General features: G+C 36.9%; 110 protein-coding genes and 7 pseudogenes (2 of these 117 cut by a window edge). 28 read left to right on the forward strand and 89 right to left on the reverse strand.

Annotation, left to right across the window (positions count from 1 at the left end; genetic code table 11):
* From KFZ56_RS15965 to KFZ56_RS15985, 5 genes are all read left to right on the forward strand, one after another.
* Window positions 1-481, forward strand: the end of a protein-coding gene (locus KFZ56_RS15965) for a TRAP transporter substrate-binding protein (RefSeq protein ID WP_222643010.1). It extends 542 nt beyond the left edge of the window; 481 of the gene's 1,023 nt are visible here — the last part of the coding sequence; the start codon falls outside the window, past its left edge; it ends in the stop codon at window positions 479-481.
* Window positions 482-538: 57 nt separating this feature from the next.
* Complete coding sequence (locus KFZ56_RS15970; RefSeq protein WP_222643012.1) at window positions 539-1,024, forward strand: TRAP transporter small permease; 486 nt, start codon at window positions 539-541, stop codon at window positions 1,022-1,024.
* Window positions 1,025-1,051: 27 nt separating this feature from the next.
* Window positions 1,052-2,329 (forward strand): TRAP transporter large permease, encoded by a 1,278-nt coding sequence (locus tag KFZ56_RS15975; RefSeq protein WP_222643014.1) that lies wholly within the window; start codon window positions 1,052-1,054, stop codon window positions 2,327-2,329.
* 16 nt (window positions 2,330-2,345) lie between these two features.
* Window positions 2,346-3,509 (forward strand): aminotransferase class I/II-fold pyridoxal phosphate-dependent enzyme, encoded by a 1,164-nt coding sequence (locus KFZ56_RS15980; RefSeq protein ID WP_222643015.1) that lies wholly within the window; start codon window positions 2,346-2,348, stop codon window positions 3,507-3,509.
* Between the two features lie 78 nt (window positions 3,510-3,587).
* Window positions 3,588-4,553 carry a C-terminal binding protein gene (locus KFZ56_RS15985; protein WP_222643016.1) on the forward strand — a complete coding sequence of 322 codons (966 nt, stop codon included), beginning with the start codon at window positions 3,588-3,590 and terminating at the stop codon, window positions 4,551-4,553.
* A gap of 348 nt (window positions 4,554-4,901) precedes the next feature.
* Here the strand turns inward: KFZ56_RS15985 and KFZ56_RS15990 are convergent, their stop codons facing one another.
* From KFZ56_RS15990 to KFZ56_RS16005, 4 genes are all read right to left on the reverse strand, one after another.
* Window positions 4,902-6,080 (reverse strand): phosphoenolpyruvate hydrolase family protein, encoded by a 1,179-nt coding sequence (locus tag KFZ56_RS15990; RefSeq protein WP_222643017.1) that lies wholly within the window; start codon window positions 6,078-6,080, stop codon window positions 4,902-4,904.
* Window positions 6,081-6,084: 4 nt separating this feature from the next.
* Window positions 6,085-6,792 (reverse strand): metallophosphoesterase family protein, encoded by a 708-nt coding sequence (locus KFZ56_RS15995; protein ID WP_309228316.1) that lies wholly within the window; start codon window positions 6,790-6,792, stop codon window positions 6,085-6,087.
* Between the two features lie 158 nt (window positions 6,793-6,950).
* Window positions 6,951-7,775: a phosphoenolpyruvate hydrolase family protein gene (locus KFZ56_RS16000; protein WP_375540683.1), complete on the reverse strand. Its 825-nt coding sequence runs from the start codon at window positions 7,773-7,775 to the stop codon at window positions 6,951-6,953.
* Window positions 7,776-7,777: 2 nt separating this feature from the next.
* Window positions 7,778-9,001, reverse strand: a complete 1,224-nt coding sequence (locus KFZ56_RS16005) for a Tm-1-like ATP-binding domain-containing protein (protein WP_222643020.1) — start codon at window positions 8,999-9,001, stop codon at window positions 7,778-7,780.
* Between the two features lie 313 nt (window positions 9,002-9,314).
* Between KFZ56_RS16005 and KFZ56_RS16010 the strand changes: the two genes are divergently transcribed.
* Window positions 9,315-9,488, forward strand: a complete 174-nt coding sequence (locus KFZ56_RS16010) for a hypothetical protein (protein WP_222643021.1) — start codon at window positions 9,315-9,317, stop codon at window positions 9,486-9,488.
* 4 nt (window positions 9,489-9,492) lie between these two features.
* Here KFZ56_RS16010 and KFZ56_RS16015 read toward each other — a convergent pair whose 3' ends face one another.
* From KFZ56_RS16015 to KFZ56_RS16075, 13 genes and pseudogenes are all read right to left on the reverse strand, one after another.
* Window positions 9,493-9,660, reverse strand: coding sequence for a hypothetical protein (locus KFZ56_RS16015; protein WP_222643022.1), 168 nt, complete (start codon window positions 9,658-9,660; stop codon window positions 9,493-9,495).
* Window positions 9,661-9,701: 41 nt separating this feature from the next.
* Window positions 9,702-10,391, reverse strand: coding sequence for a hypothetical protein (locus KFZ56_RS16020; protein ID WP_222643023.1), 690 nt, complete (start codon window positions 10,389-10,391; stop codon window positions 9,702-9,704).
* Window positions 10,392-11,265: 874 nt separating this feature from the next.
* Window positions 11,266-12,459: a thiolase family protein gene (locus tag KFZ56_RS16025; RefSeq protein WP_222643024.1), complete on the reverse strand. Its 1,194-nt coding sequence runs from the start codon at window positions 12,457-12,459 to the stop codon at window positions 11,266-11,268.
* A 33-nt stretch (window positions 12,460-12,492) separates the two neighbouring features.
* Window positions 12,493-13,143: a 3-oxoacid CoA-transferase subunit B gene (locus KFZ56_RS16030; protein ID WP_255585181.1), complete on the reverse strand. Its 651-nt coding sequence runs from the start codon at window positions 13,141-13,143 to the stop codon at window positions 12,493-12,495.
* Window positions 13,140-13,825, reverse strand: a pseudogene (locus KFZ56_RS16035) (CoA transferase subunit A). Before KFZ56_RS16035 ends, KFZ56_RS16030 begins: the two are co-directional and overlap by 4 nt.
* A gap of 36 nt (window positions 13,826-13,861) precedes the next feature.
* Window positions 13,862-14,572, reverse strand: coding sequence for a carboxymuconolactone decarboxylase family protein (locus tag KFZ56_RS16040; protein WP_222643025.1), 711 nt, complete (start codon window positions 14,570-14,572; stop codon window positions 13,862-13,864).
* Entirely contained in the window at window positions 14,572-15,411 is an 840-nt protein-coding gene (locus KFZ56_RS16045; RefSeq protein ID WP_222643026.1) for an alpha/beta fold hydrolase, read from the reverse strand. Before KFZ56_RS16045 ends, KFZ56_RS16040 begins: the two co-directional genes overlap by 1 nt.
* Window positions 15,412-15,621: 210 nt before the next feature.
* A complete protein-coding gene (locus tag KFZ56_RS16050; protein ID WP_222643028.1) occupies window positions 15,622-16,035 on the reverse strand; it encodes a carboxymuconolactone decarboxylase family protein in 414 nt (137 codons plus the stop codon).
* Window positions 16,028-16,264, reverse strand: a complete 237-nt coding sequence (locus KFZ56_RS16055; protein ID WP_222643029.1) for a carboxymuconolactone decarboxylase family protein — start codon at window positions 16,262-16,264, stop codon at window positions 16,028-16,030. The genes KFZ56_RS16050 and KFZ56_RS16055 overlap by 8 nt, the downstream gene beginning before the upstream one ends.
* Before the next feature lie 26 nt (window positions 16,265-16,290).
* Complete coding sequence (locus KFZ56_RS16060; RefSeq protein ID WP_222643030.1) at window positions 16,291-16,977, reverse strand: cyclase family protein; 687 nt, start codon at window positions 16,975-16,977, stop codon at window positions 16,291-16,293.
* 17 nt (window positions 16,978-16,994) lie between these two features.
* Entirely contained in the window at window positions 16,995-18,047 is a 1,053-nt protein-coding gene (locus KFZ56_RS16065; RefSeq protein WP_222643031.1) for a zinc-dependent alcohol dehydrogenase, read from the reverse strand.
* Window positions 18,048-18,085: 38 nt separating this feature from the next.
* On the reverse strand, window positions 18,086-19,417 hold the full coding sequence (locus KFZ56_RS16070) for a short-chain fatty acid transporter (RefSeq protein WP_255585378.1): 1,332 nt from the start codon (window positions 19,415-19,417) through the stop codon (window positions 18,086-18,088).
* A gap of 10 nt (window positions 19,418-19,427) precedes the next feature.
* Window positions 19,428-20,372: a 3-hydroxyacyl-CoA dehydrogenase NAD-binding domain-containing protein gene (locus KFZ56_RS16075; RefSeq protein WP_222643033.1), complete on the reverse strand. Its 945-nt coding sequence runs from the start codon at window positions 20,370-20,372 to the stop codon at window positions 19,428-19,430.
* 136 nt (window positions 20,373-20,508) lie between these two features.
* Between KFZ56_RS16075 and KFZ56_RS16080 the strand changes: the two genes are divergently transcribed.
* The 4 genes and pseudogenes from KFZ56_RS16080 to KFZ56_RS16095 all read left to right on the forward strand — a co-directional run bounded on the left by KFZ56_RS16080 (window position 20,509) and on the right by KFZ56_RS16095 (window position 22,630).
* On the forward strand, window positions 20,509-21,318 hold the full coding sequence (locus KFZ56_RS16080) for an IclR family transcriptional regulator domain-containing protein (RefSeq protein ID WP_255585182.1): 810 nt from the start codon (window positions 20,509-20,511) through the stop codon (window positions 21,316-21,318).
* A 215-nt stretch (window positions 21,319-21,533) separates the two neighbouring features.
* A pseudogene (tnpA, locus tag KFZ56_RS16085) lies at window positions 21,534-21,671 on the forward strand (IS66 family insertion sequence element accessory protein TnpA); the annotation flags it as partial.
* A 17-nt stretch (window positions 21,672-21,688) separates the two neighbouring features.
* A pseudogene (locus KFZ56_RS16090) lies at window positions 21,689-22,014 on the forward strand (IS66 family transposase); the annotation flags it as partial.
* A 391-nt stretch (window positions 22,015-22,405) separates the two neighbouring features.
* On the forward strand, window positions 22,406-22,630 hold the full coding sequence (locus KFZ56_RS16095) for a helix-turn-helix domain-containing protein (protein WP_222643034.1): 225 nt from the start codon (window positions 22,406-22,408) through the stop codon (window positions 22,628-22,630).
* 400 nt (window positions 22,631-23,030) lie between these two features.
* Here KFZ56_RS16095 and KFZ56_RS16100 read toward each other — a convergent pair.
* The 9 genes and pseudogenes from KFZ56_RS16100 to KFZ56_RS16140 form a co-directional block, all read right to left on the reverse strand.
* Window positions 23,031-23,458, reverse strand: a pseudogene (locus KFZ56_RS16100) (IS1634 family transposase); the annotation flags it as partial.
* A 275-nt stretch (window positions 23,459-23,733) separates the two neighbouring features.
* Window positions 23,734-24,654 (reverse strand): PfkB family carbohydrate kinase, encoded by a 921-nt coding sequence (locus KFZ56_RS16105; RefSeq protein ID WP_222643037.1) that lies wholly within the window; start codon window positions 24,652-24,654, stop codon window positions 23,734-23,736.
* A complete protein-coding gene (locus KFZ56_RS16110) occupies window positions 24,633-25,991 on the reverse strand; it encodes a purine-cytosine permease family protein (RefSeq protein ID WP_222643038.1) in 1,359 nt (452 codons plus the stop codon). Before KFZ56_RS16110 ends, KFZ56_RS16105 begins: the two co-directional genes overlap by 22 nt.
* Window positions 25,981-26,997, reverse strand: a complete 1,017-nt coding sequence (locus KFZ56_RS16115) for an ADP-ribosylglycohydrolase family protein (protein WP_222643039.1) — start codon at window positions 26,995-26,997, stop codon at window positions 25,981-25,983. The genes KFZ56_RS16110 and KFZ56_RS16115 overlap by 11 nt, the downstream gene beginning before the upstream one ends.
* Window positions 26,998-27,277: 280 nt before the next feature.
* A complete protein-coding gene (locus KFZ56_RS16120) occupies window positions 27,278-27,988 on the reverse strand; it encodes a GntR family transcriptional regulator (RefSeq protein ID WP_222643040.1) in 711 nt (236 codons plus the stop codon).
* A gap of 538 nt (window positions 27,989-28,526) precedes the next feature.
* The gene (locus KFZ56_RS20105; RefSeq protein WP_222643041.1) at window positions 28,527-28,700 is read right to left on the reverse strand and encodes a DUF4411 family protein; all 174 of its coding nucleotides are present in this window, start codon (window positions 28,698-28,700) and stop codon (window positions 28,527-28,529) included.
* Window positions 28,654-29,061, reverse strand: a complete 408-nt coding sequence (locus KFZ56_RS16130; protein ID WP_222643042.1) for a DUF4411 family protein — start codon at window positions 29,059-29,061, stop codon at window positions 28,654-28,656. The genes KFZ56_RS20105 and KFZ56_RS16130 overlap by 47 nt, the downstream gene beginning before the upstream one ends.
* Before the next feature lie 4 nt (window positions 29,062-29,065).
* Complete coding sequence (locus tag KFZ56_RS16135) at window positions 29,066-30,244, reverse strand: ImmA/IrrE family metallo-endopeptidase (protein WP_222643043.1); 1,179 nt, start codon at window positions 30,242-30,244, stop codon at window positions 29,066-29,068.
* A 1,023-nt stretch (window positions 30,245-31,267) separates the two neighbouring features.
* Window positions 31,268-32,155, reverse strand: a complete 888-nt coding sequence (locus KFZ56_RS16140) for a mechanosensitive ion channel family protein (protein WP_222643045.1) — start codon at window positions 32,153-32,155, stop codon at window positions 31,268-31,270.
* Between the two features lie 369 nt (window positions 32,156-32,524).
* On the opposite strand from KFZ56_RS16140, the gene mscL reads away from it, so the two are divergent.
* Entirely contained in the window at window positions 32,525-33,013 is a 489-nt protein-coding gene (gene mscL, locus KFZ56_RS16145) for a large conductance mechanosensitive channel protein MscL (protein ID WP_222643047.1), read from the forward strand.
* Window positions 33,014-33,342: 329 nt separating this feature from the next.
* Here the strand turns inward: mscL and KFZ56_RS16150 are convergent, their stop codons facing one another.
* The 11 genes and pseudogenes from KFZ56_RS16150 to KFZ56_RS20110 all read right to left on the reverse strand — a co-directional run.
* Complete coding sequence (locus KFZ56_RS16150; RefSeq protein WP_222643049.1) at window positions 33,343-34,971, reverse strand: FIMAH domain-containing protein; 1,629 nt, start codon at window positions 34,969-34,971, stop codon at window positions 33,343-33,345.
* 360 nt (window positions 34,972-35,331) lie between these two features.
* Window positions 35,332-36,312 (reverse strand): tagatose 1,6-diphosphate aldolase, encoded by a 981-nt coding sequence (locus KFZ56_RS16155; RefSeq protein WP_222643050.1) that lies wholly within the window; start codon window positions 36,310-36,312, stop codon window positions 35,332-35,334.
* A 22-nt stretch (window positions 36,313-36,334) separates the two neighbouring features.
* Window positions 36,335-37,267: a hexose kinase gene (locus tag KFZ56_RS16160; RefSeq protein WP_222643051.1), complete on the reverse strand. Its 933-nt coding sequence runs from the start codon at window positions 37,265-37,267 to the stop codon at window positions 36,335-36,337.
* A 201-nt stretch (window positions 37,268-37,468) separates the two neighbouring features.
* Complete coding sequence (nagA, locus tag KFZ56_RS16165) at window positions 37,469-38,638, reverse strand: N-acetylglucosamine-6-phosphate deacetylase (RefSeq protein ID WP_222643052.1); 1,170 nt, start codon at window positions 38,636-38,638, stop codon at window positions 37,469-37,471.
* A gap of 64 nt (window positions 38,639-38,702) precedes the next feature.
* Window positions 38,703-40,061, reverse strand: a complete 1,359-nt coding sequence (gene ulaA, locus KFZ56_RS16170; protein WP_222643053.1) for a PTS ascorbate transporter subunit IIC — start codon at window positions 40,059-40,061, stop codon at window positions 38,703-38,705.
* A 100-nt stretch (window positions 40,062-40,161) separates the two neighbouring features.
* Complete coding sequence (locus KFZ56_RS16175) at window positions 40,162-40,440, reverse strand: PTS sugar transporter subunit IIB (RefSeq protein WP_222643054.1); 279 nt, start codon at window positions 40,438-40,440, stop codon at window positions 40,162-40,164.
* Between the two features lie 19 nt (window positions 40,441-40,459).
* Window positions 40,460-41,194: a sugar isomerase domain-containing protein gene (locus KFZ56_RS16180; RefSeq protein ID WP_222643055.1), complete on the reverse strand. Its 735-nt coding sequence runs from the start codon at window positions 41,192-41,194 to the stop codon at window positions 40,460-40,462.
* Window positions 41,195-41,201: 7 nt separating this feature from the next.
* Window positions 41,202-41,660 carry a PTS sugar transporter subunit IIA gene (locus tag KFZ56_RS16185; protein WP_222643057.1) on the reverse strand — a complete coding sequence of 153 codons (459 nt, stop codon included), beginning with the start codon at window positions 41,658-41,660 and terminating at the stop codon, window positions 41,202-41,204.
* A 1-nt stretch (window position 41,661) separates the two neighbouring features.
* Window positions 41,662-42,831: an SIS domain-containing protein gene (locus KFZ56_RS16190; RefSeq protein ID WP_222643058.1), complete on the reverse strand. Its 1,170-nt coding sequence runs from the start codon at window positions 42,829-42,831 to the stop codon at window positions 41,662-41,664.
* 88 nt (window positions 42,832-42,919) lie between these two features.
* A complete protein-coding gene (locus KFZ56_RS16195) occupies window positions 42,920-43,636 on the reverse strand; it encodes a GntR family transcriptional regulator (protein ID WP_255585183.1) in 717 nt (238 codons plus the stop codon).
* A 272-nt stretch (window positions 43,637-43,908) separates the two neighbouring features.
* Window positions 43,909-44,057: pseudogene (locus tag KFZ56_RS20110) on the reverse strand (N-acetylmannosamine-6-phosphate 2-epimerase); the annotation flags it as partial.
* Between the two features lie 574 nt (window positions 44,058-44,631).
* Here KFZ56_RS20110 and KFZ56_RS19670 point away from each other — a divergent pair.
* Window positions 44,632-44,914: pseudogene (locus KFZ56_RS19670) on the forward strand (transposase); the annotation flags it as partial.
* A 248-nt stretch (window positions 44,915-45,162) separates the two neighbouring features.
* Here the strand turns inward: KFZ56_RS19670 and KFZ56_RS16200 are convergent.
* The 14 genes and pseudogenes from KFZ56_RS16200 to KFZ56_RS16260 all read right to left on the reverse strand — a co-directional run bounded on the left by KFZ56_RS16200 (window position 45,163) and on the right by KFZ56_RS16260 (window position 59,503).
* The gene (locus KFZ56_RS16200) at window positions 45,163-46,047 is read right to left on the reverse strand and encodes a 3-hydroxyacyl-CoA dehydrogenase family protein (RefSeq protein ID WP_222643060.1); all 885 of its coding nucleotides are present in this window, start codon (window positions 46,045-46,047) and stop codon (window positions 45,163-45,165) included.
* Between the two features lie 110 nt (window positions 46,048-46,157).
* Window positions 46,158-47,345, reverse strand: a complete 1,188-nt coding sequence (locus KFZ56_RS16205) for a thiolase family protein (protein ID WP_222643062.1) — start codon at window positions 47,343-47,345, stop codon at window positions 46,158-46,160.
* A gap of 45 nt (window positions 47,346-47,390) precedes the next feature.
* On the reverse strand, window positions 47,391-48,131 hold the full coding sequence (fabG, locus tag KFZ56_RS16210) for a 3-oxoacyl-ACP reductase FabG (RefSeq protein WP_222643063.1): 741 nt from the start codon (window positions 48,129-48,131) through the stop codon (window positions 47,391-47,393).
* An 85-nt stretch (window positions 48,132-48,216) separates the two neighbouring features.
* Window positions 48,217-49,791, reverse strand: a complete 1,575-nt coding sequence (locus tag KFZ56_RS16215) for an acyl CoA:acetate/3-ketoacid CoA transferase (RefSeq protein ID WP_222643065.1) — start codon at window positions 49,789-49,791, stop codon at window positions 48,217-48,219.
* A 5-nt stretch (window positions 49,792-49,796) separates the two neighbouring features.
* On the reverse strand, window positions 49,797-51,413 hold the full coding sequence (locus KFZ56_RS16220; RefSeq protein WP_222643066.1) for a class I adenylate-forming enzyme family protein: 1,617 nt from the start codon (window positions 51,411-51,413) through the stop codon (window positions 49,797-49,799).
* Between the two features lie 63 nt (window positions 51,414-51,476).
* Window positions 51,477-52,046: a hypothetical protein gene (locus KFZ56_RS16225; protein WP_222643067.1), complete on the reverse strand. Its 570-nt coding sequence runs from the start codon at window positions 52,044-52,046 to the stop codon at window positions 51,477-51,479.
* Between the two features lie 3 nt (window positions 52,047-52,049).
* The gene (locus tag KFZ56_RS16230) at window positions 52,050-53,612 is read right to left on the reverse strand and encodes a sodium:solute symporter family protein (RefSeq protein ID WP_222643068.1); all 1,563 of its coding nucleotides are present in this window, start codon (window positions 53,610-53,612) and stop codon (window positions 52,050-52,052) included.
* A gap of 17 nt (window positions 53,613-53,629) precedes the next feature.
* Window positions 53,630-53,848 (reverse strand): hypothetical protein, encoded by a 219-nt coding sequence (locus KFZ56_RS16235; RefSeq protein WP_222643069.1) that lies wholly within the window; start codon window positions 53,846-53,848, stop codon window positions 53,630-53,632.
* Window positions 53,845-55,005 carry a glycerate kinase gene (locus KFZ56_RS16240; RefSeq protein ID WP_222643070.1) on the reverse strand — a complete coding sequence of 387 codons (1,161 nt, stop codon included), beginning with the start codon at window positions 55,003-55,005 and terminating at the stop codon, window positions 53,845-53,847. Before KFZ56_RS16240 ends, KFZ56_RS16235 begins: the two co-directional genes overlap by 4 nt.
* A gap of 264 nt (window positions 55,006-55,269) precedes the next feature.
* Entirely contained in the window at window positions 55,270-56,388 is a 1,119-nt protein-coding gene (locus KFZ56_RS16245) for a CdaR family transcriptional regulator (RefSeq protein ID WP_222643072.1), read from the reverse strand.
* A gap of 735 nt (window positions 56,389-57,123) precedes the next feature.
* Window positions 57,124-57,633: a M55 family metallopeptidase gene (locus KFZ56_RS19675; protein WP_309228356.1), complete on the reverse strand. Its 510-nt coding sequence runs from the start codon at window positions 57,631-57,633 to the stop codon at window positions 57,124-57,126.
* Entirely contained in the window at window positions 57,594-57,971 is a 378-nt protein-coding gene (locus KFZ56_RS19680) for a M55 family metallopeptidase (protein ID WP_255585184.1), read from the reverse strand. Before KFZ56_RS19680 ends, KFZ56_RS19675 begins: the two co-directional genes overlap by 40 nt.
* A gap of 1,015 nt (window positions 57,972-58,986) precedes the next feature.
* Window positions 58,987-59,121, reverse strand: a pseudogene (locus KFZ56_RS16255) (transposase); the annotation flags it as partial.
* Between the two features lie 88 nt (window positions 59,122-59,209).
* Entirely contained in the window at window positions 59,210-59,503 is a 294-nt protein-coding gene (locus KFZ56_RS16260; protein ID WP_222643074.1) for a hypothetical protein, read from the reverse strand.
* A gap of 120 nt (window positions 59,504-59,623) precedes the next feature.
* Between KFZ56_RS16260 and dcm the strand changes: the two genes are divergently transcribed.
* Together dcm and KFZ56_RS16270 are read left to right on the forward strand one after the other, a co-directional pair.
* Window positions 59,624-60,604, forward strand: a complete 981-nt coding sequence (gene dcm, locus KFZ56_RS16265) for a DNA (cytosine-5-)-methyltransferase (RefSeq protein WP_222643075.1) — start codon at window positions 59,624-59,626, stop codon at window positions 60,602-60,604.
* Window positions 60,594-61,757: a type II restriction endonuclease gene (locus tag KFZ56_RS16270; RefSeq protein WP_222643076.1), complete on the forward strand. Its 1,164-nt coding sequence runs from the start codon at window positions 60,594-60,596 to the stop codon at window positions 61,755-61,757. The genes dcm and KFZ56_RS16270 overlap by 11 nt, the downstream gene beginning before the upstream one ends.
* A gap of 24 nt (window positions 61,758-61,781) precedes the next feature.
* Here KFZ56_RS16270 and KFZ56_RS16275 read toward each other — a convergent pair whose 3' ends face one another.
* On the reverse strand, window positions 61,782-62,192 hold the full coding sequence (locus tag KFZ56_RS16275; RefSeq protein ID WP_222643077.1) for a very short patch repair endonuclease: 411 nt from the start codon (window positions 62,190-62,192) through the stop codon (window positions 61,782-61,784).
* 1,307 nt (window positions 62,193-63,499) lie between these two features.
* Window positions 63,500-63,757: a hypothetical protein gene (locus KFZ56_RS16280; protein ID WP_222643078.1), complete on the reverse strand. Its 258-nt coding sequence runs from the start codon at window positions 63,755-63,757 to the stop codon at window positions 63,500-63,502.
* Window positions 63,758-64,043: 286 nt separating this feature from the next.
* Here KFZ56_RS16280 and KFZ56_RS16285 point away from each other — a divergent pair, with 286 nt between their 5' ends.
* Complete coding sequence (locus KFZ56_RS16285) at window positions 64,044-64,436, forward strand: helix-turn-helix domain-containing protein (protein WP_222643079.1); 393 nt, start codon at window positions 64,044-64,046, stop codon at window positions 64,434-64,436.
* A 490-nt stretch (window positions 64,437-64,926) separates the two neighbouring features.
* Here KFZ56_RS16285 and KFZ56_RS16290 read toward each other — a convergent pair whose 3' ends face one another.
* From KFZ56_RS16290 to KFZ56_RS16315, 6 genes are all read right to left on the reverse strand, one after another.
* Entirely contained in the window at window positions 64,927-66,051 is a 1,125-nt protein-coding gene (locus KFZ56_RS16290; RefSeq protein WP_222643081.1) for an FAD-dependent oxidoreductase, read from the reverse strand.
* 145 nt (window positions 66,052-66,196) lie between these two features.
* Window positions 66,197-67,252, reverse strand: coding sequence for an ABC transporter ATP-binding protein (locus KFZ56_RS16295; RefSeq protein WP_222643083.1), 1,056 nt, complete (start codon window positions 67,250-67,252; stop codon window positions 66,197-66,199).
* On the reverse strand, window positions 67,245-68,237 hold the full coding sequence (locus tag KFZ56_RS16300) for an ABC transporter ATP-binding protein (RefSeq protein WP_222643085.1): 993 nt from the start codon (window positions 68,235-68,237) through the stop codon (window positions 67,245-67,247). The genes KFZ56_RS16295 and KFZ56_RS16300 overlap by 8 nt, the downstream gene beginning before the upstream one ends.
* 23 nt (window positions 68,238-68,260) lie before the next feature.
* Window positions 68,261-69,181, reverse strand: coding sequence for an ABC transporter permease (locus tag KFZ56_RS16305; RefSeq protein WP_222643087.1), 921 nt, complete (start codon window positions 69,179-69,181; stop codon window positions 68,261-68,263).
* 2 nt (window positions 69,182-69,183) lie between these two features.
* Window positions 69,184-70,107 (reverse strand): ABC transporter permease, encoded by a 924-nt coding sequence (locus KFZ56_RS16310; protein WP_222643089.1) that lies wholly within the window; start codon window positions 70,105-70,107, stop codon window positions 69,184-69,186.
* 141 nt (window positions 70,108-70,248) lie between these two features.
* On the reverse strand, window positions 70,249-71,802 hold the full coding sequence (locus KFZ56_RS16315; RefSeq protein WP_222643090.1) for an ABC transporter substrate-binding protein: 1,554 nt from the start codon (window positions 71,800-71,802) through the stop codon (window positions 70,249-70,251).
* Window positions 71,803-72,228: 426 nt separating this feature from the next.
* On the opposite strand from KFZ56_RS16315, the gene KFZ56_RS16320 reads away from it, so the two are divergent.
* Window positions 72,229-72,456: a helix-turn-helix domain-containing protein gene (locus KFZ56_RS16320; protein WP_222643091.1), complete on the forward strand. Its 228-nt coding sequence runs from the start codon at window positions 72,229-72,231 to the stop codon at window positions 72,454-72,456.
* A 334-nt stretch (window positions 72,457-72,790) separates the two neighbouring features.
* On the opposite strand, the gene KFZ56_RS16325 is transcribed toward KFZ56_RS16320, so the two are convergent.
* Complete coding sequence (locus KFZ56_RS16325) at window positions 72,791-73,177, reverse strand: helix-turn-helix domain-containing protein (RefSeq protein ID WP_222643092.1); 387 nt, start codon at window positions 73,175-73,177, stop codon at window positions 72,791-72,793.
* 468 nt (window positions 73,178-73,645) lie between these two features.
* Between KFZ56_RS16325 and istA the strand changes: the two genes are divergently transcribed.
* The 3 genes from istA to KFZ56_RS16340 all read left to right on the forward strand — a co-directional run bounded on the left by istA (window position 73,646) and on the right by KFZ56_RS16340 (window position 77,227).
* On the forward strand, window positions 73,646-75,232 hold the full coding sequence (istA, locus tag KFZ56_RS16330) for an IS21 family transposase (protein ID WP_222643093.1): 1,587 nt from the start codon (window positions 73,646-73,648) through the stop codon (window positions 75,230-75,232).
* Window positions 75,229-75,993 (forward strand): IS21-like element helper ATPase IstB, encoded by a 765-nt coding sequence (gene istB / locus KFZ56_RS16335; RefSeq protein WP_222640700.1) that lies wholly within the window; start codon window positions 75,229-75,231, stop codon window positions 75,991-75,993. Before istA ends, istB begins: the two co-directional genes overlap by 4 nt.
* A gap of 133 nt (window positions 75,994-76,126) precedes the next feature.
* Window positions 76,127-77,227 carry a hypothetical protein gene (locus KFZ56_RS16340; protein WP_222643094.1) on the forward strand — a complete coding sequence of 367 codons (1,101 nt, stop codon included), beginning with the start codon at window positions 76,127-76,129 and terminating at the stop codon, window positions 77,225-77,227.
* 533 nt (window positions 77,228-77,760) lie between these two features.
* Here KFZ56_RS16340 and KFZ56_RS16345 read toward each other — a convergent pair.
* Window positions 77,761-77,997 carry a hypothetical protein gene (locus KFZ56_RS16345; RefSeq protein WP_222643095.1) on the reverse strand — a complete coding sequence of 79 codons (237 nt, stop codon included), beginning with the start codon at window positions 77,995-77,997 and terminating at the stop codon, window positions 77,761-77,763.
* 128 nt (window positions 77,998-78,125) lie between these two features.
* Here KFZ56_RS16345 and KFZ56_RS16350 point away from each other — a divergent pair, with 128 nt between their 5' ends.
* A complete protein-coding gene (locus KFZ56_RS16350) occupies window positions 78,126-78,356 on the forward strand; it encodes a helix-turn-helix domain-containing protein (protein WP_222643096.1) in 231 nt (76 codons plus the stop codon).
* A 328-nt stretch (window positions 78,357-78,684) separates the two neighbouring features.
* Here KFZ56_RS16350 and KFZ56_RS16355 read toward each other — a convergent pair whose 3' ends face one another.
* A complete protein-coding gene (locus tag KFZ56_RS16355; protein WP_222643097.1) occupies window positions 78,685-79,752 on the reverse strand; it encodes a helix-turn-helix domain-containing protein in 1,068 nt (355 codons plus the stop codon).
* Window positions 79,753-79,768: 16 nt separating this feature from the next.
* On the reverse strand, window positions 79,769-80,083 hold the full coding sequence (locus tag KFZ56_RS16360; protein WP_222643098.1) for a type II toxin-antitoxin system RelE/ParE family toxin: 315 nt from the start codon (window positions 80,081-80,083) through the stop codon (window positions 79,769-79,771).
* 125 nt (window positions 80,084-80,208) lie between these two features.
* On the opposite strand from KFZ56_RS16360, the gene KFZ56_RS16365 reads away from it, so the two are divergent.
* Entirely contained in the window at window positions 80,209-81,027 is an 819-nt protein-coding gene (locus KFZ56_RS16365) for a sce7726 family protein (protein ID WP_222643099.1), read from the forward strand.
* A gap of 6 nt (window positions 81,028-81,033) precedes the next feature.
* On the opposite strand, the gene KFZ56_RS16370 is transcribed toward KFZ56_RS16365, so the two are convergent.
* From KFZ56_RS16370 to KFZ56_RS16470, 22 genes are all read right to left on the reverse strand, one after another.
* Complete coding sequence (locus tag KFZ56_RS16370; RefSeq protein WP_222643101.1) at window positions 81,034-82,134, reverse strand: beta family protein; 1,101 nt, start codon at window positions 82,132-82,134, stop codon at window positions 81,034-81,036.
* Between the two features lie 385 nt (window positions 82,135-82,519).
* Window positions 82,520-83,551 carry a GDP-mannose 4,6-dehydratase gene (locus tag KFZ56_RS16375; protein WP_222643103.1) on the reverse strand — a complete coding sequence of 344 codons (1,032 nt, stop codon included), beginning with the start codon at window positions 83,549-83,551 and terminating at the stop codon, window positions 82,520-82,522.
* Complete coding sequence (locus tag KFZ56_RS16380; protein WP_222643105.1) at window positions 83,532-84,902, reverse strand: UDP-glucose dehydrogenase family protein; 1,371 nt, start codon at window positions 84,900-84,902, stop codon at window positions 83,532-83,534. Before KFZ56_RS16380 ends, KFZ56_RS16375 begins: the two co-directional genes overlap by 20 nt.
* Window positions 84,903-84,987: 85 nt before the next feature.
* Window positions 84,988-85,710, reverse strand: a complete 723-nt coding sequence (locus KFZ56_RS16385) for a 7-cyano-7-deazaguanine synthase (protein ID WP_222643106.1) — start codon at window positions 85,708-85,710, stop codon at window positions 84,988-84,990.
* 122 nt (window positions 85,711-85,832) lie between these two features.
* Window positions 85,833-86,948: a polysaccharide pyruvyl transferase family protein gene (locus KFZ56_RS16390; protein ID WP_222643107.1), complete on the reverse strand. Its 1,116-nt coding sequence runs from the start codon at window positions 86,946-86,948 to the stop codon at window positions 85,833-85,835.
* Between the two features lie 65 nt (window positions 86,949-87,013).
* Window positions 87,014-88,309 (reverse strand): lipopolysaccharide biosynthesis protein, encoded by a 1,296-nt coding sequence (locus KFZ56_RS16395; RefSeq protein ID WP_222643108.1) that lies wholly within the window; start codon window positions 88,307-88,309, stop codon window positions 87,014-87,016.
* A gap of 36 nt (window positions 88,310-88,345) precedes the next feature.
* The gene (locus KFZ56_RS16400; RefSeq protein WP_222643109.1) at window positions 88,346-89,275 is read right to left on the reverse strand and encodes a glycosyltransferase family 2 protein; all 930 of its coding nucleotides are present in this window, start codon (window positions 89,273-89,275) and stop codon (window positions 88,346-88,348) included.
* Window positions 89,276-89,385: 110 nt separating this feature from the next.
* Window positions 89,386-90,303 carry an ATP-grasp fold amidoligase family protein gene (locus tag KFZ56_RS16405; RefSeq protein ID WP_222643110.1) on the reverse strand — a complete coding sequence of 306 codons (918 nt, stop codon included), beginning with the start codon at window positions 90,301-90,303 and terminating at the stop codon, window positions 89,386-89,388.
* A gap of 27 nt (window positions 90,304-90,330) precedes the next feature.
* On the reverse strand, window positions 90,331-91,422 hold the full coding sequence (locus KFZ56_RS16410; RefSeq protein ID WP_222643111.1) for an EpsG family protein: 1,092 nt from the start codon (window positions 91,420-91,422) through the stop codon (window positions 90,331-90,333).
* Window positions 91,423-91,466: 44 nt separating this feature from the next.
* Window positions 91,467-92,666 (reverse strand): glycosyltransferase, encoded by a 1,200-nt coding sequence (locus KFZ56_RS16415; RefSeq protein WP_222643112.1) that lies wholly within the window; start codon window positions 92,664-92,666, stop codon window positions 91,467-91,469.
* A 49-nt stretch (window positions 92,667-92,715) separates the two neighbouring features.
* Window positions 92,716-93,879, reverse strand: coding sequence for a CDP-glycerol glycerophosphotransferase family protein (locus KFZ56_RS16420; RefSeq protein WP_222643113.1), 1,164 nt, complete (start codon window positions 93,877-93,879; stop codon window positions 92,716-92,718).
* A gap of 63 nt (window positions 93,880-93,942) precedes the next feature.
* Window positions 93,943-95,043 carry a glycosyltransferase family 4 protein gene (locus KFZ56_RS16425; RefSeq protein WP_255585185.1) on the reverse strand — a complete coding sequence of 367 codons (1,101 nt, stop codon included), beginning with the start codon at window positions 95,041-95,043 and terminating at the stop codon, window positions 93,943-93,945.
* A 2-nt stretch (window positions 95,044-95,045) separates the two neighbouring features.
* Window positions 95,046-95,909, reverse strand: coding sequence for an NAD-dependent epimerase/dehydratase family protein (locus KFZ56_RS16430; protein WP_222643115.1), 864 nt, complete (start codon window positions 95,907-95,909; stop codon window positions 95,046-95,048).
* Window positions 95,906-96,541 carry a sugar transferase gene (locus KFZ56_RS16435; RefSeq protein WP_222643116.1) on the reverse strand — a complete coding sequence of 212 codons (636 nt, stop codon included), beginning with the start codon at window positions 96,539-96,541 and terminating at the stop codon, window positions 95,906-95,908. The genes KFZ56_RS16430 and KFZ56_RS16435 overlap by 4 nt, the downstream gene beginning before the upstream one ends.
* Window positions 96,542-96,568: 27 nt before the next feature.
* Window positions 96,569-97,450, reverse strand: coding sequence for a UTP--glucose-1-phosphate uridylyltransferase GalU (galU, locus tag KFZ56_RS16440; protein ID WP_222643118.1), 882 nt, complete (start codon window positions 97,448-97,450; stop codon window positions 96,569-96,571).
* A 45-nt stretch (window positions 97,451-97,495) separates the two neighbouring features.
* Window positions 97,496-99,322, reverse strand: coding sequence for a polysaccharide biosynthesis protein (locus KFZ56_RS16445; protein WP_222643119.1), 1,827 nt, complete (start codon window positions 99,320-99,322; stop codon window positions 97,496-97,498).
* A gap of 239 nt (window positions 99,323-99,561) precedes the next feature.
* Window positions 99,562-100,227 carry a response regulator transcription factor gene (locus tag KFZ56_RS16450; protein WP_222643120.1) on the reverse strand — a complete coding sequence of 222 codons (666 nt, stop codon included), beginning with the start codon at window positions 100,225-100,227 and terminating at the stop codon, window positions 99,562-99,564.
* A 213-nt stretch (window positions 100,228-100,440) separates the two neighbouring features.
* Entirely contained in the window at window positions 100,441-101,205 is a 765-nt protein-coding gene (locus KFZ56_RS16455) for a tyrosine-protein phosphatase (RefSeq protein ID WP_222643121.1), read from the reverse strand.
* An 89-nt stretch (window positions 101,206-101,294) separates the two neighbouring features.
* The gene (locus KFZ56_RS16460; RefSeq protein ID WP_309228317.1) at window positions 101,295-101,885 is read right to left on the reverse strand and encodes a tyrosine-protein phosphatase; all 591 of its coding nucleotides are present in this window, start codon (window positions 101,883-101,885) and stop codon (window positions 101,295-101,297) included.
* A complete protein-coding gene (locus KFZ56_RS19685) occupies window positions 101,861-102,058 on the reverse strand; it encodes a CpsB/CapC family capsule biosynthesis tyrosine phosphatase (RefSeq protein WP_255585187.1) in 198 nt (65 codons plus the stop codon). Before KFZ56_RS19685 ends, KFZ56_RS16460 begins: the two co-directional genes overlap by 25 nt.
* Before the next feature lie 111 nt (window positions 102,059-102,169).
* On the reverse strand, window positions 102,170-102,868 hold the full coding sequence (locus tag KFZ56_RS16465) for a CpsD/CapB family tyrosine-protein kinase (protein WP_222643122.1): 699 nt from the start codon (window positions 102,866-102,868) through the stop codon (window positions 102,170-102,172).
* Complete coding sequence (locus KFZ56_RS16470; RefSeq protein WP_222643123.1) at window positions 102,843-103,607, reverse strand: YveK family protein; 765 nt, start codon at window positions 103,605-103,607, stop codon at window positions 102,843-102,845. Before KFZ56_RS16470 ends, KFZ56_RS16465 begins: the two co-directional genes overlap by 26 nt.
* A 533-nt stretch (window positions 103,608-104,140) precedes the next feature.
* On the opposite strand from KFZ56_RS16470, the gene KFZ56_RS16475 reads away from it, so the two are divergent.
* Window positions 104,141-105,226, forward strand: a complete 1,086-nt coding sequence (locus KFZ56_RS16475) for a C40 family peptidase (RefSeq protein WP_222643124.1) — start codon at window positions 104,141-104,143, stop codon at window positions 105,224-105,226.
* A 38-nt stretch (window positions 105,227-105,264) separates the two neighbouring features.
* On the opposite strand, the gene KFZ56_RS16480 is transcribed toward KFZ56_RS16475, so the two are convergent.
* Window positions 105,265-105,474: a hypothetical protein gene (locus KFZ56_RS16480; RefSeq protein WP_222643126.1), complete on the reverse strand. Its 210-nt coding sequence runs from the start codon at window positions 105,472-105,474 to the stop codon at window positions 105,265-105,267.
* A gap of 80 nt (window positions 105,475-105,554) precedes the next feature.
* Window positions 105,555-106,499, reverse strand: a complete 945-nt coding sequence (locus tag KFZ56_RS16485; protein WP_222643127.1) for a nuclease-related domain-containing protein — start codon at window positions 106,497-106,499, stop codon at window positions 105,555-105,557.
* A gap of 320 nt (window positions 106,500-106,819) precedes the next feature.
* Here KFZ56_RS16485 and KFZ56_RS16490 point away from each other — a divergent pair, with 320 nt between their 5' ends.
* Window positions 106,820-107,206, forward strand: coding sequence for a hypothetical protein (locus KFZ56_RS16490; RefSeq protein WP_222643129.1), 387 nt, complete (start codon window positions 106,820-106,822; stop codon window positions 107,204-107,206).
* 347 nt (window positions 107,207-107,553) lie between these two features.
* On the opposite strand, the gene KFZ56_RS16495 is transcribed toward KFZ56_RS16490, so the two are convergent.
* Entirely contained in the window at window positions 107,554-108,489 is a 936-nt protein-coding gene (locus KFZ56_RS16495; RefSeq protein ID WP_222643131.1) for a nuclease-related domain-containing protein, read from the reverse strand.
* 560 nt (window positions 108,490-109,049) lie between these two features.
* The gene (locus KFZ56_RS16500; RefSeq protein WP_222643134.1) at window positions 109,050-110,402 is read right to left on the reverse strand and encodes an alkaline phosphatase; all 1,353 of its coding nucleotides are present in this window, start codon (window positions 110,400-110,402) and stop codon (window positions 109,050-109,052) included.
* Between the two features lie 411 nt (window positions 110,403-110,813).
* On the opposite strand from KFZ56_RS16500, the gene KFZ56_RS16505 reads away from it, so the two are divergent.
* The 5 genes from KFZ56_RS16505 to KFZ56_RS16525 all read left to right on the forward strand — a co-directional run.
* Window positions 110,814-111,719: a DUF2628 domain-containing protein gene (locus KFZ56_RS16505; RefSeq protein WP_222643137.1), complete on the forward strand. Its 906-nt coding sequence runs from the start codon at window positions 110,814-110,816 to the stop codon at window positions 111,717-111,719.
* Between the two features lie 92 nt (window positions 111,720-111,811).
* Window positions 111,812-112,207: a secondary thiamine-phosphate synthase enzyme YjbQ gene (locus tag KFZ56_RS16510; RefSeq protein WP_222643138.1), complete on the forward strand. Its 396-nt coding sequence runs from the start codon at window positions 111,812-111,814 to the stop codon at window positions 112,205-112,207.
* Window positions 112,208-112,845: 638 nt separating this feature from the next.
* Complete coding sequence (locus KFZ56_RS16515; protein ID WP_222643139.1) at window positions 112,846-113,628, forward strand: DeoR/GlpR family DNA-binding transcription regulator; 783 nt, start codon at window positions 112,846-112,848, stop codon at window positions 113,626-113,628.
* Complete coding sequence (gene pfkB / locus KFZ56_RS16520; protein WP_222643140.1) at window positions 113,594-114,547, forward strand: 1-phosphofructokinase; 954 nt, start codon at window positions 113,594-113,596, stop codon at window positions 114,545-114,547. Before KFZ56_RS16515 ends, pfkB begins: the two co-directional genes overlap by 35 nt.
* Window positions 114,534-115,343: the 5' portion of a PTS fructose transporter subunit IIABC gene (locus tag KFZ56_RS16525; protein WP_222643141.1), read on the forward strand. It continues 1,068 nt past the right edge of the window; 810 of the gene's 1,878 nt are visible here — the first part of the coding sequence; the start codon lies at window positions 114,534-114,536; its stop codon lies beyond the right edge, outside the window. Before pfkB ends, KFZ56_RS16525 begins: the two co-directional genes overlap by 14 nt.

Here is a 115,343-nt window from a genome sequence, read left to right on the forward strand (position 1 = left end):
TCAAGAATCTGAAATACAAGAAGAAATGTTTAATGCTCTTGGTGCAAATGCTTCTCCACTAGCATATGGAGAACTATATAGTGCACTTCAGCAAAATGTTTATGATGGAATGGACAGCCCATTGGGATTGGTAGATTCCGGATTATTTTATGAAGTTCAAGATTATTTATCATTAACTTACCATCAATATTCTGGTCTTATCTTTCTAATGAGTCAAGAGCGCTTTAATCAACTTCCAGAAGATTTACAAGATATAGTTGTCACTGCAGCGGCGGATATGGAAGATAATTATTATGATTTGGTCGATGAAGCGGAAGATACAATACGACAAGAAATGGAAGATGATAATTTAATTGAAATCAATGAGATCAGTAAGGGAGAACGTCAAAGACTTATAGAAGCAGTTCAACCAGTTTACGATCAGTTTGCTGAAATTGTTGGTGAGGATTTGGTTGATATGGCAAAAAATACTGATGAGTAAGTATTTTCAGTGGAAGCATTTGCATTCCTTTTCAACAATCCATGAGGAGGCAAGGCATTGAAACTTAAGAAATTAATTGATGTTGAAATTGAAAAATGGCTATTGATCATTAGCTTTATTTTTCTCATATTATTGGTACTCGTCCAAGTGCTTGCACGATATATTTTTAGTGTTCCAGTTGGTTGGAATGCTGAATTATCCAGGTATTTATTAATCTGGATTACTTGGATTAGTGCAAGCTATGCCATTAGAATGCGAGAACATATCCGAATTACATTATTGGTGGACAGGTTTTCGCCAAAAGGCAAGAAAATAACGGAACTGTTTGTCATTTTTGTTTGGTCGGCATTTGCCTTTGCAATGGCTTTTGTCGGAACAGAAGTTGTGTTATCAACGCAAATGCTTGGTCAACAAACGTCCAGTTTGGGGATTCCGATGTGGATTGTCTATATAATCATTCCACTTAGTGGGGTTTTGATGATAATTCGATTGGTACAGCAAGTTTATTTTATCATTAAAGATAAAGTAGAACTAACAAATTAACCTTAATCTATTAAGGAGTAGTTATAAATGACTATGTTACTTTTATTTGGAAGTCTCCTAATACTTATATTGTTAAGTGTACCAATTGGTATAGCAATTGGGATCGCTTCAATGCTTACTATATTAGTATCTGACACGATTAATATGACTATGCTTATTACAAGATTATTTAGCTCTTTAGATTCATTTCCTCTACTTGCGATTCCATTTTTTATGTTTGCGGGTTTGTTAATGGGAAGGGGAGGTATATCAAAGCGAATATTAACCTTGGCTAATCAACTTGTAGGGTGGATGGTTGGTGGTCTTGCTATGGTAACCATCGTTGCCTGTACATTTTTTGCAGCATTATCTGGTTCTGGGCCGGCAACTGTTGCAGCCATTGGATCATTTATGATTCCTGAGATGAAAAAGAAACAATATGATCCTGGTTTTGCTTCTGCTTTGACTGCAGCTGCAGGAAGTATCGGTGTTTTAATTCCACCAAGTATTCCGCTCATCTTATATGGTGTAATTAGTGGAACTTCCATTGGAGAATTATTTAAGGCGGGGATTTTACCGGGATTATTAATTGGTGTCGTATTAATGGTTTTTTCATATATTGCAATTAAAAAAGATGGAACTATAGTGACTGAGAAGACCGATTATTCATTTAAAACACTACTAAGATCAATATATGATGCGAAATGGGCTTTGTTGGCACCTGTTATTATAATAGGTGGAATATACGGAGGGTTTTTTACCCCTACGGAAGCTGCAGTCATTGCAATCGTTTATGCATTTCTTATTGGAACATTTGTACATAAAGACTTAAAGTGGCAAGAAATTAATGAAAGTTTGACCGAAACAATTCATTTAACGGGGGCAACGATGTATATGATAGGTACATCGATTGCATTTGCCTATTTGCTTTCAACTGAGCAAATTCCTATGAAAATTGCCAACATGATTACATCTCTTACATCCAATGAGATTATTATTATATTACTAATTAATTTATTTTTATTACTTGTTGGTGCATTTGTGGATACGATACCAGCTTTGGCAATGCTAACACCGATATTATTACCAATTACAACTGCAATTGGCGTAGATCCAATTCATTTTGGTGTCATTATGGTTATGAACTTAGCACTTGGTTTTATTACACCGCCATTTGGTGTTAATTTATATATAGCATCGTCGGTTGGACAAACCCCTATTGAGAAAATGTTTAAGTCAATGGTACCAATTATTCTATTTATGATTGCAGCGTTATTAATTGTAACATACGTCCCAACCATATCACTTTTATTTACTAATGAATAAGAAAGGATAGATAGAAATGAGACATTTATTAAACAAAAATGTACGAAATATTGAAATGTCTGGTATACGTAAAGTTTCTAATAAGGTAGATCGCTCTCCTGATGTGATTAACTTAACTTTTGGCCAACCCAATTTTGATACACCTGAATATATTAAAGAAGCTGGCATTCAAGCAATTAAAGATGGACATACCGGATACACTGAAACAGCAGGTTTACTGGAATTAAGAGAAGCAGCTTGTCATTATATGAATCGGCAATATAATCTAACTTTTGACCCAAATGAAGAAGTTCTTGTAACAGTAGGTGCAAGTGAAGCTTTAGATATTACCTTCCGTACAATATTAAATGAAGGTTCGGAAGTAATCATTCCAACTCCAGCGTATCCTGGATATGAACCATTAGTGCAAATGTGCAATGGAGTATCTGTTTATGTAGATACGACAAGCAATGAATTTAAACTAACAGCTAACCTTATTGAAAAGCATTTAACAGATAAAACCAGAGCTATTGTCTTACCTTATCCTAATAACCCAATGGGATCATTATTAACAAAATCTGAAATAAGGGATATTGCTGATCTTCTGGCAGGAAAAGAAATATTTATTGTTGCGGACGAAATATATAGTGAATTAAACTTTGAGGAAGATCATATGTCGATTGGGGAAATTGATAAAGTTAAGAATCAATCCATCATTATAAATGGATTATCTAAATCACTTGCTATGACAGGTTGGAGAATCGGGTTTGCTTTTGCACCAAACTATTTAATTGAAGAATTTAATAAAATCAAATCATTTAATACCATATGTGCTCCATCCATAAGTCAATATGCTTCAGTTATAGCATTAAAAAGTGAAAAAAATAATGACGAAGTATTGAGGATGAAAATTGACTATAAAAAAAGAAGAGATTATGTGTATAACCGTATTGTAAAAATGGGATTAGAAGTTATCCCACCTAATGGGGCATTTTATATCTTTCCGTCGATAAAAAAGACAGGTCTTTCCTCTACAGAATTTATGGATGGCCTTTTAGAAGAAGAAAATGTTGCGATCATACCGGGAAATGCTTTTACTGAACATGGTGAAGGATTTATTCGGATTTCATATGCACAATCTTTTGATCAATTAGAAAAAGGATTGGATGGCATCGAACGATTTGTTTCTAAAAAAATCTAAATTATAGGAAGAGAATTATATGAAACCTATGTAACATACTCCGAAATCTATATTTACTGAACAAAGGTGGAAAGATAAATGGAATCATTAAGTTGTAAAAAAGTATGGTTACTTGATGGTGCTGGATTAGACCATTCAAAAGAGATTGAACATTATGAGGCTAATAATATTGACTATCTTATTTCAACTAAAGAGAGTATGAATGAAGATTTCTATAGTTTTGGAAGAGATGCTGATGTTCTTGTGGCAGAAGCGAGTATTTTAATAGACGAAAAACTTATCAATCAACTTTCTTCATGTAAAGGGATTGTGTCATTCGGTACTGGATATAATCATATAAATATTCGAGCAGCTCAGAAAAGAAATATTGTTGTTTGTCATTTAAACTATTGTAGTGAAGAAGTGGCCGATCATACATTATCGCTTATTCTCATGTTACTTCGTAGATTATCTGCTTATGATAAAAATCTTAAATCGGGAATTTGGAATTCAATAAGTGCAAAGCCAATTCATCGTTTTCGCAATGTAACAATTGGATTATTAGGATTTGGAAAAATTGCGCAGAAGGTGGCAACCCGGCTTCTTCCTTTTGGTTTTAAAATTATAGTTCATGATGAATATGTAGACCAAAGCTTATTTCAAAAACATGGTGTAACACCCGTGTCGTTAGACAAATTATTACAACAATCAAATGTCCTTAGCCTGCATGTTCCATTAACAAAAGAAACAAGTAATTTATTGAATAAGGAAAACATGAGAACTTTGCCGGAGAATGCAATAATTGTAAATACTTGCCGTGGAGGAATTATTGACGAGGATGCTCTTGTTCAATTAATAAAAGAGGAACATCTTTCTGGAGCAGGTTTGGATGTTTTCCTTTCCGAACCCCCAGATATGACACAGGAACTATTTTTAATGGATGAAATCATATTAACTCCACATGCTGGGTACTATTCTTTGGAATCCATCGAGGAAATGCAAACACAAAGTGCAGATAGTGCCATCAAAATTATGAAAAATGAAAAACCGGCTTATACAGTTTAATGTATTCATACAAACATGGATGAATCATAACGGAAGCAGCCACCTGGATGAACATGCTCCCTAGGAAAAATTAAACAATTAAACGTTTGCAAAATCTGTTGGTATTAGGCATGGCCTAATACCAATAGATTACAGAAAAAATTTATATATGGTTAGTCAAAGAGTGTTGTATTTATATGACATAAACTCTGTAGGTTTATCACCTTCGAGTTTAGTTACTACTCCATTACCACCAACATTTGTATGAACTTTATGTCCTAAATTATCATGAAAAGATAATTCAGGATTTTGATGAAGATAACGTCTAATTTCTATAATCTCGGGGCTGTCGTATAAATATTCCCACACTTACTCAAAATAAAGTTTCGGACTCTTTCCCTTTCTTTTTTTAAAAATCTTACTAAACTGAGCATAGTTCGGATAACCTACCATGTCCGCCACGATCTTCAATGGGAGCTTTTTCTCATGAATAATCTCAATCGCCCGGTTTAAACGGAAATCAATCAAATAATCCGTAAAGCTTACACCCACTTTTTCCTTAAATAATGTACTTAAGTAAGATCGTGATACGTTCAATATTTCAGTCAAATCATTCAGCGAGATATCCTCCCCATAATGCAAGCTAATATATTTTTGGATAAAATCAATATAATCCTCTTGCGTATGGACCCCATTAATTATTTTTTGAATCAGTTCATTATGTTTTACATCATTTGTCGTTTTAAACGATTGCGTGACCTCTGCGATCAATTGCTCAGCAGGAATTCGCTCAATGGCTGATCCGCCAATATATCCGTCAACCATCGTCCGATCATAGATGAACTGTACATCTTGGGGTTGGTTAAGCGGCCCACCGTACACCATCGTGATAACGTACGGATTCCGTGACTTGCACATTTGTGATATTTCCATAACAGTCCGTTTTGCCCATTGCAGGGACTTTATCTGTTTTCCACCTAACACGCCGCCAGTCGTCAATCCAAGATGAATGCATATGACATCCGCTCCGGCATCCAGCATATCAATAGCCTGCTGTTCGTTAAATACAAATGCAACAGTGAAAAGCCCTTCCTTATTCGCCAATCGAATGGCTTCTACTTCCATTGCATAGGTAATTCCTTCTTCTTCCAAAGCTTCACGAAACTGTCCACCAATCAGCCCAATGGTGGGATAATTATTTACGCCGGCAAATCCTCTTGCCTTAATATCTTTGATATAGTCCTCCAAATCAATCCCCGGATCTGTCGCCGATAAACCAAATATAATAGGAATATGCTTCATTGTAGGAAGTAACTCTTTAGAGGCAAATTCCATCACAACCTGATTGCTACTCGCAATCGGCAAATACCCCGCAAGTGAACTAATTCCTTTCTGTCGAAAAATCCCCGAGCTTAAAGCCAGGATAAAGTCGGCACCACCGCTTTCCGCATACTTTGCCGTTAAGCCTGACCCGGCCGCTACACCAATTAAATGAAGCTGTTTCTTTATTTGCTTTTGAAACTGACCAAGAATGTGCTGCTTATCCATCTCATCATTTCCTTTTTCTCGCCGGGACAAAATGCTCCTTCATTTCTCCCTCTGTTGTAATTTCCAGACAGTTTAATCGGTTCCCCATCGCACAGCCTCCATCAATTCCTATCTTGTCATCAGAAAACCAGACATTCGCTTTCCCGTGGATCTTCGTTGTCATCGTATGACCAAAAATAACTCGTTTACCTACATTGGTGGGATCATTCACAAATAATTCCCGAATAGATAAAAAGTCCTCGAGAGGCTGGGACTTCCAATCAACACTATTTGGATTCAAGCCAGCGTGCACAACAATAAAATGTTCATCTTCATAAAAATACGCTGTCTCATTGATAAAAGCAACGTGGTCGGCATACTTCTCTCGCATAGAAGGTATAATGTCCTTTATAGATTCTTTTTTGGCATCATAACCATAACTTGCAAGCGTCTCCACGCCTCCATAGGATAAAAACAAATCGTAAACATCCAGATTACCATCTTGAATGAGCGTCCGAAACCGCTCATCATGGTTTCCTCTTAAGACAACGACATGTTCATGTTTGGCCAAAAACATGATCCTATCCACCACTTCTCTGCTTTTCGGACCTCGATCCACATAATCTCCTGCTAAAACCAATCGGTCTTTATTCGGCATATAACTCACAATCTCCAGCAAATCCATGAATTCTTCCAAACAACCATGAATATCACTGATCACGAAAGTTCGCACTATCAGCCCTCCTGCATAAAACCGGCATTCTTTAATAATCCTCGAAAACATATTAGAAACCACAATAAAATATTGAATCAATCAATAAAACATTTTAATTTACAAAAAAGGTGCCTCCTTCTATTATAAGGCACCTTCTTTAAACATGTTAGGCTGTCTTACTTTTTAATCGTTTTAAATGTTTCCGTTTGCTCTCGAATTCCTTTTTCCGCAGCAAAACGTTCAATACTGGAAGCACCAAAAAATCCAACAATTCCATCTACGCGTTCAATAACATAAGCAGCATCATCAGGTTCAGCAATCGGCCCGCCGTGGCAAATGGCCATAATGTCAGGATTTACAGAACGTCCGGCATCCACAATCTTTTGGATTCGCTCTACACAATCATCTAACGTTAAAGCTGTTTTCGCTCCAATCGTCCCTTTTGTGGTTAATCCCATATGCGCTACTAAAATATCCGCACCAGCGTCCGCCATTTTCACTGCTTGTTCCTCATCAAATACATATGGGGTGGTTAGCATATCCAATTCATTTGCTTTGCGAATCATATCTACTTCTAAGTCATAACCCATTCCTGTTTCTTCCAAATTTTGACGGAATACCCCGTCGATTAACCCAACAGTCGGGAAGTTTTGTACGCCACTGAATCCTTGGTTTTTTAATTGTTCCAAAAAGACTTCCATGACGCGAAATGGATCCGTACCGTTTACCCCTGCAAGTACAGGTGTATCTTTCACTACAGGCAGAACTTCACTGCCCATTTCCACCACAATTTCATTCGCATCTCCGTAGGATAACAGACCTGCTAATGAACCACGACCAGCCATGCGATATCGGCCGGAGTTGTAAATGATTAACATATCCGCGCCTCCAGCTTCACTGCTTTTAGCCGTAATCCCAGTACCTGCGCCAACACCTAATAAAACATTCCCTTTTTCCACTTCTTCCTTGAAACGATTTACAAATTCCCGTCTGGATAACATAATCATTCTCCTTTCTTATTTTCGATCAATGCAATGAGTTTCTCCGCTGCTGCTTCAGCAAATAATGCATTGTTCACATCCATATCGAATTCAAACACTTCTACTTTACGCTTATCTATTTGTTCTTTTAACGTATCAAATAACACCTTGTTTTCTTCGGGACCATGAAAAGCCTGTCCTTCTACATCCAATCCGGAAAGCCCCTTCAATGGTAACAGCAATGCCGTGGCGCCTTCTGCCATGTTTAATTTCTCTGCCATTTTTTCACCAAATTGCTTATTCTCTTCCATTGTGGTACGCATTAATGTGACGGTTGGATTGTGCTTGTAAAACTGTCGTCCTGCAAATTGTTCCGGTACTGATTCATATGGTCCAAAGTTTACCATATCCAATGCTCCAACAGAAACAACTTGAGGGATATTATTTTTCGCAGCCATTTCTAATCGATGTGGACCGGCATTCAATACGCCTCCCACAATCTCATCTGCCCACTCGGTAGTCGTGATATCCAGGACACCATCTATAAATCCTTGCTCGATTAAATCCTCCATTGCTCGCCCTCCAACACCGGTCGCATGGAAAATAAGCACTTCATAGCCTTTGCTCTCTAAATAGCTTTTTGCATGATTAACGCAAGGAGTCGTCAGTCCAAACATCGTAGCTGCAATCAATGGCTTTTTCTCCACTTCGATGTCACTCTCATAACTTAGCATTCCCGCAATTGCATAAACCGCATTGGAAAATATCTTCGTAGAAATCGTATTTAAACCTGCGACATCGACAATGGAAGGAATCATGACGATATCACTCGTACCAACATAGGGTTTTGTATTTCCGGAAGCCAAAGTGGAAACCATTACTTTCGGCACCCCTACAGGTAATGCCTGCATACCAGGGGTAACAATAGATGTACCACCACTTCCGCCAAAGGATAGTATCCCATCAAACTTACCTGCTTGATACAATTTGGGGACAAGGGTTTTCATTCCTTTTGCTAAGACTTCTGTAGCTTTCGCACGATCTTTTGCCGCAGTAATCTTCTTCCCATCTTCTCCTGCCGCTTCCATAATTTCCTCATTCGATACATCCGGTTCAAATTCTGGTTCAAACACCCCGGTGTTCATGGTAAAGGTGTTAAACCCAAGCGATTCGATTAATTCTTTTACATAAAGATATTCTTTCCCTTTCGTATCCAATGTTCCAGCTAAAGCAATTGTCTTCGCCATATAAATCCTCCTCTTTATTCCATAGAAATAGCGCTATCATTCTATACATTAATGATAACGCTTTCGAAAGGGAAAGTTAATGGCTTTATGTTTGATATTGTTGTGTTTATGTTGTGGATTTATCAACTTAAAGCTCAGCCAAACGTTCATTTAATTTCCGACGCTTGGACGCTTATGGAATAAACGAGAAATCACTGCTAAAAATAATGATTATTATCATCTTAACCCTATTTTATATCATCTTTTGTTATACGACACATACACAAAATAGTACTGCATAATATATATAAAAGAACAAATGAGGATGAGCCCAATGGAAAATAAAACCAACTATATTGCCAGTCGCTATCTTTCAAAGACAAAATCGCCTAATAAAAGGGTTATTAATGGGTACCACATACGTAAAGGAAGGAGAATTGCGCAGCCATTTAGTACATTCTTCCCAGAACAGGCAGACATTAGAAAGAAAACCACTGATTACCATTAATTAATCAGTGGTTTTTAACCTTATACCTTTGTTCATATAATTCATTTATCGTTCGTGCTCTCTTTTTTTTATTGGATTTTTCTATAACTCCATACCTCTTTAAAACATTTTTTTCCTGAGGAGACATCTTCTTTTGCTCATCCTTAACACTACTTGTTTTTGCTAATGACATAGAGATTCCTCCTTTCTTATATTGTACCACATTATTGAAACTTAGTCAGTCTCTATTTCATTATCTTCTGTATACATGCCATTTTCGTGGAAAAGCTGTATCATAATTGCTGTATCAAATAATATGACTGCATAGCCAATAATACTTTCTAAGGTTTCTTGATCATATGTATCAAATGGATAATCATATTCACGCCGAACTACAACAGTCGCCTTGTCCGAGTCCTCTCCAACATTTGCTGTACCCAGCAAAAGATTATCACCTTGTATTAATCGATTCTCATAAGTCGTATTTGCTTTTATGATATTCTGACCATTAATAGCTTGGTATAGTTTTCTTTCTCTTCCCTTAAGTTCGGTTGGCTCTAAAACATCAATTTCCAATGTTAATTCATTATTGTATTGAAGGGAATAGTTTTTATAACTATAAGCAAGGAATTGCAGTACCTGTTTAAGGTCCATTAGTTGGTTATCAATAAGATATTTAACATTTTCTGTATGATTATGCAACATGGTTGATGAATACAGAAATTGATTGGCAATTTGCTTTTCCCTTAACGTATTAGAATTAAATTCCAGTTCCATTTTATAGATCCTCAGTCTTTTAAAAGGAACCATGATTAAGAAATGAGCTAAAAAAGTACCAAACAATAACAAAATTGTAACTGTAAGCAAGCCAATAAATATTGGCTGAGCAAAATGTTCCAGTATGGATAATGGATTTTGAAACATTGGATGCTTCCTATAGTAAAGAAATCTTTCAACACCTATTCCCAGGGAAACTAGAATGAAAACTCCCATTATAATAAAGTATATCTCCTGACGACGGTCATCCATCCAGTTCATGATGCGGAGAATAAATCTAAAGAATTTACTTTTATACATAGTATAGCTAACCTCCACAATGTGTTCCTTTATTCATAACACTTTCATTGACTTAATTCAGATTAATATACAAAACCATCATCTCATATCTTATTATCAAGCATTGATTAAGTATAAAATATACTATAAACCTGTTAAAAGTCAAGAACTTTTGTTCGCTTTATTACTTGTAAAAAATCCTTTATACACCCCTAAATAGTTCCTGAAAATCATTTTTATGAGGCAGGAACCCTTCAAGAATTAAAAAATGACGATACATAACCAGAGAAAATATCTTTTTAGAGCGTGTTAACAGGTACTATCTTTATTAAAATTTCAGTTGTTTTGTCTCAACCAAGATTCCATATTTTTGGTTATAAGTATGTTTATTAACTCAGTATATATGGCAATATAAAGATACATAGCTCTGTGATACAAAAAATTCAAAATAAAAGGGCTTGCGTACCTCAAAAAAATACTCTACTGTTCTTTTGCTTCATGCATATTTTCAGCATTTTATGGTAATGTGTTCAGTAAGCAACCGCTGTAAATACTCAATCATTTACGTACGTTCTTTTGCAGCAGCGTTTCCCTTTTTCTCTTTTTTCAGTACGTTGAAAATCTCCTTGATATAAAAGTATACAGTTGTTGGGTAGATTTCCAAGCTACCTCGATTTACAACAATAGCGCACACAGCAAAACAGACCAGCCTCAACTGATCTGCCTCTTATAAACATGCATATTAAACTTGCATGTTCTCCACTATAGTAGCTATACCCATTCCGCCTGCTATACACAATGTAACCAAGCCATATTTTTTGCCGGTACGCTCCATTTCATGAAGCAATTTTGTCATTAGAATCGCTCCGGTTGCACCGATTGGGTGTCCCATAGCAATGGCTCCGCCGTTTGGGTTCACCATTTCACGATTCAATCCGAGTTCATTTATGCAGGCTATGGATTGGGCTGCAAAGGCTTCATTCAATTCAATAATATCAAGATCCTCAATTGATAAATTAGTTTGTTTTAGTGCTTTACGTGTTGCACAGACAGGACCCATTCCCATCAGTTTGGGATCCACCCCTGCAGATGCTTGTGCTAGAATTCGAGCTTTAGGTCGGTACCCAGAATTCACAGCCTCATCTTCTGACATAACAAGTAAGGCAGATGCGCCATCGTTTCGACCACTTGCATTACCAGCAGTTACAGTGCCATCTTTTTTAAATACAGAGTTTAATTTAGTCAGCTTTTCAATAGTTGTTTCTCTTGGATGTTCATCCACCTTAAACTCAATTTTGCCTTTTCTTGTTTTTACGGAGTAAGGGGAAATCTCATTTTCAAAATAACTATTTTCTATGGCATTTTTGACATTTTGCTGACTTCGTAAAGCAAATTCATCCTGTTCTTGTCTTGAAATATTATATTTTTCAGCTACGTTTTCTGCAGTTAATCCCATATTCAAGTCCCCATAATCTTCTTTTGGTTGAGAACCTGGCTGACTTGCAGTATTAGGATCCCTCATTGAGACATCTCCTGATTTCACTCCAAAACGTACGCCGCTTACATAATAAGGCGCCGTGCTCAAAGACTCAGTTCCACCAGCAATGATAATATCACTTAGCCCGAGCTGAATTTGCTGTGCTGCTGAGTTGATTGATTGGAGGCCAGAGCCACATTGTCTATGCAGTGTATATCCTGGAACTTTTGTAGGGATTCCTGCACGCAACATTGCTACGCGGGCAACATTTGAAGCATCAGAACTCTGTTTTGCCTGTCCTAAAATCACTTCATCCACAGAGCCTTTATCTAAATTCACCCGTTCGGTGAGTGCTTCAATAACATGTGATGCGAGATAGTCCGCTGTTTCATTCACCAGTGTCCCTCCAAGCTTCCCAATGGGAGTACGGATGGAATCAACTATTACTGCTTGTTTCAAATTATCATCCCCTATTTTCTTGTATAACGTTAATTAATTTGTGTTGTCCTCAAATTCCGCATCTGTCTTTTCCTGAATTTCCTCAATACTTGATCCAGGCATGATTTCAATCAGTTTCAGTTTCTTATCAATTACCTCAAATACCGCCAAATCTGTTATAATCATACTAACACTCCGGGTTGACGTGATTGGGTAGGTGCATTCTTTCAAAATTTTACTGGAGCCGTCCTTTGATGTATGGCTCATTGTTACAAACACATTTTTAGCACCAACAAGTAAATCCATTGCGCCTCCAACACCAATAATATTTTTACCGGGGATGGCCCAATTGGCAATAACACCTTGTTGATTCACCTGTAGCGCACCTAAAATGGCTACATCCACATGACCGCCACGAATCATTGCAAACGAATCGGAACTATTAAAAAAGGATGCCCCAACAGCTTCGCCGACTGGCAGTTTTCCTGCATTCACTAGATTAGGATTAATATTTTCTGTCTTCACATCTGTAACTCCAAGTAAACCATTTTCCGTATGAAGATGAATCTCATTATCATCCAAATATTCCGGTATTAGAGTCGGGATACCAATTCCCAAATTCACAATCAATGGACCTTCCAATTCTTTTGCAACCCGCTTAGCAATCATATGCTGCATTTCCTTTTTATCTAAGTTAGCTGTCATTTTGTTACCACACCATCCTTTGTAAGGATTTGCTGCGCATTAATAATCATATCAACATATAAATGTGGGGTAATAACGGCTTCTGGATCTAATTCCCCTGGTTCCACAATCTCGTCCGCCTCCACAATAACTGTTTTTGCTGCGGAAGCCATAAGTGGATTAAAGTTGCGTGCGGTTTTGTAATAAACGACATTACCCAATGTATCTACCTTATGTGCGCGTACCAAAGCCACGTCCCCCGGATCGGTTTTTCAAACACGTACCGGGTGCCATCAATTTCGCGTTCTTCTTTGCCTTTTGCCAAATCTGTGCCAACAGCTGTTGTTGTATAATAACCACCCAAGCCAGCGCCACCTGCACGCAACGACTCAGCCATTGTGCCTTGGGGCTTTAATTCCAGTTCGATTTCGCCTTTTTGGTATTTATTGCCCACATCACGGTTACTTGTAAAATAAGACCCGATACCCCTTTTAATCTTATTCTGATTTAATAGGATTCCAAGTCCCTTTCCGGGCTCACCAAGGTTATTACTGACAATTGTCAGGTCGGACACATCCTTTTTGGTGAGCCCATCTATTAACGTAAGTGGTGCTCCAATCAACCCAAAGCCCCCGACCAGGACAGTATCTCCAGATTTGACACAGGATAATACTTCTTGGACGTCTTGTTTTACTTTTATCATGAGTTCTCCCCCCGTTACATTTATCATTTTTTTCTGTTACAATGCTTCACTGATTTCGAACCATGTCGGTATCCCCGCTGTCAAAATGCAAATATAGCCGAGATTAGCTAGTTCTTCTTCTTTAACACCGATTTTGCGTGCCTTTTCAATCCATGGCAAGGCTGCTTCTCCTCTTAAATCAACAATATAGTTTCCAACCATATTCAGGTACTTTAGCTTATCTGAAACATGGCCGTAATCGAGAATCATTTCCTGAATTTGTCGCTTATCATTTGATTTCACAGCTTCAGACACACTTTCTATAAAACTGGTATCCTCATCCTGAAGCCAATCTAGGATGACTTGGAAAATGCTCTCAATTCTTTGTGGCTTTTGATCTGGAAAATCAACCTTTACACCTTTTAGTTCCAACGCGTACGCAATAGCTTCTATTCCCACGCTTAATGCTTTTATTCCTTTATACCAATAGGCTGTCAAGAAATATTCCACTAGCTCTGGCAAGCTTAGACCATGTTCTATTGCACCCTTGGTATGGTAAACCATGCTGCGTGGGTACAATCGGGCAGCATTTATACTGCCAATTAAAGCATCCTTTTCTTTCCGGGATAAGACCGGGCCATCTTGCATAATCTTCCCGCGTATATCCGTATAATAATCAAGCACTTCTGGGCTATAATCGTGCATTTTCTGCACCCATCCCGGCACCTGATCATAGACTTGTTTAAAATAAGCCAAACCATCGCTCATTAGCTCACCCGCCTTTTTAGAAACGAGTCTATTTCCCTATTAATGTAATCTCGTTTTTCAGAGACCATTGTATAATGATTGCAATCAGAAATAACCGTTTCCAACTGTTTCGTATACTTCCTGGTTTCATTGTAATCTTTCAAGTAAAACAGCGGTGACATCGATCCAATATTGCCTTCTGCATAGACAAGCAACATTGGGCAGTATATTTGAGAACAGACCTGTTCAGGATTAAACGTATAAAAGCTTTCAAAATCAGCGTTAATTGCCGCTTGGTTCGATTTGTTTTCCCAGTGGTTTCCTACCTGTTCCACTTCATATTCAACGGCATTTTTTAAGGGTTCACTCCAAGTGATTCCTAGATTTAAATAAATGTCTTTGATTTCTCCCACGTACTGTTCTTTTGACACGTATAGCTTGCTCAATCTTTCAAGGGACGGTTTAACGATATCCCGTTGACGTTCTGACATCTTCGCAGCACCATCCAGTAAGATAACACCTTTTACAGAATCCATTTTGCTGGCAAATATGGCCGAAATAAAGGCACCCATCGAATGACCCATAAGAATCGGATTGCCAATAGCTAGAACTTCAACTAAGCCGATAATGTCGTCTGCATGCTTGAAAATGGATGGATTTGCGTCAAGTGCATCACTATTACCTCGACCGCGCAGATCCACAGCAATGAAACGGTAATCACCTTTGAATTTTTCCGCATAATAATGCATATTTTTATACGTTCCTGTTAATCCGTGAATCGCAATAATGGGGTCCTTTTTACCTGGATAATCAGTAACTTGAATCATTTTTCCATTGATTATTTTTTTATAGAATGCCATCCGAAAGACACCTCATTTCTTTAGTTCGTAATAAGTATAAAATTATATCATCCGTACAAATATTGTATTATTGATCATGCAATTCGTGGAAGCTTAAAACAAAGACTGATTTAAACTGCATCAAAAATAAGAAACTTCCAGAAACGAACTTCCTTCAAACTATGCCGGGATGCTCGCTGTCAATAATCCCAAAAGTAATACTTCCGATATTTATTGATCACTTGCCCCTAGCTTCTTTGCTGAATTAACATGAAGTGCAATTCCTTTCTCATACCGTTCTGCCACATTAATGCCAACAAGTACCAATTCCTTTAATTTCCTCGGAACGATTCCATCCTTTAAAATCGAAGTCCTTAAATTTCCGTATTGCCTTAAAACATCAGGAGCATTTCTTTTCATAATATCAACCCAATCGGCCTTCACATCACCGGCTTCTTCTTTAAAATAGGCAATCACTTCTTCCACGTTCTGGAAATCACCCACCTCATATGATTGTTCTGAATCTGCCATTTCATTACTGTTGCTATATTTCTTTGCATATTGAATAGCCTTAATACCTTCAAACCATGCCGGGATACCCCTTGATAAAATACATGGAGTAAGAATTTCAGCTAACTCAGACATTTGCTCCTAAATTAATGGCTCTTTTTGCATGATTCAATAGGTCTTTTTCATACCGGCGTGCGGCATTTATACCAACAAGTATTAATTCTTTTTCCTTTTTAGAAATATTTTCCTCTTTCATTACTTCATTCCATAGATTTGTATAATACTCAAGCACCTTCGGATGGTAATCATTCATTTTTTGCACCCATTCAGGAATTTCCCCGTAGATATCTTTTAAATAGGCCATCTATCCATAAGAACTCTCCCTCTATGTTAAAATTCATCCACAAAGGCAATTGCTCGCACCGGTGACGCGGTAGCATTTTTCATTTTTATTGGCAACGCTTGAAATTGAAATCGCCTTTGTTTCGGCAATTTTTCAAGGTTTATAAGGTTTTCTACAATGTACATATTTTTTCCAAGCACTTCCATATGAACTTCACGCTTCATATTGTCATTTACATCAATATTGGGCAGATCAAGCCCAACAGTTTTCACTTTCTTGTTTGTCAGCCATTCTCCGGCACTTTTAGCAAATGATTTAGCTTCATCAAAATTTTCATCTCCCCATGTGCCCTTTCGTGTGCGGACAAGGACAATATCGTTTTCTCGAACTTGAATTCCTTGTTTCTCTTCCGCACTTTTCATCATCGCATCAGTAACTGCCTCATCCTGGCTTTTAAAGTCAGATACATCCAAGAATACAGCTTCTCCCATTGTATTATCCAGTGTCATATCACTAGCTGTTTCACCACCTTCAATAAAATGAACAGGTGCATCAATATGGGTGCCGCTATGGTCAGAGAAGGTGATCAATCGTGATTCGAATCCCTTACATGGCGAAATATAACGATGCCCGGAATTTTCAAATGTCGAATGTTCCTTTATTTCAAAAGGTGGATGACTCTTAAACGATTGCAGTCCGTCATAAAGTTCCAACGTTAGATCAATGAGTTTCATATCATTCCCTCCAATTTTTATGCATTCATCTTCAACACAATCTTACCGGCAGCTTTATCCATTGCCGCATCAAACGCTTCTTTCGCACGTTCAATACCATAACTTCCTGTCACAAGCCTCTCAAACGGAAAGGCGTCGTCAGTTGCATATTCGAGTGTTCGTTTGAATGTATCCCAAGTAATACCATAGCTTCCTCGAACTTGTATCTCACCTCTCACAATCTGATCCATTTCAAGCGAGAATGTATTGGTGGAAATACCAACTAATACAAGTTGACCACCTTTTTTCAGCACCTTTGCTGCGTTTCCCGGAACCGAATGATGGCCGGAACAGTCAAATACCACGTCATAGCCGTTATTCCAGCCCAGTAAATCATTAACGAGATTATCAGATGTCACAAGTGTATGATGTACGCCTATTTCTTCAGCTTTTTCAAGCCGTTTTTCGTCACCTGGAACACCTGCCATGATAATGTTCTCTGCCCTTAAACCAACTAATAGGCTTGCTACACTTAACCCGATTGGTCCAGGTCCAAAAATAATTACTTTTTTACCAGCTATTGTCCCCGCTTTATCAACTGCCGTCAGCCCAACAGCTATTGCTTCTGATACAGCAGCGACATTGTCCGAAACGTCATCTGAAATAGGGACTACGTTCTTTTCCGGAACAGCGATAAATTCTGCCATCCCTCCATTTTGTCTAAATCCATATTGCAACGATAATGGTGCTCTTTTGGACACAAAGAAATTATTATTATCACATCGATTTTCTTCCCCACGCTTACAATATTCACATTCACCACAAGGGACATACGGATTTATGACAACCCTTTGTCCTTGCAAGGTGTTATGACTTGTTTCGACAACAGTTCCGGTAATCTCATGGCCTAAGGTGAGTGGGTAAGGAATCCAATCATAACCTGCGTGACCGGCGTACATATGCACGTCACTGCCACAAATACCGACACTGCTCACGTTAACTAAAACTTCCCCATTCTGAACTGATGGTTTCGGTAATTCTTTTATCGACAACTCGTAAGGTGCTTCATTATATTTCATAACTGCTTTCATTGTACACACACTCCTTCTTTATCTAAATTTGTCTGCCGTTATCCTAGAAATCCCCAAAGCAGGAAGATTGTACAATGTACAACCCCAAGCCAAAGCATAATAACAACCATATAGCCCATAACCGCTTTTAATGGTAGCTTGGAAATTGCCAGTACGGGCAGGATCCAGAATGGCTGAACCATATTATTCCATGCGTCCCCTAGCATGACGGCCATTGATGTTTGCTGTATGGAGGCTCCTAAATTCTGAGCAGCCTCAACCATGATTGGACCTTGAACTGCCCATTGACCGCCACCAGATGGCGCCAGTATGTTGACTACAAACGCTGAAATGAGACTCCAGAATGGTAGAGTCGCTTCTGTTGAAATACTTACAAACCAACTTGAAAACGCCGTAATTAAACCAGACCCAACTAAAATACCCATAATACCAGCATAAAATGGATATTGTAGGACGATACCTGCAACTGTCTTAATACCATCAGATACCGCAGACAAATAGTGAGCTGGCGTTCCCATTAATAAGATGCCTAGAAAAAGCATCGTAAAGTTAACGGTGTTTAGACCTAAAGAACCACCTTGAATAAAATGGGTTATAACATAAATCATGCCTAAGATACCAATGCTTACACCAATTATCCTGCTGTTATTCATGCGGCTGGCAAATGTTTTTTCTTCTGTACTCGCAGTCTCTGCCATACCTTCAGATTCAACTTCTTTTACAATTTTAGGATCGATCTCGATGATGTCATCCTTGTTCTTTGGGTGAAGTCTGGCATTTAAAATCGGCAGTGTAATGAGAATGACCAGTGTTGATATAATCATAGGTAGAGAGAAAATGGTTTCACTCATCGGTACAACTCCAATTTGCTCTTCCAGAAAATGACCAGGTGTAGCGATTGTTACTGGAACTGTACCAGATATACCTGATCCATATAGGGCAAATCCACTATATCCCGCAGCGATAATCAACGGATAGTGTACACCTCTAACCTTTATTGCGAGTTTTTGTGCAACAATACCACCAATAATCAAGCCAAATCCCCAGTTTAATAGACTTCCGATGCCACCGAATAATGTGGCTGTGATGATAGCAGTCGTTGGTCTTTTGATACCTGATATTGATTTATCGATGCCTTTATCAACTGTTGGTGTTTTGGCTAAAACATAACCTGTCAATAAAACCAATGCCATTTGCATCGTAAAATCTAACAAATCCCAAAATCCGTCGCCCCAATATGAAGTTGTTTCGAGAAATCCAGATCCTTGTATAGTCATAGCCAAAAAGATAGCTACGATTGTTAATCCGATGGCAATTACAAATGGATCAGGCAGGTACTTATTAACCATACTTGTAAAAAAGTTTGTCATTTTCTTCAAGTTAATCCCCCCTTGTTTTGTTTTGTGAGATTAATTGGATGAGCTCCAGTAATTTTTCGTCCTTTTCTTTAATAGAGTTTTTATAATCAACTTTATCCCAATCGTAAAACCCTTTCTTTTCCTTAAGGCCTGTTTCACCCTTATCTATCTTTTCTTTTAGCAAGGGAGATGGAGCAGAAGAATTATTCAAATCTTTATATAAGTAAGATGCAATATCATAATGAACATTCAGTCCATTGATATCGCGTTGTTCAATTGGTCCGGTTAACACCATACGAAGACCAATGCTCCATTTCACAACGGTATCAATATCTTCGGCTGACGCGACACCTGATTCAAGAAGTGATATAGCCTCTCTGGAAATCGCATGCTGAAGCCGATTTCCAATAAAACCCGGAATTTCCTTTTTCAATAGAACTGGCCTTTTCCCCAATTCTTCCAGTCCATCCATTACAAAATTAGTAACTATTTCTGAAGTCTTCTCACCTTTAACAACTTCTACCAACGGTACGATTGCTGCCGGAGTAAAAAAATGAGTGCCAATTAAACGCTCCGGGTGTTTTAATACTGAAGCGATTTCAGAAATGGATAAACCCGATGTGTTAGTGGCAAAAATTGTAGTATTATTACATTTCTCCTCTAATTCAGCAAAAATCTTCTGTTTTAATGGCATTTTTTCCGGAATAGCTTCAATAACAAGATCAGTAGAAATTTCACCCGTTAATGTTTGAATTGTTTTAAGGTTCGAAATGCAGTCATCTTTCCTTGTTGAAATAAAATCTTTTTCTTCTAATTCCTCTATCTGTCTTTCAATTGAGGATATGGCATCTTTCATAACGCTTTCATCCTCTTCAACAAACAAAACGTTTACATTTCTTTGCAAAAAATACTGTGTTATGCTCCTCCCCATCGTACCTGCCCCTATTACCGTAACTGTTTCAATCATTCTCTAACTCCCCCGCTCAATAAGAATGCACATACAAGCATATTTAAATAACGCTTGCATAATTTTGTAATTTGTTGTACTATATACGTACAAAAAGTTATATTATGTACAAATTATAACATAGGAGGTAATAAAAATGTCAATAGTAGAAAGATCAAATAATTTGAAGGAATCCCAAGATCATATTCAGTCATTGGAAAAGGGGTTGAAGGTCATTCAAATTTTTTCGGAGCAGATTCCAACACTTACAACCAGTGAGGCTTCCAAAAGAACCGGTTATAGCAGGCCAACTACACGTCGCATTCTCCTCACCCTAGAGCGTCTCGGATTTGCAGAATCCAAAAATGGTGTATTTTCATTAACAGCTCATGCTCTAACATTAGGTTATGCATATCTTTCTTCACAGAATATGTGGAATATTGCCCAACCATTTATGCAGGAATTTGTTAAACAAACAGGTGAATCCAGTTCAATTGCTGTACTCGATGGAACAGATATAATATATGTAGCCCGAGTTCCAACTAAACGCATTATGACGATAACGTTAAATGTCGGCTCACGTTTACCTGCATATGCTACGTCTATGGGACATATTCTCCTCGCTCATTTGTCACAAGAAGAATTCAATAAATATATAGAGAAGGTAAAATTAGATAAACTAACGGATAATACATTAACAACAAAAGAAGAATTAATAGCTGAATTGAAACAGGTACGTAAAAGAGGATGGGCAGGTGTCGAGCAACAACTGGAAGAAGGGCTTCGATCTATAGCAGTTCCCATTCGAAATGCGGAAGGTACAGTATTTGCAGCCCTCAACTGTTCCGCACATGCAGGGCGGATAAGTAATGAAAAACTAAAAGATGAGTACCTTCCATTGTTATTTAAAGCTGCAGACAAAATCAGCAAAGGGATTGCAACTTCTCTAACTATTGAGCAACCATAGAACGAATGAATATCTGTTGTTTTAGGTATTGTTGCTGTTATTTATTAGGAAATAACTAATCTTGTTCCTTGATACGGTGTGAATGAAAGGTCACACGATATTTTTTCCTTTTACTTTTTCGTTTAAGCGTTTTGTAAGCGACAAATAAAATACACATAGGAATCAAACGCCTTCCGTGCGATAACCTTCATAGAAATGAATTGGGGGGTTATGCGATGACTTTAAAAGACAAAAGAATAGAATGGAAAGCAAGATACGACGCTTGGGAAGAAAGCGAACAAAATGTAGCTGAATGGTGTCGCGACCAGGAAATCCAAGCCCATCAAATATATTACTGGGTGCAGCGATTCGAAGGAAAAGAGAACTCTTTATCAAATATTGTCGTAAACAATAGGAAAATTTAGAAGCGTTCTTAGAGGATGGCCAATTGGAGATCGGTAACAATCGAGCAGAACGATCCATCAAGCCTTTTGTGCTTGGAAGGAAAGCTGGCTTTTAAGCAATACCGCAATACTCACACAATCCAGAGCGATTATCTATAGTCTTGTAGAGACGGCTAAGAAAAATGGACTGAACCCATTTAATTATTTTAGCTACCTGTTCGAGGAACTGCCCAATATGGATACAACTTATAAAGAGCAATTGGCTCAATTCCTGCCATGGTCTGCAACACTCCCTGAAGAATGTCGCGAATAAGTCTAAATAAAATATACACGAGATCCCCATCTGAATACAGGTGGGGATTATTTGACGCTTACCTTTTTTCTAACTTATTTTTGCCGTAATTGGGAAAAACCCACCGCCCTACTTAACGCATAGACACCAGCACTCTTGGTATACACCTCATCGTCTATCAAGTTGCACATGGTTTGAACAATTCGGCTTTTCATATTGGTTAAAATTAATGTGTATTTAATTCTTCTAATAGGACTTGCATAGAAGGTTGCTGTTTTTCCATAGGATCACCTCTCTCAATATTTTTTGTGGTAAATACAACATTTGTACTTATAAGCGTACAAATATTGGTTATATTATATAGTACGCTTATAAGTACAGTCAACATTTAATATTGAAATGAGGAAAAAACTTGGTAAAAGTAGAGATTCTGTTAAATGAATTACTAAATCGATATAACTTAAGCATAAACCAGCTGCATTTGCTGACCGGAATTCGCCGGGCAACTCTTAGTGAACTGGCGAGTGGCAAACGACAACGAGTTCAGCTGGAGCATATTGAAAAAATTGCTGATGCGTTAGAGATTGATGATATTAATGAGATAATTACACTTAGGAAGAATGATGATGAGGTTTAAAACCTTTTATAGAGGGAGAGCATCAAAATATAAAAATATATCTTCTAGTATGTCTAGAGAAAAGGGGGATATGTCGCATGACAACAATATATATAATGAACCAATGTAAACACCGCCTAATTAACAGCCTAATTTTCGGAAAAATAAGGATATTTGCTTGAGGGCAATTTATAGCCTTGAAACAGTCTATATTGTTAGAAAAAAGTGATTACAGTCAACTAAATATCGCCTTGGCAGTTTTTTACCGAGAATGAACAAAGGATGTATCAAATTTATTCACCAAATTTTTTAAATATGGTATAATTGTACTAACAATAATCTCATCTTTGACACCTAAAACCGCCATAAGTGTTGTATAATCAACATTCATGGCGGTATTTTAGATGGCAAAAACTGCGTACTATTTTCCTTTTTTAGTTTGCTTAAAAATTTTTTTCATATTTTTTGGGCAACGATCTCGAAATCAGTTCTGAAGCCAAATGTATCATGCAATGCATCCGTGACTTTTGTTCGAGTAAATGTCGGTATGTACCCTTCTCCGTCCAATTCGCGTATGTTCATTTTCCTCAATGTACTGATTAAATCAGGGCAAGTAAAGCGTTCATCCAATTTTTTCTCCAAAATACGGTACATCAATAAGGATAAAAAACATGTTAAAAAGTGTGCTTTGATTCTCGTTTCTCTTTGTAAATAAACAGGTCGTGCTTGAAATTCATTCTTTAATATCCTGAACGTTTCCTCAATTTCCCATCTCCCTTGGTTAATTTTGATAATTTCCTCAATCGGTGAATCCAGATTTGTACATACCGCATAAAATCCATCATACATGCCTAAAGTGAAACATTCTCTATCTCTATAATAGTTTGAAAGAAATACCCCATTATCTTAACTTTTCCGATTATAAGGGTGAGGAAGACTGTTGAAGCACAACCGAATTATGGCAGCTAAAGGGGTGCGGAAAATATTTCCTCTCCACTTGATACCATACATGGGATTGTTTTAAATAAGGATGATTTATTAAGACGAGGTTTATTGCTTTTCTCAACTATTAAAAAGTCGAAAAAAGTACCTCAAAGTTTTTCTAACTTCTGAGGTACTTTGTATCAAGACAATTTCACGTTCCCACCCTGTACCTGCACAACTTGTGAAGCAGCATCATTTCCCCATGTACATGCCGTTTCGATAGATTGTCCATCAAGTAAAGCTGTGATAAAAGCTCCAATATGTGTATCACCTGCCCCTATAGTATCAATTAAGGGAACATCTTTCCCGTTGCAAATTTGGGATATATTATCCTGTACAAATAATGTACCTTCTCCGCCCAGTGTAACTACAACGGGGTTATTTGTTTGCTGATGGATCATCTTTGCCCCTGCTTCTATATTATCAAGTCCACTTAGAGATAAAAGCTCCTCCCGGTTACAGTGAACAATAGTGTCCAATTTTAACAACGCTTTCAAATCTTCCTCATTTATGTTACTTACTCGCGGAGAAGGATCAAAGATAATAGCTGTTTCCTTACTTTTATTCTGCAACTGTTCGAGCAATACGTTTGCAGAGTTGCCTTCAAACGTATACCCAGACAAATAAATATAATCATAGATACTAAAATCTACTTTCTCAAACCATTCTTCCTTCCAGCTGTTTTCTATACCTGGAACAGTAAGAAATGTGCGTTCTCCATTAGCCTCTACCATAGATAAACACCAACCATTGTCTCCATTCAGGTTATGCATTAGCGGAGCATGATCGTCTGCGTTCATTTGTTCTTTTATATGTGCAGCATTGGGACCGTTACCAATCGGTATCATTAAATCGTAAGAGGCATTTAATTGTTTTAGTATATTTCCAACATTATATGCACAGCCACCTACGATCACTTCTTGAGATTTGGAAAATACATCTTCGCCACTAACAGGAAGTCTTGGTATATTGACAACGATATCAATAACAGCACTGCCAATAACTAATACCTTTTTTTCGCTATTTATCCTTCTGACACCTAAGTGTTGTTTTTTTGGCATTTCTCACCCTCCTGTAATTGTTGTTTATTACGGTGAACATTTGTTATATAGTACAGGCCTCCGCTAATAATAAATGTCACCAACATATCAAAGCTGGAATTGATAAATATGGTGAATATTAAACCAACGATAACACCAGCTATCCAACTTACAACGCCACCAATGTTAATAGAATTGTAACGCACGTCCTCTAACAGCTTAGGATCATACCCTTGTTTACGTCGCAGAAAAATATAATCTACCATGAAAATAGAGACCCAAGCAGCTAAACCAATACCTAAAATCCCTAAAAATGCTTCAAAATAGCCTAGGAAGTCTTTGGAGACAATAAGAACATAAAGCGGTATCAAAGTAATTATAACAGCATGTATGGTAATCGCAGTAGATTCTTTGATAGCCAAATTAAAGGTGCTCATAATCAATCTCGATGACTTTAAACCAATAAAACACATTGGAGTAAGTCCGCCAAGTGCGGCAAAAAGATAAATAATTGTCATCCATTCAGGTAATATTTCACTAATAAGCAGGATGGGATTTTCAGCATTAGCTAGTTCAGGTGCTGCTGTTGCCAGTAAAATTCCTGTGCTGATAATGACAAATAGAGGGATAAAAGCACCGAATGTTACATTACCAATAATTGCTGATGATTTATTACTTCTTTTTTGGAAACGACTGTAATCTGCAGAAGCGTTTGTCCAAGTTAGCCCTGTACCAACAATAACAAATGCAAGCGCAGGAAAGAATCCTGTTAACCAAGGTCCTGAACTCATAGCAAAGAGAGAATTCCAGTCTGTTTCAGGTATTAACATAAGAATAACCAACAAAGTCAGTGCACCAAATACATAGGTGAAAAACGTCTGGATAGATACAAGTGTTTCATGAGAGAACAAGCTGGAAGCTACAATCAACCCTGCAAAAATCACTAAACTGATGAGTATGAGTAAATTATTCGTGCTGATACCGAATGCACTAAATAAAGCTAATAAGGTTAATGTTCCTGTTGATACATTTACGGATAGCCATCCGACCTGTCCTGCCCAGCCAATTAATGCAGGAATATGATTTCCTTTAAATCCATATGCCGCCCTGGAAAGTATAAAGGTTATCGCACCAGTATCTCTTCCAGCAAGACTTGCATAGCCGACCAGAAGAAAAGACAAGGGGCCTAGAATAGCTATCAATATAGACTGTGTAAAACTTAATCCATACCCGATAATAAGTGCTCCATAAACAATCCCCAAAATCCCCATATTTGCTGCAAACCAAATAAAAAATAAATCTCTTGGCTTACCTGTTTTTTCTTCATCAGTCAAAAAAATTTTCTCTTTATTCTCCATATATATCTCCCCTATCTAAGAAATCTCTTCCTTTTAATAGTTTGGAAGCGTATTTCTGTAAATGGACATGGTTATTTTGATCAATGATATCAATCCATACGGTGTCGAGCGCTTTATATCCAGATTTTGCACCACATATGGCGGTTGCCATCGCCCCAATAGTATCGGTATCTCCACCTATATTTGCACAAAAAAGAGCACAATGATGTGGGTCTTTACAATAATAAGCAATAGCTAATGCTGCAGGCACAGATTCATTTGTTGCTGTTCCACAGCCGATAACATCATAGATTTGCTGTGCAAATGTTTCTTCATCATCTTTGTGTTTTTCGGCAAACTGTAATCCTAACTTTAATCGTTCTGAAATAGATGCAGAGAATGTTTCTTCGCCTTCTTCCAAGGCAAGATCATATAGTTCATTTGTTAATGCCATTATATCTTCCCAGCTTTTATCTTCTGTTGCTAAACAAACTGCATATGCGATCATACTCGCACCTGCGATTGCGATATCACTGGCATGTGTAGGTTGACTTACTTTACGAACATATTTAATTAAACTATTTTTTTGTGTGCTGGAAAAAAGTGTACCTATCGGAGCGATTCTCATAGCCGCTCCATTTGTTAACGCTTTCTTTGTGTATATAGATGGATCATTTCCTGTCTTAATCGCATTCAGGGCTGCTTTGGAACTGGGGCCAAGTATGTTGTTATCAAATGCATCTGTTTCATTGGCCCACTTTATTAACTCTTCTGCGATTAATTTGTTTGAAGGCTCAAAGTTATTTTTATTTAATGCATCAATGATAAGCAATCCCTGCGATGTATCATCTGTAAACTGTCCTTTTGTAAAGTTACAAGCTACATCATTTTCTGCTGGACCGTCTAGAAAAGTGGTGATTTGTCCAAAAAAATCTTTTACTTTACGTCTGCTCCATAATTCGGAAGGCATGCCTAATGCGTCTCCTATAGCTAGACCATACAAAGTTCCTAAAATTTTATCGTTCATTTAACCATCTCCCTTAACTTATACACTCATACGTATGAGTTATTTCAAGTATAAGATGTGCTTTCCTCATTGTCAATTATATTTATTGGAAAAATCTTTTCACCTTTCTGCTAGCTTTAAAAGATAAAAGAGTATCTAAAATCCAGTGTCCCATATGGATAAAGTATACGATAAAAAACCAATGACTTTTATCTGTTATATAACTAACAATTAACAGTCATTGGTCTTCGACAATGAGATATGAAACGAGGGAGTATAATAACATGTTTCCCCAATGATATTAATCATGAATATATTGAGAGAGTTTGAAATTAAAATTTGGACTGTATATAATGTTGATGCGTTCAATTTCAATGTTGCTTTCTGTTAAAACAACACCGTAACTTTGTAATAAAGGTTTTCTTTCTTTCATTTCAAGCCGATTATATATGAGAGGTGTACCTGAAATAGGCTCTATATTTAGATTGGCATAATGTGGATAAGTGTTATACACTTTACGCATTAGCTCGTAAAGTGACGTACTGGAAAAGTCGTAAGTTTCTAAGTTTGGAAATAGCTTCAAAGGCAAATGAGAAGTATCGATTGTCATCCAACTAGTTATATCATCATCTGATTGCAACCCTCTTAAACGAACCAGTTTTAAAAAATACGAGTCGTCTTTTACATATGTTTCTTTTTCTAAAACCTCTGTAACCGGCTTTTGATTATGATCTCGAGCTATATCTGAAAAACTTTGAAAATTCCAAACGGTATCTTTTGTCTCGCGTAACCTGACAAAAGTCCCTTTGCCATGAACCTGCTGAACAAGCCCTTCTTGCTTAAGCTCAGCAATTGCTTTTCGAATAGTAGTTCTGGTAATTTGATATTGTTTCATCAATTGTGTTTCGGATGGAAGAAGATCCATTTCTTTAAATTCCCCATTTAAAATTTGTGAACGTAATAAACGTTTTAGTTGAACATATAATGGAATAGCATCATCTTTGTTTAACATTATTATCTCCTATATTTTTTTAGCTACCAAGGCAGCCTTATTTCCTATCACGTAATACGTAACCATAAGAATGATACAGTATTTACCCATTCTATTTTATGGAACAAAACATTTAAGAAACAACGTCATAATTTGTATTAACTTTATAGTTTCGTATCACCTTACCAATATCTTGTTTACTTTTAATGGAGTTGTTCATTATTTCACTTCGATTAATAAAATCATTAATACCCTTTAAATTAACATTACATATTAAAACTATCCTAAAATATAACCAGCGTCGATACCTATCATCAATCGTTTCCTTAAAACTCAGCCGCATAAAAAGATCTTCATATGAAGACACACGAAGAATAAATACATATAAGGCTTTACTGTTAAAGAAAATATAATAAACAAAAATCCAGAACGCTATTGCCAACTCTCTGTTTGTGGAATATGTATATTTTTCATCCTGATTTTGGGATAAGGAATTATCTGACGCTTACCGACCTACCATTCACGTAACAATCTATTCTAGTGATGATATATTTTGACATTACAATTTTATTCCCAACACTTCCATCATATTAAATAAATCAGTATAGTTTACATTTAAATCCAAGCAAAGATTTGGAATCTTAGGTTTTGACATGGGTTGTCCACCGTTAAAGAGACGTAATTTTTCAAAAGAAATAACCGTGTAACCGTAAACTTTTGCTGTCGCTATCAATCAAGGGTCTGCTATGTCTTCTCTGCCACCCCATTCTATAAACGGCCTTTTCACTGTATTTTTCATTGATGTACAAATGGTTTATAATGTTTTGGTATTCGTTCACTATTTCTTGTTTGTTAGTTGATAATACGTCACCTTTAAAATCATTCTCAAACCATAACTGTATATCATCTTTGTCACTTTCCTTATCTCTGGGACAAACTTCTTTATTAATTTTGTCAATCGTCTTAATGCAACCTTTTTGGGCTATGTCATTAATTTGTTTCCAGTAGCTTGGAGCGACTGAAAATCGATAGTATTCTTTACTAGGAGTAAGAAAAGCATTTGCATCTATTAGAAATATATTGTTGTTATTCAAATCTTCATCTTACTCCTTTCAAACGCTCAGATAAGTCTTCAAAAACCCCTCTTCCAACACCTGCTAGCCTATAAGCATCTGTGTACAGCGTTTTTCCACTTTCTACACTTGAGATTAAGGTCACAAGAAAGGTTTTGTCCAAACGAGACAATGCATTGTTTATAGAGTTTCCCCCAGATCCTGTTTGCTTTTGCATCTTTTCAAAATTTCGTTGAGTTATGTTTTCAACTTCTTTATATTTCTCATTATTAATAAATCCTTGATCTAACGCTTTTCTGGCAATAACTAATGGACTTACTTTAAAATGATCTGCCACACATGTTATTTTTTCAATTTCATGCTCGATGTCTTTATAAGTTTTATTCCATTCATTGATAAACCTCTTAGTAGGTGCTATGATCTCACTAGCCACCTTATTGTACAAAGTTTCGATAGGGCTGGTATATTTATTTCTGTGTTTCAAATCATCGTTATATAGAGAGTTACGCCCAAAAAAGATATGGACAAGCTCATGTAATAAAGAGAAAGTTTTCCCACTATTGGAATCTCCAATATTTATAAATATTAACGGCACATATTCATCAACAAGTGTAAAAGCTCTAAATTCATTAATATTGAGTGGTCTGTGCGTATTATTTAACGCTATTCCGCTTTGCATAACAATAATACCATACGTGCTGAGCTTCTCTCTCAATAAGGAATAGGTGGACTTTTTACTGTTAGCCATTTCGTACCAGTTTTCTTCTACATTTAAAACTTCTCTGATATAAGCAGCGATTTGTAAATGATTATCATCTTTATCAGGATTTAAAGCGCCAACAAAATTTAACTTATCTCTGCCTTCCTCAATAAAGCTCTCCCGCAGCCATTCTTGTTTACGTTCCATATCTTCAATCGTGTCAATAAGTTCCCTACTGGGATTGTGAATTGCAGCAGTATCAACTGTTCGGAACTCCAATAGTGGCATATCTTCCTTGAATGGAGTTTTGATGAGTAAATAACCGAGGGGAACACTGAGAAACCTGCTTAAATCGTTTAATTGATTAAAGGTTGGATCTAATTCATGATTAAGCCATTTATGCAAGTTTTTAAAACGGTTTTTAACCTCTTCCAAGTCTTTCCCTGATTTAGAAATAGCATCTAGAATCACTTTTGGCTCAATCTTTAATCGAATAACACTCATTGTATCCCCTCCTTCAATAATAGTATGTATGAAGCAAGTATATTGTAACACAGTTAAGCCTCATCATTCATCACATTTGGGAAAAATCAAACTTCTCATTTGGTGCTACTGTCATAAAAGTTATTTCCCCTCCATCCTAGCTATGTGAAAACAGAGTCATAAGGCGACTGGATTTTTTTCGTATCCCCCACTTATTTATTAACCGGTAAATTACGATGCTTCTCACAATTTGTCGCATCGACCTCCCTTCGTTTGCGTACAGTTCATGGTAACCATCTCTCCTTTTCCCACTTGTTTGTATACAAGGGAGATTATCAAATTCATTGGCCAGATTTTCAATGAACATGGTGGTCGATTTTAAACATCATATACCTCTGCTACTACAGGTCCATGTTTCCAGGCAATTAATTTTTCTTTGAAAGGGGGCTTTATCAAATCCCTTAACACAATCCTCGTAGAAGAAGTAAATAACTTTTGAAATTTTAAATGCGTACATTCAAGCTTCGATGTGACGAAATTTGCTATATTGAAAGAGGTTGTATCATCATCAGAAATAAAGCGGATAAACGATCAAACTTATTAACAGGAAACACACCTTCAAAAAATTGTCATACTCTACAACTGGTTCCCATGTCTTAGCGTCAATTTTTTACATAATGGAAATTACCAGCCTGATTTATTCATAGCTTCATGATATGCCCTTTGGTGATCCCGTAATAACAGTACTTTTACGTGTTAACGCTAATTATCCAAAAAGTGGAATTAAAATAAACGAAAAAGAGCCCAACTTTTGGTAATGTAATAAGTGACTACACTAAACATACTAAGGGGCTCCTTCTATAACTGCCAGTGTAAACGAAAAATCGATGAGCTTAATAAACGTGTGAAAGTAAATTTTGACGGCGGTGATTTAACAGGTGATGCTTGTATTTTGTTACATCAGGAATTTAATGATGTTATTATGCAAAAGATCTATCAAAATGCTGGGACTAGCTAATGGAGCTTAAAGACTTATATTTCCGCTTAACGATCCGCCAAACGCGGCTCCTGCTCATCGTGTGGATAAACCACCATCCGCGGTGAAGGAATACTAATACCCTGTTCAAATAAATCCTCTTTTACTTCTTTACGGATTGCTCTAGCGCCAGCCCACTGCATAACCGGGACGGTTTCCGCCCGGATACGTAATACATAGTTCGATAATTCAAGTGCTTGTACACCGTTAATAACGGGGGTTCCCACAAACATATCGTATTTTTCCGGCAGGGATTGTAACGTTTCTTCTATCATGTTCTCAATTTGTATAATATTTGATTCATATGGCACATTGACCTCCACCATTGCAAAACCATTCGTTGCGGAATAATTGGTTACAATATCAATGTTACCGTTAGGAATGACATAGGTTTGTCCGTAATAACTTCTTAATTGTGTGACACGCAGGCCGATAGCTACTACATCCCCCTCGATTGCGCCTATTTCAATATAATCGCCTACTGAAAATTGATCCTCAAAGATAATGAAAAATCCGCCAATCACATCCCGAACAAGACTTTGAGCACCAAAGCCGATGGCCAGCCCAGCAACTCCTGCTCCGGCAAGCATTGTTTTGATTGGCACATTGAATGTATCCAGTATCATCATAATGGCAATAAACATAATGCCATAGGAAAGAACACTGTTTAACAAATTTTTAAGGGTCTGTTCTCTTCGATTCGTCGACAGTTTGACCGGCATATTTCTTCTCTCTTTAAAAATCGCATTGATTACTTTCTTTCCCACGTTTTTAAGTACAAAAGCAAAAATAATGATAACAGCGATTCTCAGTGCCGTTTTCCCTATCCATACCCACAAGGTTGCGCTCGTTATGTAGTCAAACAGGACATAAAAATTATCGGACAGCCAATTCATCCTATCTCTCCTTTTCCGTTATTATTACTTCCTCTATGAGAAAAATAGCTCAGGCTTCTTTGGTAATAGATGTGTATATAGAATAACTTTACCTACATAAAGCAACATTGCGATGTCATTTCCACAATGCTTCTATGCCACATACTCAGCAGGAATGGTAGAATATAAGTTATACCTGACTGAAACGATATTCTTTATACGTATTGTATTTATTTTAACACAAAATAAGAAGGGAGACGGGAAATACTGGCGTAATTTTCACCACCCTTCCGTTTTAGGATTTGCATTGTAATTCCATTTGAATGATATGTGATCGTCATAGCCTGTCCCTCTTCCTCATAATAATGGATAGGGAAAGGAGTTAAATCTATGGGGTTATTTCGGGAGTTTCGTCAGTTTGCCATGAAAGGAAATGCAGTTGATATTGGGGTTGGTGTCGTCTTAGGTGCTGCATTTAGCGGACTCATTGATTCGCTAGTGAAAGACATACTCTTGCCCCCAATTGGCTTACTATATTCGAAAGTAAATTTTCAGGACCATTATATCAGTCTGGATGGTACAACTTATCCATCATTGGAACAAGCGAAAGAAGCAGGTGCCGCCACCATCAATTACGGGCTGTTTATAACTGCATTCATACGCTTTATGCTTATTTTATTCGTCGTTTTTCTGGTTATCAGACAAATAAACCGCTGGAAAAAACCACACCAGCACCCGAGTGATTCGATGACGAAAAAAGAATGTCCCTATTGCCGTACACCGATCCCAACATTAGCAACAATTTGCCCAAACTGTTCCTCTGTATTGGACAAACAAGAGTCTATACGAAAGGCCGGGCCGAAGTGGCGGATGAAGTGAGGGGAAGAGTTTAGTTAGTTTTCTCACCAATGATCAATTAATGAGGCAATTCCTTTGATTTGTTATTGTTGATAATTGCATATGTGGGTTTGACATTTATATTTATAACTCTACCAATTCAATATTTCCTCTGTAGTTTTTTTCTGGTAATCAATAATTTTTATTAAGACATCAATTTGATCCTTGTCGATTTTTTGTCTTTTAATTTATTTGACATCGTATTCAGTAGAGGAGCGCTACTTTTCCAATTATGACTATACTCATATAAAATATCGTTTAGATAGCAAGATTAGTATCCCCCCTGCTTAATCAGAGGGGGGATACTAACCTTATTTCTGATCTTCAATCAAGGAATCAGCACTTTCTTTAAGTGTTTGATATGCTTGACCATTAATCAGGTCCTCATTTTTTTGATAAAGCAACAGATTATTGAATCCTTTCATATGTTTGCTTACCTTTTCTGAGGCATTTTCCTTTTCATAATGTTCTACAGCCTGTAAGTGAAGTTTTAAATCATGTACAGCCTCATCGTTCTTAATGTCATTTGCATCATCAAGTTGCCAGAGCTGCGTTTGGATATAATCAGTATCGATCTCTTCCGGCACATATAGTTTTATATCATCAATAGTAGCTGCTCCCTCATAGTGCGTTAAATGAGGATCCCCAAGGATAAAGTAATCCGGATAGGCTGAGTCCTCCGGCCACATATTTTCCTCTTTGTATTCGCCATTCGGAGTGTCACGGCTCCATGTGCGATTGAACTCTCCATTATATTGGTCGGGCCTGTTGTTATAATGCCAAATGGGTTCGTCACCCTCAACAAAGTCACGATGATAGCGTAAGTTTTTTTCTCCTGCATGTAGGAAATTGCCTGACATCTCCATGGTATATCCTGTTTTATCACGCTCAATCGCAAATGTATAATCTTCATCCGGCATTAATTCCGGCTGAATTTCAGCTGCGGAAACAATATCACCTGTATGATTTCCACATTCAGTTTCTATTAGGAAATCCGTATAGGGATAATCATGATCTTTAAATTCATCTCCGTTCATGAACAGGGCATTAATCCCATTTTGGGTGCTTTTGCTGGAATTATAATTGTACAAATCACCTGATCCCGGATCACAAACGGAATAAGCGTCACCTTCTGGACCATTTACATTATATGCGTCCATATTAACTTTGCGGTGACTATGAATATGCGCGTTATTATGGGGAGCAGGGTTATTATAATCTAAAATAGACAGGAAATAATAACCATTTGCGCTGCGGACGTCACCAAAATTTGAGTTTCCGGGTTCATCCGGGCCTGAAAAAGCATCTGGATCTGTGGCCCATGGATAGTTCGTTTTAACTCCTTCTGTATCATACCCGTTTATTTTCCCGTCATATTCAAACGAGCCGTCCCGCTGTCCACCGAAGTCAATTGTTTTCAGCTTGTATTCAATGCGGTATTCCGGAGGAAGCGGATCCGTGGAACGAATGATCCCTCCACCGCTGTGATCATCTTCGTCTAGTTTGGCTGCGCGGTTGCCATCAGGCATAGTAACATTATCAAATGTTACAGGATTATCCGGTTCTCCTTTCTTGTCATAATCCCGCACTGCCAATTCAGCAGTAAGCCAGTCATCTTCACCAAATGAAACTCGTTTACGCATCAACCAAAAACTATCTAATTTCCTCTCAAAGTCGTCTCCACCTAAAGCATGAAAATACGCTCCGTCATCACCTAGTCCATCGGTTACTTTCCATGGGCTGTCTTCCCCGTATTCATCACGAACCCAATCGGCATCATTAACATCGAGATCCTCACTGAAATCCTCATGATGTTTGAGTTTCCATTCCGATGTATCCTTATCGGCGTCATTGCTATCATCCCTAGAGTCAGCAGCCATTCCCGTTCCGGGGACTTGCAATAAAATAGTAAAGGCAAGTAAAGCAGATACGGAAATCATGAAAAACATCCTGTACATCCTAGCACTCCCTTTCATAATTTTGGGTGTAATTTGGAATCAACTGCGGTTAACCTAAACGAAAGTTCATCGGAAGCTAATCGCTGCTGAGTTTTTCTCTGCTTGTACGCATCAATGTTTAGTACGCATCTCCTCTTCCTTGTCTCCCTGTTCGATGCTAAACGTCCATTTCAGTTCAATCTTCTCTCTTGGGAGCTGTTTTTACCCTCGTCATTATCCATGAAATGAAGCTTGACACAGCTCATTTAACGTATCGAACTTGTCTGCTGTCTTTTTAACTTCATACGGACACTCCTGTCCTGTAAAAATATATATTTTTCTACGGTTTAAAACCGTGACAAACTATGTCCACGGGGTAGAAGTTTTTTTAATCGCTGCTTGCACCTTCCTTAAGTTATCCACGCCAGTTGTATGCAACCATTGATAGTACGCATTACTTCCTTCGCTGGCAAACGACTCCACACCATCCTTCCAAATAGCCCGCCCACATAAGCTACCGCTGAATTTTGCACCAGCCTCTTTAGCAAAATAAAGCGTTTCTATAAACTGGTCGTTTGTTACTCCACCGCTTAAATAAATAAACGGAATGCGGCTCTTTTCCGAACTATTGCGATATAACTCCGCAGCTGCTTCTTTACTATAAACAGGATCATAGTTATCATATTGTTCATATCCCTCAATATGAAAAATAAATACCGGAACCTCAACTTTCAATACATCAATACCGTATATTTCTTTAGAGAATTCCTCCATAAAGTAATCCACAATTGACGGTTTCTGCTTGGCGAACTCCGTTCCCTTGGATGCAAGCCCTTCGGCACTATAGGAAACCGGTTCTAAAATAAACAGGATATCATTTTGCTTACACTCATCTCCAACCCGTTTGATCATTGTTTTTTTCATTTGGTTAATATACTCATCTTCCTGATAGTCGTAATAGACGAGTAACTTAATAGCGTTTGCGCCAGCTGCTACTAAATCCTTCACTGCATAATAATCAACTAAATTTGGTAAACGGCCTTTTTCAGTTGCGTCATAACCTGTTTTTTCATAAGCCATGATAAGCCCTACATTATCGTTTAATTTCGCCGCCGCATCCCAGCCATATTCTGGATCGAGAAGAAGCGAGGATGATTGATTACCCAGTACATCGCTGACACCTTGTTTAAATTTCCGCAGGCCATTTTCGTACGTAATGTTATCATTAAACGACCCTATCAATTTGCCCAGCGATCCACGCTGATCCATGGCGGTCGCCAGAATAATATGATTGTCATCAGAAATAAGCTCAAGTCCATGCTGTTTTCCTGGTGATAAAGTCATTTTGAATACCTCCTGTTCTATGTTATTCCAGTAATGTAACGCCGATTTGTTTCTTACACCAGTCAATATTTTCCGGATTGATGTGGCCTGTTTTTGCTTCCATCGTATTTAAAACACCCATAGCCATTCCAAATTTGATCCATTCCTTTCCAATTAAACCACGCGAGAGACCTGCTGCGAATCCGGCAATAACTGAATCACCCGAACCAACCGGATTCACCGCCTGAATAGCTGGTGTCGATGCACGATAAATATGCTCATTCTGTTTTATCAAGGACCCACGCGCACCAAGGGTTACGACAATATGAGGGACATTCATCAATAGAGGATCGTTTAATACATTTATAATCTGCTTTTCATCATCAAGGGGTCTACCCGCAAATTCAGCTAACTCCTGTGCATTTGGTTTAATCAAAAAAGGCTTGTGTTCTCCTTGCAGTGTCTTTTTTAGTAATTTGCCATTCGTATCCAAGAAAACTGGAACTTTGTGTTGATTAGCTATACCTATCATTTTCTGATAAAAATTATCCGGTAACCCTTGCGGTAAACTACCAGAAATCGTGACTATGCCCATTTGTTCAATTTGATATGTGAATTGGTCGAGGAATTGTTGTGCTTCCTCCGCCGCGATCATTGGACCGCTTTCCAATATTTCTGTTTGTTTCCCTTCATGGATGACTGCAATGCAGTTTCGTGTTTCACCATCGATTGTCGTAAAAAAATCACGAATTTCAAGATTTCTAAGCTGCCTACGAATAAAATCTCCTAAACTACCACCTAAAAATCCGGAAACAGCCACTTCTTCGTTCAATTGCTGCAAAACCCGGCTCACATTCAATCCTTTTCCACCAGCCGTTTTTGACGTACCTTCAGCCCGATTTACTTGATCAATACTAAATTGTTCAAGCTTATAACTAATGTCGACGGATGGATTGAGTGTCATCGCTAAAATCATTTTTACACCACCTGCAATGTTAGGATATTGATCTGTCAAAGAAAAAACTAACCACTATACCTTTCATGGGGATATGTTTTGTATACAAGGACAAGGGCCCAAATCCTTGTCCCATTTACGGATACCATACTATGCAAATTCCGGATTTTCAGAGATGAGATAACGATTTCTTAACCAAGTTCGATCACGCTAAGTCAGACCTTAAAACGAAATCCCTGTATTGGGCGATCCGCTCCATTTTGTTTCGCCTTCGACGGTAACGGATTTTACATTTAAATCGTTATTTAATACGATATAGTCAGCTAGTTTCCCTTTTGCTATGCTGCCAAGTTTATTATTCAGTCTAAGGCTTTTTGCTGGGGATAAAGAAGCTCGATGCCAGACTTCATGTAATGGTAGATTGCTCCACTTATGAAGATTACGGACTCCGTCAATTAGTTTAAGTGTACTTCCCGCGAGAGATCCATTCTCCATTTTGGCAATTCCGTCTTTCATTACGACAGGAAATTCCCCCAGCATATATTTGCCATCCGGCTGTAAACCAGCACTCATACAATCGGTGATCAAGATTAGTTTATTTCCTTTCACGTTTGCTGCAAACGTTGCGACACTTGGATGCACATGATGTCCATCACAAATCAATTCAGCAAAAGCTCGCTCATCAGTAAGTGCAGCGCCAACGACTCCCGGTTCTCGGTGATGCAGTCCTGTCATACCATTGAACAAATGCACATAGTCACGTGCCCCAGCGTCAATTCCAGCAACACAACAATCAAAACTTGCATCTGTATGCGCAATACTTGCTAACACACCATCTCGTGTCATTTGTTGGATGAATTCTAGTGAGTCATTTCGTTCCGGTGCTAACGCAATTTTAACAACCGAATTACCCGCAATCTGTTGCCAGTGTTGAAATTCTTGATAGTCTGGATCACGGAAGTAATCAGGATTTTGGGCTCCCTTGTGCTTTTCGGTAAAATATGGCCCTTCAAGGAATATCCCTTCCGATTTTGCACCGGAAAGCCCTTGTACTGTTGCACTCCGAATAGCTTTAATAGCCGTATCCAAGTCTGTCTTACTAGATGTTAATGTTGTCGGTAAGAATCGAGTTACTCCTAGCGGAAGAATAGCCTTAGAAATCTCATTTACAGCTTCTTCGGTTCCATCCATGATGTCGTATCCATTCGCTCCATGGATGTGTGTATCAAACAGCCCAGGAGCAATCGTATAACCGGACCAGTCAATAACGTTAGCGCTAACTGGCACCGTATTAACGAAGGAACCGAAACGGTCATTTACAATCTCTAAGTAACCACCGGTTTTTTCTCCATTCTCTAGCAAATAACGATCCGCCTTAATATAATAATTCATGATATATGCTTCCTTTACTAACTAAGTTTTATATCACTAAAAAAGGGATTTAGCCTTTTTTATTTTATGATTCATTGGATTGCTTTTTCTTACGAGCGAAATATACACTCACAAGAATGAATACGATGATAGCAAGCACAAGTCCAACTATTGGGATATCTAACTTAAAAAATAGTTTGATCAATGTCATTACAACGATTCCATCCGGTACAAGGAATGCCAAGCCTTCCACACCGTAGATTTCTAGTCCGAATAACGGATAAAAAAGTGCAACCGGAATAGTTAATATCAAGCCATAGACAATTCCTGATATTATTGCTCCTCGTCGGCCACCAAGGGTATTACCAAATATGCCTGCTATACCGCCGGTGAAAAATCCGCCAATGATCGAAGGCAAGGGAACAACACCACCGAAAGTTGTTGACACAAACATTCCAATAATCATCCCTACCACAGCGAAAATAAATCCTAACATTAAAGCATTTGGCGCATAGGCAAAGAATATCGGAGCATCTAGTGCTGGTTTAGCACCAGGAACTAACTTTAAAGCAATTCCTCTAAACGCTGGAACAATTTCTCCTAAAAACATTCTGACACCCTGCAGTAATACGAGGACACCAGCAGCAAATCCTAAAGCGCTTAAGAAGCTGAATACCAGATAATTTTGGCCACCAGCAAGAGGTCCTACGACATCTGGCCCTGCCGCGATAGCCGTCACTAAATAAATAATGAGCATGACGAGGGAAACAGATACAGCGGTGTCTTTAAAGAAACTTAGCTTTTCGGGTAGTTGAATATCCTCGCTACTTTTTTCCTTATTGCCGAACAATTTACCAACATAAGCAGATGCGACAACACCAGTGGTTGTTAAATGGCCATAAGCAAGTTGATTGTTTCCAGTAAGCTTTCGCACAATTGGCTGGGATATTGCTGGCAAAAGTAGATATACCATCCCTGCAATAATTGATCCAAAAATAATCCCATGTGTTTCAGAAACACCCAAATCATGAAAAGCCCACGCTAAAAATCCAGCAGTTATCCATAACATATGACCTGTTAGAAAGATATACTTAAATGGTGTGATACGAGCTAATAAAATGTTAATTAAGAAACCAAACAAAAGTATAAACGATGTCATTCTACCAATTTCAGCAACATTTGATATCAATTCAGCTACGACAGCTTCATCCACAGGTACAACACCATTTAAATTAAATGCTTCAGTGAACATTGCCGAAAACGGTTCCAAATTTTCAGCAATAAGTCCAGTTCCCGCTGTCAGAATGAGTATACCTAATATCGTTTTAGATGTCCCCTTTACGACTTCTGTCAGCTCTTTTCTTTGCAACAGCAGGCCTAATAAAGCGACAATGCCTAGCGTAATAGCTGGTTCAGTTAAAAGATCCGCAATTCCTTTTATCATGGGTTATCACTCCCTTGAAAAACTCTATTACTTCGGAATCCCTTACAAATAATTTTACAATTTTTTACTTACGACAAACGATCAAGGCAGATTGGATTATTTAATCACTCATGTTTTTAAGTTGATTTAATAATTTCTCCCGAATTTCTTCTGTGTTTGTCAGATCATCAATAAATATCTTCGGGCTACTAATACCTTCCAATGTGGATTCTAAATCGGCTGATGCTATGACTAAATCCGGGTTGCCACCTTTGGCAGACCCTGCATCATTTGCATTGACATCTGCTTTAATCCCCTTCTCATTTAAAATGTCGTCCACTGTCATTTTCAACATTAAACTTGTTCCAAATCCCATCCCACAAACCGTCATAATATTCATTCATAACGCCTCCTTAATTTTATAAACATGTGATTCGATTTCTATAATTTTCAATATGCTTTCGGTTAATATCATCCCCTTTGTCGAGATTTGAGCTTACATATATCGGCGGCTCTATTCCTTTTTTATCTAGATTTTCAATAACTTGCACTACAATTGATTGAAGGATCGTAAATCCAATAATGGAAGATGTTGGACCAAATTTCGAGTCTACGCTGGATAATTGCATGATGGCATCGCCGGATTCACCATGGTTATCTAAAACGACATCTGCTAATTCGTATAATTTTTCCCCTCCTTTAGAACGTGAATTAACTTCCTTAGAAAAAGACAACGATGTCAAGGCAATAACTTTCATCCCTTTTTTCTTCGCCTCAATAGCCATTTCGATCGGAACCGGATTTCTCCCTGATGTGGAAACAATCAGCATGACATCTCCAGGATACGTCACTTCTTCTTCTAAGAGAATCTTTGCAAGCCCCTCCTGCCGCTCTGAAAAAGTGCTGACTGGCGCAGATGGGGATAAGGAAAGACTTGGCGCTAAAATTGCATTCACAGGAACAAGTCCGCCTGCGCGGTAAAAAAGCTCCATAGCATACATTTGAGAGTGACCACATCCAAACACATGAAGAACTCCATCATTTTCGATAGCGCTTGCAATAATATTGGCCGCATCTACAATGTGATTCGACTCTTTCTCCGATACCTCATTCAACATATTTTGTATTTCTGAAAAATAATCTTTAAATAACATTTTGTATTTAATTCTCCTCTCTTAGTTTTTTGTTGATCATATTTAATACGCGATCAACATTTTCTTCAGTTCGAATCATTTCTAAAAGCTGCTTATCTTGTAAAACCCGCATCAATTCAGCCATTAAATTTAAGTGTGTATTATGATCAACTGCCCCTAATGCAAATACTAAATCCACTGGGTCCTTGTTTCCAGCTCCAAAATCCACTGGATTTTCTAAGGTAATCATAGTTAAACCAATTTCTTTCACCCCCTCCTCAGGTCTAGCATGAAATAATGCAATCCCAGGCGCAATGACAATGTAAGGACCATATTCATATACACCGTCGATCATGCTTTGAATATACCTTTCTTCAACGATATTATTTTCCAAAAGCAGTTCCCCGGCTTTTTGCCCAGCTTCCTGCCAATTTTCCACGTGAACTTGTAGAGAAATGGTAGACGAACTTAACAAACTTTCAAGCATATTAATCTTCCCCCATGTAATCGTATATCGTAACACCCTGTACAACCCGATTGATTTGGCCATCGGGACTCGGATTATCAGGGGTAATTCCTAGCTGCAATGATTTTTTCAACGCTAATACTTGTGCAACAATAATAGCTGGAAGGGCTACATGGAAATCATTTATTAAATCGTTCGCGTCATTGTTAATTGATATAACCCAGTCGGCCAATTCAGCAATCTCTGAGTCATTTTTGTCTGTAATAGCCACAACTTTAGCACCAGATATATCCCCCGAAAGCTCCCGAAGCATATCTACATCGTATTTACGTGTGTAAGGATTGTTTGATAGGAAAATCACAACAAGGGACTTAGCATTTAAAATTGATTTTGGACCGTGACGGAAGCCGAGTGATGATTCATGGACAGCGACTACTTTTCCTGCAGTTAATTCAAGCATTTTTAATGCAGCTTCATGAGTTAATTGACCCAATATTCCTGAACCCAAATAAATAATTCGCTCAAAATCCATTTTGAGAATGTCATTAATTTTTTCCGGCAATGATTCAATCAGTTTTTCTGCATGACCGAGAATATTTTTGTCCAAATCGTTCGATGTAAATAACGTATACGCAGTTATTAGCATACAGGTAAAACTGCTTGTCATCGCAAGCCCTTTGTCGTGAGCATCATCTGGCATCAGAATAGTTACTGAGTTTTTATCGTTCTTTGTGTCCTTGGCCAACTGTCCATCTTGATTGCAAGTTATAACTACTTGATAAAAATGATCAACTATCTGTTCACCGAGCGCTACAGCTGCAACGCTTTCCGGACTATTACCCGAACGTGCAAAAGACACCATGATAGTCGGTATATCTTTTTGTAAATATTCTTCGGGGTTTGAAACAATATTTGTTGTGGGAACTGAATCAAATTGGACATTTGCATTATTTTCTTTTCGCAATAACGGTACAAGTATATCTCCAATAAATGCCGATGTTCCTGCCCCTGACAATATCACACGGACATGTTCATGTTTTTTATAAATCGATTCTATAAAATTAGTTAGTTCTTCTTTTTGATCAAAGAGCGAAGAAACAAGCTCTTTCCAAACAACAGGCTGCTGGTAGATTTCAGAAGTAGTATTAATTGCACTATTCTTTTGTAATTCCTCAGATGTCATATTAAACATGTTTCACCCTCCAATAAATTAGTTGCTGTGGTTATGTCGTTATAACCACTTGCGTTAAAAAAAACGCTATTCCTTTTTAAACCTGAAATCAAGTTAATTCTACGGTATAATCAAATTTATCACCACGGGCTACACTAATAGTATATTCTATTAATTTATCATCTTGATAAGCAAAACGTTTAATCAGCATTGCCGGATGATCTGCAGGTAAGTTCAAGTGCTCTCCCTCTTTTTCGCGTATAGTGGTAGCGGAGAACTGTTCAACTGCTTTTGTGACACCAATTTGATAATCCTGAAGAAAAATGTCGTACATTGGACGTTCTTTTAAGTCCTTTTCTGTTAAGTAAGGAAATATCTTTTTAGGAATATATGATGTTTCGTACATTAAGGGTTCGTTATCAGCCAATCGCAGACGTACAATTTGAAAAGCTTCATCCAAGGGCGCCAAATTCATTTTGTTTGCAAATCGTTCATCTAATGCAATTTCTCGAAATGAAAGTACTTGGGTGGTTGGCGTTTTTCCCATTTTTTGCATTTCCTCTGTAAAACTATACAACTTAACAAGATTTTGATTATAGCTAATTGGCGATACGAAGGTCCCTTTACCATGCAATTTGTAGATATAACCTTCCCGTTCAAGTTCCTGCAATGCTTGCCTCACCGTTATACGGCTAAGATCATAAATATCACATAATTCTCTTTCTGAAGGCAGTTTTTCGTGTACAAGTAATTTTTCAGTATCTATTTTTTTGATTAAATCGTCCATTAATTGCAAGTATAATGGTATCTTACTCGTCTTATCCAAATCTAGTTTCCACCTACTTTCTCAACCCAATCATTGCCTTGATAAACTATTATGTGGTTATTACCAGTTGTTATTAATAATTGTAACGCATGTTTAAATATATGTAAAGGATTACAATTACATTTTTCTTAATTACGGTTTGCAAAGCAACAGTAGAGGAATTGCACTTTTAAGAACTATGAAAATATTTCTTTATAGTTTGATGCTTACGATGTATATCACACATGCTGGAGGAAGGATTTCTTCCCTGATTTCAAAACTGCCTGGTTGAAGTCCGAAAAACCATTTGCCCTAATTCCTATAGCGCCACCTTCAGCTGCCACAATAGCCATCTTCTTCATGTATTCAGATCCATGTAAAGTTCATTTTCTAACGCTTGGCATGATACCACTAACCCTCCATTTAGTTGACTCAACAAAATATATCTATCTCTTTAGTGAACTTATATGTTTCGATAATTATTCGCGATATTCTTATAAAGAAATTCAAAAACCCATTCAACCTTAAACTTTAGCAGCAATTAGAATGTTATTTTTCTAAGGATCTACATTTTCTGCTTTATTGATAACACTTTGTAGACTAATGTTGTAAAGTAACACATTATCTCAGCCACTCTTTTTCAAAATAATTCGGACTGAAAATCCGTAATAATCCCCCGTCGTGAAAATAAATAATAGAAAGAAGCAATCTCCTTTCTATTTACTTACAGTCACAACAAACAAACCAGCGTTTGTAAAATCGTAAATTAAGAAACTGCCTTAATACCATGCAAATCATTTTTTACACTACTTCAGGAAGAGGGATGACCTAGATTACTATTTAAACCTGATAAGTTTCGATGAATGCCATTTTCAAACTTTATTTTTATATTTTCGTATGAATTTCATAATTCCTAGACCTTGCGCGGTAAGGACTTTGAAATCTAAATAAGTACCTCTCCAAATCTTTATAATGGTAGTTGAACAAAAAACCAAAAGATTGGGAGGGTACTTCCTATTACCATTATTCGTCAATCAAGTCTATTTGGCATTCAAGAATTATATGACATGAAACCTACCCAAAAGTACGAAGCCATTTTTTAGCGATAGATTTAGATGCGATTTATCATAAAGTAACCAAAAAGTCAAGACTTGGCACACCGGAAGAGCAGAATTATGCATCCATGATTATTTCCACTTTTGTACAATATGTGGAGCGTATTCCCATGATCAAGAATCTTATTAACGTCTTCATGATGATATAGTGTTTAAGCTCAATTGTGGATTGAGTATTGCGGAGGGATAGAGCCAGCTGTGTAAAGTTTTGAGCCACCATTTGCGGAAAAAAGAGCCACTAGAGCAGGATATTGGTGGAAGATTAAACTTTATACCTCTCCATGTTAAATTCATTCATGTCGCTGAATAGATATCTCCACGTAAATTAATTTTTAAAATTTCCCTTAGCTATAATTTTATCTCTTATTGATCCTTTTTACATTTTGTACTGCATGTATATGCCGCTTCTACACTTACAAAAAATCAATATACTTATTTACTAATGACTTGTTGAAGTTGTTTACCCGATTCATCATAGTAATAAAAACCTTTACCGGTCTTAACTCCATAATTGCCGGATTCAACAACCTTTTTCAGTAGTGGACAAGGGCGATATTTGGAATCTTGAAATCCATTATAAAGACCTTCCATTGTTGCTAAAAGTACATCCAATCCAACAAAATCAGCAAGGGTAAGAGGCCCCATCCGATGATTTGCTCCCAATTTCATTGCCTCATCTATATCTTTAGGTTCAGCACCTTCCATTACACAATATACTGCTTCATTAACCATCGGAACAAGAAGACGATTAACAAGAAAGCCTGGGTAGTCCTGACACCGAACAGGGGCTTTTCCAATACTATATGCAAAGTCAAACATAGCCTCCATTGTAGTTTTATCTGTAATAATTGATGGGACGACTTCTACAAGTTTCATAACAGGTACAGGATAGAAATAATGAAAGCCAATGACTTTTTCAGGTCGCTGTGTTACCGATCCAATTGCTGCAATAGAAAGACCAGATGTGTTAGAAGCTAATATTGTTTGTTTATCTACATATTGATCCATTTGAGCAAAAACCTTTTTTTTGATCTCTAACTCCTCAGGAACAGCTTCGATTACCAGATCAACTCCCTTTATATGTTCAATATCACTATTTATAGTAATGTTTTTTAAGGCCAGCTCTTTTTCATTATCGGTAATCTTTTGTTTTTTTACTTTTACATTCAGTTGCTTTTCTATATTGCCAATTGCTTCATTTGCTTTTGATTCATTTATTTCTATTAACATTACACTTTTTCCAGACTCAGCAGCATTTTGAGCAATACCCGCTCCCATCAGACCGCCACCTACGATCGCCATACTTTCAAGTGACATATATTCTCCCCCTTTTTAATGAAGCAACCTCTTATATTATATGTTATTATTTTATTCCCATTTTAATATGGAAAAGGTGAGATAGAATTCAGTCTCACCTTCATCCATTATCAACATCTTTCAAATAGTGTTGAGATACCTTGTCCTCCACCTATACACATTGTAACAATACCTTTATCTAAGTTAGATCGATGCATTTCATGCATAATTTTAACTGTTAAAATAGTCCCCGTTGCTCCCACTGGATGGCCTAAACTGATTGCACCACCATTAACATTAACTTTATTTGGATCAAGATTTAAATCTCTCATAACGGCACAAGACTGAGAAGCAAAAGCTTCATTCAATTCAAAAGTATCAATCTCATCTAAATCAAAGTCTAATTTTTTTGCTAATTTTTCAGTTGATAATTTTGGGGCGTATCCCATAACATCAGGTCCGTTCCCAGCTACCGCAAAGCCTTTTATTTTTAATAAAGGCTTAATCCCCAACTCTTCTGCTTTTTCTTTTGACATAAGCACTACTGAAGCTGCACCATCATTAATTCCAGAAGAATTTGCTGGAGTAACTGTACCTTCCTTCTTAAAAGCAGGTTTCATTTTACTTAGCTTTTCCATCGTAAGTCCTTCTCTTGGATGCTCATCCGTATCTACAATTGTTATATTTCCTTTTCTGTCTTTTAACTCAATAGGAACTATTTCATCTTTAAATTTCCCTTCTTTAATTGCTTTAACAGCTCTCTCTTGACTCTTAATGGAAAACTCATCTTGTTCCTCCCTCGAAATACGGTATCTTTCTGCTACATTTTCACCTGTAACACCATTATGATATGGCCCACTTGGCCAGGTTAAAATGGATAATACTCCATCTTCAAGCTCTCCATGACCCATTTTATACCCAAAACGAGCCTCCTTTACATAATACGGTAATTGAGACATATTTTCGGTTCCACACGATACTACTACATCTGCATTCCCAGTTTGGATTTGCATCATACCATCTACAATGGATTGCATTCCAGAACCACATTGTCTATTAACAGAATAAGCTGTCGTTTCCTCTGGTAAATCAGACTTAAGTGAAACAACCCTACCTATAAAACCATTTTCAGCAATCTGACCTACATTACCGATAATTAATTCATCTACATTTTTAGATTCTATCCCCGCTCTTTTCACAGACTCTTTTACTGCATATGCTGCTAAGTCAGTCGCGTGTACATCTTTCAATCCTCCACCAAACTTTCCAATTGGAGTTCTTGCTCCAGACACAACGACTACTTCCTTTAAATTACTCATTTTTTCATTCCCCTTTTTAAAATTTAAATAGTGAATGATCCTGAACTAGAGGACCATTCCTCCACCTACATTGATAACTTCACCAGTTATATAGGAAGCTTCATCTGAAGCTAAAAATGAGATCATATTTCCTACATCGGAGGGGGTTCCTGCTCTACCCATTGGAATTTTGGAAATCATTTGCTCCCAAACCTCATCTGGCACACCTCTTGTCATGTCCGTATCAATGAACCCTGGACAAATCGCATTGCATGTAATATTATTTTTAGCTAATTCTTTTGCAGCTGTTTTTGTCAGTCCTACCACTCCTGCTTTTGATGCTGCATAGTTTGATTGGCCAAAGTTTCCTAACCAGCTGGCAGATGAAATAGAGATAATTCTACCAGTTCCTTTTTCTTTCATTCGTATAGCCGCTTCTTGCGTACACAAAAATGTTCCAGTTAAGTTAACATCAATTACTTGCTGCCATTGTTCCATAGACATTTTATGAAGTGTAGAATCTTTATTAATCCCCGCATTGTTAACCAAAATGTCTACCGTTCCAAACTCATCAGTTACATAGTTAAAAAGATTTTTAACTTCATCTTGTTTTGCAATATTAGCTGCATAAGAAGTTATACTATATCTCTGATCAGAAAACGCTTTAACTACTTCCCTACAAGCTTCTTCATTTAGATCAACGATAACTACCTTTGCCCCCTCATTAGATAGTTTTTCCGCTATACCTTTACCAAGTCCTCTTGCAGCACCTGTAACAATAGCAACTTTATCTGATAATCTACCCATTTTTCATTCCCCCACTGTAATAAATATTTAAATATGAGCTACTAAGGGCTTTACTATCTAAATTCATTTATATAGCAAAATTAAATTAATTACCCATAAAATCTTGTAACCCAAATGGCCCATTTAGAAATAGTTTCTCATCCATTGTTTTTAAATTTTCACTAATAACAGGCTTAAAGTCCATCATATCTAGAATATCTTTTTGTAAATCAACTCCAGGGGCAATTTCGATTAGCATAACACCCTCTTTAACTAACTTAAACACAGCCCTTTCTGTAACAAAAAAGACATCCTGGCCTTTTTCTCTGGCTAATTTTCCATTAAACGAGATCTGTGAAACGTTAGAAACCATTTTCTTTATAGAACCTTCTTGTTCTATATGAATTTTGTTACCTTTGAAGCCAACCTTCGCTTTACCAGTACTAAACGTCGCACAAAAGACAACTTTTTTGGCATTTTGTGTAATATCGATAAATCCGCCGGCACCTGTACATAAAGGACCCATTTTAGTTGCATTGACATTTCCTTCCCCATCAAGCTCACCCGCTCCCATAAAGGTAATATCTACGCCAGCTCCATTATAATAATCCATTTGCTGATCATGAGTAATCATTGCATACACATTTTGTCCAATTCCAAAGTCTACCCCACCTGCTTGCACACCACCATATATGCCTGACTCAACGGTGATCATAATATCGTCTGAAATAGCTTCTTCATTTGCGATATTACCGACAACATCATTAGGTATTCCTGTCCCTAAATTGATAACATCACCTTTATTTATTTCAAACATAGCCCGTCTGCCAATAAACTTTCGAGTATTCATTTCCAATGGTTTGATGGAATTCACAGGAAACCTAAGATCCCCCGAATAGGATGGGTCATAGTACCAAGAAGAAGTTTGCTTATGATCTTCATACGGATTATCACAAACCACTATCGCATCAACAAAGACTCCAGGAACAACAACGTCTTTCGGATGAAGATTGCCTGTTTCCGCTACACGTTTCACTTGCACAATAACTTTTCCGCCAAATCTTTTCGTAGCAAGTACAGTGGGTAACACTTCAAGTTTCATGGCTTCGTCTTCCATCGTAATATTACCCATTTCATCTGCAGTAGTTCCACGAATAATACAAGCATCTAACGGTATTTTTCTGTAAAACATATATACTTCATTGTCATATTCAATTGTTTCGGAAATATCATCTAGTTTTTTGGTCCTCTCGTTCATTTTTCCACCCTCAATACGAGGATCAACAAATGTACCAAGCCCTACCTTGCTCATTTTACCTGGAAGCCCACTAGCCATTGACCTGTATAACTGTGCTAGTTGACCTTGTGGAAGGCAATAGGCATCAACTTTATTTTCAGCAATCATTTCCATCCATTTGGGTTGAAGCCCCCAATGAGATCCAATAATTTTCGTCACTAATCCTTCGTGAGCAAAATGTTGGATCCCATTTTTTCGATCACTTTGACCAGCTGAATGTACTAATGTTAAATCTTTTGGATGCCCAGTTTCTAAGAAACTATTCTCAATCACTTTTAAAATAGCCTCTGAAGAACTGATTAAAGTCATCCCAACAGTTGAAACTGTATCTCCATCTTGTATCAAATTTGTAACTTCACTAGCCTTTATAAAATTAGCTTCCATTGAATTCACTCCTTTTGTTTTTCTAAATAACTTCTTATTTCTTTTTTATCTATTTTTCCATTCGCAGTTTTAAGTATTTCATCAACAAAATGATACTCAGTAGGGGTCTCGTAGCTCGCCAGTTTATTTTTTAAAACTAATTTAATAGATGCCTCATCAACAAGGTGGCCTTCTTTTATCGAAATCACTGCAACAGGTACTTCTCCGTATACATAATCTTTCACTCCCACTACAGCAACCTCACTTATCCCATCTATCTGATAAATAGCATTTTCAATATCAATACTGAAAATCTTTTCCCCACCTCTATTAATTAGATCTTTTTTTCTGTCTACTACATAAAGGTAACCTTCTTTATTTATATATCCAATATCTCCTGTTTTCAGCCACTTATCTCCCGTAATTAAATCAGATTTTTGGTTATAATATTCTTCAATTACATTTGTCCCCCTCACCCAAATCTCACCTGTTTTACCACGTTTTGATTCATAACCAGAATCATCTACTATTTTAATAGATAATCCCGGAATAGGTTGACCTGATGAACCGATATATTCACTTACCGAAACATCAGATGGAAAAATGGTAGCTGGTGAAGTAGTTTCCGATAACCCATAGACAGTTCTAAAAGACATCTGTGGTAACCATTCTTTTAATTCCTTTATCATTTCAGCAGGCATATTACTACTACCGCAAGCCAAGGTTTTCAAACTTGATAGGTTAGGATGCAAACCTTTTTCCTTTAACATTAATGTAAAAATGGTAGGTGAGGCATGATAAAATGTAATATTAAATGTAGATATATCTGATAATAGTTGATTGACATCAAAGAATTTATGGACACGAACGGTACCTTTACACTTCAGGAACAATGATAATGTCGCAATTAAACCTGTTACATTGTAAATAGGAGTTGCTAATATTGTAGAATCGCTTTCATTAAGATCTAAAATTTTATGATACGCTACTATCGCATGTTGAACATTAAAATTTCTAATAACGACTCCTTTGCTGAATGTGGTCGTGCCTGACGTAAACATGATAATCGCTACATCTTCTATCGATCCACTATCTTCCGTTTCTACTTCGGGGTATCCATTAAGAAAATGAAAAGCATATCCATTTGAGGTATCTTGGGATTCACAAATAATTACATGGCATCTTTTATTCTCGTATTTTCTAACCCATGGAAAATATTTCTCGTCAACAATAAGCAGATCACAATTACTTTTCTCAATTAGTGCACATATTTCTGGCTCTTTAAATTTAGTTGGAAAAGGAATGATCGTTACCCCTAATTTTTGAGCGGCTAAGAAAGAAATAATAAATTCTATCGAATTAAATAACAACAATCCAATATGCTTTCCTCTTTCAATCTTATACTTATCTGTTAAATAGGAAGATAGTTTATCAGTCATTTTCAGCAATTCAACGTAAGTATAAGATCTGCCATTCGCATCGATTATTCCTACTTTATTCGGAACTTCGATTACATTTTCTTTTAAGACATGATACATATTCCTTTTTAGATCATTAAACGTGTCATATTCCCTATTATTAAACTTCCTTGTCACTAAATCTTTTGTAATATGTTCTTTCCAAAGGACATTTCCAGAAACCATATTCTCTCCCTCCCACCTATACATTATATAACCAATTTTCACAAGGTGGCTATCCTTACTTTTTTATAATGCTATTTTTTTATAAGATTGAAGGTCTTCATTCTCGTTAGCCACGTAAGCATCTTCATATAAAGAAGTTAACATTTCTATGAATGTATGTTCACTTTCAGCTAATTCTTCAGGGGTTGTTGATAAAGAAGCAACAACCATTCTCCCTGTCTGTTCTGAATAAAAAAGTACTTGCAAGACCTTAACCAATTCTTCTTTACCCAAAATTCGGTAAATACTATGATTAGCAACAAATTCATTTTTCAGGAGATAGGCATTCCTGTTATCAACGGTGCACTTTATTTTTTCGATAATTTTATACCTATCTTTACGACGACTTCTTTTTTCTTTATTTTGAAACTGTTTCTCTAATTCATCAACGTAATCATCTATATTTATGTCCTCTTTCATATTTGCCCATCTAATCGATAAAGAAGCTGCTGACTTTTTAGATACGGTTACCTTATCTATTTTTATTAAACCTTCGTCAAAGGTAAATTTGTTATTTGGATTAATAAACACCTGCCAATCTCTCGGATGGCGAATACCAATACCATATATATTTAACGGTATAAAATTATTCATTACTTACCCCTCTCTTTTATTCAACGCTGATAGTGAAGAATCTACCGCAGAGTTCATTTCGGTACCAGCATTTATAATAGAATCTACTCTTACAATGTATTTATTAATTACTTCTTTTGGAACTTTCGTTACTAAACTTATTCCAATGTATGCAGCCGTGTTGGCAAGTAAAGCCCATGCTAAGGCAGAAAATCCAAATGGTGGTGCAACAAAGAATGTAAACATTGTTGTTACTACTAACCCCAAAATCGTACCAGCAAATGCCCCTTCTTTCGTTCCCCTTTTCCAAAATAACCCGCCTACTGTAGCAGGAAGAATTTGAGCAAAAAATGGTGATGAAAGCTCGTATGCGTAATCAACAATGTATGCTGGCCTTAAACCAACAATAATTAACGTTAAAAACATCAAAATAACAAGTAAGACTCGACCAAAATAAACTACTTTTCTAGGTTCAACGCCTTTTCCCTTCAATTCATAAGCATGACGAACATAAACATCCCGAGACCCGATAGCGCTTGCAGATAAAAGTAGGGAATCCGCTGTCGAAACTCCGAAAGCAAACAAACACAATAATGATAAAAAAGAAATAATAGGTGGCGCGTATTCAGTAGACAGTACAGATATAATACTATCCGTATCAGCAAAGTTTGGTCCTAAAATAGCTGGAGCTAAAATTGCACCAATAATTGCAATTAAGAAGTAAACGAATACATAAGCTACGGGTAACGACCACGCCATAGTTCTAAAGGTATCCTTACTTGCGGCAACGTACATCCTCATAAAAATATGAGGCCAAACTACGGTCGCTATTGCACCAGTTAATACGTTAGATAAAGTGCCTTGCCAGTTAAATGTTCCATTTGGTCCTGGATGTGATAATATAGGTGCCGACTCTGGATCATTTAAAATTATACCTACCGCTTGTGCAAATCCACCATTTGGAAAATAAGTTATGGTTAAATAAACAACTAAAACGATTAACGTTCCTGCACCTAGCATAAAGTGAAAAGCATCCATCCATGCTACCGATTTCAATCCACCGCCAATAATATGCAATGAAACAACGATCGTCGCAAATCCGACAGCTAAAATATAAGGAAACATCCCGTCTGTTGTTACAGCAGCCGCATCACCAATAGCTATAAGCTGCATAGCTACGTAAGGGACAATAAATAAAATTAAAATAGCTGCTACCAATAACCCATACCCATCTGAATTATAACGTGATCTAAGAAAATCAACAGGAGTAGTGAAACCGTATTCTTTTCCTAAAATCCAAAGACGATAACCGATAACAACAAAAAGTAAGCCTGCAACCATTCCACCAGTATTTGAAAGGTATCCTATTCCTTCTCTGTAAATAGCTGCCGGAACCCCGTAAAAGGCTAATGCAGAAAATACAGAGATTGCAGTGGTAGCCAATAATACAAACGGGTTTAATCCACGGTCAGCTGTAAAAAATGCCTCAGAAGATTTACTCGTTTGTTTAAATGATTTAAATCCATGATATACAAGTACAGCCCCATAAATTAATATTCCTATAGTTATTAATATATTTGCATTCATCTTACGCCTCTCCCTCCTTACTCATCGTACTTCACATGTCTCTGAGTTTTGAAAAAATAATTGAAATAAATCCCCCAAACAAAGGCCGCTACTAGTGGTGTCGCAAATAATAAGATCAATTGCAAAGGGATCCACCCAAACAATACCGGATTAGGTACGTAAGGTAATAAAATCCAGTCAAACGTAAAATAAATAACGTTAAAAAGAATAAAAAGCACTTTCACCTTCATACTCATACCAGTTCCTCCTCAATTTTGAATTGTTTATTATTTAATGTAAATGCCCTGATCACTTTTTCTCCTGCATTTTCAATAAGTTCATTAACATCTTCCATGGCCTCGTTCAGGCTCATTGGTTTATTGATAATGTCTATCACAAGATCAATCCCATGATTATACACATCGATAATATTAGCTCCTTCACTTCCAACTACAGCAACAACAGGGATTTTGTATTGTTTAGCGATTTTCGCAACCCCAAGCGGAGCCTTTCCCTGTACGGATTGAAAATCCATTTTTCCTTCACCCGTTATTACTAAATCTGCACTTTTCATATATTTCTCTAACTTAATCATTTTTAACACTTTATCTATCCCTGAATATATTTCTGCTTCACAAAAAGCTATTAATCCTGCTCCCAGCCCCCCAGCAGCTCCTGCACCTTCATTATCTATAATGTCAATGTTCAATTGTTCCTCTAATATTTTACCGTATCTACTTAACAGTTGATCTAATTTTTCCACATCCTCATCTGAAGCGCCCTTTTGTGGACCGTATACATATGAAGCTCCGTTTTTTCCACACAGAGGATTTGTCACATCAGAGAATACAGTAATTTTCGTATCCTTTATTCTTCTGTCTATATTTGAAGCATCAATGTACTCTATGCTCTCTAGCGCCTCAGCTCCGAAACCGATTTCTTTATGATTTCTATCTTTAAAGGAGACGCCCAAGGCTTGAGCCATGCCAACCCCGGCATCGTTTGTAGCACTACCACCAATTCCAACAAAGATTTCTTTCACGCCATAATCTAAAGCTGCTTTAATTAACTCTCCAGTCCCATAGGTTGTCGTTTTAAAAGGATTTTTATCTTCATTTTTTATTAGTGTAAGTCCTGATGCCTCTGCCATAGCTATTACTGCAATATCGCTTTCCATTACCCCAAATTCTGCTGTAACCTTTTCACCTAAGGGGTTTGTAACTTGTTTTGTTAAATATTTGCCATTTAATGCGGTGACTAATGCATCAACTGTTCCCTCACCTCCATCAGCAAGTGGAAGTTTTGTTATAATAGCCGATGGCTCTACCCTCTTTATTCCTTTTTCAATAAATTCTGCTACTTCAAAAGAAGTTGCACTACCTTTAAAAGAATCAGCAGCAATAATAATATTCAATTCATCACATCCATTCCAAATATAAGGAAACACTTTTCTTAATATTTAACAACATTACTAGACTGAAACTCAACTAACACTAGCCGATTATATCTAATAAAAATTCAACTAGATAATTACCCATGAAAGTAAGCGCTTTATTTTTGATGTATCTTATTATAAATTCTATACACTTCATTTTCTATGTATTACGAGCTAAAAAAGCAGAATTAAAAATTGGTCTATTTGTTATATATAACAAATAGACCAATTTTTAATCTCCGTTTATTTTGTCATCAACAAAAATGCTATTTTTAAAACAACAAAATCCTGGTATTTTCTCATATCATATCCTGTTTTATGAAACAACCGATTTAACCTATATTGTAAAGTATTTTTATGAATGAACAGTGAATCAGAAATTAGTTTGATAGATCCATCAAATTTTGTGAAAAGAAAAATAATTTCACTATACTCTTTAATATCTTTGTCTTCTAGATTGCCTACTATCTTTTTGCAAAATTCAGTTCCGACATTTTGGGCAACGTTTTCTACTATCAGTTCTATATCCATATCATTATAAAAGTTTATATTTTTTTCTTCCGTTGCTAAAGCCCAATTTAAAGCAACACGTGCTTTTTTATATGATCCTTTTACCTTTTGGAGTTCTTCTTCAACGGTTCCTATCCCAAATTTAATGTTTAATCCATATTCTGTTTGTACAACATGATGAATATCTCTCAATGTAGATTCCATGCTTTCCCATGAAATCTTTTGCAAAATCATAATAATATTATTCTTGTTTTGCATCATCAAATCCTCAGCACGATTCATCATTTTATAATCAAATAGATTCAAAATCTTATCTTTTTCTTGAAATACATGATTACTTTCACCTAAGATTTCCGAAATAACGACTACTCTAGGAACCTTCTGCTTTATATTAAAAACTTTTATTCGACTCAAGAAACTACTGTCATTCTTATCTTCATCATTAAATAAAAGTTCCTCTATAATCATACGCTGATTTTCTTTTTCCTTATTTCGTAAATTTGTTATATAAGCATCATTAATCAGTAGTTCGGTCATTCTTTTAATAATTTGGCCGTATTTTTCTACTTCATGCTTCTCTCCAGTAATCCCAATAACTCCTACGATCCTATTTTCAAAGTATAATGGTAAATTGATGCCTTTGCGGGCTCCTGCATACTCTCCATCATATCGAATTATCAGATTATCCTTCGTATCCCTAACCTTTTTCCCACCACCGTGAAAGGCTCCTACACGATTAATATTGGTACTGGCAATTATTATTCCATCCGTGTTTATATAATTGATATCCTGATTTATAATTTCCTTCATATCTGAAACTATTGTTTGCGCTAACTTTGTTGAAATATCCATAGATTTTATTCTCCCTTAGAGGAATATTGACTTTCTTTTGCATTATAAAGCCCTTAAAATTATATTTTCAACTGAAGTCATGCTCCAATTGAACTGTCCATAACTCATTCACAATTTTATTATACATGAATCAAATATGATGGATACAGAATAAACTAACGATAGAAGCTGCTCCAAAAGGTCATCATTTTCACCTTTTAGAACAGCCTCAGAATTTACCCTTTGACTAAGTTACTGATTATCAACTATTCTTCTTAAAAATATTAAAAACCAAACCGCCCTACATGTACATACTCAACACCTTCAAGTGACAGATCCCTCTTTATCGGCTCATTTCTTTGACTAAAGTTCTATTAGAAGGCTTCCCAGTTTTTTCGTACGGTCGCCAATCTGCCTCGCCGCTTATTTCACAGTTTCCCATTAGTATTTTTTCACCTGCGGATCTTTCGATTTTCCGCATCTCCTTCAGACACGCCTCACGACAATGACATAGATTAGGCTTCTTGGGTTGTATGAGCATCACCAGGTAAGGTTTTTTTACCTTCAGGGCGTCTCTGTTCTGCGTTTCTACATACCGTTTTACTTCGTAACGTGTACAATACCACATAATAAAGTTACGTTCCACGCTAACCGAGTGAAACAGGGCGACTGCCTGTCGCACAAAAAGATACTCCGAAATTCGAAGTACCCCTTCTCTGTAAATGACTCGAAAAAATCCTCGTCCATCCTTCTTTTTTAACGATTCACATGTGCAAAGATACCATCTGTCGCTGACATACCAATAATCACACATGCCCACATCAGCTTGTAAGCCTCTACAATATTATTAGTAGTGAATTTGATCGTTGTTGGACTTATTAATTGAACTAATGGAATTGTAGTGGTCATTAAAGCTTGGCTTGTAAGTTTAAAATCAAGTTCAAATGTAACAGATCCATCAAGCTTAAATGGCTCAATTTGTTTAGCCTTCTTAATAGCAGCTTCAGCTTTTTCACGAATAATCTTCTGACTTATCTCAGGTGGCAAGATCTCTGCTGCCAAACGGTCAATCCCATGCTTCACAACAGCTGCTTCAACATCTGGAAGTGTTTCCTGCACTTCTTTACAGTAAGCATCATCTCCAGAGATAAACACTGCTGGTACACCAAAATGACCAGCAACTCTTGTATTCATTTCTGTCTCACCTACTATAGTATCGTTTATTTTTATTTCTGATAGTGACGTGCTGGATAACGAATGGTTGATACCGGTACGTTCTGACCCATTTGCCGTCCATGGTGACCTACAAACATTATCGCATCAAAGGAGTCATCGAGCCCTTCTAGTTGACACATCACTCGATTACTTCCAGATGTCAGGCGCGCACGCTTATCTAAATACTCTATATAGATATTGGACATATTCGCATGACCATCCGCTACGATCACCTCGGTTGCTCCACCTTTAAATGCACCATCAATTGCCGCATTTACATCTCCTGTCATTAACTTACGAAACCGTTGATATTCACTCTCTTTGGTTAATTGAACGTTAGTTGCTACACAAGAAATCCCTTCCATATCTGCTGAAATAAATACTTTCATGTTGTTCTTCTCCTCGACCAACCATATCTCTTACAACTCGACAAGTGGTCAGTATTGAATCATGATGACATTATAGAGCTAAGCAATCATTTTGAATGGGTTGCTCATAAAGCTCAGTTGCGAGAACGAAATGAAAATAGATAAATGGAATAAATTTATAATTCCCTTCCCTTTTAAATACCCCCGATTACTACTTAATAATTAATCGACTGTAGGGTTATGCCACATAAGAAAGACAAAAATCTGCCGGATACATAATATCATCGGCAGATTTAACGTATTTCTATTTCCATAAAACAGTCTATCTTACAAAACTCCGTTTTCTAAATTAATCCTCCACAAGTTCCGTAAAAAATGGATAATACTTCAATATTTCCCCATAGGTCCCGGAATCCTTAATTGGCAAGCAATTATCCCTGTCAACACATCGAGAATGTGTAATCGTGTTAGCGATATCCAAAACGACCCGATCCTTTTTGCGAAAATAAGAGTGGCATACCGGGCATCTAATAAGATTCATGAATGATCGTCAGCTCCTTTATAACGGTTATAATAATTTATCTTTTCCCTCTAATATCTACTGGACTTATACATGTAATTTTTAATACTTATTTCACGAAAAAATATCAATCAACTGCCCCATTTTCCTGCTCTCTGTTATTTTTACACATTAGATCAATCATGGGGTAGCGAATCGTATAATTGAAAGATTAAAGGTCCCTTAAAGTAAGCATTCTCTATCTCTAAAATAGCCTCATTATCTTAACTTTTTTCGATTATAAGAGTGAGTAAGACTGTTGAAGCACAGCCGAATTATGGCAGCTAAAGAGTTGCAGTCAGAAAAAATTTCCTCTCCACTTGAGGTAAAAGCATTAACCATATGAATAATACAGTATTTTCCTATCCTTTTTTATGAAACAAGTTGCAGAGTAATCGTTACTTCATCTCATTGTTTTAATACATCCATCATACTATAATTATGTTACTTTTTGGCAAAAAGTGTCTAGTTTTATCTATCCAAATAAAACACGGAGTATCGCTTGTTTAACGAGCGCTCTTGCCATTCCTCTATATTCTCTACCATTGCTTCCATAATATTGCTTACCGTCTCTGCTGAGTATGATGAAGCCAGCATATGTTCAATCATTTTTTAAGTTCATCTAATTGATTCATAAAATCTTTTTGGTTTATACTTTAGAGTTATACTGCCCTCCGCCAAAATCCGTAGATTCACTACATTAAAATTCATTAAAAATCCTTACTTCAAATTGTTCACTCTTTGACAATTCTCTTATAAGGCTGCTATCAAATTCATCATCAATTATCTTGTTTATATAAATGCAATCCAGCTCACTTAATGGAAGATTGGTTAGTTCCTCTAGCTGATCTCTGCTTTTATATTTATCAATAAATATTTCTTTAATTTTGACATGGTGGGTCTCCAATTGTTTTATCAACTTATTTATATTTTCAATAGCTTTTTCTTGTTTTTCATTTTTATTTAACTGATAATATATTGCTACGTCGACCATTGTAAATACACGTCCTTTGTATGTCATTATATCGGAAACTAGATATTTTAACACAAATCCGACTCATTGTTGATATTTTTTGCTATAATTATCATATGAAGACAATCGGGAGTGAGAAACATGTACAGATTTATAGATTTATTCGCTGGAATAGGTGGAATCAGACTAGCATTTGAACCATATGGTGACTGCGTTTTTTCATCAGAGTGGGACATGAAAGCGCAGGAAACGTATTTTGCAAACTTTAAAGAAAAACCAGTTGGAGATATAAGACAAGTTAATGCAAACGATATTCCTGATCACGAAATATTATTGGCTGGTTTTCCCTGCCAGCCGTTCTCTTTAGCAGGAGTAAGTAAGAAGAAGAGTTTAGGAATGAAACACGGATTCCTTGATGAAACGCAAGGAACATTATTTTTTGATATTGCAAGAATAATTAAAGAAAAAGAACCACAGGCATTTTTACTCGAAAACGTAAAAAACCTTAGAAGTCATGACAAAGGTAAAACATTTAAGGTGATCAAAAAGGTGCTGGAAAAAGAACTAGGCTATACTATATATGATAAAGTACTTAATGCTAAAGGATTAGTTCCACAAAATAGAGAACGTATTTATATTGTAGGTTTTAAAAAGCCATTGAAATTCGATTTTCCAGAGATTCCAGAGGAAGGACCACCATTAAAAACTATCTTGGAAGAGAGTGTTGATGAAAAATACACATTGTCGGATAAATTATGGAATTACTTACAAACCTATAAAGAGAAACATAGCAAAAAAGGAAATGGTTTTGGATATGGAATTGCTGATTTAAATTCTCATAGCAGAACATTATCGGCTCGGTACCATAAAGATGGAAGTGAGATTTTAATATCACAAGGTAAAAATAAAAATCCTAGACGATTAACTCCTAAAGAATGTGCTCGATTGCAAGGATTTCCTAAAACGTTTAAGATTGAAGTAAGCGACACGGCTGCCTATAAACAATTTGGTAATAGTGTTGCTGTCCCCGTTGTAGAAAGAATAGCCCAAAATATAGTATATGCCATCGAACGGGATGATACAATTGAAAACGAGGAGGGGCAAGCCGAGCATGCAAAATAACTTGGAAAATCTAACAAGTGCAATTGAGGCGGCCAGACAAAGTGGTCGCTTTTTTTGTAAGTTTTTATCTCCTAATGATTCAGGGGTGAACGGTTCACATCAAGATGGTGTCTACCTTAGCATAAAATCATGGGATATCTTTTTTAATGATATTCCAATTCCACAAACAGGTATTGAAGATAGGCATGTAAAGATACATATAGACGATTGGAAAGAATTTGATAGTAGAATTGTATATTATACCTCTAAGAAAGAATTTAGAATCACCCGTTTCTGGTCAAATGCTCCATATGATCGTAACGAAACAGTTGGCGCATTGATTATTTTTATACCACTGTCAGAGGAAGATTACAAAATTCATATTTTCAACACTGAAGATGAAATTGAAGAGTTCACACAAACATTTAATTTATCATTGGCGGATAATTTCAATGTCTACCATGAAGATGACGAGATTGTTGTTGAAGAAACATTTGAAGACAAAGTACATGAATTAGTAGCAGGATATCAAGACTTCCCTCAGACTTCGGTGATGGCCGAAATATCCAGAAGGGTATTCATGGATTACCACAACAAAAAGAAAATACAACCTGATAAAGACCTAATTAATTGGGTAGACACGGAATATACAGTTTTTAGATTAATAGAACTAGAAGTATATAAAGATAAACTCGTTAAACCGTTTGGAGAATTACAACCGCTTCTTGACTTTGCTAGTAGTGCCTTAAACAGAAGAAAAAGCCGTGCAGGTCGAAGCCTAGAACATCATGTTAATTATATTTTTACTGATATTGGATTACCCTTCGATAATCCGGGACGAACAGAGGGAAGTAAGAAGCCGGACTTCTTACTTCCTTCAACTGATGATTATCAGAACCCTGACTTTGAAGAGAATAACTTAATCTTACTCGGTGCCAAAACAACATGTAAAGATAGATGGAGACAGGTACTAAACGAAGGCGAAAGAGTAACACATAAGTATTTATTAACACTTCAACAAGGGATATCTGAAAACCAACTAGAAGAAATGGAAAATGCAAATTTACAACTAGTTGTTCCAAAACCCTACCATAAGCAATATCCAAAATCATATCAAAGTAAATTATGGGCAGTCAGCCAATTTATAGATTTTGCGAGAGAAAAATATATATAAACTTCCCCGCCCCCCGCGGGTTTTTTATTTTGACTTTTCAATAAACTCTGAAATATTATAAATTACTTTATTCAAGTCTTCCTTTACTTCATGCTCCCATATTCGCATGAGGTTCCAACCCTTTTCATTGTAGTAGTCATTCACTTCCCTATCCCGCTGAACGTTACTATTTAGTTTTCTCTCCCAAAATTCTCTGTTTGTACTTGGTAAATTTCCATGCAGAGGGCATTGGTGAAAAAAGCAAGAGTCAATAAAGATAACTGTTTTATATTTCTTTATTGAGATATCAGGTTTCCCCTTTAAATCTTTTATGTTCCTGCGGAAACGATACCCTTTATTCCATAGTTCCCTGCTGACAATCGACTCTAGTTTAGAAACAGACTTAATTGCCTTCATATTCTTCCTTCTTTGTTCCTTCGTTAAGTTATCGGTCATATTCTCACCTCTAAATTAATACTTCCCTTTTAAATTGTAAATCAACGATAAAACATTATACAGTGCTGGATTATAGAAAATTAAAGTTCTAAAAAATGATACCAAAAAGTTAAAGTCTGTGACTGTTATATCTGCTATATGTTTGGATGTTCGAAAGGTTATACTTGGATCTCCAACTAAAATGGGCATTCCAATTGGAACCAACCTTCAGTAGTATCTTTGAATCAAGGTAACGTCATGAGCCCTGTGACAATAATTTTTATAATATTGATGTTTTACAATTTGATATATCTTAGGGTCAATAAAATGTCTTCTGTAAATAATAATTATCAACTTTTTTCTGAAATGTCCTACTTTTTTTGTAAACAATAGCACCATTTATGGAGAAAACATTAAAAAGAAAAATAACAACTACAAATAATACTAAAATGAAGGGAAATGAAACAGATATGGAAAAAACGCAAATGATTTAGTTCTTTGCGTTTAATAAATTTTAGCATTTATATTTTCAGCATCGCCCCTTTCTTACGGAAGAATGTTTTTGTAACAGAAATATACTTCATTAATAACTTACTTTGTTTATGGCAAACTAATAATGTAGGTATTAGCATTTAATTTATGCACACTTTCCAATTCAAGCATTCCTTCCTCACTAAATAACTTGATAGTGTGCCACTTTATTCCATATATAAATTAAGTGAGCTAATTGGCTATAAACTTCACTTGATACATCAGATAAGCATGTATATGCTTTTAGCACGCAAGAAAGCAAAAGAACGAGAAAGACAAAAATCTGACGAATACATAATATCATCGGCAGATTTTTAACGAGCTTTTATTTTTCTAAATCAAGCTATCTCCCACATTTTATTTCTCTAAGATTACTCCTCAACACTCTCTATAAAAAATGGATAATACTTCAATATTTCTTCATAGATCCCAGTTTATCATTCTCCGCGAATATTTACTAAATTTTCTTATACATAAATAATTATTTACCGGCAAATTAAAATTTTCTATTACTTGTTTCACAAAAGAAACACAAATCAACCCCTGCTCTATAACCAAACATACTCCAACTCTTCACCGTTTTAACCGACACACCCTCTTGTTCCGCAATCTCCTTCTACCGACATTTTCTTGGTCACGAAGTACTTCACTCATTTTCGCTGATTCCCGGTCAGCGCCTTGTGAAAGCCCTTTCAAAAAATGCGATAAAAATCGTGAGGATCTTCAAGCTTTATGAATGAATAGACAGTAGTACCATTTTACAGGTAATTGCCATCATTTCTATCTCTTTCCTGTTCCTACGAATAGGTTGATTCTTTTTCTCTCGTTTGCTTTAGGTATTGATTAATTATATGGCTCTGAATGGTGTAATTAAAATAGGTTGCAAGCAGGCCATTATCAGGCTGGTATTTCTCGTAGGGATTCCACATGGCAACTAATCCATGGGGGTAGAATTCTTGTTGAGGATCTATGATGTTCATTTTGTGGATCTGGTAATAAACTCTGCGCTCATTTTGTTTGTAAATTTCTTCAAATGTCATTTTTTCATTAGTCATTAACCATACTCCTCCTAGTCTAAAAAGCTCCGCTGATTAGGCATTCAATATGTATTTACCCTTACCCATCATATATGCTTGTTCTGATTATACAATTCTCTTAACCTCCCTCTATTTACCTAGTAATAAAGAACTATTTTTAGTTTAATTTAAAATTGGTAACATTTGGCTAAACCGCCCAATTTGTCTGTTATTTATTTTTCAGTGAAATAAAACCTCCCATTTTGTCCGGTTTTCTATTTTCCTAATGAAATCATGATATTTTACGCGAAAGAGAGCGTGATGCATGATGGAAGGTTATCCAAAGCGGTTAGAAAACCTCCGGGAGAAAAAGGATTTAACGATGAGGGAAATAAGTAGGAAGTTTGGATTTTCGGAAGACACCTATGGAAAATGGGAAAGAGGAGAGAGAATCCCTACCTTCGAAACCATGATGAAGCTGGCAGAATTACATCATGTTTCACTGGATTATCTCGCTTATGGCAAGGAATTTCAACAAAGTAAGGAAGAGCAGGAAAAGCAGAAAGCCTTCAACAACTGGATCAATGCCTTTAACATACATAAGATAGATGCTTCCATCCTTATGAAAAAAGAAATCCCCTTGATATTAACAAAAGAAGACTTGATGAATCTGCTTAAAAACCTTGAATGGACGGTGGAGCAAAGAGTACGGGAATAAAAAACGCAAGGGATCCAATGCTCCAATTCCCCTACCTGAAATAGAATAAGGAGCAGATTCACCGCCCCCGCCCCCTCTTTTGCCCCTTATTTTTTCGTAAATTCTCCATCGGCTGTTATGCTATTACCTGCCAGATGTAATTGTCGGTTGCAATGATTATCTTTCTATATTTACACATGGAGATCCGATCAAAAAGCCTTTTGAAACGATTGCCATATCATAATCCTCTGACGAATTAACCCCTAAAGCAATTACACTTTTAAACCAGCTCAGACTTAAGGGGAAAGGCTTTGCCCTTCGTTTGCCCTCAGCTCTTGATTCCATTCCAAAATTGCTGATGTCAAAGCAGAGACAAGACGAAGAAAAACGGAAAGGGGAAAAACCGAGTATCTTTGATCGTTTCATAAGCTTTTCTTGTTACATAAATGATATAGTAAGTAGCATTAGTTTTATTATCTAAGTTCATTTAAGAACTTATGAGACACATATTCTACAGACCAAATCTATTAGGAGAAAGGTGATCAATTTCATAATGTGTCTTATTATTTATGACAAGATCCTTTGCAATTTCTCCCATTGCTGGTGATTGTGAAAATCCTTGGCCTGAAAATCCACATACCAAAACAATGTTCCTATTGACTTTTGGTACCCCTACAATTGGAAGTCCATCAGTTGTAAAACCTTCCATAAATGGATTAATTCTTATTGGGTCGGGATTTAGGTTTGGAAGTAGCTTTTTAACAGACTCCCTTACTCCCAAAACATCCTTTACTGCGACATTTTTATCAAATAAGTCAGCATCTTTAATTTCTACTTTTTTTGAGTTATCACTTACTCTTACCATTCTTCCATCCATGGCTGGAGTGCCTTGTATATGGAACCCTTCACTCGATCGTGAAAAATTGGGAAACTTACTTTCTGCAAATTCTTCTGGTTTTTCTGGCATGAACCATGTCATCATTAAACGATATACAGAGAATACATCATTCAAACTTGGAACCAATTTATTAGCCCACGGTCCAGTTGTAATAACAACCTTACCCACTCTATAAGTATGTTCTTCGGCATGAATTGTAACGCCTTGAGAATCTGCTAGAAGTTCATTGACCGGGGTATAAGAATAAATTCTTGCCCCCAATGATTGAGCATGATTGACGGCAGAAATTACTGTTTGTTCTGGACGAAGAATACCACCTTGTTCATCCTTTATCATGGCTTCTCCCTGTAATAAATGATGTTGTGGGTAACTTTTCATAGCCTGTTTGCCCTCTAATACTTCATGTGCTAAATTATATTTTTCAATACTGTACATTACGTTTTTCATACGGTCGGAATTCATATCTCCTATATCCAAAGATCCACTGTTTGACAATAATTTCTGATTCGTCTTCTGTTCTAGCTCTCGGAACTTACTATACGACGCCTTTATGAAAGGAGTTTCTTCCACAAAAGGAGATGCAATTCTAAAACGCCTAGACCCACCGCCATATGCGGAACGATCATGTCCAATCCCAAATTGTTCAAAGCCTAACACCGATACACCTTGACTGGCAAGCTGCCATATTGTCATACTTCCCATTGTCCCTAATCCAATAACAGCCACATCAGCATCCATACTATTTCTCCTCTTATTTATTAATTTTCAAATAATAAAATTTAGAACAAGACACTCCAAAGAACTGTATAAATATACAAAACCTTATATACTCCTTTATACGTTTGGTTGTGAACGTCAAGTGTAATTGAACGTTTTCTGCTAATTAATTTTGAACACTTTTTGCTTGTTCATCCTCATTCATTTCTTCACCGAAAACAGATTTAATAGGTAAAGGAAAATGACATGCCACTTGATGATTTTCACCAACTTCTTGAAGGACTGGTTCCTCTAATTTACATTTTTCTTGAGCATAAGGACATCTCTTTTGAAACCTACATCCACCAGATATGTTAATAGGATTTGGATTATCGCCTTCCAGTATATTTAATCCTTCTTTATCCCTTTGTAAAGGGTCAGGTATTGGCACAGCATTTATTAACCCATCAGTGTAAGGATGTCTTGGTTCTGTATTAATCTTTTGTTTTGTAGTAAGTTCAACAACTTTACCTAAATACATTACAGCTATACGATCACTTATATGTTTTACTGCTGGTATTCCATGAGCTATAAAGACATAGGTTAGATTATATTCCTTTTGTAAATTTGACAGGAGGTTTAGTATTTGCGCCTGAATAGATACATCTAATGAAGAGACAGGTTCGTCACAGACTATTACTTTTGGCTCTAATACAACTGCCCTTGCAATGCAAATTCTTTGTTTTTGACCTCCACTAAATTCATGGGGATACCTTTGCGCGTGTGATTTATCTAAACCCACCTCAGTTAATACATTATATATTTTGTTTTTTAATTCTTTTTTAGACATTGCTTCATGAGTAATTAAAGGTTCAGCAATAATATCAAAAACCTTCATTCCAGGATTTAATGAAGACACCGGGTCTTGGAAGATCATTTGTATATTTTTCCTTGTACCCCGTATTTCCTTTTCTTTTAAGCTAGTTAAATCAGTACCATTATAAATCACCTTTCCCTCTGTAGGTTCTAGTAATTGCATAATGAGATTCCCTAGGGTTGATTTGCCACACCCCGATTCACCAACAATACCTAAAGTTTCCCCTTCATTAACTGATAAGTCTATTCCATCCACTGCATGTAAATACTGCTTGTCTGAACTAAACCAGCTTTTGGTTAAATGAAAATGTTTTTTCAATCCTTTAATTTCAAGTATACTTCTTTCTTCATTGTCAATTTTATTCATGCAATGTTACCTCCTCCATTTCCTTATATAGCCAACATTTCACCGAATTTGTTCTGTCAAAATGAAACATAGGGGGTTCACTAGTTTTACATTCACTTGTTGCAAATTCACATCTAGGATGAAAAGAACATCCTTTTGGTAATTTGTCAGGTGGTGGAACAGCTCCTTTTATCGACTCTAATTTATCCGTGATCTTATTAATATTAGGAGTACTGTTTAAAAGACCTTTTGTATAAGGGTGTTTTGGACTATTAAATACTGAATATACATCTCCTTCTTCTACAATCTTTCCTGCGTACATAACTAAAACACGATCTGCTATTGTCGCTACAACTCCAATGTCATGTGTGATCATAAGTATTGCAGTATTATTTTCCCTTATTAAATCTTTCATCAATCTTAGTATTTGAGCTTGTATTGTTACATCTAAAGCTGTTGTAGGTTCATCTGCAATTAACAATTTAGGGTTACAAGACAACGCCATTGCTATCATAACCCTTTGCCTCATACCACCACTTAGGAAATGAGGATACATGTTAAATGCTTGTCTTGGATTTGGTATCCCAACTTTCTCTAATGCATGTATGGTTTTTTCTTTAGCTTCCTTCTTACTCAAATTCTGATGAGCTAGAATGGACTCATTTATCTGATGTCCAATGGTAAAAACAGGATTTAACGAGGTTAATGGCTCTTGAAATATCATTGACATTTCATTACCTCTAATGTTTAAAAATGCTTTCTCGGAAGTCTTTAACAAATCTTTATCTTCAAATATTATTTCCCCATTTTTGACTTTGCCAGGGGATTCAACAAGACCCATTATAGATAAAGAAGTGACACTTTTGCCAGAACCTGACTCCCCAACCAAAGCAACAGTTTCCCCTTTGTTAACACTAAAACTAACATTATCTACAGAGGGGATTTCACCTTTTTTAGAGGAAAAATAAGTTTTTAAACCTTTTACATCTAATAGAATATTACTCATGCTAATTCGTCCCCTTCTTTTTATTATCGCTTGCTAAAATATCTAGGATCAAGCACATCTCGTAACCAATCTCCCAAAAAAATAATCCCTAATACTGTTATTGTAATTGCTAGCCCTGGAAAAGTGGCAATCCACCATCCCGTAGCAAGATAATCTCTACCACTATTTAACATCATTCCCCAGGATATATCAGGTGGCTGAATACCAATTCCTAAAAAACTTAATGAAGCTTCCAATATAATAGTAGTTGCAACGTTTAAAGTAGCTAAGACAATAAAAGTAGAAAATACATTCGGTAGTACATGTTTCATTAATATCAAGTTATTCTTAACTCCTATAGATTTAGCTGCTTTTACATATTCCTTTTCCCTTATACTTAACACCTCACCGCGTATAATACGTGCATATTGCACCCAGGTAGTAGCACCTATAACAAATATTAGCGTAAATATACCAGGAGTAAATATGGTTAATATCACAATAATGAACAATATATTAGGTATAGACAAAAATGCATCTACTAAACGCATAAGTATTTTGTCTATTAACCCTCCATAATAGCCTGCAACCAATCCTATGAATAACCCAATTATTCCAGCAACAAAGACTGAAAAAACACCTACCAATAAAGATATTCTTGTTCCATAGATAATTCTACTTAATAAGTCCCTACCTAGGTTATCTGTCCCAAGTATATGTTCTATACTTCCACCCTCGCTCCAAACAGGTGGCACTAATACATCAGATGGATAAGTTTGTGTTGGATCATATGGAGATAGAACGTGAGCAAGTAAGGCAGTGAATATAATAAAAAATACTATTATTATTCCAACTATTCCTGTCTTGCTCTTAAACAGATAATAAAACCATCTGTTATAAGACTTTAACTTTTTTTCACGATGTTCATCATTAATCTCAGTTTGTTTGTCTATCGAGAACAACATATTCACCCCTTTGAATATTTAATTGTAGGGTCAACAACCCTATAAATCACATCTGCAAATAGATTCATTAAAATCACTAAAAAAGCTACAACGAAAATCGATGCTTGTACTATGGCCATATCCCTAGCGTAAACTGCCTGAACTAAAAGTTGCCCTAGCCCCGGCCAAGCAAAAACGGTTTCGGTAATTAGTGCACCACCAATCACTGTGGATGTTTGTAATGCCAGAATAGTTATAACTGGATTAAGTCCATTTTTTAACGCATGTTTGTAAATAACAATATATTTTCTTAGTCCTTTGCTTTTAGCAGTTCTTATATAATCTTGACTGAGAATATCAATCATTTTAGACCTCAGTAATCTTGTCATTTCAGATGCTATTCCAGTTCCCATAGTAATAGCGGGTAATACAATATGAGCATAAGTCCCTCGGCCTGATACTGGAAAGACTTGATATGTAACTGATAATAATAATATCAACATAATACCTAGCCAAAAATTAGGCATCGCTTTACCTAGTACAGAACCACCAGTTATAAATACATCTAAAACAGAATTTCTTTTAGTAGCAGACCAGACCCCAAGAGGAACGGAAATGAGCAATGCTACCAATAAGGAAAAAAAGGCTAATTCAAATGTCGCTGGTAACCTATCCAAAACAATCGGAAGAGCTTCTGCATTATATCTCCATGACTCCCCAAAACTTCCTTGTAATAGATCTCCAATGTACCTAAAATATTGTAGAATAAACGGATCATTTAACCCCAACGACGTTCTTAGCGCCTCTATATCATTTTGTGTTGCACCGTCAGGTAACATTAAAGCTACCGGGTCACCCGCGATATACACTAATACAAATACAACTGAGGACACTATAAAAAGAACTAACATTACTTCGAAAAGCTTTTTAAATAGAAAAACTCTCATAAGCAAGTCTCACCACCAATAAATTAATCAATATAAATTTTTAATTCCTTTTGTAAGCGAATTTAAAGTAGAAAGGTAGTATTAAAAAACTCCAATGACTATTGAAATACTATCTTTCTAGATTATTTAGTTATAACTTTCCTAATTCACTTTTTCTATGTCATTAAATCTTATTTCATCGTTGATATACGGAGTTAGAGATATTGATAAATTAGTACCATAATTAGCCATTTCCGAATATAGTAATATTTGCGGTCTTTCTTCAGCAATAATTTCCTGGATTTTTTGATATTGTTTTTCCCGTTCATCAGAATCCATGTTGGAATTAGCAGAATCAAACAGTTCATCTACCTCACTATTACTATAATCCATGAGACGAATAGCATCATCTGAATGAAAATGATTTAGAGAATACGACGCATCCATCATAGGATCACCTAAACCAATGAGCATTAACTCTTCATTTTCTGCTGACGAATAAGCATTAGAAAGGCTACTAGACTCCATCATTTGTAGATTAACCTTTATACCTACTTCGGATAACATATTTGCTATCATTTCAGCAACTTCACTATCCATTAAATATCTTCCTTGTGGTGATTGTAATGTTAGTTCTAATTCAGAATCTGAGTAATCAGACTCCTCCAAAAGTTGTTTAGCACGTTCAGGATCATATACAAGAGTATTTTGCAATTCAGGGTTTGCACCAAATGAAGCATCAACAACTCGAGTTCTAAGCGGAATTCCAGACCCTTGAAGTATTTGATTTGTTAATACTTCCTTGTTAATAGCTAAGTCAATGGCTTCACGTACCTTTGGATCGCTTGTAATATAATTTTCTCCTGTGCGAGCAATAAGTGTCATTACCCTTGAAGTGGGAGATTTAATAATAGTCAAATCTTCATCATCATTAACTCTATCCCATTCACTTGGAGGAACATTCATAATCATATCTACACCACCAGCTAATAACTCGGAAACTCTGGTGGAGCTTTCAGGAATGGAACGTATGACAACTTCATTCCAAGTTATATCTCCACCGAAGTATTCTTCGTTCTCTTCTAACACAACACGGTCATCTTTTATCCAATTTACGTATTTATATGGACCAGAACCAACAGGATTTTCGCCAAATTCCTCCCAACCAACTTCTTCTATATAACTTTTAGGTAAAATGTCGCTTCCACTTTTTGATAATAAAGTAAGCAATGTTGGCGAAGGTCCATTAGTCTTAATTTCAAATTCTAATTCATCAATTACATTTACATCATCGATCACTGGTCCAAAATATACGTTTTCTGATACCTCATCATCTTTTGCTACTCTATTAAGAGTAAACTCTACATCTTCAGCTGTAAGTGGATCACCGTTATGGAATGTAACTCCCTCTTTTAACTTAAAATACCATGTGTTTTCATTAACCATTTCGTAATCTTCAACTAACTCCGGAACTATTTCCATACTCTCTGGATTATCACGTTTAAATAAACGATTAAACATGTTTCTTAAAATGACATCTGAAGGAGTATGTCTATTATCTCCAGTGTCAAAGGATTGTAAGTCAGCACCCTGAGCAATTGTTAAAGTATTGTCATCATTAGTGTTTTCATCTGCTGTATTTGTAACATCACTGTTACTACAACCAAATATTACTAATGCTGTAAACAGGACAAGAAAAAATCGTTTTTTCCTCATATTAGCCCTCCCTTTATATAAAATAGATTCCTAAAAAGTTTTTAGACTTAATTGTCATGCTCTTCTTTGCAAAAAGAATAAAAAACAGAACAGAAAATCACCACCTCTTTCAAGCCGAATTTCCAGTAAAAAGTTGGGAATCACTTCAGTCTATAAATTCCATGAAATTATATTGAAATCGCTTTCAAAATAATTAAAAATACACATCCATACACTTCTTCTCTTACCTCTATTATTGCTAAAACGTTATTTGATTTTTAGTTTTTCCCTCCCCCTTCCCCCTTCCCCCTTCCCTATCTATTTTCACTCATTATAAACAACTAATTGTTGTATGTCAATATATTTTACAACATTTTATTGTTATTAGGCGATTTTCCAACTTCTTATTGTATAATTTTTAGTAGAAGGGGTACAAGGAGAATCAATATGGAGATTTTTAGAGAAAGACTAAAAGATGTTCGTATAGAAAGCGGCTACAAACAAGAAGAAATGGCACAAGTATTAAACGTATCTACTAGCGGGTATGGTTATTATGAACAAGGAAGAAATGAGCCATCTTTAGAAACCATTCAAAAAGTAGCCGCTACATTTGATATCTCTGCAGATTATTTATTTGGAATAATTGATAATCCGACCCCCATCCTATGGAGTTAACTATTTCAGAGGATCTGTCCTTAAATGAAGCTGAAATAGCAGTAATACGGAAAATGAAAGAGACTAATTACTTGATGAACTAAGCGAGGAACCAAATGAAAATATTGAGCGCCTTATTAGGTATTGGAAGTTTATAAAATCGGAACTAAACAAGTGAACCCCCCTGTAAATAGTTGAGTTAACTACTTACAAGGGGGCTATTCATTTTCATGAATCAAGACAACCTGTTTTCAATCAGCTTAATATATCTAAATTAATTGAGAGCATTATAAAAGAATCTCTAAATGGATCCTATCCTAAAGTAGCGGTTCTATTGTGACAGATAATGGCTAAATTATCCTTTACTTCGCTCATGTTTAATAAATTGCCAATATCGATGAAGTCTATCAACGTTATTTGATGGATCTTCACTTAATTCTTCCAATAATCCTGTATCCTTCAACTTTTGTAATGTGTCCATTTCTGCATTAGACAAATTGATTGTATCAGACACCGAATAATATACGGGGTTTTCACGTGTATGACTTAATCCAAGTAAATAATCTGTAGATACATTAAAGATTTTCGCTATGTTCATTAAAGTTTCCAACGAAGGTTCATTTCGCCCTTGTTCATAATATCCATACGCACTCGAAGAAAGGTTTACTTTTTCACCCATTTCTTTTTGATCTAGCTGAAGTTCATCACGTAGATCTTTAAGACGCTCACTTAACAAATACATATATAATACCCTCCCTACTATGAGGGAAGTATACAATCATATGTTTTTGTGATAGCTTAATACAACAATAAATCTAGTAATTAGTTTTGCACAAGTTTATGTTGTTAACACCTCTGATTTCACCTTCTCATTCAGCAGTTGCGGATAAAGGATATTCGTATTACTAACAGTATAAAACTGTACCCGAAATAATGCGATAGCACTTCTTTGAAATAATAAAAAATGTCATTATTTCAATCTATTAAGTTTTAAGAAAACAAAATAATACAAAATAATACGATAGCCTGCTATAGTATAATAAAATACCTTAGCGAGGAGTTGGTTCTTTGTATAATCACTTATATAATGTAACTGCTAAACTAAAATAGTCAATTATTGCTCAATAAGATTGAACACTTTTTGCCCAGTATCTTAACCTTCCATAGTATGATAGATTAGTTAAATTTATCATCATTGGGGGAACAAAAGGTGGAAAAGTGGAAAATGTATAGTCAGGTTCACCAGTTACGAGAATTAGGTTTTTCAAAGAGTAAGATAGCTAAAAAATTAGGGATTGCTAGGGGAACCGTAAATAGTTATTTAAAAAGGGATCCAGCAGAAATGGCTGTATGGATGGCTTCTACGAAGAAAAGAACACGTAAATTAGATAAATATGAAAAAGAAATATTAAAGTGGTTAAGAGAGCACCCAGATTTATCATCAGCTCAAGTATCTGATTGGCTAGATGAAAGAATTTCTGGACTGAAAGTTGGTGAAAGTACAGTTCGTCGTCATGTAGGAGAAATACGTAAAGAATACAATATTCCTAAAACAACTAGTAAGCGAGTATATGAAGCTATTCCGGATTTACCAATGGGTTTTCAAGCACAAGTAGACTTTGGCCAATGTTGGCAAAAAAATGCTCAAGGTCAATCCGTTAAACTCTATGTAGTTGCGTTTGTCCTTTCTCATTCCAGATATAAATACATGGAATGGTTGAATCACCCTTTTACTACAAGAGATCTTATAAATGCACATGAAAATGCATTCCGTGCATTTGGCGGAAAACCGAAGGAGATGGTTTATGACCAGGATAACATTATTATCGTAAGTGAGAACAATGGGGATATTATCTATACAAAGCAATTTGAGTCCTATCGTAATGACGAGAGATTTCAGGTTTATGCTTGTCGAGGTTTTGACCCTGAAAGCAAAGGAAAGATTGAAAATGTGATTGGATTTATTAAGAAAAACTTTGCAAAGCACCGTCTGTTTACGAATTTAGATGACTGGAATGAACAAGGAAGGTTATGGCTTGAGCGCAGGGGAAACGGTAAGATGCACAATACCACAAAGAAAAGACCGGTCGAAGTTTTCCAAGAGGAAAAACAGTATCTACGACCAGTCAGGCAGCTTATCTCGGTACCAGCCAATGATAAGCAAACATATTTAAACTCAGATTCAAGTATAACAAGGGTTGTGCGAAAGGACAATACTATTTTATACAAAGCTAATCGGTACTCTGTACCGTTAGGTACGTATAGCAATTTCGGTAAGGATGTTCAATTACGAATTCAAGAAAACACACTACGTATAATTGACTCCGAAACAGGAGAAATAATTGGCGTACATGAGATTTCAAATCAAAAAGGAGCATTAATTCAAGAACGTGCTCATAAAAGGGATCGTTCAAAAGGTATACCCGCATACATCGAAAGTACGGCTGATAAATTTGAAGATAAATCATTAGCTCTACACTATTTAAAAGAGATAAAAAGTCAATATCCAAGATACGTACGAGATCAACTCCAGCTAATAAATGAGCTGTGGGAAAGGTTCCCATGGGATTATATAAACCAAGCACTCCCATTGTGTGTTGAACAAAAGTTTTATAGCGCGTCGGAATTTCATGACATGGTAAATCATTTAATAGCCCAGAGACCAGTCGAAATGCCCAAACCAGTGAGCAAAATACAAGCATTACATCACGAATCATCGCATTTATTAGATGTAAAGCCTCCCACAAGAGAGTTATCCGTATACATGGAAATCATGGAGGGAGGTGATTCTTCATGAGTTCGTATAAGGAGCTAGAAGCAATCCTTCGGACGTTACGATTCGTTGAAACGTCCGAACACTTACCGGAGCTGATAAAGAAGGCGGAAACTCAGGCCCAATCGTATACGCAATTTCTATTAGATATAATGTCTTATGAACAGAAAAGGCGGAAAGAAAGGGTAATTGAAAAACGCTTGAAATGGGCTACATTCCCTACCTATAAGACATTAGATGAATTTTCATTACGCGAACAACCGTCTTTAAAGAAAATACAATTCCATCAACTAACTGATTTAACATGGTTAGATCAACTTTACAATCTAATTCTTTTAGGACCAACTGGCGTCGGCAAAACCCACCTAGCCATCGGCCTAGGAATAAAAGCAATTCACGAAGGATATAAAGTTACATTCATATCCATGGGAGAACTAATCCATGTACTGAAGACAGAAGAAATAACGCGTAAATCCCAGATACGACTAAAAAGGATTCGAAACTCTAACTTGGTAATTATAGATGATCTTATGTTTATGGCAATGGACCAACGAGAAGCGAACCTTTTCTTTCATCTGGTAAACGATTTATACAATCAATCATCGATAATATTAACATCAAATAAAGGCCCTAGTGATTGGGGTGAATTGTTAGGAGATCCAGCGATTACCGCAGCAATATTAGATAGAATCATTCATCGAGCTGAGGTAATTCAATTAGGAGGCGACAGCTATAGATTAAAACACAGAAGCTCAATATTTGATAACAAAACTGTTCAAAATTAATGAGCAAAAAGTGTTCAATTTAACTTGACGGTTACAATATAAAACTAACACAGTTTATAAAGGGTATGATTTTGTAAAAATTGATGATTTAAAACACCTACTTAAAACCCAAGGAGAAGGTAATACGATAGACTTGGAAATTGATAAAGAGTTACCCTTGGCTAAAGTCGGTGATTTGACAGATAAAATAATCCTTAAGGGGGTAGCAGAATTACTTGAAGCGTATGAATTTATTGACGCGCAAAAACTAGATATTGTTGAGAAGTTTGATAATCTAGAGTATCAAGGATTTTCGGATAAAAAACAGATTATCCTCTCTTTTTTATTAGAAGAAGGACAAGAAAAGACCACAGCTACCGGGATATACGAATTTACTAAGGATTTTTTGAAGTCTAATTTTAAATTATACGACTATGTTATGTATTGTTTAGAAAAGGATTTTAGAGACTTAGTTAGAGAAAATATTGATGAAATGCTAAATAAACATCCTGATATTTTAAAGCAATATAGATTAATACAGGATAGTAATAATACTTGGAAGATAAGAGCGATGACCTCTAGCCTTTATAAGAATTATGATAATAATGTAGTCATTTACCTAGCGATTATTTACCTTCATCAGTACGCAAAAAAACAAGGTACTGTTTTTAAACTTGAAAACGCGCAATTAAGTGATTCAGAGCTTAGACTAATTTTCCAAAATGAAGAATCGATTAATATAGATGGTTTAGGCAATTTATACGTTGGTTTATTTATATCAAATAGTGAAATCAAAGAAAAGGCTTTTACTTTTGAATTAAGATATAAGATTGTAAACGAAAATCATACTAATCAATTTGGTATGATCCCTAATATAAGTGATGCATTAGTAAATGTTCGTCATACATCCAGGGTTGAGACAATGTTCTCTAAAATGAAAGAGATAGAGCAACTAGATAATAAATTTAAGGAAACACTTGGTATGATAAAGGCAATACAAGAAATCAAAGTTCTTGATTCTAATCAAGTATATATATTATTTGAAAAAATTCTTAATGAAAAGGACCTAAGCCCAGAAACAAAGAAAAGCTTCAAAACTTATTACGATGATAATCTTGTGAATAAAACCATGGGAATTATTGACTTATTAGAGAAGACAACTGAATTCGCAGAAGACTTCGACCAAAGAATTACCTTAGAAAGAATCTATTATGGATTAATTATGGAGTTGTTAGAAAAAAAGAAGGATGACTAAAAGCAGAAAATTATGCAACAGCAATAACCTTAATACTTTAATCACTCAAATGAAAGAAGTATTACCCTAATACCCGTGGAGTTTTTTGCAAAGGTCAAATCTTTTCGAATAATGTAGTAAGCATCAAATAATCCCTACCTGTACTCAGATGAGGATTATTTGACGTTTACATTTTCAGGCATCATACCGCTCTTCCATTCTAATCTTTTGTCTCTTTTAGGCTTAATCACTTAAAACCTCCTATATAATACATTTGCACACTGTAGTGCAAGTACATTATATAGGAGGTGGCTCTAAAACATAGTCAAGGCGGTGTTGTCTCTTGTCTTTATTCAGTATTGAATGCTGGTACCATTAATGACATATAATTCACCGTATGGTTGCAAATCAACCTCTACCTCAACGTTCCTATTTAAAAATAAATCTTTGAATGTCATTTATCTTAATCCCCCGTAGTTACTTTTTAGCAGTTAATAGACTCCTTGATCAATAACACTGCGGGAACTTCATATCACAATAAAACAGGTGGCCCTCTAATGAACTTCCCTTCCCCCTGCACCAGTTAAGTCATTTGGTTTAACCTTCTTCTCTTCCAATTCGATCAATGCCACTACTTCCAGCAACGCATAAACAGCATCACTCTTGGTATACACCTCGTCATCGATCAAATTGCACATGGTCTGAACGATCCGACTTTTCATATCGGTTAAAATTAAGGATGTGTTTAATTCTTCTAACAGGATTTGCATAGTAGATTCCTGTTTTTCCATAGGATCATCTCTCTCAATATTTTTTGTGGTAATACAAAATTCGTACTTATAGGCGTACAATTATTGGTTATATTATATAGTACGCTTATAAGTACAGTCAACCTTTAATATTGAAATGAGGAAAAAACTTGGTAAAAGTAGAGATTCTGTTAAATGAGTTACTAAACCGATATAACTTAAGCATAAACCAGCTGCATTTGTTAACCGGCATTCGCCGGGCTACTCTCAGTGAACTGGCGAGTGGCAAAAGACAACGAGTTCAGCTGGAGCATATTGAAAAAATTGCTGGTGCATTAGAGATTGGGGATATTAATGAGATTATTACACTTAGGAAGATTGATGATGGTTACTGCCACTAAATCTTACCAATAATGACATGGTCTTTACCGCTCTTATTAAAGAATAACTAGACAACGCCAAGATGCCTACTATGGCTTAGTATTGGGCTGGAGTGATTATTTCCAATCTATTGGGGACATATGATACATGTCCCTCTATTATGATTAAACTGAGCCGAATGCGCAAGCGGCTTCCTCACCGATTGCGGATAGCTATAAGTATTTTTGTTTATAAAACGAAAAAGTGGCACCCTCATCCCCGCAAATTGAACGATAGGGCCACTTTTTTAATCATTTACTGAGTATTGTCCTAGTCTTTTTTATATAGATAGTAAATCAATCGTATACTTTAAGTTTTTAAGAAGTTTAATTGATCATACATTAAATAGCCATCTCGTTGAAGCCTTGCAACGACTATACCAGGTAATATCTGTTGTGTCTCAGCAAATTTCTCGATATTCATTCTATCAAATTTTTGGTGTTCAATAAATTTTTTATAATCTTCAATGTCGATAAAGAAATCACGCGCGAATTCATTTGCTTCTCCTTCTTTAGTAGAAATTTCCTTTAATTCTAATTCATCCTCAAAGCTAATTATTGGTGTATCAGTTGTTATATAATGATATAGGAGGTGGCCAATTTCATGCATTAAAGCAAACCACACGTGGTCGTGAGTTTTAAATCTCCCACTTAAGAAAATTGCTGGATGTTTTCTGTAAGTTGTTAAAGCCCCTCTAACTTTACTATTTGTTATAGCATCACAGAAAACCAGATATACACCCAGCCTATTAAGCAATTTTCTCGCGCTTTTTATTGAACTTTCATAATCACTATCTAGAGCAATTTTTTTAAATTTAGACAGAGATTTCATCAATTTTTCTTTATTGTAACTAATTTCATCTATATCCTTATTTTGTATCTCCACTTCTTCTCTAGCTAAATTAAGCCAAATAGCAATTGCTTCTTTTTCTCCTCCATCTTCCATAAAGTCTATGCTAAGATCGGAGTAAACTGCTTCAAATTGTTCAAAATCACTTATTCTTAAAAGTTTTAGCATTTCATCTGCTTGCTTGGATAAACTCCAATCTAAACCATTAAAAATGGCATTAAAATTAAATCGCTTTGACAGTTTTTCCAATTGATCATTAGTATAAGTTTCTAATTTAGCTTCTTCTCTTTTTTTGAATTCTCTATACTTAATTTCATAATTTAACCAATAAGAAGCAGGGGCATCTTGAATGACATTTTCTAACTTTATGGCAACGTCTTCAGTTAGCCTACTTTTACCACTTATTATATTAGAGAAATGTTTTTCGCTAGAACCTATTCTTTTAGCACATTCTTTTTGACTCATTCCTAATTCATCAAGATATTCTTTAATGATCGAGCCTGTAGGTACAATAAATTCTTTACTCAAAAATGTTCCTCCTTTCTTAATGATAATCTTCAATTTTTATTATTTCAACATGATTTATAATTGCTGCATCAATTTTAGTATTTTCATGATTAGGTTTAAGGACAATACGGACATTTTTTGCAACATCAATTCCCCAGCAATTTTCGTAGTTCCCTACTAGTTTATGCCTACGTGGTGGGGGAATATGCGGGATTTCAGCTAAGTTATTTGCTGCTCTTAATTCAGATAATCTATTTTGTAATTTTTGATAATAAGGAGTGTAGTGCTTTTTTATTAATCGTTCATTGGTTAGAATTCTTTCTAATTTCTTTTTGGAATAAGAGATCTTCATTTTCTACCCCCTTTCACAAGTATAACTATAGATACACTATCATAAATTAACCTCAAAGGTCAATTTTAAAAGATTGGACTAACTATAATTTAAGGTATATAATATTTTAAAAAGGGGGTGGAGGAATGTTGAATGTGGATAAGAAGGGTGAGTATTTTGAAATAGGGAAATTTTTATCTAATAAATATTCGACTTCTTTTAGTAATGCAACTATTGAAAATGAGATGTTTGAACAATTTGATCAGAAGTTTTTAAATGATTTTAATGAGACTGATTTAAGTCCTCGAGAATTTATTAATAATTTCATTTTACTTCATTATCCAAACGAAACAGCTATTAAATCTACATTTTTAAATAATGTTTTGTTTAAATCGAATAATCATGTATCTATCTTTGAATTAAAAGTAGGCAGCAGCAGAATAGATTTATGTAAAATAAACGGGAAAAGTATCGCCTTTGAAATAAAAACAGAGTTAGATACTCCAACACGTTTATCTCAACAAATGTATGATTATTTAAGGGTATTCGATGAAGTATTTTTAATTTGTTCAGTGAATAATTATTCTAGAATGCTGCCTTACTTACCTGATGAGTGTGGAACCTATACATATTATATTACTAATACTGGTAAATACATTTTCAAAAAAAGGAGAAATGCACTTAAATCGGGGTTAATATCACCTTATTATCAATTATCCGCGTTAACAAAGAAAGATTTAAGTATCTTTTTCAATTGTACCTATCTAGAAAAGAAAAATAGTATGATTGATTGGATAATTGCTAAAAAAACATCAAGGGAAATTAACAAGTTATTTAAGGAATGTCTCAAAAATAAGTTTCAAGATAAATGGAGTTTTTTGATGAATCACAGATCTGAAATATTAGAAATCGATTATCAATGGTTTTACAAAAACCCGTTATCTCCAAAAATAGTATACCTTTAAGGTATACTATTTTGTCGCTTGCTGATGAATATATCGGGTTAAATTTATATTGTTCCAGTCTTTCCAACTTCCGAATGTGCCTTTCATATGGTTAATTCTTTCAATTGCTGGACAATCGTTGTCAATATCTAAAATATGTTTGTGATTCAAGATATTCTCTGCCACATATTTATAACCCCTTACCCCCATACTTGTATCTGTATTTACAACTGAGAAAAAAGCATTACGTTCTTTTGAAAAAATTAATCCTAAGGCAGACCCGGTACCATTACTACCAGAGGATTGGGGCAAATCATCTTTCAATCCACCGAAATCTCCAAACCCATTTAATTCATAATCGAGATATGCAGTAGCCACATCATTATTGATTATTTTAGTAAATACGAGATTATCAAAATCCTTATTTCGTTTATCCACTGGTCGAGGTGAGTTAAGTAAAACTTTGACTGCGCCCGTATTTAAATCTTGGAATTCTTCCAATTCTAGTTGTTTGGAATCGTGGCTTTTACTTCTTAAATCTAACATAATGAAATCATTTTCAGTAAGGTTATCTTCAATGAAATCATTGTATTCGTCAAAACAATCTACTGTTACTCTAAGACATATTGAGGAGTTACTATTACGCAATTCGGATATTAAATTATCTAAATCAAACTCACTAATTTCAAGCCCACTTTTGATAGAAATGACAGGTATTAAATTATTATAGTTTCCCAAATCTAATAACCGACTTCTATAAGAAGAGAAATCTCTGCTTAGCTGTAGAGATAACTTAATATTATTATAATCTAATTTTTTTCTGTCATACTCATCTATAGTAAATCTAAAAAAATCTATGAAGGCATATTTATTATTAATTTTTTCTTGAATAAACTGTAAGGTTATAATATCTTTATCTTCTGGTGGAAGCTTGATTTTAGTTCTTATTTTGTTATTCGGTTTTAATTCGTAAAGAATATCTCCAGTAATAGGATCTTTTTTAAATCTATCTTCATGCTCATCTTTAAAAATTTCTATTAATGGAATTATTGAATCATTAAAATAGGGATTCATTTTATTTAAAACCCTCATTTCTTCTTGTCTGTTTTTCATAATAGGAATATACATTGATTATTTCTCCTTATTTGAAGACATAATTTATTTTTTATTGAACTAAACAAATAATCTAACCAAATTGAATAAAAATATATAGTCTGTAAGTAAATTTACTATATTCCTTCTCTAATACATTCAGCATCAAACATACTTCAGGGTGTTTGAGTCTGGTTTAATGCACCAGTCTCTTTGGCTTTATCTGGATGCTTTATTACCTTGTCCGACGCTGAATTATGGTCTCTTCTTATGACATTTTTAATCACTCCAATCTAAAAACAAAATAATGCTCCATTTCTTCTTTATTCAACATAAACTGAGTCAATTCCTGCTAATTTTTAAAGAACTTTTAAAAGACTATTTTCTGAACGAGGAATAAGGATCTCACGATCCCTTAAATTCACTTCACCCCATAATACCCCACATACCACTCAGCAAATCTCTCCAACCCTTCCTCAATCGAAGTCTCCGGCTTAAACCCAACAGCTTCCTGCAACAGCGTCGTAGACGCATATGTAGCCGGCACATCTCCTGGCTTAATCGGCTCAAATTCTTTCTTAAACTCTACTTCCTTACCCAGCGCCTTACTCAAGGCCTGTTCCAGGGCTCCGATAAAGGTCATTAACCGCTCTGGGCTATTGTTGCCAATATTAAACACCTTGTGAGCCACGCCATCCTCTCCATTCGGCGGAACACTTACCAGTCGCTCAATACCAGTAATAATATCATCTATATAGGTAAAATCCCGATACAAGTCATTCTCAAAATCCCCATTATTAAATATCTTAATCGGCTCCCCAGTAAAATATTTATCCGTAAAACCGAAATACGCCATATCCGGACGTCCCATCGGCCCATACACCGTAAAGAAACGAAGCCCAGTCGCTGGAATCTTATATAAATGACTATACGTATGAGCCATCAATTCATTCGACTTCTTCGTCGATGCATATAGCGACACCGGGTTATCGACAAAATCTGTCTCTTCAAAAGGCACTTTTTTATTCGCTCCATATACGGAACTGGACGAAGCATAGATAAGATGATCGACCGGATAATGCCTGCATGCTTCCAGGATATTATAGAAGCCAATCAAATTACTTTGGATATAGGCATCCGGATTTTCAATAGAATACCGCACGCCTGCTTGTGCTGCAAGATTCACCACAACATCTGGCTTATATTCCTCAAAAACTTCCATAAGCCCATCTTTCTCCGCAATATCCGCTTTAATAAATGTAAAATTATCGTAAGGCGTAAGTTGTTCCAGTCGCGTTTCTTTCAGTCTCACATCATAGTAGTCATTGACATTATCAAGACCTACCACCCGACAATTCCGGTCGAGTAACCGTTTGGCTAGAAAAGATCCAATAAATCCGGCCGCACCGGTTACAAGATACGTTTTACTTGAATCAGGAGTTTTGATATTCATTCTGCTTTGACACCTTCCTGCTTGCTACACTTGTAGATTCTCTTCCGACAGAGTGATATTCCACGCCTGCCTCTTCCATCTTGGATACTTCATGAATATTTCTTCCGTCATATACCAACGGAGTTCGCATTAAATCTTTATACATCTCAGGAGTTACTGCTTTGATCTCTCCCCACTCTGTGAATACAAAGCATACATTAGCATCCTGCAGTGCCTGTTCCACGTTAGAGACATAGGTGATCGTTCCATTGCCATTTCTGCCCTCCGGATAGAACTTAGCAAAGTTATCCGCACCTACAGGATCATACGCATAAATGTCAGCGCCTTTCTCCAACAGCAATGGAATATTCTCTAATGAAGGTGCTTCTCTTAAATCATCCGTTCCTGGTTTAAATGTTAACCCGAGTACAGCTACCTTCAGCCCGCTAAATGTAATGAGTCGCTTGCTGGCTTTTTGATATAACCTAGTCTTTTGTTCTTTATTTACATCAATAGCAGCCTTCACTGTTTTAAGCTCATAGCCGTTCTGTCTAGCAATATTCTCTAATGCTTTGGTATCTTTCGGAAAACATGATCCACCAAAGCCAATACCTGCATTTAAAAATTTGCTTCCAATACGGTCATCAAAGCTCATTCCTCTTGCAACATCCTGAATATCCGCGCCAACTAATTCGGAAAGATTAGCAAGATCATTCATGTAGGAGATTTTCAGTGCAAGGAAGTCGTTAGATGCATACTTAATCATTTCAGCCGACCTTCTATTAACAGATACAATCGGCAAGTTGAAAGGTTCATAGATATTCATCAGGCGTTCCTCTGCCCACTTGCTTTCTGTACCAATAATGATTCTGGCTGCATACAATGTATCATGTACAGCTGACCCTTGAGCCAAAAACTCTGGGTTTGAAGCTACCTCCACGTTTACATCGTTAACCAGGAAGTCCTGGATAAACTGTTCCACCTTATCATTGGTTCCAATTGGTACGGTAGACTTCACAACGATAAGACAATCATTTTCCACCGATTCCGCAATTTGTCTTGCAACGGTCGCTATGTAAGATAGATTTGCCGAACCGTCTGCTTGTTCTGGTGTACCAACGCCTATAAAAATAGCGTCTGCACCCTTGTAAGCTGATTCATAGTCTGTCGTATAGTCCAATCTCCCCGCAGCATAATTTTTCTGCATTAATTCTTCCAGCCCTTTTTCAAAAATAGGAGAAACACCAGATTTCATTACGTTTACTTTTTCTTCGTCTATATCAACACAGGTTACTTGATGTCCCATCTCCGCGGCTGTCACCCCGGTTACTAGGCCTACATAACCTGTGCCGGCTACTGCTATTTTGTGCATTTGGATCACTCCTTGTAACTATTCATCTATTAGATCCTTTACTATGGATCGCCTTCCCTGCACTTATCAACAAAAAAGACAACAATTACTTTAATCGTTTTTTCAATCTATTCCAGTTGCCTTTTATTTTCATCCGTAACGTTGGGGTAGGAACTCTTCTCCCCAATCCTTCCTCTCTTGTGTATTTACAAGGGTTACACATTCCACAAGGTTGATCGTATATTGGAGAGTGGCAAAACCACGTTTCTTCCATGATCTGTTTAAATCCGCTAATACTGGCCTGTTCCTGCATATCAAGTTTAGTCATATCTAATAGCGGAAAATGATAATAGGAAAATATACCCAAGTCTTGGTCACTCAGATATTCCTTGAGTTTATAAAATCTATCATTATTGTTATCAACAAGATCAACATCATTTTTTATAAATCCTTCTACTGTATCATCAGTATGAACGCATAATTCTAGATCGTTAATTCCTAATGAATTTGTATATCGGGCAAGCCAGTCATATTGGGCACCCAAATGTGATCTATCAGCTAGTCTGCGATAGGACTTTGTTATGTTGGAATTATCGGATATATCCTTTTTCCTAATATCGATCCGTTCCATAATTCTACAAGAAGCTGATTCATCCATTTCTTTTATCATATCAATGATACGGTCCATCGTTTTAAATTCCATGTAAGTTGATGGTCTATTTTCATCAATTATATAATAAGGTTGTATATTTACTTTTTTATTTAACACTAAATCCAGTACCCTAAATGTTGAATCCCAGCCGCCAGTCCATAACACTTTTTTTAGCATCTATATCCCCTGCTCCCTACTTCAAATCTACATATCAATCAGCAAATGCCTGTAAGCCATTTAGTAGTTTTCGAATCCCTCTTTAAAAATAACCAAAATGCAATCATACTCAATATTAGGTTTTATATCGATTTAGCCCCTGTTCCCATATTAGTGGAATTTAGCAAATACTCATCAAGCTTTTTAAAATGATTTTTTGAATTTTTTGCTTGTACAGATACATCCACAGAATTTGTTTCCATACATTCATATACATCTATAGGCTTTAAAGAATTAATTTCTTTTAAGTCGATATATGAGCCTTGAAAACCAATATCTTTCATTACATTATTCATCTTTTTACTATACGAAACCGGAAATACTGGTTTATTAAATACCCATCCCAGTATCATAGAATGAAACCTTGTAGCTATTACGTACGAAGATGACGCGATTATATCCAATGCTTCCTCCATATTATATTTATAATAGTATTTCGCAACATTATCAAAAATCTCTTCAGGTAGTTTTTGGAGAATTTCTTCAACCGCTTCCTGATCACCTTCCTTCTCACAAAATGACATCAATGTTACCTGATATCCCATATTTACGAAATATATAGTTATATCCTTAATTTTTTGGTAGTAAATTTCATCATAGTTATGTAAGTTTTTTCTAAAAGAAGGTTTTATAACTGAGATAACAATATGTTTTTTTATTGAAACTGACCGTTTTCTATTTAATTGAAATACTATATCGTCTGCCACACGGACATTAGGTAAGTCTTTAAATAATCCATAAGAGTACTTATCTCTAAAACATATATCTGTATACTTCTTAAAAAGTTCATAATGCTCAGTAAAAAATTGCTGGTTTTGAAAAGGCCCAAAATTTGACCCTAAAACATAAAATGGTTTTCCTTTTATCTTTTGTTTATAATTTGGTATCCCAGTCCAATTATCTTTCTGAATAAATATAGAGCCTCCGACATGTACGATAGCATCACATTTTCTAGCAATTATATTACGAATAGAAAAATCTATCTTTAACTTTCTCAAACCATAATTAAGCAATCTCATAAAAAAATTGTTACTCGAGTAGATAGAAACATTCCTAAACGACTTAAAATTATGTTTATATTCACGGGGCGCATAAAGAAAAAATTGTGTCTTAGGATATCTTTCACATAATAACTTAATAAATAAATCATCACCTAAATTAAAATTTGTATAAGCATATATCATTACTTTTTTTTGCATTGAATCACCTTTACCAAAATAGTAATTACTCTTTTTTACTTGTAAATTTAGAAAGCTTCTAGCTTTTATCTTTCTATCTTTGCAAACCTATTACTTATATTTAATGTTATTATAAATAGACAAATGTTTAATACTAGACTTGATATACCAAATAGTCCTACCGCTACAATATCACTATTAAAGAAATAGAAACCTATCACAAGAGCTAAACAGCGAGTAGCCACAAGTATTATAGTATATAGCAAATGAAATCGCTGAGCATTCAAAACAGGCATTGACCTAACACTTGGTTTGTTCATAAACACTGCAAAAGATGTAAGAGCAATCCACCTTGCATAGTCACCTGCAACATCCCAGCCTGAACCAAATACAAATTCAAACAACCAAGGGCCAAATATAATTACAGCTCCAAAAGGGATAACGCCTATAGCCCCAAGTGATAATGTAGCCTTTGTTATTAAGCGGCTTATATCCTCCCCATTGTTTGCTCCTTCAGATATACGAGGGTAAAACACATCTCCTATTGACTGTCCTATCAGTCTTGAAGGTAATCCTAATACTGTCCTCCCTATACTATAAAAACCAGCTGATGCTGGACCAAAAAAAGTCGTTAGTAGAAGGATAGGTAAACTTTCTGAAAAAGCCCCTAAAAGGACTTGGGGTGATCTATATGTTGGAAAATCTCTGTATTTTTTAGCAAGTTCTTTTATAGACGAAAACTCTTCTTCCTGTGGTTCCATTTCATTCTTATAATCAGTCTTTCTCGCAAACATAATCATCATAAATGCTTTTATACCGTTGCCAATTGCTTGCAAAACAACTAAAACAGTGGCTGTAGGATAAATTAGGCCAATTCCGGCTTTACTTCCATTTGTAACTAATGATTGCAAAAAACTCGCTTTTGCATTAATTGAAAACTGGTTTGTCCGAATGAGCCATTGCTCGCACACTTGCATAATTCCAGCAAATATAATTACCAATGGCATTAAATATAGGAAAGGAGCAATCTCCTCTAGCTGAAAAACATTGACGATCTTATCATTAAAAAACAATAAGATTACAGTTGTAATTGCTGCAATAGCTAAAGTGATATACAAAGATAATTTTATTAAACCTTTTGCATTCTTATCACTCTTCGGTAAGACAATTGCTATAGGATAAGTCAATGCTGCAACTGGGATAATGATCTGTGTCAAAGCAGTAAATGTTCCCATTATACCAAATGCTTCCGGGCCGTATAGCCTTGTTATGATAGGTGATAAAGCCATGGTTACAGCCTGAGCTCCAGCTGTCCCGGTAGCCATGATGAATACATTTCTTACAAATTTTGATTTTATTAGTTTTTTAAAGATATTTCCCATATGCAATCCTCGAGTTCATAGGTGTTATAGTTATAATCAACTTGTTTTATTATTTTTTATATGCTGGTTTAATATATAAATAGATCTAAAGCTTAATATATAATTTTTGAGCCATTTTTTCTTATTATATTTGGTATATTTGTACTTCCATAAAAGTTTTCTTGCTTCTTGATTATTGCTTTGTTCTATTAAATACCTTGCTTTATTTATAATTTTACTTATCATATACTCTTCAAAGTCAAAAGAGACAGGGCCGTTTTTTTTTTCTGAAATAAGGATTTCTTCAACAAATTTCATTGTTGAAGAATTATAGTCTCTTTTCTTTTTAGTTGCCATATTAGAGACATTTAAAAAATAAGTTACACATATTTTATTTACATATGCTACCTCGTAATGTAGTGCGATCCTACGCCACATATCCAAGTCTTCTCCCCTTGCTATTCCTTCAGGAAATACACCTTGTTCTTTAAAAGCATACTTAGGAATAACAACTGATGAGGCAGATAAAAGTGGAGTATTTAAAGACTCCTTAAAATAATTAACTGTTCCACTCTTATTCTTATTAAGACTACCAGCCATTTTTCTAGGCACAACCTCCCCGTTTTGATTAACAAATTCATATAAGGTACCATAAGCTCCTGCTTTAGGATATTTCATTATGAGACTATTAATAGTCTCTAAAAATAATGGTTTCCACATATCATCAGCATCTAAAAAACCAATATATTCGTATGACGCTTGCCTTATTCCATAGTTTCTAGCTGATGACACCCCATTATTTTTTTTCCTAAAAACCCTTATTCTTGAGTCTTTTACGCTTTTTGCTTTTTCATAACTAGAATCTGTTGATCCATCATCAACGACAATAATTTCAAACTCTTGATGGGTTTGCTCCAATACTGAATTTATAGCTCTTTTCACATACCGTTCCTTGTTGTACAAGGGTATAATTACAGAAAAATTCATGTAGCCTTTTCCTCCATCTATCAATATTCAAAGTGATATTTTGACTTAATCATATAATCATATAGGGGGATTTAATAGCATTTGTTAAATCGGTAATCACCATAACTTTTTCAAACCTTTAAGCGAGGATTATCAGGAAGCCTAATCAAGTCTCCTATTTTCCTATTCCATTCAGGAGGATCAAATGTACCAAAACCACTCTGGGGGAAGAATGTAAGCTCTCCAAAATATATTTTTCCATTAACATAATATAAATCAACTCGAACAAAAGGGAATTCTTGCGACAGTTTCTTAGCTAGTTCCAACATTTCCCCGTAACGATCCGGCTCCTGAATAGTTACAGTAGAGTGAGGGAGTCTTTGCAATCCAGTGAATTCCATATGGTTCCATTCTGTATCAAAAAAGTCAATTGTGCCTTCGCTTCCTTCAGATCCCCTATCTCTAATAACCTGGCAATACCTAGGAGTCCCATTAAAACAGTATATTTTATAATCTGTTAATGATGTTTCTCCTTCTCCTTCAGACAAAAATCTTTCACAAATAATCCGAGGTTTAATATTTTTATAAACCCACTCTCGAGTATTCCAAAAATAATTAACCTTAAACCACTTTCTTAATTCTTTAAATTGTGCTTTCCAATCTACTGCATTTTTATCCTTACAAACAAAATTATAACCAGAACTGTGTGTTGCTTTTAAAATAAATGAGTTAGGTAGTTTATTTAGGTTAATTTCCTCTACCGAATTATATACATCATATAACTCATTTAAAAATTCACTACCTATTTTTTTATCTACCATATTTCGAACTTCATATTTATCAGCACATATCTTTGCCGAGGAATTGTGCCAATAAAGTTTCAACCACTGTAATTTATCACTAAATTCAGTTGGGTTCTTCAAATTCACTTCTTTACCTACGCGTTTCTTATAATATTTTTTTATAAATTTTTTATCTGAAAAGTTGTACTTATAATAAATATAGCGTACAACACCTATCTTTTTTAAAGTGTTTTTTATTTTTGACATTTTATGTCCTTTCTATTGCGAATGTGGTTAAATCCAAATATAAGGAATCGTCTGATGATAGTTTAGAATAATAATATTATAGGTGAACCACCCTATAAAATATAATACAATTAAAAAACTATAAAATAACTTTCCATACTTATCGTTTTGAACTTTTACGATTGCAGAAAGAATAAAAACTTGCATCATTTCATAATAAATAGCAATTCTGCTTATATTTTCTCCCAAATAACCATAATACTCCAAAATTAAGCTTAAAAAGTAAATTATAACTAGTTTATACATAGAGTTATTAATTTTAAGTTTCTTCAGGTTAACTAATATAATTATAATAACAGGTAATTTTAATATAATGTTCCCAATACCAAAATCATTAAATTCCAAATGGTAATTATTATAGGAAGAGAAAGTCTCAAAACTGGCTATAAACGGTAGTAATTTTGGTGCCAAAATAACTGATAAGGTAAAACCAACGACAGCGATAATCTTTTTAATAAAATCGAGATTTTTTATTCTAGTGTTAACTATCAAGTAAACTGGCAAAAATATTGATGCAGTATAGTGAAAACTAGTTGCAATTAAGATAGTTAACAAAAATTTAACAGGTCTTTTTTCAATAGTTGGTTTGACAGATAACATTAAAACAGCCGCCGCTAAAGACTGCCTTACCATATTAAAGCTTGGATTATATAGAGTGCATAACAATATTAAAGCAGCAACACTCATACTTATTTTATTTTTACTATCGTAAATTGCTTTAAAATTTAACACCCAAATTAATAGTGATGAAACTATGAATAAATACTTTACATCATTAAATATTAGCTCCACTAAATGATTTAAGGCTATCCAACCTAATTCATATCTAGTGTTTAAAACATTATCAATAATATTGCTAGTAGTTAATTCAAAGTATATTCTTTCATAACTTAAGAAGTCAGTTCCAATACCATATCTGAACCCTGATACTAATACTGGTAAAAGGATAGCACTCCAAAAAATAATTTTATATAAACGTACTGAGTTTACCTTTTTTTTAATACCTTCGGATAAAAACACTATAATTGCAGTAAATATAACTATAAAATAGTATAAAAAATATGACTGGACTATACTCATGGAAATCTCCCTACAACCTCAAAATTAAAGGATCATTTTAGAACTCAGTAACTGCTATTAATCACAGTATCCCATTCTTTAATAATATTATCTTTATCAAAGTCTTCTAGTCTCTGTTTTGACAGTCTTCTATATTGCACCAATAAATCGTCATCTTTAAACAAATTAATTATCGAATCAGCTAAGATTGACTCTTCATAAGACAGTTTGTCGCTAGCTCTATACATTTCTCCGTCGCAAGTCGGTACTAATATACCATAGTCAGCATAATTTATTCCTTTTATTTCAGGTTGATCAATTCTTAGTTCAGGGCACAAAATTTCTCTTGGACCAGACTCACAATCAGACGAAATCACCGGGACGCCACAAACCATTGCTTCGCATAGTGCATTAGGAAATCCCTCATATAATGAAGGAAATACATAAATATCGGAAACTGAAATATATTTAAAAGGATTACTTTGAAATCCTAAAAAATGTACGTCTTCATAAACACCTAATTCCTTTGATAAATTTTCTAAATACTTTTCTAAGTGACCCTCTCCTAATATGACTAATTTAATATCAGGAATCACATTTTTAACTTTTTTAAATGCCCACAACAGATGCCATTGACCTTTTTGCTCTGTTAGTCTACCGGCAGTAATAATGACTGGATGGTTAAATATTTCCTTGTATTCATTATCAATAGTTTTATTTGCGAGTTTAGTAATATGACTAATGTCGTAAAAATTATTAATGACTTTTAATTTCCCTTCAGATATTCCAAAGTTATCAATTAAATCTTTTTTTATTGCATCTGATACAGGAACAATCATATCCGCTTTGTTATAAGCATACTTAATTATATTTTTATAAAGGAAACGTTGAAATCTAGATGAATCTTTCAAAATAAAATTCCTAATAGATAAAATAACTCTATCATTCTTTTTTGTAAGTATATTTAATAGACCTGCACTTAATTGAAAACTTACTGTTACATCTATCTGCTTGTTTTTTTTAATTTTTTTAATTAAATAAATACGCTTTGCAAAGTTAAATAACTTTCTAAATATACCACTGTTGCCTTTTGTACGTAGATCCAATATCTCCCCTTTAAAAGAATAACCGATTTTACTAGCATCATAAGCTATTATATTCTTATTATATATTTCATCCGACAAGTGTATTGACAAATTAGAAACCACTCTTGCCACACCTGTTTCATGCATTTTTTGAACTAGTAATGACAAATTATTCTGCATACATTAAACTCCTTCTCTACTCTTTCCAATTTTACCCATCGGATAAAAGTCAATGTATTTTTTTATGAATTTCATCCAGCAATTTAATTGAGCCATTTCCATAGTATTCAACGAACTTGCCTCTGAACGCTCTAACTGTTTGCATAACTTCTTCATAAGGCTTATTTCGTATCAAATCTAACAATTCATCTTCTGAAATTGAACCACCTGGAAGTTCTTTTCGTATATCAAAGTAAATACCACGCTTTGAGGCATATTCATCGTAATCATAAGCGTAACAGTACATAGGCTTATCTAAAATAGAATAGTCAAAAAATGTACTTGAATAGTCAGATACCAGTATATCTGAGGCAATCATTAAATCATTCAGATCGTGATAATTTGACATATCGTAAACAAAATCTGAGTTTGCAATTATATTATCCGATTTTACCACCTTTGAATGAGCCCTATATAGAACTACATAATTGTCCCCTAAAAAATCTTTCCACTTTTTAAAGTCTACTATTTTACTCATGAAATTATCCTGCCAATCTCTATAAGTAGGGCAATATAATATCACTTTTTTTTCATGTGGAATATTAAATTTTCCCTTAATTTCTACTTGTTTAGTCCGATCAGCGCTAGATAATATATCATTTCTTGGTAATCCACTGCGTACAAGGTTCCCCTCCTGCATATTAAAAGCTCGCTCAAATATCTTAACATCAAACTCACCTTGAACAGAGATGGCGTCATACTGGGTCCTTTCATACAAATTAGAAATCTCTTCACCAAGTTTTTTTATTGGTGTCCCATGCCATGTACACAAAAAATATGTATTCTTATCTTTATAATTAAGTCTACGCTCAATTGGTGCATTTGATATCCAAACCCGAGCTTTTAAAGAGATTAGAAAGTATTCTAAAGTACCATTCTTTATAAGTTTTGCATTGCCAGGAATATCAATGTTTTTTGGATTTTTAAACGCCCAGACAAATTCACAGTTTTTAAATCTTTGATCTTTAATCATAGCTTCGTAAATGGCCTTTGGACTGTCGTTGTAATACTTGCCACCAAAGCTTACGAATAGTATTAAATTCTCTTGAGTTCTAACGAATAATTTCAATATATTAAGAATCAAAGTACCTATATAATAATATATACTATTAATGACTTTGGAAGACCTTAAAAACATATTAGCTTTTGCCCCTATTTTTTTCACAATTTTCACTTCACTCCAATATTTGCTAAAATGAAACACAGTGTATTATTTCACTATTATTATGTGTCATTCCTATTTGGTGATTTTCCGTATTTCCTCCATATAAGCATTAACGACAATCTGACGATCAAATTCTCTTTCCATTTTTCTTCTACCTTCTAAACCCATTTTTGCCATTTTCTTGTGAGAATGACTCAAAAATATCTCAATTTTCTCTATAAGATCACTACTATTTTCTTGTTCAACAATATAACCGTTCACACCATCGTCAACAATTTCCCTGCAACCACTACGATCAGTTGTAATGATCGGTCGCCCACTTGCTGTACTTTCCAACAAGACATTGGACATGCCTTCAGGATAGAACGTCGGATGAATAGTGCAATGTGACTTGCCTAAAAACTTTCTTACATCCCTTTGCATCCCATGATACTGAATAATGTTATTGTTATGTAACCTTTTTAATGTTTCATTATAATTCTCTTCACAAAAACCCAAGATATGAAAACGAGTATAGGGATATTTTTTTCTAATATGTTCGGCAGCTTTTAGATATTGATCGATACCTTTTTCCTTCATGACTCTTGAAATAAAAATGAATTCGACTGTCGAATTCTTCGGATACTCTAATAAGGAAAAATGATTTAGATTAACCCCTGAACCTGGGACTATTTCATGCTTCCTAATAGCTATATTGCGATCAATAAAAAATTGCTGATTTTCCTTGTTCTGAAAAAAGACTTTGGAAATATTTTTAAAAGCTATTTTATATAGGGCAACCGACACTTTTTGAATTAAACCTCCATTTTCCATAGCTGTCCCTAGACCTGTAATGTTTGCAATATACGGTATCTTTAAACTTTTTGCTGCCATGCCACCATATATATTTGGCTTGATTGTATAAGTCAGCACGATATCCGGTCTGTTATCCTCCATAATCCTTTTATAATACCTAAGAAGCTTCCATTCTTGAAGAAGATTCAACCCATGCCTATTTACATCTGCTTCTATATAATGACATCCCATTTTGACCAAATCATCGATTCTTTCACCATACGGTGAAGATATATAAACTTCATAGCCTTCACTTAATAAACGTTCGACTAATTCGAGTCTGAAGTTGTATATGACGACATCATGATTGACCAATATAAGTACTTTATTTGAACTCAACATTATTCCCTGCTTTCAGTATACTGTATCGAACTTTTTAAATCTCTTATTCGATAGCTTTCTTTATATTGACTTATTTTTTTGTCATAGAACAAATTTCCAAACACCTTATTAACAATAACAACCTTTTGCAACATCAAACGCAACGCTGGATTAAATAGTTTTACAAGTTTTATATTTTTTCCATGCACTTCCGAAATCAATTTAACCATTTCACTCGTTTTAACATACTCCTTGTTCTGAGGAAAAAACAAGCCGCTTTCCTCATTATCAATCATAAGTCTCATGAACTCACAAAGATTATCAATATGTAACATACTCCGTTGATTATCAATATCAGGAAAGATCAGAAGCTTTTGGGCTGCTTTTGCTAGTTTTGGATAATTACCTTTCGATCCCTTGCCATATATCATTGGCGGCCTGATGATAACCACTTTAAACGCCTCGTCACTTAAAGGATCAATTCCCTTTTCAGCCTGCAGTTTACTATTCCCGTAAAAATCACGAGGCTTAGGAATGGTATTTTCATCAATAACGCCATTTTTACCTGCAGCTTCCCCATACACAATGATGCTGCTCATGAAAATGAACTGTGTAACACCATCTGCTTTAGCCTTTTTTGCTACTTCAATCGTTAGGTCACGATTGATCTGATAATATTTTTCCTCCATCTTGGTATCTTTAGAAACATGAGCAATCCCAGCAACATGAACAACTGTATCATACTGAGAAAAATCCATCTCTCTCCAAGCATCATCTCTCAAGCTAATTTTATCTATAGAATAGCTATCTGGATCCTTTGCCAGCCACGCTTCCAAACTATTGCCAACATAACTGTTAACGCCTGTGATCAATATATATTTCACTTTGATACAGTCTCCTTGTCACTTGCAGCTTCTTCGCCACCCTTTGCTCCTGTTCCACCCTCGACGACACCATCACTTTTTACGACACTAATAAATGTTCCAATAAAGCATTTTACATCGAACCAGAAGCCGATACTTTTCACATATTCGCCATCCAGCTGAGCTTTCACATCAATAGGAAGTTCGTCTCTTCCCTTAATCTGCGCCCAACCAGTTAGACCTGGTAATATATCATTCGCACCGTATTTGTCTCTTTCTTCAATTAAATCATATTGATTCCACAATGCCGGTCTAGGGCCGATGATACTCATGCGGCCGGAAAGAATATTCAGGATCTGGGGCAATTCATCAAGCGATGTTTTTCTTAAGAATTTGCCCATTTTGGTAATGTATATAGTTGGGTCTTTTAATAAATGAGTTGGTGTATCTTTGGGTGTATCAATCTTCATGGTACGGAATTTCAATAGACTAAAGTGCGTTTTATTTATTCCAACCCTTTTTTGTTTGAATAAGACCGGCCCTTTGGAATCAAGCTTTATACCAATAATAAGAATCAGAAAAACGGGTGATAATACAATCAGGCCAAGTAACGAGAGTACAATATCTATGATTCGTTTCATTCTTAAGTACATATTACGACTCTCCTTAACCTAATAGATTTAACTTCTCACCTTTTGTTCCGCAGCCAACTGATTAACCAATTCTGCTACTTGCTCCCCTATTTCCTCATTTTGCAAAGCAAACTCCAAATTCGTTCGAATGAAACCTAACTTCTCGCCAACATCATAGCGTTTGCCTTCAAAGTCATACGCATAGACCTTTTGCAAGTCATTCAATTGCTGAATCGCATCTGTTAGCTGAATCTCGCCCCCTGCACCGATTTGATGCTTTTCTAGATAATGGAAGATTTCCGGCGTGAACACGTAACGTCCCATGATTGCCAGATTAGAAGGAGCAGTTCCCGGTTTTGGCTTTTCCACGAAGTCTTTGACTTGATAGCGTCTGCCTTCCATCGTACTTGGATCGACAATCCCATATCGATGGGTTTCCTCTTTCGGTACTTGTTGCACACCGACAACGGAACTCTCGGTTTCTTCATATTGCTCGATTAATTGGCGGAGCCCGGGTGTTTCCGCTTTGACAATATCATCCCCTAGTAATACGGCAAATGGTTCATCTCCAATAAACTTACGGGCACACCATACAGCATGGCCGAGTCCTTGTGGTTCTTTTTGCCGAATAAAGTGAAGATCGACGTTAGAGGCGTAATTCACCTTTTCTAGTAGATCGTACTTCTCTTTTTTCATAAGGGTTTCTTCTAATTCGACGTTATGATCAAAATGGTCCTCAATCGCACGCTTCCCCTTCCCGGTAACAATAATAATATCCTCAATACCGGATTCAATCGCTTCTTCCACAATATATTGGATCGTCGGCTTATCTACAATGGGCAACATTTCTTTCGGCATGGCTTTGGTTACTGGCAGAAATCTGGTGCCCAAGCCAGCTGCCGGGATAATCGCCTTTTTCACTGTTTTCACGTGTATAACCTCCATTAAAATTCTAATATGTATCTACCTGTGCATTTACGACCCCTGCACAGCCATTGCGGTCCGTTCCGCATAAACAATCTTCATCAAGGCATCTTTCAAATCTTCCTGCGTGTAATTATGAAACTGCGCAATCAAGTCAACGAGCACGCCCGGGTCAACCTCGACCGTCCGTCCAACATAAATTTTTTCATAAACTTCACCGGGCAGCACTTCATCTTCTCCAAGGAGTTCTTCATACAATTTCTCGCCAGGACGAATGCCTGCGAATTGGATCGGAATCTCTTTCTCTGTGTAGCCCGATAGTTTAATAAGGTTGCGGGCTAGGTCAACAATTTTGACCGGTTCGCCCATATCCAGAACGAAGATTTCGCCGCCTTTGGCAAGTGTCCCTGCCTGGATAACGAGTCGAGATGCTTCCGGAATCGTCATGAAATAGCGCGTCATGTTTGGATCGGTTACGGTGACCGGACCGCCCTTTTCAATTTGTTTTTTAAATAGCGGAATAACACTGCCGCGACTGCCGAGCACATTGCCAAATCTCACCGCAACGAATTTTGTTTTGCTGCGGCTCGCCAGATCTTGAACCACCATTTCTGCGATGCGTTTGGTGGCGCCCATGACATTTGTCGGATTAACAGCTTTGTCTGTCGATACAAGCACAAATTTGCTTATCCCGAATGTATCCGCAGCTTCTGCGACATTTTTCGTACCGATGATATTGTTTTTCACAGCTTCATGCGCATTGGCTTCCATTAACGGAACATGCTTATGTGCTGCCGCATGGTAAATAATCGCCGGCTGATGGCTGTCTACAATGTCAAAAATTCGCTGGTGATCCTGCACATCAGCGATGATGGGAATAATGTCGGTTTCGGTGTCACCATATTTTTGCTTCAGTTCCATATGAATCGTATAAATGCTGAATTCCCCGTGGCCGACGAGCAAGATTTTCGCCGGTGTGAAGCGCATGAGCTGTCTTGTTATTTCTGAGCCAATCGATCCGCCTGCACCAGTTACCATGACGGTTGTCCCTGTAACGTAATCGGATATCGCATTAATATCGAGTTCGACTGGTTCACGTCCGAGCAGATCTTCCACTTCGACATTTTTCAAGTGGCTGACAGATACCTTCCCCGTCATCAGATCTTCAATTTTCGGGATCATTTGCACCTTGGCTTTTGTTTTATTACATTGTCCGATAATTTTCTCAAGTGCGCCATTACGCAAGGACGGAATGGCGATGACAATATGCTCGATATTCATGTTTAAGGCAATCTTCGGGATGTCCTTGACTTTTCCTAAGACGGATAAATTATATAATTGCATTTTCTGTTTGCGTTCACTATCGTCGACAAATGCGACTGGGAGCAAGTCGGCATTATTTTCATTTTTCAGTTGCCGGGCGATCATGGCACCAGCTGAGCCTGCACCTACGATGAGCGTGCGTTTTTGTTTCGTTCTTTTCGTTATGTATCTGTCCCGGTAAATGCGCCACATAAAGCGCGATCCGCCAATAAGGATAATATGTAGCATCCAGGTTACGATGAGCGCTCGCTTGTATAATGCGAAGTCATTGACGAAGTACATGATAATTCCTGCAGCCACGACCGATAAAGTAACGGCTTGGACAATCGAGACTAATTCGCCCACACTCGCATAAGCCCACACCTTATTATAGAGCTTGTATAGCGCCGCGAATAAATGATGAAAGATTAATAGTGCTACCGCGCTAATAACAATGGCGCTCATGTTCAACTCATATGTGAATGGGTACACAATCCAGGAAGCGATAAATATAGCGGTGCTGACGATGATAGAATCGAGAATGATTAGTAGAGTCAGCCGCTTTCGATAATTCATCTGCGCATCTCCTTTCTTGTTCGGATTATATTGATCATAACATACATTTCAATTTTCTGATGAGATGTTTCGTCTTTGTACTATTACATTCTTGCTAACCTTTGCCCTATTCCTAATGTTTATATAGCGTTAGTAAAATGGACACAGCTATTATAATACTAAATGCCCAGTCATATTTCTAGTGACTTTTGCAAAATTTAGTCACATTTTAAATCTGGACAGTCATAAATAGGAGGCGCTCACGCATTGTACGGAAGCAATCCACGTAAATAGGCGATAACATCTTTTCGATTATGTATATTGACTTTATGGTAAATGTCACTGATATAATTTTTTATCGTACCTTCACTAAGGAAAAGCTGTTGGGCAATATGTTTATTGGTCATTTCTTTCATGATGAGATAGGCAATATCAAGCTCCCTTTCGCCCAAGTGAATATGCTGTTTGTCGAGTTCCCGCTCGAGCAACTGCTTTCTGCCATATTTAAATCCCTGTATCTTTTTCGCCAATATACGTGCTGCTTCACCGGATATGACAACCTGATCATCGTAGGCGTTACGAATCGATTGAATCAACCTAGTGGCGTCCAATTTTTTTGATAGAAAACCATCTGCACCCCAGACCATTCCCGCCACTACTAAATCCTCATCCGCAAATGAGGTCAATAAGACAATTTTCACACCTGGATAATTATCTTTAAGATGCGTGGTCGCAAGTATTCCATTAACCCGAGGCATGTAAATATCCATTAAGATAACATCAGCCTCCGATTGACTCATGAATTGTACAGCTTCCTTCCCATCTGTTGCTGTTCCAACCACCTCCATATCGTCAACACGCTCTATTAACGCACGGACCCCCTCCGCGAATAGGCGCTGATCCTCGACGAGTAAAACGCTTATCATAACGAATTGCCCCTTTTCGTTCTTCTAATGTTCACTTCCCTTTTTGTATCTTAGGGAGGTGCTGTCTCCCGTTTTGAGCGCTGACTCTCTCGATTTGGAGGTGCTGCCTCCCGGTTTGAGCGCTGAATCTCCCATTTGAACGCCGCTCCTGCTCGAGCGGGCGGTAGGAGGCAGTAGCCTCCTACGAGTGTAAAGTGCGCCCCTTGACCTTTTCTAAAATAATCCCAAAAATTTCTTTTTCCGAATTCCTTCAGGCTCCATTCGATTCACGTTCATGTTGGCCACTAACAGTTGGCTGTTTTCCATAAACATAGCAACATAGTCGTTGCCATGATTATGTTTCACATGCTCAAAGGCATCTTTCATAACGAATCCGCGTGTGGTTGTGTTATGCGCATCCGATGCAATAAAATGTGTCTGGTTCGCTTCAATCAGTTGATCTGAATATTTCTGAATGCTTTTCCCAAATTTACCAACCACACTTCCGGCAGTGACTTGTGTAAGTGCCCCTTTTCGCACAAAATCATACAGGCGTGACGGATGCTCGAGAAGTTCGCGGTTCCGTTCTGGATGCACAATAACCGGAATAAAACCTTCCACTTGGATATCAAACAATAATTGATTGGCGTATCTAGGCACATGGTCGGACGGGAATTCCACAAAAAGATACTTCGTGTCATTTAGTGCAAGAAGTTCTCCGTTACGAATGTCTTCGATCATGTCGCCATTCATCCGTACTTCTTGGCCGGCTAGCACCGTGAGCGGGATATCCTCTTTCGCAAAGAGGTCATTTAAAATAGATACATTGGTTTGGATCATTTGTCGATCGTTTTCAAATTGCCCATTTCGATGATGCGGGGTTGCGATGATGGTATCAATGCCATCATCCATGGCGGCTTTTGCCATTGCAATACTATCTGATTCCGTCTTTGCCCCGTCATCAACACCGGGCAGGATATGACTATGAATATCGATCATGGTAATCACCTCTCTAAATTAAGTTCATCCCGATAGCTTAGTAACTAGATAGTTTATCAGAGTTCACATCTTTTTTACAGTTATCCAACCTAGCCACGGATCACTTTCCGTCCCTTTATTCGGCCTGGTGGGTCCACCGTAATTGTTAGTTCGTCCAGCACTGCTTCACTATGTTGCATGAGTTGGAAAACTTTTTCCGCACCGAATTGCTTATGTACCACGTGGTACGCATCCTTCATGTAAAAAGTGCGATTATGCGGATCATGGGCGTCTGAGGCAATGAAATGGGTAAGCTTCGCATCAATAAGTCGATTCGTGAATTTCTGTACTTTCCTGCCGTATTTTCCAGCAACACTTGCGGCAGTGACTTGAGTCAATGCGCCATTTGCTACAAGATGATAAAGTACATCGGGATTTGCCCTGATTTCTTTATTCCGCTCCGGATGCACGATGATCGGCAGGTATCCGGCAATTTGCATATCAAATTGGAGCTTGGTAAAGTAATGTGGCACGTGATCATCCGGCAATTCTACAAATACATAATTACTCGTCACGTTAAGCGGCATAATGTCGCCCGCCTTCAAATCTGCTACCATATCACCATAAACACGTGTCTCCTGCCCGGATAGGATGGTGAGCGGGATTTGCTCATGCTTTAATTTTCCATTGACAAATGCCACTGCCCCTGGATAGCTTCGCCGGTATTTGTATAAGCTCCATCCTTGTGATGTGGTGTAGCGATAATATGCGTAATCCCCTCTTCTACGGCCTGCTCCGCCATTTTCAGTGTCTGGGGCAGGGATTTCGAACCATCATCTATTCCGGGTAACAGATGGCAATGAATATCAATCATACAGCTCACTTCCTTGGATTTAACCTTATTTTCAAGTCTATCGATCTGAACCGTTCTATGTAGAAGTTTTCGCAAAAAACCCTTGCCCGCAGCAAGGAGTATCATTCACATTTAATTCGCCCCATAGTAGTAATAATAATTAGACGCTTTTTTCTCCCGGTCATTCAAAACAGTGCCAAGCAATTTGGCATGCGCAGGTTCCAGCGCTTCTTTTGCCTTTGTCGCTTCTTCTATTTCCGTAAAATTACTTCGAATAACCAGCAAGGATCCGTCCACCATATCTGCCAGAATTTGTGCATCCGTTACCGCGAGCACGGGGGGCGTATCGAATATGACCAAGTCATAGGACATCGTCGCCTCTTTTAATAGAGTTTGCATTTTCTGGGAACCTAATAACTCAGACGGATTCGGGGGGATGGGACCACAAGAGATCACATCCAAGTTATCTACATCCGAGCGATTAGCCGTTTCCTGGAGGGAATTTTCCCCAACTAAAATATTGCTGAGTCCTCTTAAATTATCAAGACGGAAGGTATAATGAACGGTTGGTTTACGCAGATCGGCATCAATCAATAGTATTTTCTTCCCCTGCTGTGCATACACAACCGCCAAATTTGCCGTTGTCATGGATTTTCCCTCTCCGGGTCCGGATGACGTGACAATCATCGACTGTAAATTATCGTCGACTTGCGCAAACTGCAAATTTGTCCGAACAGTGCGATATTGCTCGGAAACTGGCGATTTCGGATTCAGTTTCGTAATCAGATGCCTTACTTTATTCGACTTAGATTGATTCTTTTTGCGTGCCATCATATCTCCCCTTTTTCGATTGATCCGACTGAAATGTAAAATGATCACTCCGGACTTCGGAATCATTTATATGCGAAATCGCACCAAGCACCGTTAATTCAAGCTGCTTTTCAATATCATCCTCTGTCGTAATCGTGTTATCCAAGTATTCCAGCAAGAAGGCTAAGCCAACACCGATCATGCCACCTAGGACAATCGCAATCGCAATGTTGAGCACTGGATTCGGCGCAACCGGTGATGGATCCGGACCTAACTCAGCCTCTGATAGAATACTAACATTATCCACATTCATAATATCCGGAATCTCATTTTGGAAGATTTCTACCGTTGTATTCGCGATTTCTACAGCTGTTTCCGGGTTTTCATCGGTCGCTGTGACTGTTACAACCTGCGAATCCTCTTCACTAGATACGTTAAGTTTATCTCCAAGCTCCGGCACCGTCTCCGTCAAGCCAAGCTCCGCAATAACCTCGTCTAAAATGGCAGGACTACCGATAATAACATTATATGTATTGATAATTTCAACATTCGACATGCTATCATTTAAATCATATTCCATTGCCTCTTCCGGTTGATTCTGATTCACAATAAACTGGGAACTGGACTCATAAGTCGGCGTCAAAATAAAGTAACTGACAACCGCCGCCAGTAAAGCAGCCCCCAATACGAATGCAACAATTAACAGCAAACGCTTTTTAATAACTTCAACTATCTCCTTCAAGGAAATCGTTTCTTCCATGATGGTACCCCCACAATTCTAGTTTATTAAACGAACAACATTTAATTTTTCGACATTACTTTCGAAAGTATAACATATACGATAAAAAATCAATATGTTTTCTCCATTTTTTCAGAGAAAATAGGGACTTTGACAGAGCATCCCTTCGGTTGAACGCGCCTAATATTACATTTAGATTACAAGTAACCTATTAGTCTATCATTTTCTTGTAATAAAAGATATACTATTGATACTTGGAAAAATAATGTAGAAATATAGGGAGCTGATTTTTGGAGTGGAGAAATTGTAAAAATGATGCGTTTTTTGTCGAGGTAATGCTAAGACAAGTGCGATGCATGTTTTACCGGAAAATTGGTTAATAGGAACAGTGCTTCTTAAAATGGAAAGAGTTGAGAAACTGAAATCTTGCTTTCCAGCCGAGAGATCGAATTTTACTTTCTCCTTCAATTGAAAAAGTCGCAGAAACCAAAATCATGCCTACCTCAATGAAATCTTAAATCGAAAAAACAACAAATCTAGGGGGAATAATTAGAATGGCCAACAAAAAGATACTTATGTCCGTAACGGCAAGTGCAGCAGTTGCATCGGCAATTTTTGCAGCAGAAGAAGCAGATGCAGCGTCACACAAAGTCCAAAGCGGTGACTCACTGTGGGCGATCGCCCAGCAGTACAGCACCAGCGTTTCCGAGTTGAAATCCATCAATAATCTGTCGGGAGACGTCATTTTCCCGAATCAGGTCATTGAAACAGAGAGTGGATCATCGTCATCCTCTTCCTCTAATTCTGGCTCTAGTTCCAGCAATAGTGCAGATACATATACGGTAAAACGTGGTGACACCCTAAGTGGCATCGCAGCTGAGCATAATGTTTCATTATCTAATTTGATGGACTGGAATAACTTGGATACAACGCTGATTTACCCGGGAAATGAACTTAAAGTGAGCAGCAGTTCAGGATCGAGTTCTGGTGGATCATCAAACGATTCATCCGATTCAAGTTCAGGCGGATCATCATCGGGTAGCAAAACGACTTACACCGTAAAATCAGGTGACACCCTATCCGGGATCGCACTAGAATACGGCGTTAGTGTTGCCAACTTGAAAAAATGGAATAACTTAAGCTCAGACGTCATCATCATCGGACAGAAACTGAGCATAAACGGAAGCTCCGGCGGCTCCGGCAGTGACTCCGGTTCCAGCGATGGCGGCGGCAGCAGTGACGGTGGCGGCTCAAGTGCACCAGGAGATGTCGACTACAATGTGGATCAGCTGATTAGCACGGCTAAAGCTCAGATAGGCGTCCCTTATGTATGGGGTGGATCCACACCAAGCGGATTCGACTGCAGCGGCTTCATCTACTACGCATACAAGCAAGCAGGCATGGACATCAGCCGCACAAGCGCCCAAGGATACTATGACAGATCATACGATGTGAGCAACCCACAAGTAGGCGACCTCGTATTCTTTGAGGGCACCTACAAAGCAGGCATTTCTCACTTAGGAATCTACTTGGGCGGCGGCGACTTCATCCAAGCAGGCACATCCACCGGCGTAACCATTTCAAATGTGAATGATTCTTATTGGAGTTCACATTTTGAAGGATATAAGCGGTTTTATTAATTGTCAGAAACGAACTCCAGTCAAGCTGGGGTTCGTTTTTAATATTGATCTGCTGTATGGCCGGTGGCGCTGTCTCCCGATTTGAAGATGCGCTCTACCGATTCAGAAGTGCGTTCTACCGATTTGATGATGCTCTCTACCGATTCAGAAGTGCGTTCTCCTGATTTGATGATGCTGTCTCCCGATTTAGAGGTGCGCTCTACCGGTTTGATGATGCTCTCTCCCGATTCAGAAGACCTCTCTCCCAATTTGATGCCCGACTCTCCCGATTTGGACCGCTTCTCTCCCGATTGAACTCCCAGCCTCCGCTTTCCGGCATCATCTCAACTTACTTCTGCACCCATCGCCGCCGGGCCTTATCATAAAATAATCCATATTCTCTCAACAGCCGTGTGGCTACATTTTTAGCATTAAATTTTAAGAATCGCATGCATTCTGAATTCGTAATCCAAGGCCTTACCAACAGAAGATAATCTGCCAAGGCAGACGTATGCGCATCACGCGATTTCTTCTGACATTTATAACAGAACCACCCAGTATGCACGCGCCTCATTCCAAGCACACCGCAGGCTGGACATTGTACTCCTGGCAATAGATGCTTTTCTTTGATGCCATGTGCCTCCAGGATGTCCTTATCAAATACGGTAGACTCCTTTCGTGTCGCATGCCCAATTTTTCTATCCTGCAAAGCAGTATGGCCTGACAGCCGTTTGTTCCGATCGATTATTTTTTTAGAAATAGTTGCTGCATGCGCGACTATCTTAGCAATTTTCTCTTTATCACCTTCTACTTTGAGTATCGTACGTGGGTCACTGATCGCGATGAAATAATGAATGGGGATGTTAGGGAAATTCCTCTCTAGAAGCCATTGTTGAAGATTGGATCGTTGGAGTTCAACTTGGGCGATGGGATGACTGAAGCCCATTTCAATTGCCCCATCGTCGCGGGTAAATTGATCAAGGATAGTATCAAAAATAATCCTTCCATTATAATTTTTTACATCAACAATCGTAATCGCCTGCTGCGTTATGACAAGGTTGTCCATCTGAAACGTTCTCTCCTGCGTCTTCAAGCAAACATCTTGCAAAATCATGTATTCATGAGGCAACCATTTTAAATGATAGTCAACGTCTAGCTCACCCTCATAGCCTTTCTTATTTTTGTTGTATTCATGCCGAACATCCGCTAGACGCGGGAAATTTGGGGGCAAGCGTGGAAGCAGCGCTTCGTACTTTTTCAGTATGCGTGGTTTGGTTCGCTTTTTTAAGATCATAAGTACCTCCTTTATTTCTATTCATCATACATGAATCCGATAAATCGTAAAATGATCAAAAAATCCATCTTTGTGGGCTGTTTTTGCATTTTCAGTCATAACTAGACTCAAAAAACCTTTTTTCCTAAAGCATATGTACAATATTCCGCCTTCATATATCCCAAAATGCAAAAGTACATTTTTTTAATTTTCTTTACACGATCGTTACGACACTTCTTCAATGAACTATGTATGGCAATATACATCGAATTTAATATATGAAGGCATATTCAACCACCTACCGAAATAGAATTTACTATCACCTATTTGGGGGAGATGCGATGAGTAATGATGCAATAACTGCAGATAAGCTAGCACGATATTATACTCTGAATAATAAAAAGAAAGAAATCGAGCAGGAAATGACTAACTTGAAAAAGGAATTCCATACTTATTTTGATAATGAAGTCGGAGTCAACAATAAGGGAGAACTGGTCGATGGCGGATATAAACTGCAGCGTCAAATTCGCAAGTCCGAGAAATTCAATGAAGAAAGAACGGTAAACCGATTGGAAGAAATGCAGATGAATGACCTGATTAAAGTCGTTCGAAAACCAGATAGCGAGAAAATAAATTCAGCTGTTAAACTGGGATTGCTGCGTGAAGAGGATTTGGACGGATGCCGGGTAACAAATTATTCAGCGGCGATTTCTGTGAAGGAAGTATGATAATGTACCAGAAGCGCCATGTACAGGCGAGCGGGAAGATGCTTCACCCAAGCAGCAGTGAGAGTTTGAAGTGTCGGCGATCGACCTAAGAGAGGTAGAGCTCGAGTTGGTAGATTGGCGCTTGTTCTCGGTAGTTTAGTGCGCGAGCGAGCAACAGAGACCTTCACTCGAGTGTCTTCTCTTTACAGGCGAGCAACAACTTGGTTTTTCTAGATTGGCACTCGAATGGGGAGGAATGACACTCGTCCTCAACAGTTGGTGCGCAAGCGAGCACCAGACTCCCCACTTGACGTTTACCCACACTTAGCAATCCAATCATTTCTACATATACTGCTCTTCAGTTACAATCACTTTTCCCAACGACGTCGTTTTGCGTTATATCTTAATGAGGATTTCTTCAATAGCCTGGTTACTGTATTTTTTGAATTAATTTGAAGCCACCACCTGCAAATCGAGTTAGTTATCCAATTATTTCCAAACAACATATAATCATCGATCGCTTGTTTATGCGCATTAGACGAACAATGATGACATTTCCTACATTGCCACTTATTATAAATCCGCTCCATGCCTAAAAATTTGCATGCCGGGCACTTCACCCCCGGGAGCAAGTCACTCATTTTCACATCATATCGTTTCATGATGTCCATATCATATTCTTTGGATTCTTTCTGTACCATTGTCCCAATTTTTCGATCGCCTAACGAGTCATGAGCTGATAATTGCTTGTTGAAGTGCATTATTTTTCGAGGAATACTAGACCCATGGGCAACCACTTTGGCTATTTTATCCTTATCGCCATCTACTTTTATAATGGTGCTTGGATCACTGATTGCGGTAAAAGCGTATATTGGGATGGTGGCAAAATTTCGCTCTTGAAGCCATTGCTGAAGATTATATCGCTGGAGTTCTGTCTGTGAAATAGGGTGGTTAAAACCTGTTTCCATTTGCCCATCATCGCGAGTAAATTGATCAAGGATCGTATCGAAAATAATCGTGCCCTGATAATTTTTCACTTCTACAATGAAAAGCGCGTTCTGAGAAAAAATAAGATTACCCATTTGAAATGTTCTATGTGAAACATGGAGGCAAATATCGCGAAGAATCAAAAACTGCTGAGGTAAAAACGCAAGATGATAATCAACCTGTATTTCACCCTCGTACCCTCTCTTTCTTTTTTGGTATTCGCGAGTCACTTCATTAAAACGCGGAAAATTTCGCTTCAGACGCGATATAAGAATTTCATATTTTTTCAGTACTAGCGGTTTCGGTCGAACTTTCATTAATTACCCTCCTTTATTATGATTACGCATAAGGTAAATCTATCATATTATATTCACGTTCTATTATTTATGCAATCATCAAAAAAATAAAAATGACGAGCTATAATAAGCTAAAAAATAAATTTTCAGCTCTATTTTTTATTTTTACACCTAAAAGACATAGGCAAAATGTAAAAATAGCGTGAGACCAATAAAATTTACATGTTACGGATTTTCTTACCAATCGGGGTTCGAGTTTGGCACTTGAGTCGACTCGTCTTAACTAATTTGCCGCTCGACTTCAAAGGATCCATGCGCGAACGAGCGAAAACATAACTCACTCGAACGGCGCTATCTCTTACTCGAGCGACAGAACTATTTTTAGATCCTGACGCTCGTGCTTAGGTCCTGTTGCTCGCATTGAATTCTCTCACGCTCGAGTTGAAAGATTTTGTGCGCAAGCGAGCACCAGCAGATCCCACTCGAGCGACAGAACCCTTTTTAACAGTTGGCGCTTGTATTCAACAAACTTATACGCTAGCTTGAGGTGCTGCCACTCATATTACTCCCTCAACATGAGATCATCCCCCCAATTCAACACCCAAAACTTCAGCCATTATTTTCGGCAAATCAGTGTTATCCAGATGGCCGGTAAAATCAGCAGCTTGTGGGCCGTATGCATAGACCGGAATATTCACGCCGGTGTGATTGGTACTTGTCCAGCCGATGGATGCTCTATCACTAATTACTTGATTGAATGCTGATGCAGCATCATCTGCATTACGAATGGTTTGAATTTCAGATTCGGACAGTTCGAAGTCTGTATATGTTCCAATAACTTCATTAATATTGGAACGATCAGAATTTAATGCGGATGCCATATGATCACCGGTTGCCGTGACATTTTTAAGAACGGATGGATCGACATTCATCTCCGGATTTTCACCCATACCGACCGTCATTCCACCTGTTTCATGGTCACCACCGACAACTACGAGTGTCTCCCTATCTTCTTCCGCAAAGGCGATGGCTTCTTCCACGGCAGCTTCAAAGGCTGCTATATCCTGCATGGCCCACGCTGCATCATTGGCATGGCCGGCCCAATCAATCTGGCTACCTTCCACCATTAGGAAAAATCCATCTTCCCCTTCTTCCAGACTACCAATGGCACTTTCTGTCATATCAGCAAGACTTGGCTCTTTTGTTTCATCGCGGTGCATTTCAGGTGCAAGCGCATCATCTGCAAATAGGCCGAGTAATTTTTCCCCTGCTTCTATATCAATTTCTGCGTCTTGCAATGCATCCCGTGTTTCCACAAATGCATAGTTTTGATCGCTCGCTTGGTCGATCAAATGATTCGATTCCTGATTGCCACCTTCCGACCCGGGCAAGAAATTATTTTTTCCACCACCCAGTAGTACATCTACTTCATTTTCCAGTAGTTGTGGCGCAATCGCTGTCTCATTATTTCGATCCTTGACATGGGAGGCAAAAGAGGCCGGCGTCGCATGCGTAATGGTAGATGTTGCTACTAATCCAGCTGCCATCCCGGACTCCTGAGAGGCTTCTAAAATTGTCTCCAGTTCCCTTTCTTCTGGATCCAGACCGATCACGCCATTATTTGTCTTGTATCCTGTAGCCATTGCCGTTCCCGCAGCTGCAGAATCCGTGATGCTAGAATCAGCGGAATGAGTAGTATACATTCCTTTCATATGCTCATCCCATACCACATCTTCTTCTTTGTACAAGCGATAATTAGTGGCATAGTCGGCATTAAAGCCATCCGGAATCATGTAAATGATATTTTTTACCTTTTGATTTTCGTTGTCATTTCCAGGTTCACTTGGTTGTCCAGACCCAACCCAACCCGGTAACCACGCAATCGTAAATAAAAATCCCGCACTCAACACAACAACGCCAACTTTTTTCAACATCCAATCTCTCCCATCTATTATTGATACAAGACAAGGATAACGTATGAATGTGAAAGAGAAGTTAATAGAAAGTTAATTGTTTATTGATTTTCACCATTACTTGGGAGAGGAACTACTTCATACTGAAATTTGTATAAATTAAGATGTGGCTTCCTTTTCGTGATGGTATCCGTCGTTTGGACGCATGCTCTCCCATTTCAGTGCGGCGCTCTCCCGATTTGAACGCATGCTTTCCCATTTCAGTGCGATGCTCTCCCGATTCAGTGCGGCGCTTTCCCGGTTTGAACGCACGCTCTCCCGATCCAGTGCGACGTTCTCCCGGTTGAATGTCTTCCTCCCGATATCCTACATCCCTATTCACTTTTTGCTAAATAAATGTATAATAATGGATACGGAAGGAGGTGAGTGGAAATGTACTGTTCCAATTGTGGAGAAGAAGTCGATCCAAATGCTCATATTTGCCCGTATTGCAGTCACCCATTACAGGACAATCAGGCAGCAGCGGTTGATACCGATAATTCGGAGGAAGTGACTTTCGAGGAAGACATGCAGCTATTTGTCGGACGTAATCATGCGTTTTATGATAAGAAATGGAAGAAAGCAGAAGAAAAAAATGGAGTTTCCTTTAATTTTGCCGCATTCTTTTTATCAGCCCTTTGGCTTGGTTATAGAAAGATGTATAAGCTCGTTCTTTACATGGCACTTCTATTTTTAGCTATTGATCTCATATTATATTTTATTGGATATGAATATGAATTTGCACGTGTAGACCCAATTGATCAAGGCATCAACATAGGTGTTGCTGTAACGCTTGGCATTTATGGTAATTATTTATATAAAAAGGAAGCCGAAAAACGCGTTCAAACGATCCGAAATACCACGACCACAACCGATGAGAAGGAAAAACAATTACAGAACAAAGGCGGGAAGGTCTGGTATGGCCCCCTACTTGCAGCACTGATTTTAATAGGTGTTTATGTCGTGCCAGCCAGTTTTTTACCTGTAAATTTCAACGTGGTTGATGAAGTCCGGTATAGCTCATTTTATGAATATCCTGACGTTGAAATTGGCGTTATGTTCGATTCTATTTTCGATAATGGGGAGTGGGATCATGTGGAAGATAACGACACCTATGACATCGTGGAATACACTGGCGTTGATTCCCAAAATGATGACATAGCCATTCAATTTCAAAGCTATCCGGATAGCGAGGAATTCGAAGTGTTTGCAGTCACCATTGATGGTATGGAATTAGATGTATTCGACATCAATTTATTCCTGGAAGATATATTCAACGAATATGATAACGTTTATTAAGGATAAAATCTCCTGCTAATTGCCAGCAGGAGATTTTATGGTTTATTTCTAGTAAAATGAAGGAAAAGACAGGATAGAAAGGATGAGTTCATTTGGAAAAAATATTTCACGTGAAAACAAACCATCACTCCGAAATGACCGATATTACATCAACCATTGAAAATTGGATCAAACAGGAAGGCATTCGTGACGGCGTTTTAATCGTTTCTTCCCAGCATACCACTGCAGGCATCACCGTTAATGAAAACGCCGACCCTGATGTGAAAACAGATATGCTTATGCGGCTTGATGAAGTATATCCATGGCATCACGCAAAGGATAAACACGGGGAAGGAAACACAGCCGCCCACCTGAAAACAAGTACAGTAGGACATGCCCAAACGCTCGTTATATCTAGTGGCAAGTTAGTACTCGGTACATGGCAAGGTGTCTATTTTTGCGAGTTTGACGGACCACGGAATCGAAAGTTTCATGTGAAGATGATGTAAGAATGCTCTAGCTCAAGATGGGCGTTTCGTTTCGGGATTGGTTTCCTAAGAGAGCTCTCTCTCATTTCGGAATGCTCTCTCCCGATTTGGAGGGCTCTCTCCTGATTTGGAGAGTTATCTCCCGTTTCGGAGTGCTCTCTCCCGATTTGAAATTCTGTCTCCCGCTTCGAAATACTCTCTCCCGATTTGAAATTCTATCTCCCGCTTCGGAGTGCTCTCTCCCGTTTCAACCTACTACTCTCCCAATTTGAATCATCACTCTCCCGATTTTGGATTGCTGTCTCCCGTTTAACCGATTGGATAATCCTCATGGGCTGCTTCAGTTTTTCATCCCCCACAATGATGAAGGTAATTTCACGATAAGAAATGGTGCATGTTTCGAGAATGAGCAATATGACCGTTTTTGCACGGTATGTTTGAGGCAATCGTAAATTACCTGTCGTTTACGACTTTTTTCCAGCGTATCCGAATATTATTGTTTTTCCATATAATAGACTATGTATCAGCAGCCCGAATACGTTGCCGATTGCAGAGATAACGATATAGATAGATGGCTGCATATGCGAAGAAAGCGATTGCTTTTTGATTGATTATGACTGTTTTCGATGTTATTATAATGGTATTGGAGGGTTGATGCGATGTTAACAGAAGAGCGACATGCATTTATTTTACAAATATTGAAGCGAAATGGAATCGTGAAATCACAGGATTTAATGAATCAACTTGAATGTTCAGAGTCAACAATTAGAAGGGATCTGAGGCAGCTGGAAGAGACGGGAGATCTCAAACGAATCCATGGCGGAGCTAAACGAATCTATCAGCTGGATGAAGAATTACCTACTTCTGAAAAATCATTCAAAAACATTCAGGAGAAGCAAATAATTGGAAAAAGGGCGACATCGCTCATTCAAGAAAACGATGTCATCTTCATGGATGCCGGAACCACAACTCTTGCTATGGTTCCCTATTTACAAGGAAAATCTATTACAGTCGTGACAAATGGGATACAGCATGCTTCCCTCCTTGCTGAGCAACAAATTGAGACCTTTCTGATCGGAGGAAAGATCAAGCATTCCACAAAAGCGATCATTGGTTCCGTTAGCTTGAATGAATTGAAAAACTATCGATTTAACCGCGTATTTTTGGGTATGAATGGCATTGATCCGGAATTTGGATGCACCACCCCTGACCCGGAGGAGGCAGCTTTAAAGCAAAGGGCACATGAGCAGGCTGCTGTCACTTATCTCCTAGCGGATCAATCCAAATGGAATAAAGTCAGTTTCGCTAAAGTTTGTGACATGGAGGAAGTAACCATTATAACAAACAACATACCCGAAAATCTGCAGTACAATAAGGAAAAAGCAACCATTTTGGAGGCGCGTAACCATGATTTATACCATAACACTGAACCCTTCCATTGATTATGTGATTCAAATTGACCAATTGAAGCTTGGCAGTTTGAATAAAATGGATAATGAAGCAAAATTTCCCGGGGGAAAAGGGATTAATGTTTCCAGAGTGCTTGATAGACTTCACTATACAAACACAGCACTAGGATTTCTTGGCGGATTTACCGGGGACTATATAGCAGAACAACTGCAGCAACAAGCAATCAACTCCGATTTCATTTCTATTAAAGGAGAAACAAGGGTCAATATTAAACTCAAATCGGACCAAGAAACGGAAATCAACAGTCATGGGCCGGATATACTGCCCGAAGAAACGGAAAAATTGCTGCAGCAACTTCAAAAAGTAACGAAACAAGATACGGTTGTTTTATCCGGGAGCACCCCGCCATCGTTACCAACAGATTACTATGAAAAACTGGTTGAGGAAATTGTCCATGCAGGAGGTGCGTTTGTTGTTGATACAACAGGAGATTCGTTAACATCTGTATTACCTTATGGACCGCTCTTGGTCAAACCGAATCTGGAGGAATTGGGAGAATTATTTCATGTGACCCTAAACAGCCGGGATGAGGTTATCCACTATGGAAAAAAACTAGTAGATCTTGGCGCTAAACATGCGATTGTTTCCATGGCTGGTGACGGAGCATTGTTGTTTACAAAAGAAGGAATTTTTCAAGGTAATAGTCCAGAAGGAGACGTTAAAAATTCAGTAGGCGCGGGCGACTCTATGATCGCGGGATTCACCGGGACGTATAACAAGACGAAAGATGCACTAGAAGCGTTCCGTATGGCCCTTGCGGCAGGTAGTGCTACAGCCTTTTCCACCGATTTGGCAACAGGTGCTTACATTCAGGAATTACGAAAGCAAATAAGTCTCACCCAAATTGCAGAAATGGATAAAAGAAAGGATGAAAACCATGAGGATCATTGATTTACTTCGAAAAGATATCATGATCATGGATTTGAAGGCACGGGACAAGTCATCTGCAATCGATGAAATGGTATCACGTCTTGAGGAGAAGCAAGCAGTCAATGACGCCGGGATATTAAAAGAAGAAATTATCAAACGGGAGGAGCAAACATCCACCGGTTTGGGTGACGGGATCGCCATGCCACATGCAAAGACAGATGCGGTTAAAGAGCCGGTGGTGCTGTTTGCAAAAAGTACAAATGGCGTCGACTATGAAGCACTTGACGGACAGCCATCGTATTTATTTTTTATGATAGCAGTCCCAGATGGCGCCAATGATACGCACTTGCAAACGTTGGCCACCCTTTCCAGAATGCTTATTGATCAAACGTTTGTTGAACAACTTAAGCAGGCTGCTACAGCGGATGAAGTGCAGGCGCTTTTTCAAAAGGAAGAAGCAGAACGGGAAGCGGCGGAAAACCAGCAAGAAGACGGAAATGAGGAAACAGAAAAACCATTTGTGGTAGCAGTCACTGCATGTCCCACAGGAATTGCCCATACCTATATGGCAGAAGATGCATTAAAGAAAAAAGCTGCAGAAATGGATGTTGATATTCGCGTGGAGACGAATGGATCAGATGGGACGAAAAACACCTTGACCACGGATGAAATCAACAAAGCGGTTGGCGTGATCATTGCCGCTGACAAGAATGTGGAAATGGCCCGTTTTGACCAAAAGCCAGTCGTGGAAGGTCCGGTCAGTGATGGGATTAATAAAGCGGAGGAATTAATTACAAAAGCGGCTAATCAGGATGCG

The sequence above is a fragment of the Virgibacillus sp. NKC19-3 genome (assembly GCF_019837165.1).
In the GTDB taxonomy this organism is placed as follows: domain Bacteria; phylum Bacillota; class Bacilli; order Bacillales; family Amphibacillaceae; genus Virgibacillus_L; species Virgibacillus_L saliphilus.

Bases quoted from the DNA above. Each gene is read 5' to 3' on its own strand.
- KFZ56_RS16235 (WP_222643069.1), bottom strand. From the start codon at position 53,848: ATGAGTATGAAGGTGAAAGTGCTTTTTATTCTTTTTAACGTTATTTAT.
- KFZ56_RS16045 (WP_222643026.1), bottom strand. From the start codon at position 15,411: ATGGCATTCTATAAAAAAATAATCAATGGAAAAATGATTCAAGTTACT.
- nagA (WP_222643052.1), bottom strand. From the start codon at position 38,638: ATGAATTATTATATTAAGGCGGATCGTTATTTGCTAGAGAATGGAGAA.
- KFZ56_RS16110 (WP_222643038.1), bottom strand. From the start codon at position 25,991: ATGGAGAATAAAGAGAAAATTTTTTTGACTGATGAAGAAAAAACAGGT.
- KFZ56_RS16375 (WP_222643103.1), bottom strand. From the start codon at position 83,551: ATGAATATCAAAACTCCTGATTCAAGTAAAACGTATCTTGTAACCGGT.
- KFZ56_RS16325 (WP_222643092.1), bottom strand. From the start codon at position 73,177: ATGTATTTGTTAAGTGAGCGTCTTAAAGATCTACGTGATGAACTTCAG.
- KFZ56_RS16395 (WP_222643108.1), bottom strand. From the start codon at position 88,309: ATGGGAAATATCTTTAAAAAACTAATAAAATCAAAATTTGTAAGAAAT.
- KFZ56_RS16245 (WP_222643072.1), bottom strand. From the start codon at position 56,388: ATGGATATTTCAACAAAGTTAGCGCAAACAATAGTTTCAGATATGAAG.
- fabG (WP_222643063.1), bottom strand. From the start codon at position 48,131: ATGGGTAGATTATCAGATAAAGTTGCTATTGTTACAGGTGCTGCAAGA.
- KFZ56_RS16050 (WP_222643028.1), bottom strand. From the start codon at position 16,035: ATGTCTGAGTTAGCTGAAATTCTTACTCCATGTATTTTATCAAGGGGT.
- KFZ56_RS16185 (WP_222643057.1), bottom strand. From the start codon at position 41,660: ATGCTTGAAAGTTTGTTAAGTTCGTCTACCATTTCTCTACAAGTTCAC.
- KFZ56_RS16485 (WP_222643127.1), bottom strand. From the start codon at position 106,499: ATGATCTTAAAAAAGCGAACCAAACCACGCATACTGAAAAAGTACGAA.
- KFZ56_RS16315 (WP_222643090.1), bottom strand. From the start codon at position 71,802: ATGAGGAAAAAACGATTTTTTCTTGTCCTGTTTACAGCATTAGTAATA.
- KFZ56_RS16360 (WP_222643098.1), bottom strand. From the start codon at position 80,083: ATGAAGATCTCTTATTCCAAAAAGAAATTAGAAAGAATTCTAACCAAT.
- KFZ56_RS16475 (WP_222643124.1), top strand. From the start codon at position 104,141: ATGGCCAACAAAAAGATACTTATGTCCGTAACGGCAAGTGCAGCAGTT.
- KFZ56_RS16470 (WP_222643123.1), bottom strand. From the start codon at position 103,607: ATGGAAGAAACGATTTCCTTGAAGGAGATAGTTGAAGTTATTAAAAAG.
- KFZ56_RS16290 (WP_222643081.1), bottom strand. From the start codon at position 66,051: ATGGATGCTGATGTGGCTGTTATTGGATTAGGGACAATGGGAAGTATG.
- mscL (WP_222643047.1), top strand. From the start codon at position 32,525: ATGGGGTTATTTCGGGAGTTTCGTCAGTTTGCCATGAAAGGAAATGCA.
- KFZ56_RS16285 (WP_222643079.1), top strand. From the start codon at position 64,044: ATGATGGAAGGTTATCCAAAGCGGTTAGAAAACCTCCGGGAGAAAAAG.
- KFZ56_RS16275 (WP_222643077.1), bottom strand. From the start codon at position 62,192: ATGACCGATAACTTAACGAAGGAACAAAGAAGGAAGAATATGAAGGCA.
- KFZ56_RS16260 (WP_222643074.1), bottom strand. From the start codon at position 59,503: ATGGTCGACGTAGCAATATATTATCAGTTAAATAAAAATGAAAAACAA.
- KFZ56_RS16015 (WP_222643022.1), bottom strand. From the start codon at position 9,660: ATGTCATTAGCAAAAACAAGTAGTGTTAAGGATGAGCAAAAGAAGATG.
- KFZ56_RS16385 (WP_222643106.1), bottom strand. From the start codon at position 85,710: ATGCTAAAAAAAGTGTTATGGACTGGCGGCTGGGATTCAACATTTAGG.
- KFZ56_RS16305 (WP_222643087.1), bottom strand. From the start codon at position 69,181: ATGTTGTTCTCGATAGACAAACAAACTGAGATTAATGATGAACATCGT.
- KFZ56_RS16415 (WP_222643112.1), bottom strand. From the start codon at position 92,666: ATGCAGAATAATTTGTCATTACTAGTTCAAAAAATGCATGAAACAGGT.
- KFZ56_RS16070 (WP_255585378.1), bottom strand. From the start codon at position 19,417: ATGACAAACTTTTTTACAAGTATGGTTAATAAGTACCTGCCTGATCCA.
- KFZ56_RS16390 (WP_222643107.1), bottom strand. From the start codon at position 86,948: ATGCAAAAAAAAGTAATGATATATGCTTATACAAATTTTAATTTAGGT.
- KFZ56_RS16040 (WP_222643025.1), bottom strand. From the start codon at position 14,572: ATGAGCGATGGTTTGGCTTATTTTAAACAAGTCTATGATCAGGTGCCG.
- KFZ56_RS16150 (WP_222643049.1), bottom strand. From the start codon at position 34,971: ATGATTTCCGTATCTGCTTTACTTGCCTTTACTATTTTATTGCAAGTC.
- pfkB (WP_222643140.1), top strand. From the start codon at position 113,594: ATGATTTATACCATAACACTGAACCCTTCCATTGATTATGTGATTCAA.
- KFZ56_RS15990 (WP_222643017.1), bottom strand. From the start codon at position 6,080: ATGGATAAGCAGCACATTCTTGGTCAGTTTCAAAAGCAAATAAAGAAA.
- KFZ56_RS16345 (WP_222643095.1), bottom strand. From the start codon at position 77,997: ATGGAAAAACAGGAATCTACTATGCAAATCCTGTTAGAAGAATTAAAC.
- KFZ56_RS16410 (WP_222643111.1), bottom strand. From the start codon at position 91,422: ATGAGTATAGTCCAGTCATATTTTTTATACTATTTTATAGTTATATTT.
- KFZ56_RS16105 (WP_222643037.1), bottom strand. From the start codon at position 24,654: ATGCCAAAAAAACAACACTTAGGTGTCAGAAGGATAAATAGCGAAAAA.
- KFZ56_RS16010 (WP_222643021.1), top strand. From the start codon at position 9,315: ATGGAAAATAAAACCAACTATATTGCCAGTCGCTATCTTTCAAAGACA.
- KFZ56_RS16065 (WP_222643031.1), bottom strand. From the start codon at position 18,047: ATGAAAGCAGTTATGAAATATAATGAAGCACCTTACGAGTTGTCGATA.
- KFZ56_RS16500 (WP_222643134.1), bottom strand. From the start codon at position 110,402: ATGTTGAAAAAAGTTGGCGTTGTTGTGTTGAGTGCGGGATTTTTATTT.
- KFZ56_RS16270 (WP_222643076.1), top strand. From the start codon at position 60,594: ATGCAAAATAACTTGGAAAATCTAACAAGTGCAATTGAGGCGGCCAGA.
- KFZ56_RS16465 (WP_222643122.1), bottom strand. From the start codon at position 102,868: ATGGCACGCAAAAAGAATCAATCTAAGTCGAATAAAGTAAGGCATCTG.
- KFZ56_RS16030 (WP_255585181.1), bottom strand. From the start codon at position 13,143: ATGACAGCTAACTTAGATAAAAAGGAAATGCAGCATATGATTGCTAAG.
- KFZ56_RS16505 (WP_222643137.1), top strand. From the start codon at position 110,814: ATGTACTGTTCCAATTGTGGAGAAGAAGTCGATCCAAATGCTCATATT.
- KFZ56_RS16310 (WP_222643089.1), bottom strand. From the start codon at position 70,107: ATGAGAGTTTTTCTATTTAAAAAGCTTTTCGAAGTAATGTTAGTTCTT.
- KFZ56_RS16450 (WP_222643120.1), bottom strand. From the start codon at position 100,227: ATGATAAGCGTTTTACTCGTCGAGGATCAGCGCCTATTCGCGGAGGGG.
- KFZ56_RS16295 (WP_222643083.1), bottom strand. From the start codon at position 67,252: ATGAATAAAATTGACAATGAAGAAAGAAGTATACTTGAAATTAAAGGA.
- KFZ56_RS16490 (WP_222643129.1), top strand. From the start codon at position 106,820: ATGAGTAATGATGCAATAACTGCAGATAAGCTAGCACGATATTATACT.
- KFZ56_RS16365 (WP_222643099.1), top strand. From the start codon at position 80,209: ATGTTGAATGTGGATAAGAAGGGTGAGTATTTTGAAATAGGGAAATTT.
- KFZ56_RS16370 (WP_222643101.1), bottom strand. From the start codon at position 82,134: ATGTATATTCCTATTATGAAAAACAGACAAGAAGAAATGAGGGTTTTA.
- KFZ56_RS16215 (WP_222643065.1), bottom strand. From the start codon at position 49,791: ATGGAAGCTAATTTTATAAAGGCTAGTGAAGTTACAAATTTGATACAA.
- KFZ56_RS16000 (WP_375540683.1), bottom strand. From the start codon at position 7,775: ATGTTATCCAGACGGGAATTTGTAAATCGTTTCAAGGAAGAAGTGGAA.
- KFZ56_RS16220 (WP_222643066.1), bottom strand. From the start codon at position 51,413: ATGGTTTCTGGAAATGTCCTTTGGAAAGAACATATTACAAAAGATTTA.
- KFZ56_RS19685 (WP_255585187.1), bottom strand. From the start codon at position 102,058: ATGATTGATATTCATTGCCATCTGTTACCCGGAATAGATGATGGTTCG.
- KFZ56_RS16135 (WP_222643043.1), bottom strand. From the start codon at position 30,244: ATGAGTGTTATTCGATTAAAGATTGAGCCAAAAGTGATTCTAGATGCT.
- KFZ56_RS16405 (WP_222643110.1), bottom strand. From the start codon at position 90,303: ATGTCAAAAATAAAAAACACTTTAAAAAAGATAGGTGTTGTACGCTAT.
- KFZ56_RS16380 (WP_222643105.1), bottom strand. From the start codon at position 84,902: ATGCACAAAATAGCAGTAGCCGGCACAGGTTATGTAGGCCTAGTAACC.
- KFZ56_RS16435 (WP_222643116.1), bottom strand. From the start codon at position 96,541: ATGTACTTAAGAATGAAACGAATCATAGATATTGTACTCTCGTTACTT.
- KFZ56_RS15975 (WP_222643014.1), top strand. From the start codon at position 1,052: ATGACTATGTTACTTTTATTTGGAAGTCTCCTAATACTTATATTGTTA.
- KFZ56_RS16075 (WP_222643033.1), bottom strand. From the start codon at position 20,372: ATGATTGAAACAGTTACGGTAATAGGGGCAGGTACGATGGGGAGGAGC.
- KFZ56_RS16120 (WP_222643040.1), bottom strand. From the start codon at position 27,988: ATGTTAAACAAAGATGATGCTATTCCATTATATGTTCAACTAAAACGT.
- KFZ56_RS16055 (WP_222643029.1), bottom strand. From the start codon at position 16,264: ATGGCCTATTTAAAAGATATCTACGGGGAAATTCCTGAATGGGTGCAA.
- KFZ56_RS15985 (WP_222643016.1), top strand. From the start codon at position 3,588: ATGGAATCATTAAGTTGTAAAAAAGTATGGTTACTTGATGGTGCTGGA.
- KFZ56_RS16445 (WP_222643119.1), bottom strand. From the start codon at position 99,322: ATGAATTATCGAAAGCGGCTGACTCTACTAATCATTCTCGATTCTATC.
- KFZ56_RS16515 (WP_222643139.1), top strand. From the start codon at position 112,846: ATGTTAACAGAAGAGCGACATGCATTTATTTTACAAATATTGAAGCGA.
- KFZ56_RS16060 (WP_222643030.1), bottom strand. From the start codon at position 16,977: ATGAAACTCATTGATCTAACGTTGGAACTTTATGACGGACTGCAATCG.
- KFZ56_RS16320 (WP_222643091.1), top strand. From the start codon at position 72,229: ATGGAGATTTTTAGAGAAAGACTAAAAGATGTTCGTATAGAAAGCGGC.
- KFZ56_RS16115 (WP_222643039.1), bottom strand. From the start codon at position 26,997: ATGAACGATAAAATTTTAGGAACTTTGTATGGTCTAGCTATAGGAGAC.
- KFZ56_RS16160 (WP_222643051.1), bottom strand. From the start codon at position 37,267: ATGATTTTAGCGATGACACTCAATCCATCCGTCGACATTAGTTATAAG.
- KFZ56_RS16180 (WP_222643055.1), bottom strand. From the start codon at position 41,194: ATGTTATTTAAAGATTATTTTTCAGAAATACAAAATATGTTGAATGAG.
- KFZ56_RS16230 (WP_222643068.1), bottom strand. From the start codon at position 53,612: ATGAATGCAAATATATTAATAACTATAGGAATATTAATTTATGGGGCT.
- KFZ56_RS19680 (WP_255585184.1), bottom strand. From the start codon at position 57,971: ATGAAAGTATTTATTTCAGCAGATATGGAAGGGATTTCTTGTGTAGCA.
- ulaA (WP_222643053.1), bottom strand. From the start codon at position 40,061: ATGATAAAAGGAATTGCGGATCTTTTAACTGAACCAGCTATTACGCTA.
- KFZ56_RS15980 (WP_222643015.1), top strand. From the start codon at position 2,346: ATGAGACATTTATTAAACAAAAATGTACGAAATATTGAAATGTCTGGT.
- KFZ56_RS16495 (WP_222643131.1), bottom strand. From the start codon at position 108,489: ATGAAAGTTCGACCGAAACCGCTAGTACTGAAAAAATATGAAATTCTT.
- KFZ56_RS16140 (WP_222643045.1), bottom strand. From the start codon at position 32,155: ATGAATTGGCTGTCCGATAATTTTTATGTCCTGTTTGACTACATAACG.
- KFZ56_RS16205 (WP_222643062.1), bottom strand. From the start codon at position 47,345: ATGAGTAATTTAAAGGAAGTAGTCGTTGTGTCTGGAGCAAGAACTCCA.
- KFZ56_RS16155 (WP_222643050.1), bottom strand. From the start codon at position 36,312: ATGACTTTATCACCAGGAAAACAGCATGGACTTGAGCTTATTTCTGAT.
- KFZ56_RS16005 (WP_222643020.1), bottom strand. From the start codon at position 9,001: ATGGCGAAGACAATTGCTTTAGCTGGAACATTGGATACGAAAGGGAAA.
- istB (WP_222640700.1), top strand. From the start codon at position 75,229: ATGAGTTCGTATAAGGAGCTAGAAGCAATCCTTCGGACGTTACGATTC.
- KFZ56_RS16280 (WP_222643078.1), bottom strand. From the start codon at position 63,757: ATGACTAATGAAAAAATGACATTTGAAGAAATTTACAAACAAAATGAG.
- KFZ56_RS16175 (WP_222643054.1), bottom strand. From the start codon at position 40,440: ATGAATATTATGACGGTTTGTGGGATGGGATTTGGAACAAGTTTAATG.
- KFZ56_RS16455 (WP_222643121.1), bottom strand. From the start codon at position 101,205: ATGATCGATATTCATAGTCATATCCTGCCCGGTGTTGATGACGGGGCA.
- KFZ56_RS16080 (WP_255585182.1), top strand. From the start codon at position 20,509: ATGTCAATAGTAGAAAGATCAAATAATTTGAAGGAATCCCAAGATCAT.
- KFZ56_RS16400 (WP_222643109.1), bottom strand. From the start codon at position 89,275: ATGAATTTTTCTGTAATTATACCCTTGTACAACAAGGAACGGTATGTG.
- KFZ56_RS16300 (WP_222643085.1), bottom strand. From the start codon at position 68,237: ATGAGTAATATTCTATTAGATGTAAAAGGTTTAAAAACTTATTTTTCC.
- KFZ56_RS16225 (WP_222643067.1), bottom strand. From the start codon at position 52,046: ATGAATAATTTTATACCGTTAAATATATATGGTATTGGTATTCGCCAT.
- KFZ56_RS16190 (WP_222643058.1), bottom strand. From the start codon at position 42,831: ATGTTTAATATGACATCTGAGGAATTACAAAAGAATAGTGCAATTAAT.
- KFZ56_RS16020 (WP_222643023.1), bottom strand. From the start codon at position 10,391: ATGTTTCAAAATCCATTATCCATACTGGAACATTTTGCTCAGCCAATA.
- KFZ56_RS16200 (WP_222643060.1), bottom strand. From the start codon at position 46,047: ATGTCACTTGAAAGTATGGCGATCGTAGGTGGCGGTCTGATGGGAGCG.
- dcm (WP_222643075.1), top strand. From the start codon at position 59,624: ATGTACAGATTTATAGATTTATTCGCTGGAATAGGTGGAATCAGACTA.